We start from the raw sequence: 115,343 nt of genomic DNA on the forward strand, positions 1-115,343 counted from the left end.
GGGGCAAATGCTGCTCCAACTATCTGTTTTCTACCCAGATCGCATCGGTCAGCATCTGCGCTGAAAATTTTTCTCCCCTCGGGGAGAAGTCTTTTAAAAGAGTTTACACAAAAGATTTGACAGACCCCTGAAGATCTCAAGACTCTGCCAACACTAACTCATCCGCCTTCTCGCCATACCGGTACTTCCTGAGATCGGTATCATGCTTCAGCACTGTAAACATTCCCGATGCTTCTTCGTACGATACTTTATCTTGCTCACCTGCCCCCAGCGCCTCTCGTACGCTGATCCAATCTAACTGCTCCTCATGTTCCTTGAAGATATAAATCTGTCCGCCTGTGTTAGAAACAGCGATAACTTCTTCCAAGCCGTCACCGTTGAGATCACGTTCGTACATCGTTGCATTTTGGAACATCAGATAATTGGCCATTCCTCCGTTTTGCTCTCGATTATAATAGGTGCATATACCTACGCCATCGACTCCGCATACTTGGCATATTTTTAGAGCGGTATGACCGAAAACACGTGTTAAAGCAATCTGAGCATCATAGAGATGACTAAGTCCAAAGTCATAAATAACCTCAGGACCGGTTAAACGGTCAACGGTGTATCCGAAATGACATAAGGCAATTTGGGGTGATCTTGAAGTGACTTATACTTCAATAGAGTGCCAAAGCCGTCCATGCTTTTTTTGCTCAGCACTTCAATATCGGCATAAGAGATCTGCTCAATCATCCGATTGTCTGAAGTGAGCAGCGGATTCACCTTATTGCTCAATCCTGGCAGAATATCCGGGGCGTTCACGGAGATTGTGCTGCCGTTGCCAATCTGTTTGGCATCGAGCTGTTGAAACGTAAAAGGAAGCTACTTCGCTTCGGCACCGGAATCCGAATAAAACGAAGCACTAGTAGGAGGGGAGGCGGGCAGCTCGCTCTTATCGAATAAAAGATCTTCATTTGTTACAAACAGCAAGGATAATCCCATCGCCAAACAAGCCAAGGCAATGGCCAATACTTGTTTGGCCAATTGTATAGTTCGTGTTTCTTGCCGGTCAAGCTAGTTATTGATAATCCATCTGTTCACCCCCATCCTATTAGACAAGAGTGATCCGGATAAGTTCCCTTGTTGGAGCAAAAATCTACGATCCCCGCTAACCATTGATTCAATTCTTTAATAAATCTATTGAACTTTTCAATTATACATTCACGCCAGAGTATCCTATGATGGAATATATCCTACTTTATTCATGGGAATTATTGAATATAAGGAGCTCTGATGCTGCACTGGAAGCGAAATCTGTACATTCTATGGCTGGGACTATTTTTTAATCATTTGTCATACACCTTGTCTGTCCCGTTTTTTCCACTGTTTCTGCAGCAGGATCTGGGCATCAAGCATGGACTGGAGATCTGGTCTGGCGTTTCGATTTCGATCAGCTTTCTGATCAGCGGATTATGTGCTCCATTCTGGGGATCGCTGGCCGACCGATACGGCAGTAAGCTGATGCTAATCCGTTCAGGCGTTGGACTGGCCGTTGCCCATCTGGCGAATTATTTTGTCCATGATCCCTACATGTTTATTGCGGTGCGGGTTTTTCAGGGACTGATGGCCGGCTTCAGTCCTGCATCCGTCGCCTTGGTCGGGACGAACACGCCGGAGAAGCATGTCGGCTATGCACTAGGCGTCATCTCGACGGCTACGGCAGCCGGGAGCATTCTTGGACCTCTTGCGGGCGGCGTAGTGAGCCATTGGATCGGGCTGCGGGGATGCTTCCTTGTGTCCGGAGCGATTACGCTTGTATCGGCCCTGATGATTCTTGGGGTCAAAGAATCGCGCGAGGAACGCACTGTGGTTCGCTCCAGCATCCTGGAGGATCTGAAGATTGCGGGATCCACCCCCGGTTTAATGCGGATCTATGGTTTGGTTCTGCTTGTCTCGACTTCTGTGCTGATTATCGAGCCGGTGTTGACGCTATACGTCGTTCAGCTTGGAGGAGACATAAATCGTGCGACACTAAGTGCGGGGATCGTCTTCTCGGCGATCGGCGTCGCTACAGTCATTATGGGGCCCCGTTGGGGGAGGATCGGCGGCAGGATCGGATATGAGAAAACCTTGTTTATCGGTCTGCTGGGCGGAGGGATTGGCAGTCTCCTCCAGCTGACCGCGTATAACCTGATTTATTTTGGAAGCTTGCGATTTGTGTATGGGCTGTTCTTCGCCGCCGTGTACCCGGCCCTGAATGCGCTGATCATCCAACATGCCGACAAGCATTTTCGGGGCAGAGCTGTCAGTCTAAGCCAGACCGCGCATCAATTCGGAATCGTGCTTGGGCCGCTGCTTGGAGGTTTTCTGGGGGGATGGGCCGGGGTCCCCGTTATTTTCTCCCTTACAGGGGTTGCGCTGCTGGGAGCGGCGTGGGCCGTCAGGGTGAACGAATTTAAGCAGGCGGATAGAACGGAGATGGGGATCGAGGCAGATTCCGGCCGCAGCAGTCTGAATAAGTAAGCGCTGTTTAACCGTCCATAGCTATGAAGTAATGACAGGCACGATGATCAACACACATTACCATACGAGGAGGACTTGCACATGACGAAAAGACAATTGAAATTGGGAGCAAATTTGAACGGGGTGGGCAATAGCATCTCCTTCTGGCGCCACCCGGACATTCCGATCAATGCCAGTGTAAGCCTGGATTTTTACAAGAAGCAGGCGCTTAAGGCAGAAGAGGGAAAGTTCGACCTGCTTTTTATTGCAGATGGGCTGTTTATCAATGAGAAATCCAACCCTCACTTTCTGAATCGATTTGAGCCTTTGACCCTGCTTACTGCACTGTCGGGGGTAACTTCACATATCGGACTGGTTGCTACCTTGTCTACTTCATACAGTGAACCGTTCACGGTGGCAAGGCAATTCGCATCTCTGGACCAACTAAGCGGGGGAAGAGCCGGCTGGAATGTGGTGACTTCCCCGCTGGAAGGGTCGGCCCTGAATTTTGGCAAAGGCGAGCATCCGAACCATGCTCTGCGCTACGAGATTGCGGAAGAACATCTCGAGGTCGTCAAAGGACTGTGGGATTCCTGGGAGGACGATGCCTTTGTCGGAGATAAGGAGAACGGCGTATTCTTTGATCCCGCCAAGCTGCATACGCTGAATCACAAGGGAACTCACTTCTCTGTGCAGGGGCCGCTGAATGTGGCTCGCTCCCAGCAGGGCTATCCGGTCATCTTCCAAGCTGGCTCTTCCGAATCCGGTAAGGATTTGGCGGCCCGGTCGGCCGATGCCGTCTATACGGGGCATGAGACGCTGGAGGAAGCGCGGGAGTTTTATAGAGATGTGAAGGCAAGAGCGGTGTCGTATGGACGCAAGGCCGAGGATATCCTGATCTTCCCGGGGATTGGTCCGATCGTAGGCAGGACGGAAGAAGAAGCGGAGCGCAAGTATCAGGAGATTGCAGAGCTGGTCGATATCAATCAAGCCCTGAATTATTTGGGCCGTTATTTTGAACATTTCGACTTCTCTCAATTCCCGTTGGATGAGGCTTTCCCTGATATCGGCGAGCTCGGCAGCAATAGCTTCCGCAGTACAACGGACAGAATCAAGCGGCAGGCTCGAGAGGAAGGGTTAACTCTGCGACAAGTGGCTCTGCGAGCCTCTACGCCGAGGACATCGTTTATCGGCACGCCTGAACGCATAGCCGATCTGATCCAGGATTGGTTCGAAGGCGAAGCGGCGGACGGCTTCAATGTTCGCACTGTTGTACCGGGCGGGCTGGCGGACTTCGTGGATCTGGTCGTTCCGGTCCTGCAGCAGCGGGGTCTTTTCCGTACGGAGTACGAGCAGGATACGCTTCGGGGCAATCTGGGGTTGAAGATTCCGGCCAACCGCTACACGCTAGAGACGGTGAAATAAGTCCACCATTGATAGCGAAATCAACGTCTTCTTCCCACCTTCATCTCCATGGAAACATGCGAGATGAAGGTTGTTTTGTCTATACCCAAATAAAGGCATCAAATCAAAATGGAGAATTTTATTAGGTTGTCACTCGCAATAAAGTGTAGAGGAGATTAAGAGATGCGGCTGAATAAATCATGCTCCGCTCCTCCCCTAAGGCTAATTTATGAAAAGCGCCATTCATGGAAAGAGAGAAGAGCCGGTATGGGACAGAGATAGAGCCTGCAGGAAATCGATATCGGTCTTATTTGAAATTTACATATCCCAAGAAAGGAACAGATCTGAAGTAACCCCGCGTCCGTATAAACCGGTGACTCTGAACTTCCGTGAAAATGGGCGGGAGCTTTTTGTTATATTCGGAATATCCATTTTATGGTATGTTTTATGAATTAGGTTCTTTTCTGAAGGCTATGTTATCTCTTAATGTTGTTTTTCAGCAAAAAGAAAAACCGCCCGTTAAGGAGGTGCTAAAGTTCCCCGAGAGCTGAACAACTTATGGATTTAGGTAGTAATCAAGTAAAAACACTTGCCGCTCTGTATGCTTTGAAGTTGTCCTGCTATGGCTTCAATAACTTTTCTTGAAGGCAGGTTCGTTTCATCACATGTTAGAAGCACATCTTTAATATTCATTTGTTTTGCTTCCCTAATCAACTCACGCAAAATAATAGTGCCGTAACCCTTTCCACGCTCACTGGGTCTTATTGTGTAACCGACATGCCCACCTGATTTTTTTAAATTTTCATTTAAGTAATGACGTAGCTTACCTATTCCTACGGGCTTTGAATCAATAACTAACCAATACGTTGTTTGAGGAACATGACTGCTTGGGAGGTTTAATCCCGCTGCCATTTCAATTTTCTCCCTAAGAAATCTTGGAAATTCAGCATAATCAATATCGAATCCTGAGTTCACATAACCATTTTCGCCAGAACCAATCTCAACAATCATATTGTAAATATCCCTGCCATCAGTTAAATTTGCAGGACGTAGCTCAATCATCGTATTCACCTCACCCATAGGTAATTTTAACCTTAATATCGAACCTGCCAATAGCTCAACAGTAAGCCATCAGTCGAAGCCTGGCGTTCGTATCCTTCACAGAAAACAGACATGAGGACACCAACATGTATTTCTTATTCGCGGCGGTGTTCTCAAACTCCTTGCTATCGATAAAGCGGAACCACGCCAGGTAGTGCTCCAAATGTTTGGTTGCCACCCCGTTGAAGAGGGTCTATCCATCGTTTCAGGCGGCTGTAGTAGCTGTTGACGTTCTGTATATGGTAAACGCCTTTCACGCGCTGTTTCCCATCGAACTTGAAACGGTAATGTGCCAATACCTTTTGATTGGCATAGGTGCTAACGATGCATACATGCCAATTGGTGAAGGCTTAAATGGAGGTATGCAATATATTGCCTGGTGCTTCATGGCGTATTGTTCCGTGTCAAAAAGACTGAGATTTCAAAGAAAAAATGGTTACCGAAGGCTCTAAATATAGAGCTGGTGACGGAGCAGTCGGAACGAAAGTGATACTTGAATACAATAATGGAAAGTGGCAAGTTTCAAAAGCAAACGGCACTTGGAAAAGTTAATTTACAAAAAAAGCAATAAATTAAAACGGGGGTATGTATCGATGGATGTGCAACAGTTCAAATCCTATCTCCACGAGCTATTTGGCCCGCTGCTTACAGCATTTCAAGAAGATGAAGAGTATGGATTCTGTAATTTCACTTTAAATCATTATGAGAGAATCGCCTACGCTACGAATATTACACCGGAGCTCATCGCCCAGGCTGCTGAACACAATGTTCAGATGCTCATTACGCATCATGACGCATGGGACTTTGTCTATGGCATGAAGGAAAAGTGTGTAGAGTTACTCAATCAATATCAGATCGCACATTGTTATATTCATCTGCCCTTAGATTATGTGGAATTCGGTACGTGTACGTCATTGCTGAAACGACTCGGCGTCAGTAAGATGGTTCAATATTCCCGGAATATGGACGGGTATAGTGCCATTGGGATTGGAGAATTGGAGACCCCCGTGGCTCTTGAGAAGCTTGTTGGAACAATGACTGACGTACTGGGCGAAAAGGTCTTCTTCCAAAAGAATAGCAATCAGGAAATTAAAAGGATAGGTATGGTGACTGGGGCTGGAAATGGAACCGATCAGCTAAAAGAGGCACTGGATAGCGGCTGTGATGTGTACATAACCGGTGAAAAAACACTCTATACCGTTCAGTACGCCAAGTTCATCAACCTGAATATTATGGTTGGAAGTCATACCTTTACAGAGATCTTCGGGGTAGAGTCGCTGGCGCAAAAGCTGAAGGAAAGATTCGATGAGCTGGAAATTATCCAGCTGCAAGAGGAGCATAACGAAGTGATCCTGTAACCAGCTTATGGGACAAGATCAAGCGACCACTTCCCCAAAAAGCATGGCCATGCCCCGAAATCAGGGACGTTGCCATGCTTTTCTTTGGCTTCTGAGGAGTAGCCTGGTACAAGCAAAATGAATTCGACTAGCTGTGCTCCTGACTTACGCTATGATCATAGGCCGCTCTGGCTTGCTCGACAAGCGAATAATGAGTCTTCGCCCATTGCTTCAGCTCTAACATAAGGGGTATCAACGATTCACCAAGAGGAGATAGAGAATACGCCACGATTGGAGGGATGGACGGTGTGACATCGCGTCGGATCAATCCGTCCCGTTCCAGCTGTCTTAGGGTTTGAGTCAGCATTTTTTTGGAGATGCCTTCGATTCGTTTTCCTATTTCACCGTAACGGATACGACCGTCTTCCAACGCGTAAATGATTAGCGCGGTCCATTTGTTGGAGATTATTTCAAGCACTTTGCTGTATCCACAAACGGTTAACGATATATCGGGTTGTATGGATTTTTTCGAATGGGCTGACATTGTTTTAAGCCTCCTATGCACTTTTAAGTTCCCTGAACACTTCAAAGTGCCTACTTACTTTATTTTAGTTCATGCCGTATTGTATGTCTATAGACATACAAAAAGGAGAGATTTTCGATGAAGGTTTACGAAATTCATGATGGATTTGGACTGGACCACGTACAAGCAGCGGAGCGTTCGGTACCCGTCCCCGGTCCTCACGAAGTTCTGATCAAGATGCGGGCGGTCTCGCTTAACTCTAGAGACTTGGGTGTCATTGACGGGTTTTATAACCCGGACATGAGGCTGCCGTTCATCCCGGTATCTGATGGTGTTGGCGAGGTGGTAGCCAGCGGGGAGCAGGTAACCCGGTTTAAGACAGGAGAGCGGGTAAGTGCAATTTTTACCCAGAGCTGGATTTCAGGAGAGCCTACACAGGAAAATTGGGTGAGTACGCTGGGAAGTCCGCTTGAAGGCCTCCTCGCGGAATATGCCGTTCTTCCCGAAAGCGGATTAGTTCATGTCCCTGATCATTTGACGGATGAGGAAGCGGCTACACTCCCTTGCGCAGGTGTTACGGCCTGGCATGCTCTTGTGGAAGAAGGCAACATCAAGGCCGGAGAAACCGTTGTTGTGCAAGGGACCGGCGGCGTCTCTTTATTCGCTCTCCAATTTGCGAAGCTGTATGGAGCTAACGTGATTGTAACCTCAAGCAGCGACGAAAAATTGGACCGGGCAAAGGAATTCGGTGCGGATTACGGGATCAATTATCGACAAACCCCCGAATGGGATCAAGCCGTGCTCGAGCTAACGAATGGCCGGGGAGCGGATCATATAGTCGATCTGGGCGGCTCCGCCACTTTGAATCGGTCCATCTCAGCGCTGCGGGTCGGAGGACAAATCAGTATGGTTGGCGTACTTTCCGGGGTTCGTGTGGAAGGCTTTGATATTATTCCGGCCATTTTAAGAAAGGCACGACTTCAAGCGATCAACGTTGGCAGCCGCGAAATGTTTGAGACGATGAACCGATCCATCGAACAAAGTCGGCTTCGACCGATCATTGACACGGTTTTTCCGTTCGAGAAGGCTGTTGATGCTCTGCATTATTTAAATCATGGATCTTATTTCGGGAAAATATGTATTAAATTTTAAAAATGCTACGCAATAGAGAGATAAATCCATAGAATTTATTGACCGACATGCACCTGTCATCAATGAAATACCCGGAGACGAAAGCTGCAAAAAGCAGTGTATTCGTCTCCTTTTTTTCATCCACAATATAGCAACCATTTAACATAATTTTCTAGAAAATAAGTCCAATGTCTCAAGACAGAATTAGGACCTAAGCATTAATTTTGTATAAAACAAGAAAATAGTTCCACAAAAATGATTTTGAGTATAAAGATTTCTTCGTAACGGTCGATAGATGAATATGTAACATCTTCCAATTGATTTTTGGGAAAGGAGGCCATTGAGGAACAGAGCTATTTAGACACAGATCAGATTTCGGATGGAGAAGGAGGAGAGAGATTTATGTTTCGCATGAGTAACAAGGTTTTGAAAAAAGTTTTACTTGGCATGCTGGCATTGACGGTGCCGGCGAACTGCTTGCCGCTCATAACGCCAAGCTACGTACAGGCAGCAGCAGAGACAGGGGCGCAGCTCATCTCTCTGAACCGGCCGGTGTACGCTTCCTCGTCACTCGGAGGCAATACGCCGGATACGGTGGTGGACGGCAAGCCGAATACGCGCTGGGAGAGCGTATGGAAGAAGGATCCGCAATGGATCTATGTGGATCTGGGCGCCCGTGCCTCCGTCTCGAAGGTGGGCATTCGTTGGGAGAACGCCTACGCGAAGGCCTACAGCATTCAAATCTCCGATGACGAGCTTACGTGGAAGGATCTGTATGCCACCACGGAAGGCAAGGGCGGAACGGAAACGCTGGATGTGGCGGGCGAAGGACGCTATGTCCGCTTGCTGGTTACCAAGCGTGCTCAAGAAGCTTATGGCGTATCCGTATATGACTTCGAGGTGTACGGCACAGGAGGCGTCAGCCAGCCGCCAAAGAAGCCGATGCCGGACCTTGCCCTACATAAGCCGGTTCAGGTTTCCTCCACCCAGAAGGAAGAGCCGTGGTCGGAGAACCTAGAACCGAAAAATTACTTGCCTTCCAATGCGACGGACGGCAATTCCGATACCCGGTGGTCTTCGGCATTCCGGGACAATGAGTGGATCTACGTGGATCTGGGCGACGTTCGCGAGGTTGGCAGCGTCGTGCTGAACTGGGAGGCTGCAGCAGGACGAGCCTACGATATTCAGGTGTCCAACGACTCGGTCAATTGGACAACGGTGTACCGACAGCTCAAGGGCAATGGAGGCAAGGACGAAATCCCGCTCTATGCTTCCGCCCGGTATGTGAAGATGAGCGGGATCGCCCGCATATCCTCTAACGGGTACTCGCTCTTCGACTTCGAGGTACATGCTTATCGGGAAGGCGATCCGAAGCCGGTGCACAGCATCCCGGCTATTCCGACGGCCTCGTCCGTCCAGGTCGGGGCAGGCAGCTACGAGATCGGCGATATTACCCAGCTCGAGCCTATGACGCCCAAGTATCGGACGGACAACATCCAGTCTCCGATTCCATCCAACGATTGGTGGCAGTCGATCCTAATCGCGAACCTGGGAGACGGCAACAGCCTGATCACGCTTCCGTTCAAAAGTAAATATACGAAGCAGGGGCTGGCTCTGCTGAATCCGGGAGCGGGCTTTGCGGCGTCGGACGGTGGCTCGGTCAATGCCGACGGCGATCCCGACCTGTACATCTCGACCAATACGATCAACCCGGCTACCATGCAGACCAAGATTTCCGGCTACGGCGACTACTCCGCATCCGTCATTCTGAGCGACGATGAGACGGCCAAGATGGAGACGACGTTCGTCAAGGGCTCGCCGTATGTGTACCATACGTTCGCTAACCCGGATTCGGTGATCCTGCAATCACCGGTCATGACCCGTATCTTCGACGACAACAATGCTTCTCTGCTCGAAGAGGACGGAGCGGTCTGGACCGGTGACCATATCGGTATCGAGGTGGTCAGTACCGACAAGGCGCCTCAACCGCAAAGCTTCGTGCGGCAATACGGCATCTTCGCGCCTCCGGGTACGACTTTCATGAAGCTCGGCAATACGCTAAAGCTGAGGTTCCCGCAGGGCAGCAATTATCTATCGGTCGCTACGATGACATCCGCACAGGATCTTAGCTACTACTACCAGCATGCCTATGCTTTTATCCGCGATACGAAGGTAAGCTACAGCTTCGACCAGCAGACATCGATGGTGACCACGAGCTTCGAGTCGCAGACCGAGCTGAAGCGTCCGGGCTTCTCGTCCGACACCTTGATGGCGCTGCTGCCGCATCAGTGGAAGCTGACATCTACGCCGTTGACGAATCTGACATATCCATCCATCCGCGGGACGCTGAAGGTGCGGGAGGGGAACTCCTTTACGACGGCGGATCGGTTCAATGGCATCATTCCACAGTTCGTGGAGCCGAATGATCCGAGCTTCTCGCGGGCGAAGCTGGTCGCCTACCTGGACTCGCTCGATGCGGACCTGGCGAATGGGTTGATGATTAAGGACCCGTACTGGCAGGGGAAAAAGCTGCACCCGCTCGGACTGGCGGCGCTGATCAGCGACCAGATTCAGGATACGGAACGCCGAGACAAATATCTGCAGGCGCTGAGAACAATCCTGACCGACTGGTACACGTATTCGACGGACGAAGAGAAGCATTCGCATTATTTCCACTACTCGCCGGAATGGGGGTCCATCTTCCCTTACGCCAGCGGATTCGGCCTGAATACGGGCTTGACCGACCATCACTTTACGTATGGGTATTACGCATTCGCATCGGCGATCCTTGCTACCTATGACAAGCAATTCTTGCATGATTATGGGGATATGGTGGAGATGCTGATTCGTGATTATGCGAATCTATCGCGTACGGACAGCCAGTTCCCATGGTTCCGTAACTTTGACCCATATGAGGGCCACTCGTGGGCCGGAGGCTATGCAGACAACCACAGCGGCAACAACCAGGAAGCTGCTGGCGAAGCGCTGTTTGGCTGGGTCGGGCAGTATATGTGGGGCGAAGTCACTGGCAACCGCGAGTACCGCGATGCGGCAATCTGGGGCTTCAGCGTAGAAGAGAAAGCAGCTGAGCAGTACTGGTTCAACTATGACGGCGACAACTGGCTGCCAGGCTACAAGCATGCGACGGCCGGTCAAGTTTATGGCAGCGCCTATGCGTTCACTACATTTTTCTCCGGCGACCCGGAGATGGTGTACGGCATTCATTGGCTGCCGCCAGCGGAATGGATGACCTATTATGCCAGACAGCCTGAGAAAACGACGCAAGTGTTCAATGGGATGATGAAAGACTTGGGCGGTCGTCCTATCGCCAGCTGGGAGCATATTTTATGGCCTTACCAGTCCATGAGTCAGCCTCAACAGGTCATCCAGAATTGGAATACGAGCCGCATGCAGCAAAATGAAGTGTTCAATGCTTACTGGTTCATTCACAGCATGGCGTCGCTCGGCACCCGGACGACAGATATCTGGGCGAACGATCCTGCGGTAACGGTGTACAAGAAGGGCAATCAGTACACGGCTCAAATCTGGAACCCGGCGGATACGGCCAAGACGGTTCAATTCTACAACTCAAACGGAGCACTCGGTTCGGCGACGGTGTATCCACGTGCGACCGTAGCGGTCGATCCGCTGAAGGTAACGAAGGTCGAACCCAATGAAACGGGCTCCGGCATGAAATATTTGGACCGTGCAGGCTGGAAGATCAAGACCTCTTCCGTCGCAGGCGGAGAGCCGGCAGCCAACATGCTGGACGGCAATCTCGCGACTCGCTGGTCGTCCGGTGCTGCGCAGAACAGCTCCATGTGGATGGAGATCGATCTCGGCAAGCCGGAATCCTTTGATACGATTTTCATGAGTTCCGGCACTAGCTACGGAGATTACGCACGTGGCTACAGTATCTACGTCTCGCAGGATGGGGTGAATTGGGGCAGTGCGGTGGCCAGCGAGGTCGGAAGCTCGCCGAGTCTGGCCGTGATGCTGCCGGTGCAGCAGGCCCGCTACATTCGCATTGCGCTGAACACGGCTGCAGACAGCTGGTGGTCGATCGCCGAGCTGAAGGTCGCCAAGCTGGGCAAGGATGCCGTGAAGCCTGAAGAACCGCAGCAGCCAGGACAACCCGGACAACCTGGGCAGCCTGGCAATCCCGGAAATCCCGGAAATCCGACGAACCCTCTTCCTTCGGGAGAGCTGGACCGTTCGCACTGGGTCGTCACAGCCTCCTCGACGGGAGGAGCGGACATCGCCGCCAATATGGTAGATGGCAAACTGGGCAGCCGGTGGAACTCTGGTCAGGAGCAAACGAACGGCATGTGGGTGAAGGTGGATCTAGGAGCAGTTCAGAGCTTCGACACGTTATCGATCGACCCCGGTCACCATGGAAGCGACTATGGGCGCAGCTACAAGCTGTATGTGTCCCAGGACGGCCATACATGGGGACAGGCGGTGGCTAGCGGGGCAGGGAAGTCTAAAGACGTGACAACCTTAAGCTTTAACAGGCAGCAAGCCCGTTATCTGAAGATCGAGCAGACCGGATGGGCGACCAAGTGGTGGTCGATTGCCGAACTGAACATCTACGATCAAGGCCTCGGCAAGCAGAAGGAGCTGACGCGCTCCGGCTGGAACTTGACGGCTTCCTCGTCTGCTGGGGATGACCAGCCGAGCCGTATGCTGGATGGGGACAAGGGAACCCGATGGTCCACCGGCGAGCGGCAGAAAGCCGGACAATGGATTCAACTGGACCTGGGAGAGGCTCAGCAGTTCAATCAGATCGTGCTCGACAGCGGCAAGAGCAGCGCCGACGATTACATCCGCAAGTATGAGGTGCTGATCTCGAACGACGGGCAGAACTGGGGAACGCCGGTCGCTTCCGGCCAAGGGAAGTCCGCAGTCACCCGTATCGTATTCCCTGTGCAGACGGCGAGGTATATCCGGATCGCCGGGACAGGCGAGGCGGACAAGTGGTGGTCTGTGGCCGAGCTTCGGGTATTGGCACCTGATACTAACCCGGACGGTTCGATGCAGGAGCCATCCGCTCCTGAAGCGCTCAGCCGGGAAGGTTGGACCTTAACCGCCTCGTTGGCGAGCGCCGAGGATCTCGGCAGCATGCTGGACGGCAACAAGGGAACCCGCTGGTCCTCGGGAACTCCGCAGAAAAACGGTCAATGGGTGCAGCTTGATCTTGGCCGTGACATGCGGTTCAATGAGATCAGCCTCGATTCCGGCTATAGCCGGGATGATTACGCCAGAGGGTACCGGATTCTCGTATCCCATGATGCCTCGAGCTGGACACCCGTAGCGGAAGGGCAGGGCAGCACGGTAATGAACCGCTTGTCCTTCCCCGAGCAGAATGCCCGGTACATCCGGTTCGAGCTGACCGGAGAGGCATCCAACTGGTGGTCCATTGCCGAATTGAATGTTTATAACTAAATAAACGGCACGATGAGGTTGAAGAACCGTCAAGGGAGATGTTCCTTTGGCGGTTTTTTGATGCAGCACGAGGACATTGGTTTGAGAGGATATTGATTTCAATTGACTGTCTGAATAGCGAGTGTTACAATCTGATCCAATATACCCATTTGTTGATAAATATTAGGGGGAGTTACGATGTCTGAACAATCCGTATCCGACAGATTGGAAGCTCTGGGAATTGAATTACCTGAAGCGAGTGAGCCAGCAGCTAAATATGCTAACTTTGTTCAAGTTAACGGGTTGCTGTTTGTTTCAGGGAAAGGGCCTGCCGGAAATCCTAGGGGTAAGCTGGGCAAAGAATTTACAACCGAAGAAGGCTATCAATATGCCAGACAGACCGGCATTGAAATTCTGGCTGTATTAAAATCCGCGTTAGGTTCTCTTGATAAAGTCAAAAGGGTTGTTAAAATTCAAGGATTCGTGAATGCAGAACCTTCTTATGAAGAACATCACAAGGTGCTCAATGGTTGTTCGGATTTGATGCTTGAGGTTTTCGGTGAACAAGGGATTCATGCCCGCTCTGTTTTTGGAGCAGTCTCCGTAAGAGATCATTTGCCGATTATTATCGATTCCATTTTCCAGGTTGAGGAGTAGTCTATGACTTGACACTCTCCAGACATATTTGCTATATTGGTCCATGGAAAAATGATAATGATAATCGTTATCATATAAATTGTTCATGGTTTGGGGAGGCAAGTTATGCAAACAAGAAAATCTTGGTCCATTTTGTTATCGATACTGCTCATGATGTCGCTTATACTGGCGGCATGCGGCGGCGGCACCCGTCAAGGGAACGGTAATCCCGGCAACGGAACGGCTACAGGAGAGCAGCCGTCTACGAACGGCAGCCAGGGAGCCCCGGCAGCAGCCGGAGGCGATAAGGCTCAGACGCGCAGCTTCGAGACGAAGAAAGGGATGGTCACGATCCCGGCCAAGCCCAAGCGGATCGTCACGGACTTCTATGGAGGCGAGCTGCTGTCGGTTGGAGGCAACGTAATCGGCGTGGAGCCGACGACTTTCAAGAATCCATTCGTCAAGGATCTGCTGGCCAAGGCCAACACCAAGGATATCGGCGAGCCGCTGAATCAGGAGAAGGTGCTGGAGCTGGCGCCGGATCTGATCGTCGTGATGAAGGACCAGAATTATGATTCCCTGTCCAAGATCGCCCCGACCCTGTATCTGCCTTACGGTACGGCTACGAATATTTATGAGACGGTCAGGCTGTTCGGGGATATTGTCGGAGATAAGGACAGAGCCGAGGCCTTCCTCGCTGAGTTCGACAAAAAGGCGGCGGCCGGACGGGAGAAGCTCAAGGGCGTCGTCGATGAGAACGCGACCTTCGGTCTGTATGAGCTGACGGACAAGGGGGAGCTGTGGCTGTTCGGCGACAATGCCGGACGCGGGGGCCAAGCGATTTACAATGCGCTGAAGCTCAAGAAGCCGGACGCCAACAAATCCGATAACCAGACGATCCAGCTGTCCATGGAGCTCCTGCCCAAGCAGGCGGCTGACTATATGTTCCTGACGACCTACGACCCTGAGAACAAGGGCGAAGCGCTCAAAAATCTGAAGGAATCCGCCGTTTGGAAAAGCTTGAAGGCTGTGAAGGACAACACGGTATTTTTCAATGATTTCGATACGTATTACCGGTATGACCCGATCGCGATCACCGCTCAGATCGATCTATTCGTCGAGATGATCCTTTCGCGGAGCAAGGAAGCCAAGAAATAGCCATGCAAGTACGCATGCCTCATATCTGAAACAAAGCCGAGTCAGAGCTATTCAAGCATCTGAACTCGGCCTTTTTATTTTTCCCAGAAATAGATTGACACTGGAACTTATTGTATTGTATGATTCGCCATGAGTATTAATAGTAATAATTACAAACAAACGGAAAGGTGTGAACGACTTCAGGATGGAGTTGTTGGTAGGCAGACTTTATTCCGGCATGGATTGAGAATGAATATCATAATTAAGTATGGAGGTTCGCTATGGCACATCTGTTGATGATTGAAAGTTGGGTAGGGGCGAGCGGCAACCTGCTGCCGCCGCTGCTGAGGAAGCTGGGGCACACGTACACCTTCGTGACCCGCAAGCCGGAGCATTACCAAAGTGCGCTAAGCACGGAGAAGCATCCGGTCATGCGATATGCTGAATCCGTAATTATTACGGAGACGAATGACATTCCGGGCTTGATCGACTCCCTCAAGCCGTATCGCTTCGACGGTGTCATAACGGTGTGTGATTACTACATGGACACTGTCAGAGAGGTGGCCCAGGCGTTCAAGCTCCCGTGCCCTTTCCCGGATGAGGTGAGGACGGTACGCCAGAAGCATCGGATGCGCCAGGCGCTGGACCGGGCCGGACTAGCCAATCCTGACTATCGACTCGCGCATAGCTGGAGCGAAGTGGAGGAGTCGGCAGCCGAGATCGGCTATCCTCTGGTGCTGAAGCCGGTAGACCTGGCCTCCAGCGCCTTCGTCAGCCTGATCCGCGACCCCCAGGAGCTGCAGGCCGCTTATCTGGAGCTCAAAGCGTTCCCGCTTAATTTCCGCGATCAGCCGAGAGACTGCACGTATTTGCTGGAAGCGTATATGGAGGGCGAGGAGGTCAGCGTCGAGAGCATCTCCTATAACGGGGAAACGACCATCCTGGGCGTGACCGACAAATCCGTGACCGGAACGCCGTACTTCATCGAAAACGGCCACATGTTCCCGGCCAGATTGAGCGAGGAAGCTCACCGGGAAGTGACGCAATTCGTGCGCGATGCATTGCAGGCTACCGGCTTCAACCATGGAATCGCCCATACGGAAGTGAAGCTGACGGCAGAGGGACCGCGGATCGTTGAAATCAATCCGAGAACGGCTGGCAACTACATTGTTGAACTCATCGACCGTGTGACAGGCATTGACCTGCTGGAGGCCTTTGTGGATTTGTCGATCGGGAAGCAGCCAGCCGTAGCAGCACGAGATCTCGGGATTGCCAGTGCGGCCGTCATGTTTCTTGTCCCTCCTCAGGGCGGCACGGTGTCTGGTATTGAAGGGGTCGAAGCTCTCGGTACGCATGAGCATATCGTCCGTTATCACGTGGAGAACTGCGCAGGCAAGACGATTGCGGTTCCGATCGATAACGCCTGCTACCTCGGTCACGTGATCACAGAAGATAAGGAAGGACTCGATGCGAGAAGGTATGCGGAAGAAGCGCTGGAATGCATTGTCCTGACTTTTGAGCCAGCTGGGGAGAGGGTATGAGGCCCATGACTAGACATGCCCGGTACGCTGTGGCGGACTTGCGGGAAGACATCTTGGCCGGACGGCTCGGGCCCAAGCCCGATACCTTGCCGGTGACCGGAGCTTCGTATATTTATCAGACGACCCGGTTCCCGTCCTCGGTGACGAAATATCACAATTATTACTTGCTGCTAAGGGTAGAGTCGTACTTCGGGGCTTGCTCGCATACGGCCGATCAGTTGAATGGGGAGGATGCAGCGCAGTTCTCGGGACTTTCTCTCGATGCCGTCCTGCGGGACGAAAGACTTCCTGTACAGATTGCCGCCATGGATGCTTATCTCGGTGTTGTGTACCCGCACCTGGAGCTTTGCACCCGAGCCGTTGAAATTTCTGCGGGAACACCCATGTACAAAGCCCAGCAGCGCGATGCCCTGATTGCAGATACGGCTCATATTCAAGCCTCTGAGCAAGTGGCGCTGATCGGCGTGGTCAATCCTCTGGTCGAGGCGATCCGGCAGCGCGGGGGAATCTGCTTGCCTTGCGATCTGCAGCTGAAGGAAACGCAGTGGGGAGATCCGGTTGAACCCAATATGGAAAAGGTACTGGACCAGGCGGACCGTGTCATTTGCACGGCTATGACCTTAAGCAACGGCTCATTCGACCGTATTGTAGAGCGGGTCAGGGAGAGGCAGATTCCGCTGACGGTCTATGCGCAGAGCGGAAGCGCGGTTGTCGCTCAGTTTAAGAGTCGCGGGGTTACGGCGCTTATTGCTGAGCCTTATCCTTTCACACAATTCAGTGCTGCAGCGTCACAGCTCTATGTGTACACAAGCCGAGAGGAGAACGGAGATGTCCATGAAAGTTAAGCTCGATACGGATAACTTCCTGCATACGAACCCTTCGCTTTATCTGGCCTTTAATGGGGAGCATGACCAGAGCATGGCGCAGTTCATACATAGATTGTTAATTGATTATAAAGCTGGGAAGAAGGTACTGGATATCGGCTGCGGCCCCGGGCGTGAGGTGGCTTATCTGCATCAAGCCGGATACGAGGCTGTCGGTCTGGATAATTCGGAAGAGATGCTGTCGTGGGCCAGAGAACACTATCGGGGACTGCCGTTTGTCTACGGGAATCAATCCGACTTTGCCCTGGGGCAGCAGTTTGATGCGCTGTATTGTGTAGGCAGTACATTTCTGTACAATTTCACCAATGTTGAGGTGCTCGCCAGCCTGCAGCGCTTCCGTCAACACCTTCATCCCGGCGGGCTGCTTTATCTGGACATGCGCAATGCTGCGTTCTTCCTGACCAAGGAGGGGCAGCGCTGGCTCACGGAAGAGCTGGCCGAGCAACGCAAGGTGGCTGATACCGTCGTATCGCTGCAAACCCGGTTCAGCATCGATCTGGCCGCCCAACTGCTGGAGCGGGACTATTGCTGGACGGTGCCCGGGTACAAGCCCATCGTGGAGCATCTCAGACACCGGCTGCTATTCCCGCAGGAGCTGGCGTATTACCTCGCTTCGAGCGGCTTCCGTCTGCTGCGGATGTTTGACAAGCCGGCGCCACATGTGGACATCGTGGACCCGGATGAGCCTTTTACCTACAGTCAAGACATGGTGGGAACGCGGATGCAGATCATTGCTCAGGCGGTCTAAGAGGAGCGGGAACGTGAATTGGAATTATATGAGTTGGCTGCAGCATGCAGATGCAGAGCAATCGCAATTGGAGGCTATTTGATGAAGAAATTATTATCCACCCTTACCTTAGCAGCAATCCTAACCGTCACGGGGTGCAGCAGCCCTGCTCCAGCGAGCCAGAGTATAGATTCGGCAAGCCGCACAACAGAAGCGGCCAAAAACCAGGAGCTGATTGTCGCCGGTCAGGAGATCAACGCAAGCCTCGACCCGGTCAAGCCGCTGACCTCCAGCTATTTACGCAATATCGGGGCGGCCGAAGCTTTGTTTAAAGTGAGCGCCAAGGGGGACATCGAACCCTCTCTAGCCGAAAGCGCGACGGAGCTCGATTCCACGACGTGGGAAATCAAGCTCAGGCCGTCAGCCCGCTTCTGGAGCGGCAAAGCGATCGATGCCCAGGCCGTGATCGACTCGCTGGAGCGGTCCAGAGCCCAGGACCTGCAAGCGAAGCCGTTCCTGGATGAACTCACCTTCGCCAAGACAGGAGATTACACGATCCAGGTCAAGACCAAGCGCAGCCATCTGCAGGTGCCGATGAATCTGTCCTACTACCAGACCGTCATTCACAATGCGGAGGCCAAGTATGATGCAGTGAATACAGTGGATCTGTCCGGCATGTACAAGGTCGTCGAGTTTACCCCGAAGCAGAAGCTGGTGCTGGAGCGGAATGAGAGCTATTGGGGGACCAAGCCTGCCATCCCGAGGGTCGTCTATGAAGAAATCGGAGATGAACAGACTCGGGTACTATCTATATTAAGCGGACGCAGCCATGTGGCCCTGAATATCTCCGCGACGAGTCTGGGACAGTTCAAGGATAACAAGAAGGCACGGCTCTCGGCGACTCCGGCTGCGAACACGCAAACCATCTACCTCAACCTGAAGCAGTCGCAGCTCAGCGATGTCCGGGTCCGGCAGGCGTTGTCTTGGGCGCTGGACCGGCAGGAGCTGGTCACGCTGGCGGTGGAAGGGCAGAGCACGCCGGTCACGACTTGGCTAAGCTCCAATCCGGCCTACGCGGAAGCGCGGAATGCCGCTTATACGAAGCCTGATCCTGGGAAAGCAGCCGCCCTGCTGGACGAAGCGGGATGGGTGAAGGGTACGGACGGCATTAGATCCAAGGACGGTAAGCCCCTAACCGTACGCCTGATGACCTGGGGCGGCGATAAAGCGCTCGGCGAAGCGCTGCAAAATCAATGGACGCAGATCGGCGTCAAAGCTGACGTGCAGCACGGGGACTACAGCCTCGTCCAAAATGCCCGCAAATCCGGCGATTGGGACGCGGCCATCGAAGCCTGGAGCACGTTCGGGGATGAGCTGACCTTGCTAACCGGCCAATACGCTCCTGAGGGAAGTGCTAATTACGGAGGCTACCGCGATGATGAAACGAGTAAGCTGCTGGCCCAATTGGCGGAGGCGTCGGATGCTGCGGCCCGCCATAAGCTGGCGCTTCAGATTAATGACCGGGTTGCCCAGCAGGCGCCTGTCATCAGCTTATTCCCGCGTCCGCAGCTTACGGCGGTCAGCCCGTTGCTTCACGGCTTCGAGGATCACTTCAGACAATTCGAGAATGTCGTGAACGCCAGCCTGACCCTGGATTCCAAGTAAGCCGCTGTTATGTACAAGCGGGTACTGCGTAAGCTGCTGGAAGGTTTCTTGACATTATTGGCGGCGACGTTGATTTTATTTACCCTAATCCGGTTCGCTCCCGGAGATCCCGTTGATCTGCTGCTGGGCCAGCCGGGAGAGGTCGCCGCTAGCCATTCCCAGGCCTATGACGAGAGAGCGGCCGAGCTGCGTACCCGGTGGGGACTGGATCAAAGCATGCCCACCCAATATGCATCCTGGGCTTGGCGCCTGCTGCATCTGGACCTGGGCACCTCGATACATACAGGGAGAGCGGTCAGCTCGGAGCTGGCGGACAGAATCCCGGCCACGGCTATCCTAACAGCCGCAGCCCTGCTTCTTCAAACAGGGCTGGGCGTGCTGCTCGGGATAGGGTCTGCGCTCAAAGCTGGCAGGTCCTATGACCATGTCATTAGACTGCTCTGCATAATCATGGCCTCCGTCCCGGCGTTCGTGATCGGGCTACTCCTGCTATCCTTGTTCGCCGTCAAGGCGGGCGTTTATGAGATCAGCAGCGAAGCCAGCCTGTCCAGGCTGTGGCTTCCCGCACTTACGCTGGGGCTGATCGGCGCACCGCCGTTCATCCGGCTTGTGCGGGCGAACATGCTGGCTGAGCTCGGTCAGCTCTATGTGCTGTCGGCCCTCGCGAGAGGGCTAGACCGCAAGCGGGTCGTCCGGCATGCTTTACGGAACGCCCTGCTGCCGGCGGTTACGGTGATGGCGCTCTCGCTCACATCCCTGATCAGCGGAGCCGTCGTGATCGAAAGCATTTTTTCGTGGCCGGGACTGGGCAAGTATGCGCTCGATAGTCTGCTGCTCAAAGACTATCCGGTCATTCAAGGCTATGCTCTGGTTATGATTGCGCTTGTCATTATCATACATTTATTCGTGGATATCATGTATGCGCGGGTCGATCCCCGCGTCCGCCGTCCCGAAGAAGCAGGAGTTGAAGAATATGCTTAACGCCAAGCTCCCCGTCAGTCTGGTCGCGGGCGTCATCCTGCTCGGTCTATTGGTGGTTCTTATTGTGGGTGCATCATGGTTCACCCCTTATGACCCCGTGAAGCAGAACGCGTCGGACCGTCTGGAGAAGCCAAGCTTCCAGCATCCGCTGGGTACGGACCGCTTCGGCCGGGATGTGCTGGCCCGCACACTGTACGGGGGGAGGAGCACCCTGATCTCGTCCGTCACCGCACTGGGCGCTGCCTTGTCCATCGGGCTTCTGGCGGGACTTATCGCGGGTATGTTTCACGGTACGCTCCTGGATACCCTGCTGATGCGCCTAATCGATGTGCTGCTGGCCTTTCCCTTCATGGTGCTGGCTATGGTCATTGCGGCGTTATTCGGCACCAGCCTGATCCATCTGCTGGCTGCAGTCGTATCCGTATGGTGGGTATCCTTCGCCCGGCTGACCCGGAGCGTGGTGCTGCAGGCCAAGCAGGAAACTTCATTTGCTGCAGCCCGGGTGCTCGGAGCCTCCAACAGCTCCCTGATGCTCCGGGAATTGCTGCCCAAAGCGGCAGGGCCGGTGCTGGTTTTGGCGACGTTCGAGCTGGGCAGCCTGATTCTGTCCATCGCGGCCCTGTCCTTCCTCGGACTGGGCTCACAGCCTCCTGCTGCAGAATGGGGCAGCATGCTGGCTGACGGACGCGATCATTTCATGCAGGCCCCGCATATTCTCCTCGGACCGGCTCTATTTATCGTCATGACCGTGCTGGCCTTTAACTTTATCGGAGAAGGGCTGAGAGATCGGCTGGACCCTTATGAGCAAGTCAAGCTGTAGCTTTAGCTTAGAGGGAAAAGGCCCTTGGGCTTTGTTACCAAATCAGGGGAGGACCGGACATGTCCCATCAGGAAGACGAGACGGTCCTGCGGGTTCGCAGCCTGCAGGTAACCTATAAGCAGCAGCGGCAATCCGTTCCCGTCCTGCATAACCTTTCCTTCGACTTGAAGAAGGGCGAGATCTTGGCGCTGCTCGGAGAAAGCGGATCGGGGAAATCGACGCTAGCCAGGGCGATCACAGGGCTGCTTCCCCCCTCGGCTCAGATCGCAGGGGGAGCTTTACAGCTAGGGGCTGGCGCCCACATGGAGCTTACCGATAAGAACATGCCCTGGGAGCTCATCCGGGGAAGAAGGATCGGGCTGCTCTTCCAGGATGCCCAGCAGGCGCTGAACCCCGTGCTGCGGATTAGGGAGCATTTCCAAGAGAGCTTGCGTTTTCATCGCCTGGCCTCGGGTGAAGAAGCGGATGCCATCAGTATCCGCCTGCTGGGCATGCTCGGATTCCCGGACGCGCCGGGTATGATGGAGCGTTATCCGTTTCAGCTCAGCGGTGGCATGTGCCAGCGTGTATGCTTGGCTCTGGCGCTCTGCCTCAAGCCGCACGTACTGATCGCGGATGAGCCTACCTCTGCGCTGGATACGGTGAATCAGCAGGAGCTGCTTCACTTGCTGAAGAAGCTGCAGCAAGAGCTCGGTTTGACGGTGCTGCTGATCACCCATGATATCGCAGTGGCGCATGCGGTCAGCGACCGGGTGATGGTCCTCCATCAAGGGAATGTCGTAGAGATCGGAGGCACCCGAGCCGTATTGGCAAGGCCTCAGTCTGATTACACCCGCCGCTTACTGGCTTCCCGCTCCCAGATCGTGAGGCCGGTGCAGGACGGCAAGCTTACTTTGCAGGCTGGCGAGCCCTTGCTTGAGATCGTCGGACTGGAGAAAGCTTTCGGACGGAGGAAGGGTGTGCTGCGGGATGTTCACCTGGCGCTGGAGCCTAGGGAGGTCCTCGGCATTCTCGGGCAAAGCGGCTGCGGCAAGTCCACGCTGGCCCGTTGCATCGCCGGTCTTGAGCCGGTAACCGGGGGGCGGATGCTGTACCGCGGTGCCGATATGACCCGTCTGAGAGGCAAGGCCAGGCGCGAGATGTGCAAGAAGATCCAGCTTATCTTCCAGAACGCCAGAGCCAGCCTCAATCCGGGACGTACAGCGCTGGAATTGGTTCAGGAGCCGCTTCGTTATCTGAAGCTTGGCAGCAGGAAAGAGCGGGAAGCGGAGGCCAGGCATTATCTCCAGGAAGTGGGGATTACCGGCGATATGATGAACAGGAAGCCGCCGCAGCTCAGCTCCGGGCAATGCCAGCGGATCGCGATTGCCCGGGCTCTTGCCGTGAAGCCGGAGGTTCTGATCTGCGATGAGGTGGTGTCGGCGCTCGACATGGGGGTGCAGGCGCAAATTCTGGCCTTGCTGCAGCGTCTGCATAAGCAATTGGGCTTCTCCATCGTGATGATTTCCCATGACATCCGGGTGCTTCGTTCCTTCTGCCACCAGATTGCCGTGATGAACCAGGGAAGCTTTATTGAAGGCAAGCAGGCAGCCGCTCTGCTCCATGAGAGCCGGCACGCGTATACGCAACGGCTGCTCCAAGGTGCCGAAGCACTGGAAGCAGGACTTGATTCGGGTAGGAGGGATAACCATGATCGCGAGCATTTTGGAGACTATCGGACATACGCCGCTCATCACGCTCCCCAATATCAACAAGCCGAGTGAAGGGCAGGTACTGTTTAAGTACGAGCGCAATAATCCCGGCGGCAGCATCAAGGACCGCGCCGCTTACTATATCGTGACCGAGGCCGAGCGCAGGGGGCTGCTGAAGCCCGGGGGGACGATCATCGAGTCCTCCAGCGGCAACTTCGGGATCTCGCTCGCGATGATCGGCGCAGCCAAGGGGTATCGAGTCATCATCCTGGTCGATCCCAAAACGACAACCGCGAACCTCGCACTGCTGCGGGGCTTCGGAGCGGAGGTCATCGTGGTCACCGAGCAGGACGACAGCGGCAGCTATCACAAAACCAGAATTTCCCTGGCCAACAAGCTCGCCAGGGAAATCGAGCATTCCTTTCGCCCGGACCAGTGCTTCAGCCTGCTGAATAGTGAAGCCCATTATAAAAGCACGGCCCGCGAGATCACGGAGGCCTGCCCCGCGAGGCTGGCCGCCTTCGTCACGGCGGTAAGCACCGGCGGACAGCTCGGCGGAATCTCCCGATACCTCAAGACATTTGCACCCGAGGTGCAGATCGTGGGGGTGGATGCCGTCGGCTCCGCGATCTTCGGAGGGCATGCGGATGCTTACCGCATCCCCGGCATAGGCCTCGGCTGGACGCCGGTGAATCTGGATATGAATCATATCGACCAGGCCTATAAGGTCACCGATGAAGAAGCGTTCCTCACCGCCCGGGCGCTGGCCCGTCATGAGGGGATTCTTGTGGGACCCTCCAGCGGAGCCTGCGCGCTGGTCGCTCTCCGGCTGGCACAGGAGCTTGCACCCGGAGAGCGGATCATCTGCATGATTTCCGACGGAGGCGAGCGTTACATCCAGACCTTGTTTAACGATGAATGGATGGAGCAGCAAGGCTTTGCGACGTCCGTTGACATGGAGGGCCTGCGTACGATGGCTCAGCGCTTGCAGCCGTGGAGCCTGCACCCGGCTGGCAGCGCCAACTATCGCTCCGACCTGCTCCAGACGCTGGAGGTGCCGGAGTCGACGCTGCATATGAATGCAGAGCTGCTCAGCCGGGGCGTGGATAGCCAGGGAGGCTCTCTGTTTATCGATTGAACACATGCCCTTAGGAGGGTACAGGGAGCAAATTCATCGATAACAGGGGCCGGAGGTTTAGTCGGATGCTTGGAAGCAATGGAAGCAAAGAAAGTAAAGAAAGTAAAGAAAGTAAAGAAAGTAAAGCAAGCAAAGCCATTTCAAAACCCTTTCTGCGCCTGTATGCATTGGCGCTATTGTTCTTCAGTGCCAATTCGATCCTAAATGTCATCTTGCCCCTGCGCATCGAGGCGTTCGGCGGAAGCAATAGCCAGATCGGGTTCATCATGGGCGCTTATATGTTCACCTGCATGTTTTTCCGGCCGTGGGCCGGTCATCTGATTTACAAGCATGGGCCTGGCGCCGTGCTCCGCATTCTGCTGGTCGTGAACGGCTCGGCCCTTCTTCTGTATACCTTTACGGGATGGGAGGGCTACCTGACCGCGCGCGTGCTGCAGGGGGTATGCACAGCGTTTTTCTCCATGGCGCTGCAGATGGGGATCATCGACGAGCTGCCGGAGGAGGAGCGTTCGCAAGGGCTGTCTCTGTATTCGCTGTTCACTTATATGCCGACGATTCTCGGTCCGCTGCTAGCGGTCGGGATCTGGGATTGGGGAGGCATGGGCGGTTTTACGGTCGTCATGCTGGTCATTGCACTGGCGACAGCACTGTTCGGGTATCGTGTGCCCAGGCAAGACGTGAGCGAGCGTCGGGGAACCGCCGCTCCTGGCTACAGTGGGATGCGGGGTATGCTGGGGCAGTTGGTCCGCAACCGTCCGCTGCTCGTCTGCAGCGTGCTGATGCTGCTGGTATCGGTCGTCTTCGGAGCCGTCAGCTCGTTCATCCCGCTGTATGCCCGGCAGATCGTACACGGCCATGCGGGTGTGTATCTGATGCTCCAGGCCGCTGTCATCGTTACCGCCCGCTTTGCGCTTAGCAAACGCATCCCGTCGGACGGCAAGTGGCACGCGCGGTTTGTTGGAGCCGTCTGCCTGCTGGGAGGCGCGGGGGCGTGGTTGCTGTCGCTGTCCCAGGTGTGGGGACCGGTGTCTTTCTATAGTGCAGCAGTTCTGATCGGGCTGTCTCAGGCGCTGCTATATCCGACGCTGACCACGTATCTAACCTTTGTGATTCCGGGATCGTCCCGGAACGTAGCCATCGGACTTTTTGTTGCCACGGCGGATTTGGGAGTCTCTCTAGGGGGGATAACGATGGGGCCGATAGCCGACTGGTTCTCCTATAGCACGATGTATGCGGGGGGCGCGGTCATGGCAGCCGCAGCCGCAGCCCTGGCGTTGTTGAACCGCTCTATGCAGGCTCGGACGCCCCGGGCCGAGTCGGGATAAGTGGGAGGAGCACAGCTAATGGATAAGCAAGGCCAAGCGCGGATCAGTCTTGCCGCGAGCGGGAGGGCCGAGGAGATCAAAGAGTTCGTCCTAGAGATGATGCGGGACCTGTATCCGCCGGGCAGTTATTATGAAAATCCGCAGGATCTTGTGTTCTTCGACGACGTGTATGTCCGGCCGGCGAATGCGGAATTCTTCGTAGCTGAGAATGCAGCAGGCGAGATCGTCGGCACAGCTGCGTTCAAGCCGTATGACCGAAGGTTCCCGGAGATGGACCCTGCCTTCGGGAGTGAGCCTGTCTGTGAAATCGTCAAGTGCTATGTGCATCCGGATTACCGGAGGCAGGGAATAGGAAGCCATCTTTACACAGCGGTTGAACAGGGGGCCAGGGAGGCTGGCTACGCCCAAGGCTATCTGCATACATCCCTGTACTTGCCTGGAGGCTATTCGTTCTGGCAATCGAGGGGGTACCGCATCGGGTACTGGGAGTCTGACCAGATTGTGCATATGAGCAAGGACTGGAGAGAAGCTGATTATTCCCGGCAGGATGGAAGGCTGGCTGAAAGATAACATTCGCAATTAGGGAGAAATGACCGCCTTTCTTTTCACTCAGCATGTACGCTACAATGGACCCAGGTAACCTGCGGGGGCTCACCCATTATGCAGGCAATGAGGGAGTGACGTAGCAGATGACCCTGCAGCAGCTGAAATATGTAATTGAAGTGGCGGCCCGCGGTTCGATGAACGAGGCGGCCAAGCGGCTATTTATATCCCAGCCCAGCCTCTCCAACGCGATCAGGGAATTGGAGCAGGAAATTCAAGTGACGATATTCGAACGGACGAATAAAGGCATCTCTTTGTCCAAGGAAGGGGCCGAATTTCTAGGCTACGCCCGGCAGGTCATCGAGCAGGCGGAGCTGCTGGAGAGCCGTTACTTGAACGCCAAGCCGGCGCCGCAGCATTTCTCCGTGTCGACCCAGCACTACGCCTTTGCGGTGAATGCCTTCGTAGAACTGGTCCGGGAGCATGGGCAGGATGAGTATGAGCTCGCTCTGCGTGAGACCAAGACGCATGAAATCATCCAGGATGTGCAAAGCCAGCGCAGCGAGATCGGCATCCTGTACGTCAATGAATTCAATGCCAAGGTGATCAACCGGCTGTTGAACAACGCCAATCTGACGTTTACGAGCCTGTTTACGGCAAAGGCTCATATTTTTATTAGCGTGAATAACCCGCTGGCCCGTCATGCCGTGGTGACTCTGGATCAGCTGCAGGAGTATCCGTACTTGTATTTCGAGCAGGGCGAATATAATTCATTTCATTTCTCTGAAGAAATTCTAAGCACGTTGTCCCATCGGAAAAGCATACGCGTCAACGATCGGGCCACGCTCTTCAATCTGTTGATCGGCCTCAACGGGTACACGATTTCGACGGGCGTGCTGAGCGCCGATCTGAACGGCAATGAGATTATCCCGGTTCCGCTCGCCAGTGATGATACGATTCATGTCGGGTGGATCGGCCATAAGAATGCTGCGCTGTCCAAGCTGGCGGTCGCTTACATCGAAGCCTTGCATAAAAGTATTGACCGGTATACGTCTTGATATAGTTTTTGGTTATAGCCAGTAATAGGTAATGAGTGTTACTTAATAGCCAGATGAATATGGTATCTTCTTCTTACACAGTTCCTGAAGGGAATATAAGGAGAGATGGGCATATGAGAAGCGGCAATCTGGGGTATCCCCGTATCGGAAACAACAGGCAATGGAAGAAGGCTCTGGAAGCTTTCTGGGCGGGCAAGCTGGATGAGGAAACGTTCCATGCGGAGCTGAAGGCGATCCGCCTGGGCAATCTGAAGGCACAGCAAGAGCGGGGGATCGAGATCATCCCGGTCGGCGACTTTACCTATTATGATCATATCCTCGATACGGCCGCTATGTTCGGCATCATCCCGGAGCGGTTTTACTATGAGGGCGGCGAGCCGAGCCTGAGTGTATACTATGCGATAGCCCGCGGCAACCGGGAAGCGACAGCTAGTGAGATGACCAAGTGGTTCAACACCAACTACCACTACATCGTGCCTGAGCTGGGCCAATCCGAGCCGCAGCTGACCCGCAACCGTCTGCTCGATGCGTACCGCGAAGCGAAATCGGAGCTTGGTATCGAAGGACGGCCGGTGCTGGTCGGCTTGTACACGTTCCTGAAGCTGTCCAAGGGCTATTCGCCGGATCAACTGGATGCTTGGATCGACCGTCTACTGCCGCTGTATAGTCAAGTGCTGCGCGAGCTGGAAGCCGAGGGTGTGCAGTGGGTTCAGGTTGACGAGCCGATTCTGGCGACGACGCTTGGCGAAGAAGACTTGGCCCATGTAGCGCGGATCTACGATTACCTGGCCAGCGCTGCGCCTGGAATCAAGCTGCAGCTGCAGACGTATTTTGAAGCGGTAGACCATTATGAGGCTGTCGTTTCACTGCCTGTACACGGGATTGGACTCGACTTTGTCCATGACGGAGGACGGAATCTGCAGTCCCTTCACCAGCACGGATTCCCCGAGGATAAGGTGCTGGGCGCCGGGGTGATCGATGGCAGAGGCATCTGGAAGGCCGATCTTCAGAGCAAACTGGACGTATTGAAAACAATCGCCGAAGCTGTCCATCCGGACCGTATCGTCGTGCAGCCATCCAATAGCCTGTTGCATGTTCCTGTAAGTGCTGCGCAGGAAACGGCACTGGAGCCGGCGCTGCGCGGAGCGCTTGCCTTCGCCGATGAGAAGCTGGAAGAAATCGTGCTGCTGACTAAGGCCGCCCAAGGGGGCGCAGTAGCAGTAGCTGCCGAGCTGGCCGCGTCCAAGCTAAGCCGTGAAGCGCTGCAGCAGTCGGAGTCCCGCAACCGTACGCTGGTGCATCAGCGGATCGCCGGGCTGGCGTCTCAGCCATCGTCCCGCCCGAGTAATTCGAATGTTCGGCGCGATGTGCAGCAGAAGCGCTGGAACCTGCCTCTCCTGCCGACCACGACAATCGGCAGCTTCCCTCAGACCCCTGAGGTGCGGAGCGCTCGTCTGAAGTGGCGCAAAGGCGAGTGGAGCGAAGCTCAGTACGAGACCTTTATCAAGGAGCAAATTAAAATCTGGATCGATGTCCAGAGCGAGCTGGGACTGGATGTGTTTGTGCACGGCGAATTCGAACGTACCGATATGGTTGAGTTTTTCGGCGAGAAGCTGGATGGCTTCGCCTTTACAGCTAATGGCTGGGTACAATCCTACGGTTCGCGCTGCGTGAAGCCTCCGATTATCTATGGCGATGTGGAGTTCACGTCTCCGATGACGGTTGCGGAGACCGTCTACGCTCAATCGCTGACGCAAGCTCCGGTGAAAGGTATGCTCACCGGGCCGATCACCATCCTGAACTGGTCGTTCGTACGGGATGATAAATCGCGCGAGGAAGTCGCTTATCAGATCGCGCTGGCGCTTAGAGACGAGGTCGAGGCACTCGAAGCGGCGGGGATCGGCATGATTCAGGTCGATGAGCCGGCGATGCGCGAAGGTCTTCCGCTTAAGCGGGAGCAGTGGGCGGGGTATCTGGAATGGGCCGTCCGGGCATTCAAGCTGTCCACGTCCACGGTGAAGGACGAGACACAGATTCATACTCACATGTGCTATTGTGAATTCCACGATATGATCGACTCGATCCGGGCGTTGGACGCCGATGTCATCTCCATCGAAACGTCGCGGAGCCATGGAGAGCTGGTCGGCAGCTTCGAGGAGCATACGTATGACAAAGGAATCGGACTGGGCGTCTATGACATCCATAGCCCGCGACTCCCTTCGGTCGAGGAGATGGGTTCTATGATTGACAGAGCGCTTCGTGTACTGTCCCCTGAACAATTCTGGATCAATCCGGACTGCGGTCTGAAGACGCGCAAGTACGATGAGACGGTTGCCGCCTTGCGCAATATGGTGCAGGCTACCGAGCGGGCACGGAAGAAATATACCGCACAAGTCAACGGATAATCGGACTCTACGCGGTTCCATAAGAACACCCTGGCATCGAATATCAACCCGCCTTTCGCATCCGCGAAGGCGGGTTTTGTCATGTCTGGCTGCGGAGAGATCGCACGGAGGCTTAGTACATTCGTGACCTCGATCGGTAACCTGATGACCTTCTGGCGGGAATCGGGAGCTCTCGGGCCTCAAGACAACATGAAAGTACCGAAAAAGGTAATCGTCGTCTTCTACCCCTGAGAGGCCGCCCGGCTTACACTTATATCAAATCCGCGCCGCATCACTACAACGCACATAAGGAGGAAGCAGCATGAGTCTACAAACATCTCCCAGACCCGGCGCCGAACGAACCGGGGTCAGGCGGTTGGCCCTGGACATCCGCAAAGATTGGGATCTCTATCTCGCGCTGCTGCCAGGCATCGCATTTTTGCTGCTGTTCAAGTACACCCCGATGTACGGCATTATCATCGCCTTCAAGGACTTCAATATTTTCGAAGGGATGGCGGCCAGTCCGTGGGTCGGAATGAAAAATTTCGAGAAGCTGCTCACCTCAGAGAGCTTCCTGCAGGTGTTTCGCAACACGCTGGTTATTTCCGTTTACAAGATTGTATTCCTGTTTCCGCTGCCGATCGCCATTGCCATTCTGATGAATGAGCTGAAAAACATGGTGTTCAAGCGGACGGTGCAGACGATTGTCTACCTGCCGCATTTTCTATCCTGGGTTATCGTCAGCGGGCTGTTCATCGACCTGCTGTCGGTGAATGGCGGGATGATCAACAAGTGGATCGTGGCGCTTGGCGGAGAACCGGTGAAGTTTTTCCTGGATAGCGATGTATTCCGTTCCGTACTCGTCGCTTCAGCAGGCTGGAAGGAGGTCGGCTGGAGCACGATCGTATATCTCGCAGCACTGACCGGCATCGACCCGCAGCTCTATGAGGCGGCCAAGATGGACGGGGCAGGCAAGTGGAAGCAGACGCTTCACATCACACTGCCGGGCCTCGTGCCGATTATTCTGCTGATGTTCATCCTGCGGCTCGGCTCGGTGCTCGAAGCGGGCACGGAGCAGGTGCTCGTCATGTACAATCCGAGCGTATACAACGTCGCCGACATCATCGGCACCTACGTGTACCGGATCGGGCTGGGCGAGCAGGACTACAGCTTCTCCACGGCGGTCGGCCTATTCGAGTCCGTGATTGCCTTTATCCTGATTATCACGGGCAATGCGCTGAGCAGGAAATACTTGCGTCGCGGCATCTGGTAGGAAAGGAGCTGACAGAGCGTTATGAAAACGGCAAGATCTCAATCCCATAAGTCGCATGCGGCTCCTCGAAGACGCACAGGCATCCGAAGCTCAGCATCTGAGCAGGCATTCCAGGTTGCCAATATCATATTCTTCGTCTTGCTCGGACTGACAACCATCGTACCGTTCCTGAATCTAATCGCCAAGTCGCTCAGCAGCGAGGCCGCCGTCATCTCCGGCATGGTCAACCTGCTGCCGGTGGATGTTCAATTCGGCACCTATAAGTACGTGCTGACGCAGGGCACCTTCCTCGGTTCGTTGCGGGTGTCGCTGACAGTGACGGTGCTAGGTACGCTGCTAGCGCTGTCGATGACGACGCTGGCTGCCTATCCGCTGTCCAAGACGCGGCTGCGCGGCCGGAAGTTTTTCATCCTCATGTACATCTTCACGATGCTGTTCTCTGGCGGTCTGATCCCGACCTATCTGCTGATGCAGAGCTTGAGTCTGATCGACAAGCTGCCGGTATTGTTCCTGCCGGCGATGATCAGCGTCTATAACATGCTGATTATCAAGAGCTACTTTGAGAGTCTGCCGGACAGTCTAGAGGAGTCGGCCAAGCTGGACGGGGCGAGCAATCTGTCTATTTTGTGGCGGATCACGCTGCCTCTGTCGCTGCCGGTGCTGGCAACGATCGCGCTATTCTACGCTGTCGCGTTCTGGAACGATTATTTCGCCTCGCTGATCTACATCAATTCTCCCGAGCGCAAGCCGCTGCAGCTCTATCTGAAGGAGCTGTTCGTCTCCTCAAGCGACGCGTTCCTGCAGGCGGGCAATCACGCTGAAGCTGCGATGAACACGGCCCCGCAATCGATTCAGGCCGCATCGATTATCTTGGCTACCTTGCCGATTATCGTGATCTACCCGTATTTGCAGAAATATTTCGTCAAGGGCGTGCTGATCGGCTCCGTCAAGGAATAGAGAGAGAGACGAGCGGGCCGGTCAGGCTGCCGATGGAACCTACAGGGAGGTGATGCTCGGTACTCGGGCAGGGAAAGCTTGGTCCGATGTTCCAGCCCATAGGTAGAATTTCGCCTTATCCGACACAAATAGAAGGTATCTCAAGAGGGAGGTTCATCCATGAAACAGAAAAAGGTATGGACAGTTCTGACCACGGTCGCCATCGCGACCTCCGTAACGGCATGCAGTGGGGGTGCGCCAGCACCAGCACCTGCTGAAACCCCAGGGAAGGCGCCTGCGGCAGGAGAAGCAGCGGCTAATAAGCCCAAGCCGCAGCTCCGTCAACTGATGCAATACAATCGATTCGATCCGAATACCGATCTTGTCGGCAAGTATCTGAAGGAAAAAACCGGCTATGACGTCAAATATGATATGCTGCCCGTCGAGAATTTCGACGAGAAGCTCAATCTGCTGATGGCGAATAAAGAGCCCTATGATTTCATGAAGCTCAATGCCAATCAGTTCGCCAAGCTGTCCTCGGCAGGCGCGCTGGAGCCGCTGGACGAGCTGCTCGGCAAGTACGGGAAGAACCTGAAGGAGGTCATCTCCGAAGGTTCCTGGAATGGCGCCAAGCTGAACGGCAAGATCTATGCGATTCCGGAAGCGGGTTCAGGCGTTGCAACGGGCACTGCGTTGGTATACCGGCAGGACTGGATGGATGAGCTGGGGCTGAAGCCGCCTACGACGCGCGATGAGCTGTATGCCGTGCTGAAGACGGTCAAGGAGAAGAAAAACGTTACGCCAATCACTGGCGGCAAGGACCCGTTCCAATCGGAAATCGCCTCGACCTTCGGGTGGAAATACGGCCCGAATACGTATTGGAAGGAAGAGAATGGCAAGATCGTTCACTACGTCGACGACCCGACGACCAAGGAATATCTGGCCTATATGAAGAAGCTGTACACGGAAGGGCTGATCGATCCGGAATGGGCGATCAACCAGTCCAACAAGCTGATTGAGAAGTTCACGAGCGGCAAGGCCTTCATGTACCGGGCCGGATGGTTTGACGCTGCCAATATCAATTCGGCACTGACGAAAAACTTCCCGGATGGCAAGGTAGGTATTCTGCCTTATCTCAAGGGGAATGACGGCAAGCCTTCCCAGGTCGGCACCGGTGGTATTCCTTGGTTTATCGCGATTCCGAAGTGGGCGCCCAATAAAGAAGAAGCCTTGAAATATCTGGATCTGAAGCTGGAGAAAGATATCTTCAAGGGCAATGCGATCGGTACCGAAGGCGTCCATCATGAAGTGAAGGACGGCAAGTATTACCCGATCCTGCCTAAATTCAATGACGAGTGGAACTTCGGCAGCGACTACCTGACCGGTACGGACGAGAAAAACTACCCGATCTACTGGCAGGCCCGCGTGCGGAAGAATGAGTTTGTTCAGAAATATTACGAGACGTATCAGGAGAATGCGAAGGGAATTATGTACTCTGATGCGCTGATGCTGGCGCCGCCACTGCCGGATATTTCCAAGAATCTGCAAAAGCTGCAGAAGCTCGCCGAGGATACGTTTATCAAATACATCACCGGCGCTGAGCCGCTTGAGAACTACGATAAGTTCCTGGCGCAGTGGAAGTCGGAAGGCGGCAGCGATATGATTAAAGCCGCGAACGACTGGTATGCCTCCAGCAAAAAATAATGCATGTCCAAGAGGGTGTTGTGCAGCTATGAAGCTGCGCAGCACCTTCGCTTTCATTTTATGGAAGTGCGACTATCCTTGGAAAAGAAGACTGAATTCTGTCCAGTACTATTAAAAATATGGAAAAATATTTCGATATATGGATATAAGAGGGGAATCAGAACAAAAGAGATAAGGGTGGATGAAGGATGAAGCTGCACAGTACGACCCAGTATGACTTCAATGTATACCTAAATTCGAAACCGAATGCCGATAAACCGTCCTTGGTTACAGGCACGATACCCGAGCTATCGCATGATACGGACACCGTGGAAATCAGTCCTGCTGCCAGACAGTTAGCGGCATCCGATATTGTGAACCATTCCGCCGTATATTTCGGAACCGTTCAAATTAACGATTCGCTGAATCGTCTTCTGCTGGATCAACCTTCAGAGGTGAAGGAAGCTGTTTACGGCATCATTCAATCCAATTTCATTACGAACGTAGCGGGAGACGAGGAAAGAGCGGCATTATTGGAATTGGGAATGTCTCAAGCTAAGTATATCGCCGGTACTTACATGAAAGGTGACGCAGCGGCAGAATTTATGAATACGATCCGTCAAATCGCAGCCATCTCCAAAACGAGAACTGTAGACCCTGAAACGAAACAATTCCATTACGAAACACCCCCGCAAAGGCCTATCGGGGCTCCGGATGATTATATAGATTTAACCTATATGATGCGGAAGTTCGAGCCGAAAACGCTGCACAAGCTGCAAGAAGCAATTGTGAGCGGAAAGGACTGGAACAGCATTTTGCAAACCTTCGCTAAAAACGTAGCGACTCGTAAGGACTGGGTGCAGGCATACAGAGAGGAAACAGCCAAACCGATCGGGGACATCAGCGGTGAGAACAGATTCGAGAAGGCCTCTACGGCCAGCTTGACTGAGTTTGTCAGAGATATCAACAAATTTATTGTCAATGCCGGATTAGGAAATTCACGGTACCTAACAGACAATATAGAGGCTTTTATGCGAACGTTGCGAAGTCTGAATACGCTGAAATAACTCCAAAAAATAAGGAAACCGTTCAGCTCTTTGCCGAAGGGTTTCCTTATTTTTGTTCATCGGGTTGTTTGTCGACTGAGAGGCAACCTGCTTCTTGTCATCAGGGCATAGCTCAAATATGCAATTCCATCCACTCGTCCGTTTCTTGAAAACCGAACTTTTTATACACGGGTCGGCCTAGCTTGGATGCTCCGAGCCACAGTTTCGCAATCCCCGCGTGCTTCGCCTCATCGACCAGTTTAGTCAGCAAATGCGTGGCAATGCCTTGTCCGCGATAGCTTTCCTTCGTGTACATATTTGTGATATACCCTTTTTTCCCGCTCTTGTTGGTATAGGTGGGCGGAAATTCATAACAAACCATAGCTCCACAAGCAATAAATTCATCATGATCCTCAACCAGCCATTGAACCAAGGAACCATCGCTGAGTTTATTTCTAAAGAAATGCTCAAGCTCTATGCCGATGTCTAAGGAAGGTTCGATCCCCTCGTCAACGAGCTGCTTTTTCCTCAAATCCATTAATAAAGGAATATCGTTCAAACTTGCCTGACGGTAATTCAATCTGAAGTCCTCCTTGCCTCTATTAAACGCTGACCCCTACTTCACGCTTTAAATACGACTCACATTTTATCACAGATCTCGTTGCGGGATTTAATTGTTAGCCCATGCTCTATATCCTGATTTTCTACGGATACAAGCGTGTTTAGGCCGGGTGCTGACAAGGAATTTTAGCAGGTTCCCCCTCAAAACCGACCCTTCCTCAGAATAGTATAGAGACCGGCTCTGTCATCTCCGCCTCCAATCCAGCCATGACTAGACCTAATGAACAGGAGGAGAGAACTTATGCTTAAGAGATTCGAAACCGTATACGGGATTGACCTGGGAACATCCAATACGGTTATTTACCAACGGGGGAAAGGCATTGTCCTGAATGAACCTTCTGTCGTCGCTATGCATCAGGGCTCCGGCCAACTGCTCGCTGTCGGTGCCGAAGCGCAGGCGATGATCGGACGGGCCCCGGCGCATGTCGAGATTACATATCCGCTCCGCAACGGAGTGATTGCCAACTTCGAGATGACTAGCACGATGCTGCAGCAGTTTATCCGTAAGGTGCAGGGGCGCAAGTCGCTGCTGCGAGGCTCGCAGGTCTACATATCCGTTCCATGTGGCATTACCAATGTGCAGAAGCGTGCCGTCGAAGAGACTGTCGTCCATAAGGGTGCGAGGAAGGCCGTAGCCGTGGAGGAGCCGCTGGCGGCCGCTCTGGGCGCCGGGCTCCCGATCGAGGAACCAGCGGGTTATCTGGTACTGGATATCGGCGGCGGGACTTGCCAGGTGGCGGTCCTGTCGCTGGGCGGCATCGTGGCCAGCCACACGGTTCCCCGGGCAGGCATGTCGATCGACCGTGACATTATGGATTATGTGAAGCGTCAATATAACCTGGAGATTGGAGAACGCACCGCCGAGCATGTGAAGATGACGATCGGAACGGCGAGTGCTACGGCCGCCGCCAAAACGCTGGACATCCGGGGCAGGGATGTCGTCGAGGGGCTGCCGCGCTCCATACGGCTGACTTCGGGCGAGATTTATACGGTGGTCGAGGATTTTCTGAGCACGGTGGTGGATGCGATCCGTGCGACTCTGGAGCGCTGCCCGCCTGAGCTGGCAGGGGATGTCGTGGAGAACGGCATTATGCTTTGCGGCGGAGGCGCGCTGCTAGAGGGTCTGGATGAACGAATACGCGCGGAGACGGGCGTACCGGTCCATACGGCCGAACAGCCGCTGGCATGCACAGCGCTGGGCACCGGCATGATGATGACCGGTAAGGAGAGCCGCCGCTCCGACATCTGGTCGGCTGCGCCGAACAATCTGGAGAAGCCGGATGACGAAGAGGCTGTCGGCTCCCATAAGTAACACGGGCAAAGACCCGGTCTGCGTCCCTCAGGGGAGGCAAACCGGGTCTTTGGTGTATGACGCTAGCTTGAAAGATAACCGTCTAACATGCAGCTCCCGGCATGGCTGGGGACATAGGGTGGCCCTGAGCTCGACGGAAGTCAGGATCTAGAAGCCGGATTAGACGGGCCGGGTCACCGGCCAGGCCAGCTCGACGCCCTGCTGCTTCAGCAGCGTCTGGAACGCAGCCAGCTCTTGTTCGCGATTGCGTACCGCCCGTGGAGATACGCCTTGGTCCAGGCAATAGGAGACCAGAGAACCGGCGGCTTCGCCGATGTTCCACTCGACGGGATGGAGACGGTAACAGCCGTTGGTAATATGGGTAACGCCTAGATTTTTACACGCTGGCAGCAGATTTTCCATGCGTTCGGGAATCAGGCTGCCGAGCGGGATCTGGAACGGAAGCGACGACACATCGATATAGTTGCGGCCGCTTGTGCTCGGGTGCAGGTCGATGCGGTAGCAGCCGACGCCGACCGAATCCGCATAGGCTTCCGCGGTGCCCCCGGGGCGGGTAGCAGCCAGATGCTGCTCCAGCACGGTGAATTCGGCCCGAATCCGCCTAGACTCGCGAATATACGGATACATCGCGAGCCCGTCCTCCGTGCCGACGACATCGGGCCGGAGGCGAAGTCCCGGGTACCCTTGGCCGCCGTCAGGCCGGGGCGCCTCCTTCTGCAGCCAGTACAGCAGCGATAGGCTGAGCTGCTTGGCCCCTTCCAGATGGCGGTCGCGTTCCGCATCGTCCACCTCGAAGACTGGACCGAGCCAGTAATCGTTCTGTGGCCAGTTGACGAGTGTGATCGAGCTGTCATAGGTGCCAGGGACGAAGTACGCCTGCTCGGCGATCTGGCGGTAATGGAAGAGCGAATACCGGTCCGTTCCGGGGAATAGCTCGTATTGGACGGGCTCTAGCGTATGCGGCCTCACGCCGGACCAGCTGAGCAGCCTATCCGGCCAGAAGTCCGGCTTGTAATCGCGCCAAAATGCATATTGTGCCGGCTTGTCAATCGTATGGTCCTCACCGGGTCTATAGTCCATGGCGAAGCAGTGGGTGAAGCCTTGCATATCCAGCGGATCGGCATCGCCTTCGAGCGCATGCGGCTCACCTGTCTGCGCCTGGGATTCGGCGCCAGTCACATACTCCGTGCCTGTCAGCGGCAGGACGTCGCCGCATTCGGTGGCATCGACGAAGTACGGTGCCGTCAGCACGGTACGGAGCCCGCTCTGCAGGCTGACTACCGTCACAGACCGGACGAAGTCGCCGTCTGTTTCGGCCGACTCGATGCGGTGGCGCGTCAGGATCTTCACGCGTCCGCTGTGGACGAACGGGGCCAGCATCTCCTGCAGCACGGCCAGTGCCGCACGCGGTTCATGGCATAAGCGGCTGACGCCGCCGTTGCCCGGATTCAGCAGCGGATTCGTATAAGCAGCCGCCGTCAGCGGAAAGTGACGGCGGTAATAGGCGCGGATGCCGTCACGGAACTGTCTGTAGCTGCGCGTGCAGCCGAAGGACTCGATCCATGGGTGCTCGTCGGGGGGGACGGCCTGACTGGTCAATTGGCCTCCGATCCAGTCGGTTTCCTCGGTCAGGATGACCTGTTTGCCCAGCCGGGCAGCGGCAAGCGCAGCGGCAAAGCCTCCGGTTCCGCCGCCGATGATGATGCAGTCGGCTTTCATTTCTTGATGCATGGAGCGGATTCCTCCTTGTCTGAACATCGGTTTATGGAAGGGATTACCTGGATTATTGTACAGGAAGGGGTTCCGGATTCATAGGAACAACGATGACTGAAAATGGTAGATCCATGAGATGTTCGCAAAAAAGGTAGGAGTCCACCGGGGTTTTGCCTTATAATAGAAACCGAAACCCAACAAGCGAGAGAAGTCGGAGGAATGATGACATGTCGGATATGCTGGTGAAGCTGTATGAACTTCCTGAGTTGGAGCCTGTGCTGAAGCAGGTGTCGGAAGCCGGAATCGAGATTCGCCGCGCGCTGGCGCCCGAGAAGCATGTAGTTATCGATTGGGTGCGCGAGCAATTTGGCCCGGGATGGGCGAGCGAGTGTGAGGTGGCTTTCGCCAATCAGCCGGTATCCTGCTACTTGGCGATCAAGGACGGCCGTCTAGCCGGATTTGCCTGCTATGAGGCGACCTGCCGCAATTTCTTCGGTCCTACAGGCGTGGATGCTTCACTGAGAGGTCTCGGCGCAGGGAAGGCGCTGCTGCTCGCGTCGCTCCATGCGATGAGAGGGCTGGGATACGGCTATGCCGTAATCGGAAGCGCCGGGCCTAAGGAGTTCTACAGCAAGCATGTAGGCGCTGCGGTTATTCCGGATTCAAGTCCGGGTGTATACCGTGGCCTGCTTAAGCAATAGGGCCGACATGTGATATAATCGGACTGGTTACGTTTGACAGGAAATTGAGGTGAAGGACGAATGGCGAAGAAAAAAGGAAGGCATACCCCTGCCGCACCTGCAGCAGCAGACAAACCTGCAACACTCAAGGACCTTCTGAATCCGGCTATCGTGGACAAGCTGAAGGCACAGGCTGATTCGATGAAAGCCGACGAGCAGCAGCGCCGCGAGGCACAGCGCAAGCAGGAAGAGGAAGCCCGTAAGGCGGAGAAGAAACGTCTCGAGAATGACTTCGAGTATCTGCTGAACAACAGCAGCCCGGATTGGAAAAATCATAAAAAATCTTGATCTTGTCAGCAAAGCTAACACCGGCTGATGCGATACCCATACCCATAGACCTGATGGAGGGCAGGCTGTCCGTCAGGTCTATTTGGTCCGGGATTCAGATGTAGTTGAAGAGAGAGCACCGGTTATGGCTGGGGACGCGGCCGCCGTGCGATCTCCTCGGTTACTACGAAGGCCAGATCATCGTTGCCGAACAGGGACAATACGCCCAGCAGCGTTTCATCCGCGATCTCGGACGACTCCTCCTTCGGTACGGTCAGCTCGAGGGCCTGCTGCAGCAGCGGGTTCGCGTCCTGTCCAGGATAAGCGCGTGCATACAGCTCTACCGGATCATGTCCATAGTTGATGCACCACTGGGCGAAGACGAGGATCATAACCTGCTCGTCGCGCTGATAATTACGGATGATTTCTTCTTCCAATTCTTTTCGGCTCATTGCGAATAACTCCTCGAATTATAATTTCCTCATTGGGCAAACAGCACGTATCATTATAACGAAAAAGTAGGAGTGTTCACAATGATCAAGAATGAAAAAATCAAAGCCTCCGAGGTTTTGCTTACCGGGCTGGACGGGGAAGAGCTGGGCATCGTGCCGACGGTCGAAGCGCTGGCGATGGCCCGTAAGCTCAAGGTTGATCTCGTCTGTACTTCCCTGCTGAGCAGCCCGCCGCCATGCCAGTTGATCGGGGCCGCAGCTGTCCGTGAGAGCATGCAGCAGGCGCGCAAGCAGGAGCGTCCCGCCAAGGTGAAGGAAATCCGGCTGACGCCTAACATCGAGGACCATGACCTCGATACCAAGCGCCAGCAGGCGGAGAGGGTGCTGAAGGGCGGGGATTCCGTCCAGTTCGTGATCCGGCTTCAGGGGAAATCGGACGGCGAGCGGGCCAAGAAGCTGCTGGAGGAGCTGCTGACCGGCCTCAAGCCGGTGGGCCGGAAGCAAACCGGCATTCAGCTAAGCGGCAAGCAAGCGGCCGTCCAGGTCGATCCGCTTTAAAGGCGGGATTCCTTGGCAGGCCGATCGGCTATGTCAGCAAATGCCCGCCTTCCACATGAAGCACCGTGCCGGTCACAAAGCTGTTCTGGATCAGATACAGGACACTCCGTGCCACATCCCCGGCTAGGCCGACCCGCTTCACAGGCAGCTTGCCGCCTACTGCAGCGTATAAGTCCCGGCGGGCTTCCTCGGGCATCTTGCTGCGAGAAGGAGTGTCGATAATGCCGGGTGACACGATGTTGACACGTATCGGAGCGAGCTCCAGCGCGAGAGTTTGGCCCAAGCTCGAAACGGCTGCATTGACGGCACCCAGGACGGATGAGCCGACCATCGACTTATACGCTACAACCCCGGAGAATAGCGTGATAGAGCCTTCGGGGGAGAGATAGGGAGCCCCGTATTTGGCTGCATAATATTGCCCCCAGAATTTGTTATCGAACAGCAGCCGGGCCTGATCGGTGGCAGTGTGGAGGAAGGGTCCGCCCGAGGTTTCGGCCGCGCTCACGACCAGATGATCGAACCGGCCGACCCGTTCGAAGAAGGCCTTGACCTGGTCTTCAACCGTCGTATCCAGCGTCAAGGACGAGGCCTGCGGTCCTAGCAAAGCGGCCGCCTGCTGTACTTTATGAGCGGAGCGGCTGGCGATGATCACTTCAGCCCCTTCGCCGATCAATTGTTTGGCCGTTTCCAGGCCGATCCCGGAGCTCCCGCCGATGATGACGATTTTTTGATTCTTCAGCATAGTTTATCCTCCTCGCTTCTTCATTCCTATTTTTATACGTTCAGCGTGCTCCGCAAATGGTGCTCGAGCCGTTCCACAGTTTCATTCATCTTCGGCTCTTTGAGCACATTCAGGCAAGTGAAACTAGGCAAAGACTGCATAGCGATATATCGATGCGTGCGGTGCAGATGTGCTAGCACCTCGTCCACGCTGCGTCCTTCGAAGAAGCCGTCCGGGTCGCTGAAGGCCTCCTCCGAAGCGTTCCAGGTCGTGGAAAGCATGTACGACTTGCCGGTCATCAGTCCGCCTTGACCATACGTATTAGAACCTTCAAAGAACACTCCGTAAGCAAATACCTGATCCATGTAAGTCTTTAATAGCCCCGGAACGCTGAACCAATAGACAGGCGTCTGATAGATCACGAGATCGGCCCAGACGTATTTGTGTTGTTCCTCCCGAACGTCGTACCCGTTCTGCAGAACGCTTATCCGGACCTCATGCTTCTCGCTCAATATGCCGGTCATCTTGTCCATCAAGGTTCGGTTGAATTGACCGTCCCCGTCACGGTAGGATTCATGCCCATTCAAAATCAGGATATTCATGGTATTCAGACTCCTTAGTTCGTTGGATTTAGCCTTGCTTCGGCCTAATAATATTATAAATACACTAACTTTATTTATGGAAGTAGTGATATTTATTTCATATAGTTTCCTAAGGGATAGTTTTGTGCTAGGATAAAGGAAAATCCTTAAAAAAAGGAGACTGTGCTCATGAATTCGGCTGAGGAAGTTGTATTGAACAAAGGAACACCGGGTACGCCTTGTCCCATCGCCAAGACGCTGGATGTGATCGGAACCAAATGGACCTTCCTGATCGTGCGGGATTTGCTTCTCGACGGCACGCTGCGCTTCAGTGATCTGCTGAGATCGATGGACGGCATCAGTCCCAAGACGCTATCACTCCGGCTGAAGGAGCTAGAGGAGCATGGCATTGTGACAAGAACGGTATATCCCGAGGTTCCGCCCCGCGTGGAATATACATTGACAGATAAAGGCAGAAATCTGGAAGGTATTTTCATCGAATTAAAGAGATTTGGATTGCAGCTGTAACATTAAAATGACCGGAAAGCAGGCTGCTTATCCGGTCATGGTTAGGTGAAAGGTCTAGCAAGCCGTGCTCGTTATAGGCTTCGGGCGCGGCCGTCACAGAGTCTTGGAGAAAATGATTTACATTTTCTGAAAGCTGTGTTACTTTAAATTTCGACGAATATCGAAATAAAGGATTAAGCTTGGAAAGGATGAAGAGGGTGGAACAAAACGCTGAGATGCAGCAAGCTGTCAAAGTGTATAAAGCGCTGGGAGAGCCATCGCGTTTGAAAATTGCATTCGTCCTGCGAGCGGAAGGCGAGCAGTGCTGCTCCGAATTGGGCGACAAGCTGAACATGCTCGCCACCTCCACGCTGTCCCATCATCTCAAGCAGATGGCGGAATCGGGTCTATTGAAGTCCCGCAAGGAAGGAACGTTTATTTACTACAGCCTGGACGTGGGTACGGCCCAGAAGTATGCCCCTTACTTACTGAACTGATTTGCGGTTTGAATTTCAATATTTCTAGAAATATAGAGATAAGAGGAGTGGAAAATCTGTGGGAACGAAGACGTCCGTCTGGCAGGTATATGTGCTGGCACTCATTAGTTTTTTAGTAGGAACATCTGAGTATATCGTATCGGGCATTCTGGATCAGATCGCAGAGAGCCTGGGCGTAACGGTGGTCGTCGCCGGGCAGCTTATTACCGTATTCTCGCTATCCTTCGCCGTCGGGACGCCGATCCTGATGGCGGCCACCGTACGTTTGGATCGGCGCAAGCTGATGTTGTATGCACTGGGGCTGTTTGTCTTGGCTAATCTGCTGAGCTTCGTCCTGCCGGGCTTTCCATTGTTTGTCATCGCACGGGTTCTGATGGCGCTGGGAGCCGGCGTAGTTGTCGTCGTCTCGCTCAGCATCGCGTCCAAGATCGCTCCGCCCGGCAAGGAGGCGAGCTCAATCGCTACCGTCATTATGGGCTTCACTGCCGCGCTGATAGTCGGCGTGCCGCTCGGAAGGATGGTTGCATCCGCCTTCGACTGGAAGGCAGTATTCCTCGGGATCGCGCTAGCCGGCCTGCTGGGCCTGCTCATTATCGCACTCACGGTTCCTAAGGTCGAGGGGGATGAGCCGGTGCCCATCCTGCAGCAATTCGCACTGCTGAAGCAGCCGAAGATTGCGATAGGGCTTGGTATTACGTTCTTCTGGATATGCGGCTATTCCATCGTGTATTCATACATTACCCCGTACCTCATCGAGGTGTCCGGCTTTCATCCCAGCATGGTCAGCAGCGCTTTACTGGCCTTCGGCCTGGCCAGTCTGGTCGGGTCTCAGCTCGGCGGATATACGACCGACCGCTGGGGCGCGTATGCGACGCTGTCCCGGAGCATAGGGCTGCACATGGTCTTTTTGCTGCTGCTGTATTTCACAGCGGGCTCGGTGGTTGCCGTCTTCGTCTGCCTGATTCTCTGGTCCTTCGCCGCTTGGACGACGGGTCCCGCTCAGCAGGTTAACCTGGTGAAGCTGGCGCCTGAATCGTCCGGCGTCATGCTAAGTTTGAATCAGTCAGCCGTTCATCTCGCGATCGCAGCCGGGGCGGGGTTGGGCGGTCTGGTCGTCGCGAATGTGTCGCTTGCAGCCATCACATGGTTCGGAGCGGCCGGTCTCGGCTTATCTCTGCTGGGCGTGCTGTTGTTGTCACGGATGGTTTCTTCGGCCTCGCCGGCTCCTCGGGCCGGGCAAGGACAGCGGGTTTAAGAAGGTACCGCTGCGTACAGCCTGGCTAGCGGGATTTCTCTGAACGCCAGAGCAGTCATGCGAATATACGCGTGTCCTGACCATGTTGCTGCAGGCTGCCTGGTTGCTTCCTGAGTTCCTTCGGTATAAGATAGGGAGGACGTGCAGAGAGGATGATTGAATGTTTACCGTAGCCGATTACAGTGTGGAGTTTGTGAAGGACCCCTTTGGGATTTTGGAGGGGAAACGATATGAATTTATCATTGATATCGAGGTTCCTGAGGATGACGAGATTTATTCCGAGAACGGCCTGTATATCAGGGTCGTCTACCGGGTTGTAGAGGGTCAGGGGACTATCGTGAAATACGATATACATGAACGGACGACCGAGCAGGTGCTGGATTTCGATCTGGAGGATGACGAGCTTGCCGTCCTGCAAGCCTTTTGCAGCGAGCACTGGGCCCAAGGGGACGAATAAGTCCTTACAGGCAAGTTCCGCCTATGACAGCAAAGAGTCTTTTCCCGCATGGGGGAAGGCTCTTTGCCGTTATGCCCTTGACAATTTCAATTCGCGTGCTTATGATGATAACCAATATAGCAAGCAGGCGATGACCAAAGACATGATCCCCGCGGCAGACTGCCCAGAGAGAGAAGCGATTGCTGAGAGCTTCTTCAGGACCAAGCGCGGATTACCCCTTTGCAGCCGTGGCGTTGAACCCGCGTCCCCGATCAGTCTGAGGCTGATCGATGCGGCAGTAAGCGGCACCGACTTATCCCCGATACCGGATACCGAATAAGGACTTGCACCTGAAGGGGACTCCGGCGATCGCCGGGAACCGGAAGCGGCAGGTCGAATGAGGGTGGAACCACGAGCTGAACGCACTCGTCCCTTGGTTGGGACAGAGGCGTTTTTTTGCGTTCAATTTTACTCACATCATTCGGAAATGGAGGCTGTACACACATGAACATTCAAGTAAAGCTGGCAAACGGAGCAATCAAGGAGGTTGCTGCAGGTACCACAGTGCGGCAGGTGGCTGGTTCGCTAAGCACAAGCCTTGGCAAGCAGGCGGTGGCTGGACTCGTCGATGGCCTTCCCGTCGATCTCGACTATTCGCTGCAGCAGGATGCCTCGCTGCAGGTCGTAACGCTGGACAGCCGCGAAGGACTGGATATTTACCGACACAGCACGGCTCATCTGATGGCTCAGGCGATCCGCCGTATTTACGGCGTTCAAGCGGTGAAGCTGGGCATCGGCCCGGTGATCGAGAGTGGCTTTTACTACGACCTGGACATGGAGGGGACGCTGTCGACGGAGGATCTGGAAGCCATCGAGCGGGAGATGGGGAGGATCGTGCAGGAGAATCTGCCGATCGTCCGCCGCGTGGTGAGCCGGGAGGAAGCTGTGGCGCTGTTCGGCCGGCTCGAGGACCCGCTCAAGCTGGAGCTGATCCGGGACTTGCCGGAGGAGGCCGTACTCACGGTCTATGAGCAGGGCGAGTTTACGGATCTGTGCCGCGGTCCGCATCTCCCGTCTACAGGCTGGATCAAGGCGTTCAAGCTGACGGGCGTAGCCGGCGCATACTGGCGAGGCGATTCTCGCAACAAGATGCTGCAGCGCATCTACGGCACCGCCTTTCCGAAGCAGGCGCAGCTGGATGAGCATCTGCAGCGGCTGGAGGAAGCGCGGCAGCGGGATCACCGCAAGCTGGGCAAGGAGCTTGGGCTGTTCATGTTCTCGGAGGAAGCGCCGGGTATGCCGTTTTATTTGCCTAAGGGGATGGCCATCCGCAATGAGCTGGAAGGCTTCGAGCGTGAGGAGCATCGCCTGAGCGGCTACGACGAGGTTCGCACGCCGCTGATGATGAACAACCGGATGTGGGAGCAATCCGGCCACTGGGACCATTACAAGGACAATATGTATTTCACAGATGTGGACGATACGAAGTTTGCGCTCAAGCCGATGAATTGCCCGGGCCATATGCTGATGTTCAAGAATAGTCTCCGCTCATACCGGGAGCTGCCGATCCGGATGGCCGAATACGGTCAGGTTCATCGTCACGAGCTGTCCGGAGCGCTGAACGGCATGATGCGGGTCCGCACATTCTGCCAGGACGACGCCCATCTGTTCGTCCGGCCCGATCAGATCGAGGAGGAGATCGGGAAGGTCATGGAGCTGATCGACCGCATCTACCAGGTGTTCGGCTTCGAATACCGGATCGAGCTGTCGACGCGCCCTGAGGACTCGATGGGCTCGGAGGAGCTGTGGGAGCGAGCGGAATCGTCGCTGCGAAGCGTGCTGGACCACCGCGGCGTCGCTTACCGGATCAATGAAGGGGATGGAGCGTTCTACGGGCCGAAGATTGATTTTCACATTCTCGACGCGCTGAAGAGAAGCTGGCAGTGCGGAACGATCCAGCTCGACTTCCAGATGCCGGAGAAGTTCGAGCTGACCTACATCGGAGAGGATAACCAGAAGCACAGGCCAGTGGTCATCCACCGCGCCGTATATGGCTCGATCGATCGGTTCATCGGTATCCTGACGGAGCATTATGCCGGAGCATTCCCGGTATGGCTCTCCCCGGTCCAGGCCAAGGTGCTGCCGGTATCTGAGAAATATCTGGATCATGCGCTTACGGTCAAGCGGCAGCTGGAGCTAGTGGGAATCCGCGTCGATGTGGACGGGCGCAATGAGAAGCTCGGCTACAAAATTCGCGAGGCCCAGCTGGAGAAGCCTCCTTACGTGCTTGTCATCGGTGAGAAGGAGAAGGAATCCGGTACAGCAGCCGTCCGCAAGCGGGGAGAGGGCGACATTGGCACTATGGCTGTGGAAGAGCTGGCCGCCCGTATTCGGGAAGACATCCGGGAGAAGCGCTGATGCGCACGATCCTGATCGTGGAGGATGAGCCGAAGATCCGTGAGGTCGTCGTCTCGTACATGCAGCATGCGGGCTACCGTACGCTAGAGGCGGAGACGGGAGGCGAGGCACTGGCGCTTCTGAAGGAAGCTGCGGTCGACTTCGTAATCCTCGATCTGATGCTGCCGGATGTACCCGGCGAGGAGGTCTGCCGTCAGATTCGTCAGATCAGCCCGGTGCCTGTCCTGATGCTGACAGCCAAGTCCTCTGCGCAAGCGAAGGTTCAGGGTCTGACCCTTGGAGCGGATGACTATGTCGTGAAGCCGTTCGAACCGGCGGAGCTTGTAGCCCGAGTCCGGGCGATCTGGAGACGCTCGGGGCCGGAGGCTCAACTGCTGTCGGAGAAAGTATCGTTCCGTGAGGGAGAGCTGGTCATCGACGCGGCTGCCGGGAAGGTGGTTGTCCGGGGGACGGAAGCTTCGCTGACGACGAGTGAATACAAGCTGCTGCTGGCGCTGGCCCGTCATCCTGGACGGACATGGAGCCGGGACGACCTGATCGTCAAGGCGTTCGGCTACGACTATGACGGCGATGCCAGAACGATTGACCAGCATATCAAAAATATGCGGCATAAACTGGAGCCGGACCCGAAGCGTCCGGTATGGATCGAGACGGTATTCGGCTCCGGCTACCGCTTCAACGGAGGCTAGAATCCGGATGATGCGCAAGCTTTCCGTCAAAGTCTCACTGCTGCTGCTGGCCTTCACGGCAGTTATTCTGATCATGGCAACCGCCGTATGGGTTGCCAATGTGCATTACCACTTTGCCATGTTCCAGCAGGAACAGCCGGTGCATGATAGTGCGGCGATGACGGACTGGGGCGGTCATCTGGAGCTGGCGATCCTGCAGTCTGTGCTATGGACGCTGGCCGGGGCGCTGGCGGTGACGCTAATTCTCAGTATTCTCGCTGCCCGCCGGATCACGGCTCCACTGATCGAGATGAAGTCGGCCGCTGCGACGATGGCCCATGGCAAATTTACCGCGCGCACGGTGGTCCGCAGCGGGGATGAGCTGGGCCAGCTCGGCCAGGCGATCAACGACCTTGCTGGTCGGCTGCAGCATCAGGAGGAGCTGCGCAACGCGATGACCGACAATGTTGCGCATGAGCTGCGCACGCCGCTGGCTGCGCTCAAGAGTCAGCTGGCCGCGCTGCGGGACGGCATCTGGCAGCCGACGCCGGAGCGGCTGCAAGCCTGCTGCGAGGAGATCGACCGGCTGACCCTGCTGGTTCAGGACCTGCAGGAGTTGAACGAGCTGGAAGGCTCAGGCTTCTCGCTGCGCAGCCAGCACGTCGATCTGGGCGTAGTCATGACGGAGTCGGTAGCCGCCGTTCAAGCCGCCTTTCTGGAGAAGGAACTGCAGCTGCAGCTCAGGCAGGCCCAGGTTCCTCTGATTCAAGGAGATCCGAACCGGCTTAAGCAGGTGGTGCTGAACTTGCTGTCCAATGCGGCTAAGTATACACCGACCGGCGCCCGTGTGACCGTGAGCCTAGAGCATGACCGGCAGCATATCCGGGTGGCGGTCAGCAATTCAGGTACGCACATCGAGCCCTCCGACCTGCCGTATCTGTTCGAGCGGCTGTACCGGGGGGAGAAGTCTCGCAGCCGGGCGAGCGGAGGCAGTGGAATCGGTCTGGCTCTGGCCAAGGCGATTGTGGAGGCGCATGGCGGGGAAATCTGGGCGGAGAATCAGCCGGGCGGGGTCAGCTTCATCTTTCACTTGCCCATTCCGGCCGTTTCACTCTAACCGTTGCCTAACCGGACTTCACTCTTCACAACTTCTTCATAAGTCGGAGCTATGCTGGTAGCAGGACGAACTCGTCCGACGAAGGAGAAGGAAGGGTGGATGATGATGAAGACGTCGAAATGGCTGCGCACGGCGGCCCTGCTGGCCGCGGGGACCGTACTGCTGACAGGCTGCCTGCAGAAGCAGGAATCGGCCGCTAGTCTTACCGGTTCCGGGTTGAAAGAGACAGGCAGTACCCAAGTGCAAGTTCCCTGGATCGCTACGAAAAATACGACGAGGATCAATACCTCCGATCCGTACGAGGCGGCTGTGCTCGTCTCGCATACGCTGTGGCCTGCGGCCAGTGATGGCAGCCGTCCGGGAGGCGTCGTACTGGTCGACCCCGATGACTGGAGGAACGCGCTCGTGAGTGCAGACCTGATCCATCATCCGAACAACGGGCCGGTGCTGTATGCGAAGAAGGACCAGGTGCCGGAGACGACGCTGAGGGAGCTGAAGCGGCTCCAGCCGAAGGGCGTGCCGGAGAATAACGGCGTGCAGGTGATTCTGGTAGGCGAATTTACGGAAGCCGTGCAGGCTCAACTGAAAGGATATAAGCTGGACCGGGTTACCGGCAGCAATCCGGCAGCGCTCGCACGCAATATCGATGCGTACTATGCGAAGACGGCAGGAGGACTGCCCGATGCGGTACTCGTCGGCAGCTCCGACCGTCCTGAATTTACTTTACCTGCGGTGAACTGGATCGCCCATATGCCGGAGCCGCTGCTGTATACGGGCAAGGACGAGCTGCCTCCCGAGACGGCAGAGGCGCTGCAGGCGAGGGGCGGCAAGGCGACGATCTATCTCCTCGGTCCAGAAAGCGTGATCTCAGCCTCCGTCGCTAGCAAGCTGACCGCCTACGGGAAGGTCAAACGGATCGCAGGCAAGGACGCTTACGAGCAATCTATCGCTTTCGCCAAATACAAGGATACGGAGACCGGCTTCGGATGGGGCATTACCGCGCCCGGTCACAATCTCAGCCTGGTAGCCAAGGATAGTCCGCCTGCACTGGCCATCGCGGCTGCGCCGTTCTCCCATCTGGGCAAGCATGCCCCGTTGATCTGGACGGACAAGACCAGGCTGCCGGATGCAGTGATGAGCTATGTGATGTCGATCCAGCCGAAGTTTACGTCCACGCCGTCCGACGGCCCATTCAATCACGCTTGGCTGACCGGGGCGGAGGGCGAGATCACGTATGCGGCCCAAGCCGAGCTGGACGAGATGCTGGAGATTGCCTCCGCCAGCGGCGCCGGCCACGGAGCCTCGCACGGAGCACCGGCCAAGGAACAGCCGGCAACCGGGTCTGGAGGCGGCAGCCATAGCGGCCATTGACGGGCTGTGCCCTGTACTAGTCTGATCAATTCCGTTCCGCCTTTACTTATACAGCTCAGCCCTTGCCTTCCGCGGCTTCTTAACATGCGGATAGCAAGGGCTGTTTGACTTCACCAGATTTGTGCAGATCAATCTGAAAGCCTGTCATTGATTTGCTTCTTTATTTTTCTCTAACTCAGCACGTAATTTTGCATTTTCCCTCAACAAATGAGCATTTTCCTCCAACACCTTTTGTATGTCTGGGAGATTCTTGCCGGAAAACCAGCCATGCAGATCTTCTTTTCCTTCATACTCTCGCATTTTTTCATGGATAACCAGCTTAATGTCCCGTTCACTTTGAACATAATAGGCAGGGATCTGTTCTAAAACGGATTGCTTAAATTCTAGGAATCTCGGATAGCCTTCCATTTCTTCAAAATCCATAGGGCTGTTGCATGAGTGCTTCATCGGAGAGAACCATAGCAAATCTAGGCTTACCCAATTCTCCGGCATATTCATATTCCCAATGGGTGTAGCTCTTGGATTCATCCGGAAGCAGAAGCCCATAGATTCCTCCGAGAATGAGGACATACACATCGGATTCCTGGATCCATCGCTTAATCATTTCCATCTGATGATCTTTGAAGATGAGCTCCACGCCGGCAGGAATGTGACCGGTTCTAAGAACAGCGTGTACAGCGGTTTGTCTTTCCTCGATCAAATCGTTAAAAGTAGACGATATGAAGACTTGTAATTTTTTTCGCATAGGCCACCTATAGTCAATGAAATGAAAATAAATCGTACCATTGGATGACTTTACCGTCAAAGGACTTCATATTTTGAATTATAAGTTAAGAGCATAAAATTCATTTATATTTAAATGAAATTAGCTAATATACAAATGATCATATATGTAAAATATCGTATTTATTCGGTAAACTATAGATCACTAAGCGAGCAGGCGCTTGGCATAGATCAACCGTTCTAGAAACTATAGAGTAGAGGTGCTGAAAGTATGAATGGAAACACAGCTTCACCTACACAGCGTGCCGTGAGTCAAGCGTCCACGGACCGTCTTCCGTGGGGGAGATTACTCGCACTCGCGATGGCGGGGTTTATTTGTATCCTAACCGAAACGCTGCCGGCAGGTTTGCTGCCTCAAATTAGCGCTGAGCTTGGAGTTTCGGAAGCTCTGGCGGGGCAGCTTATCACCTTATATGCCCTTGGTTCGACTTTAGCTGCAATCCCGTTAATCACAGCTACACGCGGCTGGCGAAGACGGCCATTGTTACTGATGTGCCTGATTGTTTTTCTTGTATTCAACACGATCACAGGTATATCCTCCAACTATATCCTGACTTTGGCCGCCCGTTTCTTTGCAGGCGTATCCGGAGGTGTCGTATGGGGCATAACGGCAGGGTATGCACGCCGCATGGTGCCTGAATCCTTGAGAGGGCGGGCGCTGGCAGTCGCGATGATCGGTTCCCCGCTCGGGCTTGTGCTGGGTGTCCCCGTCGGAACCTTTGTCGGCGGGTTCATAGGCTGGCGGCTTGTTTTTGGAATTTTATCTCTGTTCACGCTGCTGCTTATCTTTTGGGTGCTAAGAGGAGTCCCTGATTTTCCAGGACAAGGTGCCGAACGGCGGCTTTCCCTTGGCAAAGTATTCGTCATACCTGGGGTACGATCAGTTCTCTTGGTCGTGTTGTTCTGGATACTTGCGCATAATGTCCTGTACACCTATATCGCACCGTTCCTTGCGGAGGCAGGGCTTTCTGAGCGAGTTGACTTGATCCTGCTTCTATTTGGCATTGCTTCGGTTGTTGGTATTTGGGTGATTGGCATGCTGATCGACCGATGGTTGCGGCTGCTCACCCTATTAAGCTTAACTGGTTTCGCTGCGGCATCTTTACTGCTGGGTATCGGTAGCGGTCAACCCGTGATCATTTATTTCAGTATTGCGTTGTGGGGGCTGACGTTTGGAGGAGCCGGAACACTACTTCAAACCGCAGTTGCTGAAGCGGCTGGCGAACATGCAGATGTAGCCCAGTCGATGCTGGTAACAGGGTGGAACATGGCTATTGGCGGTGGCGGTATAATCGGTGGCATCCTTCTCGAAACACTGGGTGTCAGCAACTTCCCATGGCTATTGCTGTTGGTGCTGCTGCTTGCTTTGCTCATCACATGGCGTGCCAGAGAACACGGATTTCGTAAGGCGGAACGCTGAAGCTGGACATATTAATCGGCAAGCTTGCTTGCATCTTCAGAGATGAAGAATTTATGATCGATAGGGGAGGACATTACAATTAGAATAGTATAAGTCCCATACTTATTGCATGTATTCCCGAATTTCTCCAGAGACTGTATGGAATCCGTAACGACTTTCAACATATAATTGTATTCTCCGCTTATACGATGACATTCGATTACTTCAGGTGAGGTGCTGCAAAAATCAATGAACCCGTCGCAGTCTCTGGTCTGGAACAGCATATAGGCCGCCGTATGTTTTCCGATTTTTTCGGGAGAAACAACCGTACGATACTGTTCGATGACACCCTTTTCCTCCATCCGCTTTACTCTTTCCGTTACAGCCGGTTGTGAAAGGCCGACGTTCTTGCCAAGCTCGGTCATGGAAATTCGCGCTTGATCCTGAAGGTGATAGAGGATATTTAGATCAACATGATCCATGGATAACAGCTCCCTTTAAAATTAAGGTATTATGAATCAATGAATTACTTTTCATTTGTTCATAAGTCTTTTCTTGAGAATAATTCGTGTTATTTGGCGAGTACTCCTTATGATTATAAACGGTCTTAATAAAATAAATCAATACGGTGAGCGCACGAAAGCCATTACTCTTTATGCCATAGCCATTGCGCAGTGACCTGTAATCGGATACATCTCAACTGAAAATAGCACAACGCTTAAGGAAACATTTGTAAATCAAATATCCATGTGCTAGATTGATAGGTAGAAAAATTAAATAATCAACACTCTTATCCAGAGTTCGGTGGAGGGACTGAGCCCGATGAAACCGCGGCAACCGACTTTTTCAAGCACGGTGCAAATTCCTGCAAGGTGACTATCCTTGAGAGATGAGAGGGAACCGTTAGCTTATCGATTTCTCTATCTTTGTAAACGAAAACGGATACTCCCTTTCAATTAGGGAGTATTTTTTATTTCTTTGATAGGAGTGATTTCTATGTCCATAAGAACAAGAGTTGCATGCATAGCTATTAGGTATGGACGATTGGTACTGATGGAAAAGCTGATCCCTAGTTACTTTAATTACAAACAATTAACACCACCTGGAGGCGGGCTGGAGCTGCACGAAACGCTGGAGGAAGCATGCATTCGGGAAATGAACGAGGAGACAGGATTGACCATTCATAGTCCTGTTCTGAAAGGTGTCGTTTCCTATCTTAATTATGGGAATAGTGATCATGCTGTCACCTTTTTCTTTGTTACCCATGAGATACAGGGTGATCTAATCGCGAAAGAGCCCAATAAGCATATTCCTCGTTGGGTTGACATTGAAACGATAGCAGACAATGAACTAGTACCCCATTATTATAAAGAATTCATTAGAATCATGTTGGAGGGAAAGGACTTTCTCAACGCACGATTAGAGTGGAATAAGAAGGAGTCAGATGTAAATTTTATTTGGAGCATCATGTAATGTGGAGCGATAGATGAAGGTTAACTATTATTTACATGTCAATAATTTCGTCAGACTGTCAGTGCGTCATATTGATACGGTTGACGGTAGTGACACTTTTTAGTTGTTTTAGGTCTGAAATGCTCTTCAGTCATTCCAAATTGGTGATTAAACTTACGGGCAGCCAAGTTCCAAAATGTGGTATAATTGACTTGATGACATTTTCTAAGCGGAGGTGATTATGAATTCTGCGTTTGACACCTATATCCAATCGCTCCTGCGAAGGCCTGGCTGAAGCCGTGTCGCAGGCGCACAAGCTGGCTGCACCGGGCGACACAGTGCTGCTGAGTCCTGCATGCACTGCGGTTGACCAATACCGTAACTTTGAGGAGCGCGGGCGTCACTTTGTAGAGCTGGTTGGGGCGCTGTATCGGTCTGAGGGGAAGGATTGAAAAGTGGTCTTTGCCGGGAAAGCCGATTGAATGGATTCATTACGAAAGACAGATTAACTCAAGCAAATGTTGAGTTCTATAGTAAATATAATCGAGGAGATTGCCATGGAAGATTAGATAAGTTGTACAATTTAAGTTATTCCATCTTTCATTGTAAATCCAACTGGAATACCGAAAGCATCAGTACTTTTATACCGTTGGGCTTCAAAAAATGAGAACTATTTGTTCTTTGCATCGCTACTATCCAGCTGGGGATTTAAGGTTATCGTACCCGAATTGCCTTATCATGGAGTACGTGGAAGTCTGAATTATTTCGATACAAAAGTATTACAAAACTTTTGGAATGTTGTCCTTCAGGGTGTAAAGGAAGTGGGGAAAATAGTGTCAGCATTGACTGATCAAATGAGCAAGCCGAGAAAATCGTTAGTTGTTGTACTCATATTTCTAATAACAGCCGGTTACTGCAATCACACTCAAATCTTATCGTTATCTATGGTCCTCAAGGATAGCAGTTTACCATTATCGCCACGATGATCGGATTATCACAATCGGTGGCGGAACCTTAAATAATCCAAAGGAGAAAGCCACAGTGATAAGCATTATAGTCGATGATCCAGATGTTTCTTACCTGGAGGTAGGACCCGAAAATAACCGAGTGAAGAGAAGAGTCACTATAAGGGAGCCTATGACATTCGCATGGGATGTTGCAGTCCAATTGAATTTCCTTTATCCAAAGGCATTCAATAATAATGGAGAACTACTTTACGAATACCGCTACCCAAAAACAAATTATATACGGCAAGAGGATCTGAGGTGGTATTCAGTTAAAGAGTCTTCATCATAAGTGATATCATACTCATCGTTAGGCAAAGACATTTGAAGGCATCCGTTTTTAATCGGCTGCCTTTTTAGCTGTGGCAGATTACGTTAACAAAAAAAACCGCCACATCATTGTGCCGATTGACCAATTGCCAATATGCCTAAAAAGTTACTCCTAAAAAAATCATGGATACATGATAGTATATAAAAAAAATTAACATAAGTCTATTCATTTTTTGGCAAACACTGTAATGTTATTTATGCGACCGCGGCGTAAACGATCAGGGATGAAGGGAGAAGACCCACATGATTACGCTCAGAAAAATAACGCTGGAAAACCGACGCGCCATATTTAACTTGGAAGTATCAGAAGAACAACGGCGCTTCGTTGCGTCCAATCTGTCAAGCGTGGCTTCGTGCTATGTCCTTGATACCAATGGGGGACATCCATTCCCGTTTGCCATTTATTCGGATGGGCAGCCGGTCGGTTTTGTTATGATGACTTATGGAATTACCGGATACGACCTCCCGTCAATTGCACACGATAGCTATTGCATCTTGCGACTGATGATTGACAAGCATCACCAGAACCGGGGCTACGGTCGGGAAGCTATGAAAAAAATCTTGGAATTTATCCGCACCTTTCCCGCAGGGCCTGCACATTACTGCTGGATTTCTTATAAGGCAGATAACTTGCCCGCCAAAAAGCTTTATGAAAGCTTCTTATTCCGTGACAACGGCGAAATCATAGGAGACGAGCTAATCACCGTATTGCCACTCTGAATTGAACTAGGACTCACCTATCGGAAGACGTTAGAGCAGCGATGGAACCGATCCATCGCTGACTTTTATTGTTACGGACATCGTTCAGCGAATTAGCAGTATAGTAAAATGGAAAATAAAGGATAAATTGTGTTCAAGTGATATCATGTAAAATCGATAGGCTACAGGAGCCGTTACTATGGTTCCGAATGGTTTGAGATTACTGTTATGGGCTGGAGCATCATCATATTTACGGCACAGATAGATATTCCCATGGGGGAGATCATCTTGATAAGCACCTACATGCAGAATTATTTCGATGAAGATATTTGTGTAATCATCCTTTCAAATAACGAATCTATCAATCAGTACAGACTGGGCCATGCCATTTCAGATATTTTGCATCAAGTAGATGTGGATTTTTCGATAAAACATGAAGAGCTTCCAATCAACGAAAAAGAGCTTAAAAAGTACTGCGGAACCTATTTGAAGGACAAGATCCAAGTAGAACTAATTAATGGAAAATTATACTTTACGAGATTTTCAGGAAACCTTCATGTTGAGGTCTACCCTGTAGGCGAAGGGAGATTCGCTCGGAGATATTTTGACCAGACTCATCCATACAGTTTTACTCAAAAAAATGGAAAAATGACGTTTTTCGGTTATGACAAGGATGACTCAGCAATCTAGTAGTTTGGGTAACTGATCCATACATCATGAGGCTATTGTTGAATCTGTTAAGACGGTTTTATTGAAGTAAAGAGGAACACGAGAATAACTCAGATTAAAACCGGGTTTTATTTATGATTTTAAGTGAGTTATGGCGACTGTATGAAGCTGATAGACGTATCCAAGGGTTTAGTCCGAGTACATTGAAAGCCTGCGCCCTGCAGCTCAGGATGCTGGATAAAAAGAGCAAAAACGAAGTAGGCCACATGAAACTTACCGGTGTTCTTGGTGTGAGGATACGGAAACAAGATGAAGAGGTGAAATATGATTCGAGGAGTAATTATTGAAGGGTTGTCTACCGCAGGAAAAACGTCAGTATTTTCTGCAATAAAGAGATTACATTGCCAAACACATAATGGTGAAAAGACGATAATTGCAATAAGTGAACACTACTCGCAAGTATTGCATTCATACCAGGGTGTCTTAAGATCCATGGGCAAGGATGAACATATTCAGCTTTTAAATCGTCATGTTGATTATCTTGAGCAACAATTCGAGTGGATTCATTTACTTGGTCATACGAAACCATCGAACGGTGTATTTTATCTTTTGGAGAGGTTCAATGTAAATCATAGAGCGGCTTTTATTGATTCTACAGAAATAGAAATGCTGGAAAAACGTCTATCTAGGCTGAATGCACATTGTGTACTCTTAACCTTATCCCAAGATGCTGTAGAGCCTAGATATATTGAAAGTCGAAGCGAAGCTTGGAAATCGTATGTGATGGAAAACCATCCCACGGTAACAGAGGCATGTCAGAAGTTTTTAGAGGATCAGGAAAAGCTTCGTATGTGTGCTAAACAATCGCTAATTCCCACTTTAGAGATAAATACAGATGAAGCAGACTGGGATTCTTATGCAAAACAAATACTCGTGGAATTAAACTAAAAGAGAACGATACTTGAACGGCTGCTGCGGAGCAGCCGTTATTACGTTAGTGGGCAGCATTGCTTAACCTATGAATCTATTCAGACTGTTTATTTCCTTCGAAGAGGTCTGTAGAATGCACGAATGTCATCGGCCAACAGCTCCGGTTCTTCCATAGCCGTAAAGTGCCCGCCGGAAGGCATAGTGGTCCAACGCGTTACATTCAGATTGCGCTCAGCCCAGGATTTGGGAGGCAGCACGATATCTGCGGGGAATATGGCCATTCCTGTCGGAACTTCGATGCGACCCAGTGGTGGCAAGGAATGTGAGTTTTCGTAATACATACGTGTAGATGATCCTATGGTGTTAGTCACCCAATAGATCATAATATGAGTCAACAACTCATCCTTGCTGTATGTCTGGTTGAGGTCGCCCTTACAATCGCTCCATGCGCGAAGCTTCTCGAGGATCCAGGCAGCCAAGCCTACCGGCGAATCGGAAAGTCCGTAAGCAAGAGTCTGAGGCTTTGTCGATTGAATGGACATATAGCCCCCCTCCTGGGAGATCCATTCGGAAGCGTTTTTCTTATATTGCCGTTCTTCTTCAGAAAGCTCCGCTTCATTCTGTGCAGTCAAGAGACTTCTTATAATGCCAACATCAGTTAGATGAATGCCCAGTAGAAGTTCAGGATTATTTGCTGCCAGATACCTCGTAACACCAGAGCCAATATCTCCGCCTGCAGCGGCGAATGCGGTGTAGCCTAATTCTTGCGTCATAAGCTTAGCCCACATCTGGGAGACACGAGAATTGTTAAAGCCAGGGTGATTAGGGCGGCCAGAAAATCCGAATCCAGGCAATGAAGGGACAATGACATCAAAAGAGTCATCAGGATGACCTCCGTGACTAGCCGGATCGGTAAGGAGAGGAATTATTTTTTCATAACGAAGGTAACTGTCGGGCCATCCATGGGTAAGAATAAGGGGCATAGGGTTGGATCCTTTACCGCGCTCGTGTACGAAGTGGACATCTATCCCATCGATCTTGCTGCGAAACTGGGAAAAGCGATTCAATCGGGATTCTTGTGCACGCCAGTAGTAATGATCCCGCCAATAGGAAACGAGCGATTTTAGATCACTTAAATCTGTTCCTCTCTCCCAGCCGGAGTCTTCTACTTGATCGGGCCAACGGATGTGATGAAGCCTGTCTTGCAGATCGTTAAGAATGTCATCGGAGACATGAATATGAAACCGTTCAACAGCCATCATGATTTCCTCCCTTTTTGTTAATCATAGGGTTATTATATCCCTTGAACTTGTATGTTACACTGGCATAAGTGAAGCAACCAACTATACAATTTGATAGGTGATCAGAATGCCACAAATAGACCGACACAAAGAACGTACCGTGAATATAGAGTTTGTAGCAGTAGAGGACTTTCGTATTCTTCCCTATCCAGAACGGTTTACATTGATCTTTATTACGTCTGGAAGTATAAAGGGGATATTAAACGAGCGTCCTATTTCTATTAGTGCGCCTGGTATCCTTTGCTTGGCTGAAGACGATCATCTGCATAGGCTTGAAAAGAGTAACGTCTCCTCACAATCCTTTAGCTTTCATCCCGAATTTCTTAACACCATGACGCTTTCCGAAACGAAGGATTACTTTCCTTCAGCAGGACCTCGCATTCAAACAGGACTTTCCCTGTTTCAAAGGAATCCTTTGTATTCGGGTGTACCTCGTGTAACCGAGAAAGCGTACCCTCTATTATTTGAATGGTTTTTCGTACTTGGCACAGAAGTGCAAGCGCAAAGCGATGCACTCTGGGTATGCCGAATAAAAAAATACCTCATTCAAATTTTAGGTTTGTTGGAGGAATTAAATCGAACAAGCGAACACTCGCCTGTCGATGTCGTATTAGACTATATTCACACCCATTATTGGAGAAAGATTTCATTGGAGGAATTGACGAATTGTGTTCATTTGAACCGTGTGACTCTAAATAGGATGTTTCAGGAAAGATGCGGGCATACAGCGATTGGTTACTTGCTGGCACATCGCTTAAAGGTTGCAAGTGAGCTTTTGACACATACAGATATGAGTCTCAATGACATTGCGAGCGCTACTGGATTTGAGTATGATACCTATTTGATCAAACAGTTTACAGCTAAAAAAGGGATGTCGCCGACGAAGTATCGGCACACCTCTCGTAAGTTCGCCACTGCTCAATAACCAAATCCTACAAAGTTATGGTCATTAGCTGGGGAATCCGGAAACGTATGGCTTCGGCACAGCAGCTTCTTTTTTCAGTATGGCAGCGGCCTCCAAACTCCAATAAGGATTTCTCAACATGCCTCTTCCAACCGCCACTAGATCTGCGTCTTCATTGCAGATGACAGCGTTTGCCAATTCTTCATGATCCAGTTTCCCGACTGCAGCAACCGGAGTATTCAGGGCTTGCTTGATTTCTCTTGCTAAAGTCACTTGATAAGCAACATGCGTACCCGGTCTACCGAAAGCAACGATGGGGCCTTCACCTCCGGTACTGATGTGAAACATATCGACGCCAGCAAGCTGATACCGTTTGGAGAAGGCCACACATTCTTTTATTCCATATCCGCCTTCCACGTATTCAATTGCGGATATTCGCATCATTAATGGCATATCCTCCGGCATCTCTTGCTTGGCTGCTTGAATCACTTCTATACCAAACTTGGTCGTGTCTTTGCCGTATTCGTCCGTTCTTTGATTCGTAAGCGGCTAGTGGAACTGATGGATCAAATAGCCATGAGCGCGGTGAAGCTCAATCGTGTCGAATCCGGCCTTGATAGCACGCCTTACGGCCATTGAGCGACGCATAGGAGATCAGTTGTAACTCCAGGCCTCGAGTCATTGAGAAATAAAATAAAACCAGATTTGAACAAGGCTAGATTTTGGATGGGATCTGTCAAATACCTTGAAATGGTAGTAGAGGGTAGTGTTTACCAATTTTTTTTAGGCGGGGCCAAGGAGCTACGAGGAATCGGCGTAATCAAAGGCTAGCCATTAAGTTGGCTTTCAGGGTTCGGCTGTTCCGCAACGCTATTCTTATGATCCTCTCCCCACTGTGCCAGGAGCTGTAGTAACGGAGCCAGACGCTCTCCTGAATCTGATAGGGAGTATTCCACTCATGGAGGCATTTGATTATAGGTTGTGCGGACAATGATCTTATCTTCTTCTAATGTTTTCAGCTGTTGTGTCAGCATTTTTTGTGTAATTTGGGGCAATAGCCGACGGAACTCATTGAATCGAAGTGTCTTTGTGGATGAGCGGCATAAATGCCATAAAATCAACGGCTTCCATTTTCCGCTGATAAGTGCGAGCGTTATCTCGGTGTTGACATTCATATGGAACATTCCGATAGTTAATCATATTCGGATCTCCTTTGAGGGACGCAATGTTAGTAGATGGGGATATTGGGATACATTATAACACATCAAATAGTGAAACAGTGATCGAATGCTAAACTATTCCAATCTGAATATAACGGTTTTTTTGGAAAATGGAGGTACCACTTAACCATTTACGAAAGGGACGGTTTTTTTGTGCATTCAATATGTTATGGTCAGGCGCAAGCCCCACATATCTTGCTATATACTACCTGAGCATCCGTACGGCTATAAAATCTCTTAGCCAAATAAAGAACAGGGCCAACCTAACGGTTAGCCCTGTCGTGTCATGAACAATGAGTATATAAATGCTACTGTCTTTCCAGCTTAAAGCCTTCCTTCTCCAGTAATGGAACTATACCCATGTCACCCAGCATATGCAGCGATCCAACCCCAATAAAATATGTTTCTTTTTTATCACTGTTCAAATAACCTTTAATCTTCTCGACCATAGCTGCATTGCGGTCATCAATCGAGGATTTGAGTAATTCAGTATCCCAGCCAATAAATTTGGATGCTTCAGTCAAGGCGTTATAATCGCCTTCGCTCCACATTTTAGCCAGAACATCTACCGAGACATCAGGAGTAGGCGGGTTCGGAGAACCTGGCTCTAGATTTTGAAGCAGTAACCTTTCATTCAGCGAGTCAGAGTAGTTGTTCATCGCCTGGAACTGGAGTTCCATATTTTCTAGGGAAATGACCGGCTTTTTAGCTTTATAGGCTTTTTCCATCAGGTACCTGTCTATACCCATATCCGGTTTATGCTCGCCTTGTGAACTTTTAATATATAGTATTTGTTTCTCGACGAACCATGTCTTAAAGTTATCAAAGCTATTTTCCGGAAGTCCCTGTGCTTTCAAGAATGCTGTAACTTTTTTATAGGTTTCTGCGGAGATATGATCCTGCAGTTTTGTTCCGTCTTTATAAACACTCAGATCCGCTATCAGTTTCTGTGATTCCTCAGAAGCGCCCTTCATAAGGTCGACCTCTACGCCCAAGTAATCAGCAGTGTTGAACGCATTCTCAATTTCTGGACGCAGCGGATACATGCTATCGTCGGCTAAGTGCATTGTACCCAGCAGATACACCGTGTTGCCCATATTTTCTATTTTCCATAGAAAACCGCGGCCTCCTTCGGATTGCTGCTTGGAGGTAAGAGTGACCCTATGCAGTGACGGGCTCCAGGCAACCTGATAGCCTGTAGTTTCAGCGACAAAGCGGAGCGGTACATACGTGACATTCCGGATTAGCTTTGGCGCTACTTCCAGTGTGACTGCTGTGCCGTTTGCCATGGCATTCGTGCTGCCAACTTGAAGGGACAAGGAGGAGCTTCCTTTGGTGCCGGTGACGGTTTGGGTCGCTTCATCCCAAATCACTTTGACATCCAACTTCTCCATGACCGGATGTATCGGAACGAGTGTCACTCCATTTTCCAAGATCGGTTCGGACTCGCTGAACTGGATTTGCTCTCCATTTAGCTGTACGGACAAGGAGTTATCTGCTGCTTGAACGGCAGAGAATAGCGACGTAAGCAGGGCTAGGGAGACAATTGAAGCGCTAAGTTTTTTCATCTGTATATACAACTCCTTCTAGTGGGTGTACACATTAATTCTGATCATTCGCCTTTTCCTTCCTTTGAATGAAGGATCAGATGACCAAACATGTCAAGCAAGTAGTTTTTAAAGTCCGGCGGAAAGTTAGTTGGAAACTCCATTTCCATCAGAACCTTTCCCGTTTCGCTCATCCCAAGCTCCTCTAGCGGTTGTGCCAGCAACCGGTCGAGTATCAGCTTCAGACTAAGTCCACGCTCCTGTACAAGCGGATGTTCCGGCTGCAGCCCTTGCTTGGACATGACGAGCAGATCATTAAACACAATCATGATTTCATGTTCCAAACTTGCTCCACTGACAAATATAGATTCTACGAATTCATCCGGCAGCCGATCGAAGAGCCGCTGCTTCAACTCTCCTTCCTGCTGAATGGCATGAATCATCAGAATAATGAGCTGGGGATCAATCATATCGTTATCCTTAACAATCGCTCTTACCCGTTCAATTGTAGCCATAACGCGCTGGATATGCTGCTGCTTCTGCAGCAGCAGCTCGTATTGCATGTCCAGTGAGGCTTTATAATCCTTGCCGCCCTGCTCCAAATATTTGCTGATTTCATCCAAGGAGAGGTCTAAATATTTCAAGGCCAATATTTGTTGGAGACGGAACAAATCCTCGTCCGTATAAGTCCGGTGACCCTGTTCATTGTAGCCGCTCGGCTTGAGTAGTCCCTTGTGATCATAAAAGTCAAGAGTACGTACCGTCGTTGAGGTCAGTTTAGCGAGTGAACCAATGGTATAATACGTCTTACTTATCCTTCTCAGCTCCTTTTCTAGCACCAGTATAGCGCAGCACGTTACGTTATGCGCAAGCATTTTTTGATTGAACAAAAGAGAGCCATAGCCAAAATTCTCATATCGAATGGAACTGTCTGGACAATTCAATGGAGGAATTAGGTATGATTCGTTATTAAACGATAGCAGCAGTCAAACCAGGACGCTTCATTGGCGTAAGCTCGGCCATTCTACTGCAAGGCTTTCGAAACATAATGACAGCGCCTATTGAACGTCATCAAAAAACCAACATTCATCCAAGGGCGTGGGGCTTAAACTTTCGGACAATGGAGTTATATCGATAAAGCGTTGTTCTCGTTCGCCCAGACGGTTTTGTGTGTTGGCATTGCGATGATCAAATCGAGCAACCAACCCTGATATTGGAAGAGGTTTTGCCCAACTTCTCGGCAAAGAAAAGAGCCTATCCTAATTAACAATAAATTGCTTGATTCTGTATATGGATACTAACGAGAAGCACTCGTATGTTGCGGATAATCCGCTTCGTACGAGTGCTTTTATTTTATATAGAGGGGAAGTCAGTGATTGATCCTAATGGATAAATCCCGAGCTTTTTTCATGTATCCAAATTATTAAAGATTGTTCAAATTCTTCATTATCAAAGAGCCTTATATGCTTATGTTTGAGAGAAGAAAGTATCTCTTCTCCTCGACTAAAACAATGAACTCTTAATTTTACCAAATTAATCAAATAATTAACATATATATAGTGAGGTAAACTGATGAATTTAGCGATATAAATAAATTTTAACCGGGTATTTTCCTTTAGAATCGTATAGATCGCTGCGAAGAGTCAGTGATAAGATAAGCAAAGTAATTTCCTATTAATTCAATGGGGTAAGTAAAAAATGAAATATGATGATGGTGAGAAGGGGAGAAGAACTTTGAACAAATTAATCATTTCGCCCTTGGGGCGATGCATGCTCCTGTCTGTTGCTCTGACAACGATGCTGGCCGGGTGCTCGTCTGACAAGGGAAATACCTCAACAAACGACACAAAGTCGGGCGTCGTGAATGCAATCGATGCTCAGCGCGCTCAAGGTGGAAATTTGACTTATGCGCTCGCGAGCTCGCCGGATACGTTGGATCCGGTTGCCAGCGGGTATGCCGTTTCGCACCGCGTACTTCGCAACATCTTTGATTCTTTGGTGTTCCAGAAGGAAGATGGCACTTTCCAACCATGGCTGGCAACGAGTTGGACTGTATCCCATGATGGCAAATCCTATACGTTCAAGCTTCGTCAGGATGTCAAGTTCCATGACGGTACGCCGTTCAATGCGGAAGCAGTTAAGGCGAACTTCGATCATCTCGGAAAAACGTCCGGACTCGGACAAGCCCGTCCACTTCTCGGACCCTTGGAGTCCGCCGAAGTCGTAGATGAGTTCACCATCAAAGTGAATCTTTCAAAAAAATTCGAACCGTTCCTGAGCGGTCTTAGCTCCGCATTTTTTGGCATTTCGTCACCCAAAGCGCTCGGGCAGCCCGGAGAGCAATTGGGTAAGAATCCGGTAGGCAGCGGGCCATTCAAGTTCGTGAAGTGGGAGGAGAACAGCGAAATCGTGTTGGAGAGATCCCCCTCTTACAACTCCGCGCCTCCGATAGCTGAGAACCAGGGTGCATCCTATCTGGATAAATTGACATTCAAGATTGTTCCGGAAGAGGCAACCCGAATCGGCAGCGTACAGAGCGGGCAAATCCTGGCTGCAGAAACGGTTCCCCCGCAAAACATCGCCGCGTTCAAGAGTCAGGCGAAGTTCAAGATCCAACAGGCCATCACGAACGGAACGCCTTTCTCCTTGTACCTCAATACGCATAATGAACCGTGGAATGACCGGAGAGCACGGCAGGCCATCCAACTGACCATCGATCCGGAGATCATAGTCAATACGCTGTATCTAGGTACATATTCGCGAGCTTGGAGTGCACTAACGCCGGGGTTACTCGGATATAACGAGTCATTGGAAAACAAAATAAAACCAGATTTGATCAAGGCTAACAGCCTGTTGGATGAGCTGGGTTGGAAGAAGAATTCGAATGGAATACGTGAAAAAGACGGTAAAAAGCTGACATTGAACTATCTTGAGCCATCGGCGAGCCGGGAAAAACGTAAGGACATTGCCGTTATTGTACAACAGCAGCTTAAGGAGATTGGTGTAGCAGTCGAACTCAATATGACCACGAATGCAAGCGAATTGTTAAAAAAGCGGGAATTTGATATCGCTGGCATTTCACAGGTGAAGGCGGATCCAGACATTCTGGCCAATCTGTTTCGTTCCGATCGTCTGCACGCTCAGGGCGGCAACAATTACTCAGGGCTTAACGATCCGAACATAGATAAGCTGCTGGATGAAGGAGCGGTCGAATCCGATCCGAAGAGACGGAAGGATATCTATCGCCAGATCCAGCAATACTTAAGCGATCAAGCCATTATGTTCCCAATTTATGTGTACCCGTACACCGTAGTGCAATCAAGCAGTGTTCAGGGTTTGAAGTTTGATCTTCTTGGCTATCCGTTGTTCTATGACGTTAGCATCAGCCCATAACGGAAGGAAAGATGTTGTGACAGGAAATATTGCAACCCGCCTTCTGACCTCCTTATTTGTGGTGACCGGCTCGTCGGTGCTCGTTTTTATCATCATGTACATTCTCCCCGGAGACCCCGTATTGCAAATGCTGAACGGGAACGCGACGACACCGGAGGCTATTGCTGCGCTTAGGCATGAGCTTGGATTGGACCGGTCATTCTACCAGCAATTTTTTGATTATTTTTCCCGCTTGCTTCAAGGGGATTTCGGACAGTCGAGAGTGAATAGGGACCCCGTACTTCCCAAAATCCTGAAGCATGCACCTGCGACGTTGATGTTGACGCTGGTCAGTACGTTATTCTCCGTCGTCATTGGTATTCTGCTTGGAGTGCTGTCGGCCGTTTACCGCAACGGCATCATCGACTTTATGGCCAGGTTGGTCGGACTATTTGGCATTTCCATGCCAGCGTTCTGGACTGGTATTTTACTATTGCTAGTCTTCTCCATTCAGTTAGGCTGGTTTCCTTCAATGGGATCTGACGGGTGGAAGACACTCGTCCTTCCCGGTCTTGCACTCGGACTGATCGGAGCCGGCTTTATCGTCCGGCTGGTCCGCAACACGATGCTGGAGGTACTCGGCGAGCCCTTCATCCTTACCCTGCGCGCCAAGGGGATCAGGGAACGCTCGGTGATGTACCGTCATGCGCTGCGCAATTCACTGATCCCCGCGCTTACGCTGGTAGGCGTCACGATCGGAGAATTGCTGAGTGGCACTGTGGTGATCGAGACGGTATTTTCCAGGCAGGGTATCGGCCGGATACTGGCAGAAGCGATTCTGTCCAAGGATATACCTGTCGTGCAGGGAGTTGTGTTCTTCACTGCAATCATTTATGTCGGTGTGAATCTGTTGGTTGACCTTTCGTATCTTTTCGTAGATCCTCGCCTGAGACGGCTGCAATAAAGGAAGGGGGAATACAAAAATGAAAGCTGGAATTGAAGTCAAGCCGCTGTTCCAAGCTGAACGCAGACGACTGGAGCGAAAATGGCGTCTCAGAAGTATTCATCTATTCCTGTACGCAGCAGGTCTGATCATTGCGTTTATGGTGTTGTGCGCGATTGCACCCCAATGGGTAACCTCCCATTCACCGACCCAAATGGATCCGTCTAATTTGATGCGGCCGCCTGGAGGCTCCCATTGGCTTGGGACCGACTACTTTGGACGCGATATGTTCAGTCTGATTGTATATGGAAGCCGTGATTCGCTGCTGATCGGGCTTGCCTCCGTCGTGGTCGGCGGCGCAGCCGGGGCAACGCTGGGCACCTTATCCGGTTATTTGGGAGGCTGGGTGGATCTGGTTGTGATGCGGTTCATCGAGATTCTGATGACGATTCCCGGTATTCTGCTTGCACTGGCAATTGCGGCGGCAACTGGGCCGAGTCTGACCAACGTGGTGCTGGCGATTGCGGCTTCATCGATTCCACGCTATGCGAGGGTCATGCGCAGCCAAGTACTAAGTGTCAAGAACCGGCCCTTTGTGCTCGCTTCACGCTCAATCGGAAGCTCAGGCATCCGAACTTTCTTTAAGCATGTGATGCCGGGTTCACTGGCTCCCTTTCTGGTGATGTCTGCCATAGGGATCGGAACTTCGATTCTCGCAGGCTCGGCCCTTAGCTTTCTTGGACTGGGCGTTGTCAAGGAGATTCCAGACTGGGGAGCCTTGCTAGCGCAGGGGCGGGGTTACTTGATGGTAGCATGGTGGATTTGTACATTCCCGGGACTGGCCATCGCATTATTTGTACTGGCGGTCAACATCATTGGAGATTACATTCGAGACGTTCTGGATCCCAGAAGTCGCAGTGGATAAGAGCAAGGAGGAATCATATGCACAACCCTTTACTAACGGTTGAGGGGATGACGATGGAATTCGAAGCTTCGGGCCGCATCCTCACACCGGTGTCCGATATATCTTTTCATATGGAACGAGGCGAGACGGTCTGTCTTGTCGGGGAATCCGGCAGCGGCAAAACCATGACCTGCAAAGCTCTTATGCGCCTGACGGATTTTGACCAAGGGTGCATGCTCTCAGGAAGTGTAAAGCTTAATGGCCAAGAGCTGACAACGCTCCCCCATAGCGTGCTTAGAGCAATTCGTGGTAAAAAAATTTCGATGATCTTTCAGGAGCCGATGGCCGCGTTCGATCCGATCTTTACCATCGGGAGTCAATTGGTTGAGACCATACGCCGGCATGACGAGCGGACCCCAAAAGAAGCGCGTGCTCATGCAGCCGAGCTGCTGCGCCGTGTCGGGTTTCCCGAGCCGGAGCTTCGAATGACCCAGTATCCAGGCGAACTGTCGGGAGGCATGCTGCAGCGGGCGATGATCGCGATGGCACTGGCCTGCGGGCCTGAGCTGCTCATTGCCGATGAACCGACAACTGCGCTTGATGTGACGATTCAGGCGCAGATTCTAAGGCTGCTCAACGATTTGAAGGCTGAATTCGGCATGTCTATTCTGCTCATCACACATGATATGGGTATCGCCGCCGAAATGGCCGATCGCATGATCGTGATGTATGCCGGACGGATCGTGGAGCAGGCGACGGTAGAGGGCTTGTTCACCCAACCCAGACATCCGTATACCGCAGGTCTGCTGCGCTCTATCACCACGATGGGTAGCGCCCGCGGGGCTCCGCTTTACACGATCACTGGCGCCCCGCCAAGCGTCAATGAGTTTCCTTCCGGCTGCCGCTTCCATCCCCGCTGTCCTTTGGCGACAGATCAATGCCGCACCCAGACTCCGCCACTGATGGGAGAAATCGATCATAAGGCTGCTTGCTGGCATACCGATATGATGCTGCAGGAAGCCACTCTGACAGCACTGCAAGCGGGTCCGAAATATGAGCGTTTGCCGGCCTCCAGCTCATCGGAGCCGCCTGTCGACCTAGCAGCCAACGAACCGGCAGGTGGGGAAGAGGCCGAGATTCTCTTTGAAATCAGAGGACTTACCAAGCATTACCCAGTCAAAGGTCCATTTGGGCAGACGAAGGCGCGGATTCATGCCGTGGACGATGTGTCCTTCTCCATTCATCCGGGAGAAACGTTCGGATTGGTCGGGGAATCCGGCAGCGGCAAATCGACGTTGGGCCGCATTCTAATCCAGTTGGAGAAAGCGACGGCTGGGCAGGTATTTTTCCGGGGCAAGGATCTGACGGCGTTGGACAGCAAAAGCCGCCGGTCGGCTCGGCGCGACATGCAAATGATCTTCCAGGACCCTTACGGATCTGTCAATCCGAAGTGGACGATCGGACAAACCATAGCCGAACCATTCGACGTTCATGAGCGTCTCAACTCGGAGGAGTGCAGAAGCAGGGTGGAAGTGCTGCTGCAGTGGGTCGGATTGAATCCGAAATGGTTCGACCGTTATCCACATGAATTTTCTGGCGGGCAGCGTCAGCGAATCGGGATAGCCCGGGCGATTGCATTGAATCCCCGCTTCGTGCTTGCGGACGAGGCCGTATCCGCGCTGGACGTGTCGGTGCAGGCCCAAATTGTGAATCTAATGCAGGAGCTACAGCAGAAGCTTGGTTTAACCTATATGTTTATCGCCCACGGCCTTCATATTGTCCGTCATGTATCCTCGCGGATTGGTGTTATGTATTTGGGACAATTGGTGGAGGTCGCGCCTGCCGAGGAGCTGTTCCGGCATCCTGCGCACCCCTACACGGCCGGGCTACTGAGCTCAATCCTGGTGCCCGTTCCGTCCCAAAGGCGGTCCTTCAGCACCATTCAGGGAGAAATTCCTTCGCCAGCATCTCCTCCGTCCGGGTGCCGCTTTCACACGCGCTGTCCTGCCGCAGTAGCCCGCTGCCGTGAGGAGGCACCAAAGCTGAAGGAGGTAGGAACCCATCATAGGGTGGCTTGTCATTATCCGCTTTGAAAATTCATCATACTGGAATATCCACTAGGAGCGTGATGACCCAATGTCCAAGAAAAAAGAAATCAAATTCGGTGCGATTATACAAGGTGTGGGTGCCCATACCGGTTTATGGAGACATCCAGACCTGCCCGTTGACGCCAGCGTCAGCCTGGATTTCTACAAGCGTCAGGCTCAAGTTGCCGAAGCGGGGAAATTTGATCTTGTCTTTATCGCTGACGGATTATATATTACCGAGCAGTCGCTTCCTCATTTTCTGAATCGGTTCGAGCCGATCACCATTCTCTCAGCCTTAGCCGCTGTGACCCGTCATATCGGATTGGTCGGCACACTGTCTACCTCTTACAGTGAGCCCTTCAACGCAGCCAGGCAGTTCGCCTCGTTGGATCATATCAGCGCCGGGAGAGCCGGTTGGAATGTGGTTACTTCTCCACTTGAAGGTTCGGCCCGAAACTTCGGAAAGGAAGCCCATCCTTCCCATTCCGAGCGCTACCGCATGGCGGAGGAGTACATTGAAGTTGTAAAAGGATTATGGGATTCATGGGAAGACGATGCATTTATCCGTAACAAGAAAACCGGTCTGTTCTTTGACAAGTCGAAGCTGCATACCCTCCATCACAAAGGAGAGTTTTTCAACGTCCAAGGGCCGCTTAATATCGCACGCTCGAAGCAAGGCCAACCCGTCATCTTCCAGGCAGGCTCGTCAGAAGCGGGCAGGGACCTGGCTGCCAAATCGGCAGATGCCGTCTTAACGGAGCATGAGAATATTGAGCAAGCGAAAGCTTTCTATCGAGATGTAAAAAAACGTGTCAGAGCCTATGGACGCTCGGAGGATGACCTGGTGATTATGCATGGCATCGGGGTGATTATAGGCCGGACCGAGGAGGAGGCCAAGGCTAAGTATGACGAGATTGCCAGTCTGGTGACCATTGAAAGCGCGATTGCCCATCTTGGAAGATTTTATGAACACCATGACTTTTCTCAATATCCGCTGGATGAGCAGTTTCCCGATCTGGGTGATCTGGGCAGCAACAGCTTCAAAAGCAGTACGGATAGAATCAAACGTATCGCGTTGAAGGAAAATTTGACCCTTCGTCAGGTCGCCCTTCGTACCGTCATGCCGCCTGGTGAGTTCGTTGGGACACCGGAGCATATTGCGGATCTGATTCAGCTTTGGAAGGAGGAAGGGGCAGCGGACGGTTTCTTTATTCAATCGGTTACGCCGAGGGCGTTGGAGGAATTCGTCGAACTCGTCATTCCCATTTTGCAGGAGAGGGGGCTTTACCGGACCGAGTACGAGGAGGACACGCTGCGAGGTAACCTGAGGCTCCCGATACCAGCCAACCGCTTTGCTGCCACGGCAGCGGAAACCCGCCCATGAGTCTCTCGACGAGACTGAAGGCGCATCTGGATGAGTATGAGAACGAGATGATTTCGGTGCGCCGTCAGCTGCATGGCTATCCGGAGACCCTGTTCGAGGTGGAGCGAACCGCAGCTATAGTTGCCCGGCATTTGGAAGCCTGGGGAATTGTGGTTAGACGAGGCGTGGGTAAACGCTTCAAGGCAGGTGTTATCGGCAGCCTTCACGGCAGTCAGCCCGGCCGCACGATTATGCTGCGTGCGGATATGGATGCTTTGCCCATACGGGAACTATCGGATAAGCCATACCGCTCGCAGAGGGAAGGCTTCATGCATGCCTGCGGGCATGATGCCCATACAGCTATGCTGCTTGGGGCTGCCTATGCGCTTAGCAAGGAGAGACTCTGTTTGAGAGGCACGGTGCTTTTCGTGTTTCAACCTGCCGAAGAAGGAGCATTACCCTGTCCTGAAGATGGCAGTCTTGTCAGCGGAAGCAGAGATCTCATCGACGATGGGGCATTGGGGGATGCAGAGCTTGGTTTCGCGTTGCATGTGTGGCCGGATCTGCCCACTGGGAAGATCGGATTGCGTGAAGGTTATATGATGGCTGCCTCCTCGCATTTTACTTACAAGTTCAGAGGGCTGACGGGACATCATGCCGCTCCCCATCTAGCAGCCGATGCCTTGATGATGACGGCTCAATTCGCAATTGAAGCCAAGACGGCGGTAGCCACACAGTGGAATCCGTTAGTTCCAGTGGTGCTCTCTTTCGGCATGATGCATGCGGGAGAAGTGCAGAATGCAATCGCGGATGAAGGCGTAGTGAAAGGCACCTTCCGTACGTTTGGCCAAGATGCCATATTAGGATTGAAAAGCATGCTTGAGCAGCGGGCCGAATCCGTCACCCAATCGTTCGGCGGAACTTATGCCTCCCGCTACCGGCTAGGGACGGCGCTGCTGAACGATGCGGGAGCTGTGCGAATAGCGGCCAAAGCAGTCACAGAAAGCGGGGCGGAAGTTCAATGGCTGGAGACACCGAGTCTTGCGGGAGAGGATTTTGCCCTCTACGCGGAACAGATCCCATGCGTTTTCGCCTTCCTCGGCATACGCAATGAAACGCTGGGAATCGTGCATCCGCTCCATCATCCGTGCTTTGATGTTGACGAACATGCGCTCAAGATTGGCGCCGCCTTGCATCTATCTTTTGTGCTGGAGGCGCTCAGCCAGGCGGACGAAGCTTAGCTGGACAATCCAGCTCCTCAGAGCCTGCGCCGGTCCCCAATCATACCTTGCTTGTTATAAGACTTTTGTCTTCAAATGCCGTCGAGAGAACAATGATAGTCGTTGAAAATCCATACGGGTTGCAAGTGTCAAGAAATTGTGTCAGTGATTCTGATGTTTCGGTTAAAACTTTCATTAGAAAGTTATATTCTCCACTGATTCTGTAAAGATCGACAATCTCAGGGGATGCTTCGCAGAATTTGATGAAGTCGGGGCAGCAATTGGTTTTGAACATGACGAAAGCAGATGTATGCTTGCCAAGCTTCTGTGGGGACAATTGCGCACGATAAGCCGTTACGACTCCCTGCTCCTCCAGCTTCCGGAGTCTTTCAGATACAGCGGGCTGCGACATGGCAATCATTTTGCTCATCTCAGAAATAGATATTCTGGCATTTTCATGCATCAACGATAAGATTTTCGAATCGACTTGGTCCACTGTACAATCACCTCGATATATAAGGTTATAACGCATAAACAACTTAATATCTTAGTTATTAATCGCTATTTAATTAAATATTACTATGTATTTCACTTGTTATCAACACTAAAATGAAGGAATGACGTGTTAAGGAGATGAATGAATATGACTTGGACCTTGGATGACCCTATTAACCTGGGCAGCTTACGCCTGAAGAACCGATTAATCATGGCGCCTTTGCAGCAATATAAAGGCACGCTGGAGGCGTTTCCCATTGACCACCACATTGAACATTATGGCCGAAGGGCGAAGCATGTGGGGCTTGTTATCCTGGAATCTACCGCGATTTCTCCCAATGGAAGACTGTGGAAAAATGATATTGGGATTTTTACAGATCAGCATGCGGAGTCACTAAGAAAAGTTGCCGATGCCATCCATGCCCATCAAACCCCTGCATTTATTCAATTATCACATGGCGGAAGGAAATCTTCGCCCGAAGTTACGCATTCCTTAGTTGCGCCGAGCGCAATTGCTTTCGACGAGCATTACGGCCAGCCCGAGTCGCTGTCTGCGGCGGGTATTCAAAGCATCATAGAGGAATACCGTCTTGCAGCAAAAAGAACTGTCCAAGCGGAGTTCGATGGCATTGAAATTCATGCGGCCCATGGTTTTTTAATTCATCAATTCCTATCTCCTCTATCGAATGTGAGGTCGGATGAATATGGCGGCAATTCGGAGAATAGGGCAAGATTTTTGAAAGAGGTTCTTCTGGCCATCCGGGGAGAAGTCGGTCGACAATATCCGGTTACCATACGGGTTTCTGCCACTGACTATTGCGCAGGGGGGTTAAACCCTGAGGAGTGGGTGCGGATGCTAAAGCCCCTTGAGACTGAATTGGATGCGATTCATGTCTCAACAGGCGGGCTTCTCCCTATACAACCCAGTGACGTGCACTCCGGTTATCAGTTGCCGCATGCTGCTGCGATCAAGCAACATGTCAATATCCCGGTTATTGCAGTCGGAAAGATCTATACCCGCAGTCTCGCCAACCGTATACTTGAGGATCAATTAGCCGATTGTATTGCCATCGGGAGCCCGCTCCTGGAGGACCCGGATTATGCAGAACGTTTATTGAATCAAGAGCATGCTAGTAACCGTGGATGAATGATCAAGACTGAGGTTATGGACTATGTTCCACGTATTCGACAAGGGTTCCAGCTGGATGTCTAACACGTATGTTAGAGCCAGTTGGAACCTTAGTCACATCTATCAAATTGATTTTTCATGATCGGGCTCCGCAAAACTATTCTTATGATCCTCTCCCCACTGAGCCAGAAGCTGCAGTAACGGAGCCAGACGCTCTCCTGAATCTGAAAGGGAGTATTTCACCCGAGGAGGCATTTGATTATAGGTTTTGCGGACAAGGATCTTATCTTCTTCTAATGTTTTCAGCTGTTGTGTCAGCATTTTTTGTGTAATTTGGGGCAACAGCCGACGAAACTCATTGAATCGAAGGGTCTTGGTGGATGAGCGGCATAAATGCCATAAAATCAACGGCTTCCATTTTCCGCTGATAAGTGCGAGCGTTATCTCGGTGTGACATTCATATGGAACATTCGGATAGTTAATCATATTCGGATCTCTTTAGTTGGACGCTAATGTTAGTCGATGGAGTATTGGAATACATTATCATCAAATAGTGAAACAGGGACTGAATATCACACTATTCAAATCTGAATATAAGTGTAAGTGACAAATGCTGAGTTGCCATGGTCTAGGTGGGAGTCCCATGCGATTTACGGCATTCAGACCTTCAAGAAACACCATCCAGCTTTATTTGTAGACTCTAAGTATGAGTGGTTTCATGTCATGATGGAGAAGTATGTGGATATTCGGAAGTTTTGGAATAGAACAGCATTGACTGCAGAGCATAATTTGGAGGCAGCTAAATATTTTCTTGCACGACATCCTTCTTCAACGGAATTGAGGCCAATACGCTACAACCAACTACACCTCGCGGTGACCGAAGAAGCTTATCCACGAATTGAATTCTTTATGCCTGCTGATGAATCTGCACGATGCGTGTTTGCCGCATGGGGTTGTGCTTTTGATGGTTCATTCAAGAAGCTCACAATAAAGCCCTCATCAGGATTTTTTTCTTTTATTGTTGATTTATGACAAAATAAAACCGCCCACTCAGAGGAGGCGGTAAACGATTGTTTTTGTTAGCTTAGTTTCTTAATCAGACTTATTCGAATAACATCGTCCCAAATTGGACCCTGCCGAACTACTTGATACCCAATTTTTTTATTGAGTTCGATGACATGGCTATTCGCTTCTTCTGTATGTGTATAAATTAAATCAACTTTATGATACAGAGCATCTTCTTCCAACTTGAGTTTTAACTTAGTCGCTAAACCTAATCTGCGATAGTTTGGATGAACCCATAATTGAAATATTTCAATAAATCGACCATCACTTTGAAATAGATTGGGGTCTAATTCGGTAAAAACTGTTTTCCAGGGATACACGGAACCCCTATTTGCTATGGAGTACATTATCATTGCAATCGGTTTGCTAGAAACGGAATCTTCAATAATAAATGCACCTTTTTCGGGGTCAATGAGATACCGTTCTATTTTTTTACTATGTTCCTCTTTTTCTTGTTCTGTCATTTCAACTTTATCTGAAACCGTGTACCCATCGTTTTTCAAGTCAATTCGAACCAAAAATTCGTGGTCAGTTATAATAGCTTTTCGCATGTTAAGCATTCCATCACCTCAATAATCCATACTATGATATCATTATTTTTAATTCCTTCATATTCATTATGCTATGGGTCATTTAATCATAAGTTACTGTTGTCAGTTATAGAGCTTATCTACCCATCCGCCAATGCTTGGATCCATAGAAGATCATAACTGGCAGCAACACCTCCCGGTAGGCTGAACTTCTCCTCGTATTCCTTATACATGCTGGCGAACAGCCGTCGCGAACTGAGACCACGCATAGTAACAGCCTCGGAAGTGCTGGCTCCCATCGCTTTTACCGAGTGAAGAAAATCTCTTGCTGAGGCATACTTTTCCTTCTGAATCGAGCGGTCAAATTGGATACTTGAAAAGCCTGATTCCTTGAGCATGCTGTTCCATTCATCGATCGATAGAAACCACAGTCCGTGCCGCTGCGGCTCCATGCCATGGGCTCGATAAACGGCATGAAAAGCCTCATGCAGCTCGCAGAATGTGTCAGGCCCGAATGTCGTGAATATCAGCGAGCCCCCAGGACGAAGCATCCGCCGAAGGTGACCCAATGTTTGCCTAGGATGGCTCAGCCATTGAAAGCAGGCGTTGGAGACGATGAGATCGAACAAAGAGGCTGGAGCATTTTTCGCCCACACTTCAACATCAGCATGAAGAAAGCGTACACGATCCGCAGTCATTGTTCGGATGCCATTAAAGCTCGCATCATCTGATAGGACACGTTGTTCAGCCAATCGGATCATCTCGGGCGCAATATCAAGTGCAGTCATACTCGCACTGGGCCATTCCGTTACTAGAATCTCGGTCAGCGTCCCCGTGCCGCAACCGATCTCAAGCATACTGAGCCTATCTATGTCGCTTTTGTTCTTCCACCCTAAGAGAGATTGTGCAAGCCGATCCGACATCAAACGCTGAACATGAGCGTGAGCGTCGTACGAATTTGCACTTCGATTAAATTGACGCCGGATATTACTAATCCTACTGCTCATGCCACCATCTCCTCAGTTCATTAGCTATTTGCTCTTCCCTTCCCAAGAACGGGGCATGCCCGCAGGCAGGTATCGTGAATAACTTTGCATTTGGCAACTGGGCCATAAGCTCCGATGCAGCGCCGTAAGGACAAATCCGATCCTCAGTCCCGTGCACAAGAAATACCGGACAAGTGATGCTCTTCAGCTGAGACAAGCATTCCTCGCTTCGCAAGATTTGAAGACCTGCGATTAGCGCTGGGGTTGTCCAGCTACCGACTGGGGGAAGGGTTTCGTCTAGATCGGCCTCCCGTTCCGCCTCCGTAAATAGGAGCTGTCGGAACTTTGTTTCAACGCCTTGTCGGTCCTGTACGAGCCCTGTCATCATTTTCCTAACGTATAGATCTGCCCAACCTAGATCAAGCTCCTCTTTTGACCTCGTAAATTGGGCAGTGGCCCCGAACAACACCAGGCCATCAGCGACCCCTTGGATCGCTAGCCGCATTGCCAGTAAACCGCCGAGAGACCATCCTCCGATTAACAGCGGACCGTGGAAAGCCCTTGTCTTACAAGCCTCTCCATCCGAATACAGAAGATTTTTCACTGCGATTTCAGTCAGGAGCAGCATGTTCTCTGGAGAATCGGCCTCCCTGTAATCTACAGAAACATGATGATAATCTGGAAGTAACTCACGAGTCCGATCGAAAACCGCATCCGGCATACTCCAGCCGCACAACCATACAATAGTGCCGCTTGTCTGTAGCTGACTTCTCATAGAATCCGAATTCAATGAAATCATGGACTCAACACCCCTAGCCGAAGTCCGATGTTGCGGATGCGTACGGCTGCATCGGTCAACTCCTTATCCGTGTGAGCGGCTGACAAGGAAAAGCGAATGCGCGCTGTGCCATCAGGCACCGTAGGCGGACGGATGGCAACCGCTAGGATTCCTTCTTCTTCTAAAGCTCCGCTGAAGCGCAAGGCCGTATCGTTATCGCCCACGATTAAAGGTACAATAGGAGAGTCGCCGGCACCAATGTTAAACCCGGCGTCACAAAGCGAGGACCGAAATAACCGGGTTGCCGCATAAAGCCTTTCTCGACGCCAGTGTTCCTTTTGTACCAAAACTAACGACTTGGAAATGCCAGCTACGATAGAAGGGGGCAGGGCAGTTGAATAGATGAGTGGCCTAGCCTTGTTCACCAGCCATCGAATCAGCGTACGGCTACCGCCAATATAAGCGCCGTAGACACCGAAGGATTTGCTGAATGTTCCCATATGAATATCCACATCACCCTGCAGCCCGAGTTCATGACACAATCCCTCGCCTCGTCCGCCGTAGATCCCACCACTATGTGCCTCATCCACCATGAGCATCGCTCCGTACTCGCGTTTGAGCGCAGCAAGTTCACGCAACGGAGCTTGATCGCCATCCATGGAGAAAACAGCGTCCGTGACGATCAGCTTACGCCGTTTATCCCGATACTTATTCAATAGCGTACGCAAATGTTCCATATCGTTATGACGGTACCGGGCATGCTCCGCACGGCTCAATACAATGCCATCCGCAATACTCGCATGGTTCAACTGATCGCTGAAAACAACATCTCCTCGGCCGACTAGTGCACCAATAACACCTGAATTAGCCATATATCCATTAGCAAGAACTAGCGCAGCTTCGCAGTTTTGCCAATCGGCCAGGGCTTCTTCTAGACGACTATAAGACATCCGGTTACCTGTCACATGGCGTGAAGCGCCTGAGCCAGCCCCTTCTGCGAGCAGAGCCTCGCGCATCACTTCAAGAATCGCAGGATGCTGGGAGAGTCCAAGGTAGTCATTGGAGGAGATATTGAGTAACACTTGTTCCCCGCGCAGCGTATAGCCAGGAGATCCGGATACCGAGTTACTTGTACGCAAGGAACGCTCCAACGAGGCTTCAGCCATGAATTCCAGCTCTTTTTCCATCCAGTCCATGGTGGGCACCGCCTTAAAGGGCATTAATTTCAATCTCAAAGCCCAAATCCTCAATCATTTGATGATCAGCCGTAACGTCTTGGCCTGCCGTCGTTAAATAATCACCTACAAAGAGTGAATTTGCGGCGAACAGAGATAAAGGCTGCAGCGTACGGAGGTTGACCTCTCGACCGCCTGCCACGCGGATTTCTTTGGAAGGACAAATGAAACGAAATAGAGCTAATACCTTCAACGCTTTCATTGCCGGCGTGCGGCCTGCATGCTCCAGAGGTGTTCCAGGTATCGCGTTCAGGAAATTGATCGGAATCGAATCCGCGTCTAGTTCGCGGAGCGCATAGGCCATTTCCACAATTTCTTGATGGGTCTCACCCATGCCGATAATGACACCCGAGCAAGGGGACATGCCGTGTAGCTTGACCTTCTCCACGGTTTCAACACGTTGATCATAGGTATGGGTCGTCGTGATGGAGGGGTAGTTGGCCTTACTAGTGTTTAAATTATGGTTGTATCGATGTACGCCGGCTTCAGCAAGACGTTCGGCTTGATCGTCCTTGAGAATACCCAAACATGCGCAAATTTTCAGTGGCATGGTTTGACGGATTTCTCTAACCGCGTCCACCACTTGATCCAGCTCCTTGTCTGTCGGGCCTTTCCCGGCCGCTACAATGCAATAGGTTCCAGCTTGGCGTGCCATCGCTTCACGTGCTCCTGAAAGCAACGTGTCTTTATCAAGCAGGGTGTATTTTTTTACAGGGGCCGTCGAAACAATCGATTGCGAGCAGTAGCCGCAGTCCTCGGGGCAAAGGCCGCTTTTGGCGTTGATGATCATGTTCAGCTTCACTTTTTTACCGTAAAAATGTTTTCTCACCGTAAACGCAGCTTGCATGAGCGGTAGTACTTCATCATTGTCGGCGTCGAGCACAGCCAGCCCTTCCGCGAGCGTTAAACATTGTCCATTCAATGCTTTTTGGGCAAGCGATAGCCAATCCATCTCCGCTGCAATTGGATTCATCTCCATCATCCTCCTATAGTTTGAACTGCAAATGCCTCTCTGATAGGCGCGAATTGTATGGTTTTTCGTACGGTATGTATCAGCGTCTCTGAAGTTGCTTCGGCGTGTAACCGGGGAAACCGACCGAGCACCTTAAGGCCGCTGTATTGTTCAATGAGTTGTGCATTCGTAGCAACGCTGGGATCATCATGGGATTCCATGGACTCACCATCATTCAAGATGGCGCCCACAATGGGGACTTCACGATCCCGAAGGAATGAAGCCGTCAGAAGTGTGTGATTAATGGTTCCTAGGCTAGAACGGGCTACAATTAATGCAGGTAACCGAAGCTCTGAGATGAAGTCCACCATGAGGGTGTCATCAGTCAGCGGGACAGCGACGCCGCCAACGCCTTCGATGAGTAGCGCCTCGTAACGTTTAGTGAGCGGTACACCTGCGGCTATAATCTTCTTTAGCGTAAGAGTTACCCCAGCTTGCTTGGCGGCGAGCATGGGCGTAAGTGGAGCTTCAAATGTAAAGGGTGCGACTGCCTCGGGCCGTTCATGGATTCCCGTGCTTTTCAGCAGCCGTTCAGCATCGGTAAGTCCACTTCCAAGAGGTGCACCGGACTGAACCGGCTTCCAAACACCGGCATTCAACCCTTCAGCTCGGAGCATAGCGGTAATGGCTGCCGTGACAATAGTCTTCCCGACGCCGGTGTCCGTACCTGTCACGAATAATCCGCGTATCGTTTCCATGTTCACTTTGTTCATGCAACCGGGCCGCCTTCCGTGACGTGAAGGATGGATTGCTCCAAAATATCGGTCATGGCATCAAGTTCCGCTTCAGTACTAACAAGCGGAGGGATGAAGACGATCACATTGCCGAGCGGTCTCGTTAGCATGCCGAGTTCTCTGGCCCGCAAGCTCGTGCGAACGCCAATTCGTTCTGCCCAATCGTACGTCTCACGTGATGTCTTATCGCGTACGAGCTCGATTCCGATCATCAATCCTTTTTGCCTGATTTCACCCACATGCGGGCGATCTTTAAGCGCTGCGAGCTTCTGCTCAACAAATGATGCCTTTGCTCTTACTCCGTGGGCCAGGTTGCGCTCTTCAAACAGTTTCAAGCTAGCCAAAGCAACGGCACAGCCGAGTGGGTTCCCTGTGTAGGAATGACCATGGAAAAATGTTTTCTGCTCTTGGTAATCGGCATAAAACGCATCGTACACCTCGTCCGTCGCAAGCGTCGCTGCCACCGGCAAATAGCCGCCGGTCAACCCTTTCCCGATCACCATCAAATCAGGTGAAACGTCTTCGAGATCACAAGCGAACATAGCCCCCGTTCGACCGAAACCGGTCGCGACCTCGTCAGCGATGAGCAGGACGCCATACTGGCGGCACAGCTTAGCCATCTGGCTTAAACAGCCTGGCGGCATGACGATGATGCCGCTAGCCCCTTGCACGATCGGCTCTACGATGAGAGCCGCAATTTCATCCGCCCGAGTTTCGAGCAAATGGCGTAATGCGGTTAGTGTATCTTCCATTGCCTTCGTCTCACCGCCTTCATGACGATAAGAGTAGGGATATGGAATGACGTGCGAAGGAAATAGCATGGGGCGAAACACGTCATGGTACAGAGGTATCGCACCAACACTCACCGCTCCAACTGTATCTCCATGGTACGCTTGATTCATCGTGATAAACTTCGTTTTACCCCGTATTCCCTTGTTATGCCAGTATTGAAACGCCATTTTGATCGCGATCTCGACACCAGTGGCTCCTGAATCGGAGTAAAACACTTTGTTTAGTCCTGCCGGAGTGATCCCCACCAGCTTTTCTGCAAGCTCGATGGCGGGTACATTGGCCATTCCGAGAAGGGTGGAATGGGCGACTCGCCCTAATTGCTCCGTGATGGCCTGATTTAGCTCCGGCACGTTGTGTCCATGTACGTTGAGCCAAACGGATGAGAAACCATCATAATAAGCGCGTCCTTGGACGTCATACAGCATGATGCCTTCGCCGCGTTCAATAATAAGTGGACCCGAGTTATTGTAATCTTTCATTTGAGTAAAAGGATGCCATAAGTGATCCTTATTCATGGCAGCAAGCCGTTCGTAATCCGTTATCATAAATGATCACCATCCGTTAATTATTTTATTGTTAACCAAATACTAATATTTTAGGTTAACAATCGGATTTGGTCATTCTAGCAGACTTGGACGTCTCTGTAAAGAGAATTCAAAGTGTAAGATTGAAGATTGACATCAAAAACCCTTCTGCATGGATCGCAGAAGGGCACATCAGATAAAATATTTTTCAGTCTAATACTGGAGTTATATCGAGATTGGCGGGCCCTGAGCTGTTGACAACGTATGAGGCTGAAAATCTTCCCGTCGCTCAAATGACGGTTTCAGAGGCCGGGTGAGCCACCGACACGGGTGTGTTTTCGGCCATGAAAAAAACAGACGGAGACTTCTCGGCAAAGAAAAGGCTCTATAATTAACAATAAATTTCTTTAATGTGTAAATTTATCTGAATAGTCATAAAAGCTCTGCGATCGTCTTAACTCCTTCCGCAATTTGCGCTTCCGTTACATTGCCGAACCCCATAATAAGACTCTCCTCATACTTTCCTTTAGCAATGGTATACCTCTCGGCGGGATAAATTATAATATTTCGTTCTTCAAGCTGCGCGGCTGTGAAGGCATCGAACTTGCGTCCGGACAATTTGGCAATCAGATGCAAGCCTGCGGCGTCACCCGAAATACTCACTCTGCTGCCGAACGATTCCGTTAAAGCGGCGATGAGCCGAGTTCGTCTTTTCCCATAAATGCGCTTCATACGAGCGATGTGACGTTCCAGATGTCCGTCGGCTATAAATCGCGCCAAAGTGATTTGGGACAAGGTCGGGCACTGCATATCCGTCAATCGCTTTAAGTGTAGCAGAGATTCCAGTATTTCCTGCGGAACGACCATATAACCGAGTCGTAGGGAGGGATACAAATTTTTGCTGAAGGTCCCGACATAGACCACTCGCTCGGAGTCGAGCTCTCTTAGTGCACGCACCGGCATTCCGGCATAACGGAATTCACTGTCGTAATCGTCTTCGATGATAAAGCATCCGGTTTGCCGGGCATAGTCCAGGAGTTGAATGCGCCTGCCGATGGACAGGATGCTACCTAATGGGAATTGATGCGAAGGAGTAACAAAAACGCACTTAGGCTGTACATGAGTTGGCAAGTTGTTGACGCATAAGCCGTGACCATCGACGGAAACCGGGACAATGTCGGCAGTTGTCGATGCAAAAATGGCATGGATGAAGGTAGCGGTAGGATCCTCAATCGCTACGGTGTCCCCAGGCTTCAATAAAAGCTTGCATAATAAAGTGATGGCTTGGGTAGCTCCGGCTGTCACGATAACCTGCGCAGGTGAACATTGTATGCCTTTGACGTGCAGCAGATATCGGCAAATGTTGGCGCGAAGCAGCCAATTGCCTGCGGGATCTTCATCATAGCCGAACGCCGACGTGTGGGTACTATCGTATACGTTCAGCATCATTTCTTTCCACTTTTTGTGCGGAATATGCTCGAGTGCGGGAAAGCTCGGACGAAAATCAATGCCGCTGAAACGAGCAGCAAATTCCGGAGAAGTCTTTCCAACTGAAGCGTCTGAATCCATGAACCCCGCTTGAACTGGCTTGCTTCCTCCTAAATCCAACACATAGGTACCGGATCCTTGACGGCCTTCCAAATAACCCTCAGCTATTAGCTGTTCATACACTTCGACGATAAGGGCTCGCGACACCCCTAATTCGCTAGCAAGATCCCTCGTTGACGGGAGACTTCTTCCCGCTTCATACCTGCCTTGAAAAATACGTTCCCGGAGCAGCGCATAGATTTGTTTGGTTTTCGTATCGGCTGTAAAAGGCTCGAACGAATTCGTCATACATGTTGCTCCTTTCCTATGCTCGAATTGGTATAGCATTTTTGGTAGTCAAGTGGTACTTATTCATACCAATTTAACATGCTAATATGAAGCTTGCCAACATGACAGCACAACAGAAAGAAGATGAAAGCGGATGAGTGAACTAGAATATATTCCCCGGGTAGCTTCGAGGCCAGATCAAGCCGACGCAGCAAACGAACGGGCCCTAAGCACAGATAATAAGGCAGAGAGCTGGCTGGCCATCGTAGCCCTCTTTATGGTTTCGCTTAATTTGCGTCCGGCGGTTACATCGATCGCTCCCGTACTGGAAAGCATTCGACGCGATCTCGGCATGAACGGTGTTGCTGCCAGTTTACTGGTCTCGATACCCGTCCTCTGCATGGGGCTTCTCTCACCACTGTCCGTTCGATTCGGTAATCGTCTGGGAAATGAAAAGGTTATTGTCTGGTCGCTAGTTCTGCTCGGTGGAAGCACCCTATTGCGTATCCTCGTTCATACCGAAGTGCTGTTGTTTTTAAGCACTTTATTAGCAGGTATTGGAATCGCAATAATGGGACCTTTGCTGTCAGGCTTTATTAAAAAGCATTTGTCCCGTAGCATACAGGCGATGATCGCCTTGTATTCCATGGCTTTATCGCTCGGTGCCGCTCTGGGTTCCAGCTTGTCGGCTCCCTTTCAAATGCAGCTGCATTCGTGGCAAACGGCACTTTCGCTTTGGGCCATACTTGCCATAGCGGCCGTACCGTTTTGGTTAGGAGTATTACGGCGTCAGACCTACGCCCCGACTGCAGCAGCGGCCCTGTCCAGAACGTCGAAATTGCCTTGGAAAAATAAGAAGGCGTGGTTGCTGGCTGTCCATTTTGGGCTCCTGGCTATGGTTATTTATTGCCTGATTGGCTGGCTGCCGCTTATGCTGATCAATGCAGGGGATTCGGCCCTGCATGCAGGGTTGATGCTGACGGTGTTTGCCGTGATTCAAATTCCAAGCGGGCTCATGCTGCAAATGCTGCTGAGACGGTTTCCTTCGAGACTGACATGGTTAATTGCTGCGTCATCTATGCAGGCAATCGGGCTTATCTTTCTTTTCTCTTCCATGCTTTCTTGGCTCGCGGTTCTTCTGTGCGGATTCGGTTCAGGGGTACTATTTGCTCTCAGCAGCTTGCTTCCTATCGAAGCCGCGTCAAGTCCTGAGGAAGCGGCCTCTTGGGCAGCGATGATGCAATCTGTAGGATATTTGATGGGCGCGGCGGGACCGATCCTGATGGGTTGGGTTTACGACGGAATGGGGCAATTCAGGCTGGGGATACTAGGCATGATCTTGGTTTCCTTGATGCTGGTCGTGATACAATTATTCATAGTTCCGCGAAGAGAAGAATCGGCTTCGTAAGATGGTGAAAATCGCAATTAGATCAGAACAAATTCGGAGGTATCGATATGAAAATATTCGTAGCCGGTTCAACCGGGGTGATTGGCCGTTCTCTGCTTCCAAAGCTAGTGAGGGAAGGTCACGAAGTCATAGGAATGACTCATAGCCCTGAGCAGAAGCAGGTTATTCAAGCATTAGGAGCAAAGGCTATCGTTGCAGATGCATTTGATCGAGAGGGGATACTAGCGGCAGTTGGGGAGGTAAGGCCGGATGTAGTCATTCATCAGCTTACCTCGCTCAGCAATTGGAGTTCGGCTGATAATGCTAGGATCAGGATGGAGGGGACCCGGAATTTGGTGGATGCCGCTCAGAAGGCAGGCGTTCATAAAATGATCGCTCAGAGTATCGCCTGGGCTTACGAACCGGGCGATCACCCCGCTACGGAAGAGGTTCCCTTGGATATCCAATCTTCCTCGCCACGCAAAACAACAATTGATGGCATCGTCGCATTGGAAGGGGCGGTTGCAGAGATTCCGAATCACGTCATTCTCCGGTACGGCACGCTGTACGGACCAGATACCTGGTATGACCGTAAGGGAGCTATGGCGGACAAGATACGGAAACGCGAGCTCCCGGCAACGGATGGGATCACTTCTTTCTTACATGTTGAGGATGCGGCGAATGCAGCCTTACTCGCATTAAATTGGCCGACCGGTACGCTGAACATCGTAGACGATGAGCCTGCCCCGGGTACGGAATGGGTGCCCGTCTATGCCGATGCGTTGCAAGCTCCTGTGCCCGAAATTCAACTGGGAAGTAGTGGCTGGGAACGTGGTGCATCGAATGCTAAGGCAAGGAAGGAGTACGGCTGGGAGCCGGTATTCCCGACTTGGAGATTGGGGTTTGCGCAAGCTTTAAGCTAAATCTTTACGGTAAACAGTGAGGTAGCCCTGGAGCGAAGCATGTTGCAGGGAACGCTTTATACTATGGAATGGCGGGAGGACAACAGAGGCAGGTTTGAAATTAATTAAATCGAGCAGGCCGGGTTCAATCTGCGTAATCAGGGCTGTAATTAACAGGCTCCTGCCAGGAATTCGTTTCCTGTCAGGAGCCTGTTTTTAATGTGCGCCCGGCATGGGCGATAACTAGGTTGTGAAAAGTCTAGCTAATGGCTAACGGACAGGGCCCCCGGTTGATCGGTCGCATGGCAGCTGAGAGGAGAACGGAGATGGAAAGAGGTTACGACGGAGCAGTTTGTAAAGGGTCCCTGCATGATCAAGCGCAGTGGCCCGGATTATTCTGTGGCTTACGCGATCGCTGGCTAGCACTCGTTGAAGCCTTGTTTCTTGGCTCGTTTTTCAAACTTGTTTCTTCCTTGATTATTAGCTCTTGCCTACATATTAAACAGTTCTTAGCTTCTAAGCATTTTCTCATAAAAAATAAGTTCCAAACCTTTGATTGTTTTTCTATAAACTTCCTTAAAACCGAATTTCTCGTAAAGTTTTTGGGCAGGCAGTTGTTTGGCTGTCGTGTCCAAATGGAGTTTTTTATATCCTAACTCATTTGCTTTGGTTTCAAGACTTTCATAAATTTTTTGCCCGTAGCCCTTTCCTTGATAATCTGGATGTACCCTCATTCGTTTTACCTCTGCGGATATATCAGATGTTTTCCTAAACGCTCCCATTGCAATTAATTTGTCATCAACAAGTCCTACCAAAAATTCTCCAGCGTTATGCAAGTAAGCATGTTCTATATTGTGTAAATCATCATCCCAATTTCCATTGCCTAAATTAGTCCCTGTCTGATTTAATCCGATATTATGGAGTTCCCATACAGAGTCATGATCAGGTGTTTTGTATCTTCTAATAATCATATAAATCCTCCGCAAAATATATTGCTATTTATTTCCATTCTTCCTTTATGCCAAATGCCAGCCCAGTATCCATTATTTTCAGATAATCTCCTCAAAGATTTTTCTATAAACATTAGGGAATTCTCAACTTGATTAGTTTTCTCCGGAAAAGTAAGCCATTTGCTTATATTTTCACGACTAATAATTGCATTTGGTAAATTTTGATAATCTAAATGTATCATACGTTACTGCCGCTGAACATAAACAACTTATAACAATCATTGTTCTGTTATGAACTCGAATGAAACAGAGACGAAAGGAATTTCATAGCCCCAAATAGCTATTTTAAAAAATGAAGAACTAAGTGAAAATAGGAAGAATGACAGTGGGAAAGGGCGTACAAACATGTATGTTTCTATTAGGGGTATGGCTGTAGCTATGCTCTTAGCAGCCTGCCTGTATGTCTTGTCTGCTCCGGGATGGGAGGTGCTGGCCTCCGGACATGAGCATATAAACGCGGGAGCAAGTGGAGAATGGGAGGATCTGCTCGGCAAATGGAAGAGCTTAGCGGAAACAAGCGCGGTCATGTTGCTTATAGGCGTTTACATGTTCCGTACCGCACTTTTGCCCACCGCTGGCGGGTGGGGGGTATGGCCTGCAATAGAACGGATGGAGCGGATTACGGCCGTCGTGATGCTGTATGTCATCATATTGGCAGGCTCCAACAATTCCCTTACCGTTGTGAAAGCGGTAATCGCTATCATGTGGCTGCTTGCAGCTTGGGGGGCGATTCCCTATGCCAAAAGTTCAACGATCGTTAAAGGGCTGTGCGCGTTAGTCATGGTTCCACTCTTACATATAGAGGATGTCGGATCTATCCTATCGATCCCAGGCATGATTGCCGTATTAGCCGCCAGTATCCATACAGTGTCGGGCGCAATCTGGGCTGGCGGAGGGATTTCGATCTATACGGCTTTGGCATTGAAGCCTGAGCTGCCAGCATCGCAATTCAAATTGCTGCTTGAGCGATTTCGAATAGGGGCTGCTACCGCTTGTTGCGGTATTTTGCTTTCAAGTCTGCTGATTTTGTTGCTAGGCTCAAGCACTGGGGAGGAATGGAAGAGCGGGTCGGAAAGTATTTGGCTTATGTGCAAGCTGCTGCTAATTCTTGTTATTGTGTGGATTGCCAAAGGTGGTTATGGGCGTTGGAGGCAAGCGGGGGATGACGAGCTGCGCTTGCGCTATCGTTACAAACAAAGGCTTCGTGTTTCATTAGGTTTGACTGTACCTGTGCTGCTGATCTCTGCCTTGACTTCACCGCCGATTCCTGGTGGAGCTACGCTAAAGGAGACCATTTATTGGCATGTGATGGGGGAAGAAGCACATATGTCGCTACGGATTCGGGAGCAGAATGCTGGAAGACAGCAGGTCCGTTTGGACATTTGGCTGCCAGCCGGCATGGGCAAACCCATTGCGGCTGAGGTCACCCTTCATCATGGGGAAGAAGCGGCGGAAGTGCCTTTGATTTACAAGGAGGGCGGTCCAGATCCTTATGGTTACGAAGGGTTTGACAAGTATACGTACGAGGCCAATGGAAGATATATGACCAAAAGCGGTTCGTGGACCATGCAGGTGATCGCCATCGATAGGGGGCAGAAGAAGCATACCTATGAGAAGGTGGAGGATATCCCAACGGAAAACGTTCATCAGTCTAATGAACTTAATTAAGTAGAGGAGAGAGGATATGCAAATTTGGAAAGTAGGAATCCTTTTATTCGACGGGGTGGAGGTGCTTGACTTTGCTGGACCGTTTGAAGTATTTGCAGTGACAACGATCAATCGTGGAAAAGCAGAGGCATATAAGCCTTTTGAGGTGTCGACGATTTCAGAAACTGGAAAGCTGATTACGGCAACCAATGGCTTGAAGATTACACCCGATTATAGTCTGGATAATGCCCCGTACTTTGATCTGCTAGTTGTACCTGGCGGTATGGGGACGAGACGCGAGATTAACAATCCAATCTTGCTGGATTGGATTAGCAAGCGCAATCAAGAGGTGAAGTGGATGACTTCTGTGTGTACGGGAGCGTTTCTGCTTGCTAAGAACGGCCTATTGAACGATAAACGCGCGACTACACATTGGGCGAGTATAGAGAGATTGAGGAATGAGTATCCCTCAATAACGGTTGTCGAACATGTGAAATTTATGGATGAGGGTCGGATTGTCACCTCTGCCGGTATATCCGCAGGCATACATATGGCCTTTCATATGGTTCGCCGACTATTGGGGACAAAGGCAGCGGAGGAAACCGCACGCTTTATGGAATTTGATATTGACTTTCAAGAGTCTCTCTAACTCATAGTCAGATTCGGAAAACCAAGGAGCTAAGCTGCCGTCTTGCTTAGCTTCTTGGCGTTTGAGTAAGCCTCTAGGAGTCTAACATAAGCAGATTTTTAAATCGGTTTCTGCTTTCTTCCATAACATCGAAATCTCCGTTAGACATGGACCAAAAAAGACTTACACCATTAGAGATATAACAAAGTGTACGGTGTATATCTTTTGCTGGAGCCATATTTTTAATTTGTCCTGCTTCTTGAGCACGTTGAATGAGCGTGATAATGATATTTCCTACCACCGATTGCTCAGGAGCCGGCGCCAACATCTCATTTCGGAGCGTGACCCTATAAAATTCCTTCGTCAATTGGTACCCGGCACGAACAATATGCTTGATATGAATTTCCATCAGCTTCAAGACCTGATTGGCGTAATCCTGGGCTGAGAAAATGGACATAAGATCTTCATTGGAAATCGGATTGTCCGATAAAAAGAAATCAATGATCAGTTCATCTTTGGACTTGTAATAATAATAAAACGCTGTTTTTGTCACATCCACTTCTTTACAGATCTGATTGATCGTGACCTGATCGAATCCATGCTTAATAAATAGGTCGATTGCAGCCGTTAGAAGCGCTTCTTTGATCGAAGGTTTATTGCCCATTGATAGTACACTCCTTTCCAGTCATTATAGTTCACCTGATAGTCAAAAACAACTTTACCTTGGTAATGAAAAATAAAACTTAAATATTGACAATATATAACTTGGGTTATATCATCGGAAGTATGATTCGACGAATCAATAATTGAATGATCATTAAATCTTTGGAGGGAATTGACGATGAGAATAGATGTTTGGTCGGATTTTGGATGTCCCTTTTGTGTGATAGGGAAAAGAAGGCTTGAGCATGCACTTGGTAAGTTTGCGATGGGGAATCAAGTAGAAGTTGTATATCGCAGTTTCCAGCTGGATCCTCATGCAGAAAACAGAACGGTGAGCACCCAGCAGCTGGCCCGGGAAAAGGGAATGACTGTCGAGCAATTGAAAGCCAAGCAAGCACAAGTAGCAGCAATGATTAAAAAAGAAGCAGGACTTGATGTCAGTTATGATCAAGTTACTATTGCGAATACGTTTGATGGTCATCGTTTGGTTCATTTTGCAGCCAAAGCGGGCAAGGGAGCTGAACTAACAGAACGCCTTATTCGCGCTTGCCTTTCGCAATCTATGAATATCGCCGATCACAACGTGCTTGTTTCCTTGGGCGGCGAGGCAGGGCTTAATGAACGGGACGTAGCGGAAATGCTTGAATCCGATGCTTATAAGGATTCGGTCAAAGCAGACATCGCCGAGGCTAAAAAGTTGAATATTACAGGAGTACCATTCTTCATGTTTAATAACAAATACGCCATTTCAGGCGCTCAGTCTGAGGAAGTTTTTTTGAATGCTCTGAACTCGATCTGGGATGAAGAAAAGGAATGGCAGAAAATGGAAGAGGAAGGCAAAGCAAAAGGTGAGGATAACTGCGCGGACGGGGTATGTAAGGTGTAGAGGGGAATAGTAAAATCTGCACCTGTTGAGGAGTTCGTCAGGAAATAAAAGCGGGTGCTGTCCTCAATGGAGGATAACACCCGCTTTTGAGTACAAGAGCATCGAATTACTTGGCGATTTTTGCGAAGTATTCCAATGTTCTAACCAATTGAGCCGTGTAAGACATTTCATTATCGTACCAGGCTACGGCTTTCACCAGTTGCTGGTCCCCAACCGTCAGAACTTTGGTTTGAGTGGCATCAAAAAGTGACCCGAATGTCATACCCTTAATATCGGAGGATACAATCTCGTCTTCCGTGTATCCATAAGTTTCTGGATCGGACGCTTCTTTCATAGCGGCGTTAACTTCCTCAATTGTTACTTTGGTGTTCAATACAGCTACGAGCTCCGTTATGGAGCCTGTTGCTACAGGTACACGTTGAGAGGCACCATCAAGCTTGCCCTTCAATTCGGGAAGAACGAGGCCAATGGCTTTTGCAGCACCTGTGGAATAGGGAACAATATTCTCTGAAGCAGCGCGTGCTGCTCGGAAGTCTCCATTTGGAGACGGAGCGTCAAGTGTGTTCTGGTTGCCAGTAAAGGCGTGAATAGTCGTCATCAAGCCGGATTGAATACCAAACTTGTCATGCAGAGCTTTAGCCATGGGAGCCAGACAGTTCGTTGTGCAGGAAGCGCCTGAAATGACAGTTTCCGTTCCATCCAGCGTTTCATGATTTACGTTGTATACGATTGTTTTCATGTCGGCTGTTGCCGGGGCGGAAATAACGACTTTCTTGGCTCCGCCCTTGAGGTGAAGCTCGGCCTTTTCTTTGGTGGTGAAGAAGCCTGTACATTCGAGCACAATGTCTACGCCAAGCTCGCCCCACGGGATTTCATCAGGGTTACGGGTAGCGAGCACCTTAACTTCTTTACCGTTAACTGTGAAGGCTCCGTCATGAACTTCGATGTTGGCCTGAAAAGTGCCTTGGGTAGTATCATACTTGAGCAGATGAGCCAACATTTTCGCTTGAGTAAGGTCGTTAATTGCCACAACCTCGACGCCTGTGATCTCTTGAATTCGACGAAAAGCAAGTCTTCCAATCCGTCCAAAGCCGTTAATGCCTACTTTTACACTCATGGAGTAGTCCTCCTGCAATCTTATTTATTCCAAGCAGACGAATGCCTGGCATGAAATCTAAGGAATGGGATCGCGCATTTATTCTTTCATCATTAGTATGTCCAACCAAATTAAAGGTAAGTACTGGGCGGTTACGGGAAAAAAGCTCTCTTAGAAAGGGTTTAATGGATTACATAAAGATACCGATCGGTATCTTTATTATATCATGATTTAATTGATTGACAAGACTTCCGTCGTAAAATTTGATATACGATTAGATTAGATCCATCATTTATTGGCGGAGGTTTAAGATGTAAGGCAGCAGCATGATCATGGATTATCATCGTTCATAATAATACAGGGCTAACCATAAGGTTAGCCCTGTTCTTTACGTTGTTACCTATACTGGTTTTTACAAGATAGAGTGTATGCCCACTGTCGGTCAGTAGTCATGGCGAAATATCCATATCAAAGTGAAACTTAACCCGGCCGCCTACCCATGACGTTATGGAATACTCCAGAGGCTGGCTCTCGGATAAGTAAGAGATGCTCGACACGCCTATAATCGGAGTGTCATAAATGACGCCCAGCAATTGTACGTCGTGAACTGTAGGACGTGAGGCCTCCAGGATGTTCTCAATGCGTACAGGCCGTAAGTTATAACGCGAAGACAGTGTGGTGCTAAGATGATTGTTAATAAGTCCTTGCGATATGATGTCCGGCACCAGATCATTAGCCATCCAAGAGCGGTTAATGGCGATCGGGCGGCCATTCTGCAAAAATAACCGCTTGTAGTAGGCAAGCTCTTGCTCAGGCTGCAGCCCTAGCGCCACATTAATATGCGGGATCGGCTTGCTAATGAAGCTTTCGATGACTTCTGCATCGAAGTTTACGCCTTTGCGCTCAGCCCCGCGCCATAGTGCAGAGGGGAGTTAAAGTCGTGGATCACCGGCTGAGGAATAGATATAATGAAATTCCCTTTCCCTCGTATTTTATTCAGAATACCATCCTGCTCGAGCTTAGCCAGCGCTTGACGAGCCAAAGTCGTAGACGAGTTCACCATCAAAATGGATCTTTCAAAAAAATGTGAATCTTTTAAAAAATAGAATCGTTCCCGAGTGGTCTTAGCTCAGGAATTTTCCTGCAGGAGATGGTCGTGTTATGATGCTTGTATCCATACATCTTTGAGGGAGGCTCGGAGCATGGCCAGAAAAAGATATGCCAATATGAATGCCGCGGCGAAGGTTAATTCTTGGCAGGATGTGCGAAAGTGGCAAAAGGAGCGAAGGACAAAGGTAAAGGATCTCAGCTTTACTGTGTCGCAAAGCCCGGACAAGAAGCTTGAATGGTTACGAACGAACCGTGAACAAACGACGATTACCTGGATTGGGCATTCGACCCTCCTGCTGCAAACAGCAGGTCTCAATATCGTGACCGATCCCGTCTGGGCTTCGCGTATGGGCTTTGCCAAGCGGCTAACGGAGCCGGGCATCGCGATCAGCGAGCTGCCGGAGATCGACGTGATCCTGTTGTCGCACGGCCATTACGATCACCTGCATATCAGCTCCTTGCGAGCCATGCCGGGTCGTCCGCAGCTGCTCGTCCCTGAGGGACTTGGCGGCATGATGAGTCGCAAGGGCTTCATGTCCGTAACAGAGCTTGCCTGGTGGGGAAGCTTTGCAGTCGGTGGAGCAGTCTTTCATTTTGTGCCCGCGCAGCACTGGACACGCCGTACACTATGGGACACGAACACCTCTCACTGGGGAGGGTGGATCATTGAAGGCAGGGGAGATGAGGGAAGCTCCGCTCAGGGCAACGGCGGCAGCATTTATTTTGCCGGTGACAGCGGCTATTTTGACGGCTTCAAGCAGATTGGCGAGCGTTTTGGAAGGCTGCAGGTTGTGCTGATGCCGATTGGAGCTTACGAGCCGGAGTGGTTCATGTCTATGCAGCATGTAACACCTGAGGAGGCCATACAAGCATTTTTGGATGTTAAGGGGGAAGTCTTCATCCCCATGCACTATGGCGCCTTCAGGCTAGCTGACGATACTGCAGATGAGGCACTTTCGCGCCTAAATCAGGAGTGGGAGAGGCTCGATCTTGAAGCTCACAGACTACAGACATTGCTTCTTGGCGAGACTTTAATCATATAGCGACAGGCAATGTAGCGGCTTGTTCTTTCCGCCTAATTCTTCAGGCAAACCAGGACGCTTCATTGGTGTAAGCTCGGTGACCCTGTAACCAGGGGCAATTGTTCAATGCAAATAAAGTATTTTCTTAGTGCTTAGATTAAGATTGGACTCCTTTTAATGCAACCAATTTCATTTAATAATCGTTAATAAAAGATAATAAGTTCATTTGAAATGGAGAGGAGAGTTCAATTCATGAAAATAATTAAAACATGGGGAATAAGCTTTCTAATTGCGATCGTTGCTTCATTTACTATTAAAACATTTGTCGCAGAAGCTATGGTTGTTCCGACTGGTTCGATGCTTCCAACCATTCAAATTAATGACCGATTAATTGTTGAGAAAATAATATGGATGGATGATTATCAGTTTGGTGATATTGTTGTATTCTATCCACCTATACCCGAGAAAGTTAATGAAAAGTATGTAAAAAGACTCATAGGAATTCCTGGTGATGTGATTGAAATTAAGAACGGGGTACTGAATCGTAACGGTGTGAAAGTGTCAGAAACTTACTTAAACGAGCCAATTCGGTATGAATTTGGTCCGATTACAGTCCCCGAAAACAAATACTTTTTTTTAGGCGACAACCGTAATGAAAGTTTCGACTCTCATTCGTGGACTACCCCTTTCGTGGATAAAGAAAGGTTGATAGGGAAGGTAGTTTTAAAAATTCCAACGCATTTAATTGATAAGAGGGATTTAAGGTAAGCTTTTTACTATCTTAGCTTCGCTAAGCAAACGGGAAACGTTAGCTCAGAGCTTTTTATCCCTTCTATGTTGGAATAGATATCGGTTCGGATTTCCATGTTGCTGCTTGCATTCCAGATGATGATGTTTTATGAACAACAGTTTCTTACACTGGCTTTAAATAGAGCATAAATAGCCCATTGCACTGTAAATTGGAAATGAAGAAGCTTCCAAATAACGGTGATGGGCTCATTAAAATTTTCTAAGCACTACACTACATTAGACTGGATGTTGCTGATCCAGCGCTAACGCAATTACTTATGATATTACTGCTTCATTCTGCAATCTTGCCATAATTTCATTAACGGTTTCTTCAGGGGACATTTCAGATGAATCTAACCACAATCCGATTCGAGGCGTTTCATTTCGTAGTACACGATCTAATGCTTCAACGCTCCAAACACCATAACCTTTCTTTGAACGAGCAGCCTCCCTGAATGTGACAACCGTCGAGTTTGGACAAAGCACCACTACATAAAATGGGCGGTTTCTGATATAAGAGATAAAATCATGTAGCATTGGTCCAACGACGACATCTTGAACAACAACTGTAAATCCCGCTTGATGATACGCCTCCGCAGAATGCGCGGCCAGACGGTATCGTAGCCGTAGCTGATCCAATTCCTCGCTTCTCGCGTCTGGATGAACCTCTTTGCGGTTATTAACAATCATTCTTCGGAAAATGTCTCCACGTACATGCACCGATTTCTCGAATCGTTCGGCGAGCAGCTGCGCCACTGTCGATTTTCCGCTTGCCATTATCCCGGTAATTAAAATAATGCGGGGACCTTCTACCAACATATGAGCATCATCCTTTTACTTAATACCTGTATGGTAAACGGAATTGATTACAGATTTAAGGGCGAATTTAGCTAATAATCATTTATTCCGTTCTTCTGCCTGTTAGCTTAACGCCAGCAGCTAGTTTACAGCTTTATTTTCCGAGTTTATCCTTTCCCTCCGACCGACGTAGCGTCTCGACCAGCTCTACAAAGTGGCGACCGCGCTCTTCAAAGTTGCGGTATTGGTCAAACGCAGTGCAGGCAGGGCTCAGCAGCACCGTGTCGCCCGGTGTGGCGAGCTTGTGCGCCAGCGCTACGGCCTCGGCCAGGCCTTCGCAATGGATAATAGGCGGGCAACTCGGCACTCTGCGCGCTGCAGCCTCGATTTGACTGGCCGCTTCGCCGATCAACAGTAGCACCTTGACATGATCAGGCAGCAGCCTAGCCATCTCGTCAAACGGTACCTTCTTATCTCTCCCGCCAGCGATCAGCAATACTCGGCCCGCGTGTGCGTGCAGCGTGGCGACGGTACGGGCGGGGCTAGAGCCGATTGAGTTGTTGTAGTACTGCACATCTCTCACAGTTGCCACCCACTGGTTTCGGTGCTCCACACCGACAAAGCTGCTTACCGTCTCCAGGATTGCCTCATCCGGCACGGACCCCCTCACGGCGGTCATGGCAGCCATAACGTTTTCCACGTTATACCACCCCGGCAAACGAATGTCACTGACAGGTACCAGATCGTCGATCACTCCATCACGGACGGTGTGCACGCCGAAATACTTGGTCTGCCCCTGCCCGCGTAGCGTGGCGGTCGCCGGATTATCTCCGTTAAGGACAGCAAGGTTGTCAGCACGCTGAAAATCCAGCAGGCGGCGTTTGGCGGCGGTATATTCATCCATATCGCGGTGCCAGTCGAGGTGATTAGGAGAGAGGTTGGTAATCACCGCCACATGTGGAGAGTGCGTCATGTCCATTAACTGGAAACTGGATAGCTCGACCGCGCACGCATCCAACGGCGACATCTCGCCCGCGCGCGTCAGCAGTGGCGTACCAATGTTACCTCCCAGATGCACCGTACGCCCCCCGTTTGCCAGCATGTCCGCAATTAATGACGTGGTGGTGGTCTTACCGTCCGAACCGGTCACACCGAAAATGGGGCAAGGACACAACTCAAAGAACTCCTCCATCTCACTGGTCACACGGCTGCCGGCAGCGCGGGCCGAGTCCGGCGCCGGATGGTCTGGGCGCATGCCCGGAGTACGGAAAACAATATCGCCCCCAACGCGATTCAGGTAATTCTCCCCTAGGCGCAACTCGACGCCTAGATCGTCCCACTCCTCCCGGGGCAAGGCCGGATTGCGGTCGCGAACGGTGACCCGCGCCCCTGCAGAGCAAAGCATGCGGATCAACGGTGAGTTGCTGACGCCGGCGCCGATGATGGTCACGTCCCGACCGGTCAGCGATTGAATATACGTGTCAAAAGCAGGATTCATAAGCACCTCCGCCAAAGAATGTCATTAAATCCAATATACCACATCATGGAACTTTCCTGCCTGCCAGTCAGCCATTCATGCGACGCAATATGTAGCGCTGCAGGTGAGTGCTGGAAATGGCTAATTACGACCGTAAAACCCATCTGAAGAGCATGCCGAATGGAAGGCAAGCACCTTAGAGAAGGTAGATTAGGCGATTAAACGCTCCTTCGAGTCAATAACAGCATCAATTTCAATAGCGTATCAGAAGAATCAGGTGTCTCGAAAGCGAGAGAACGGGCAGTTTCATACAAGGGTTTCTCATACAAGCGAAACATGCTAATATTAGAGTGTTTAAGGTTTTGCTATGAGGGAGAGTTAAACATGATCATCCAATTCATTCGTTTAAGGTAATGTAAGGTACAGCTCACATAACCCAGCTTTTTTAAACAAAGTTGCTTGGGTTTATTTGACTGTGCCTTTTTTCATTCACCTAATACGAATGAAAGGGTGCTCTTTGTGTTCGAAAAAAGTAAAAAGTGGATGAGCGCTGGCAAAATTAAGAGCTTTCAGGAGATATTTATATGCCCATTATGTAAAAAACAGATGCAAATGATCCACTTACAAAGTTTAGTTTGTAGCAATAAGCACTGTTTTGATATAGCAAAGCAAGGATATATAAACCTATTGTCTCGAGCCAGTAGTACTAAGTATGATAAAAAAGTCTTCGAATATAGAAGGGTAATTAGCAAAAGCGGTTTATTTAATCCCTTACATGCTGCGGTAAGTGAAATTATAATGAGTCAACTCCGGAGCCATGAACCTATAAGCATACTGGATGCAGGTTGTGGAGAAGGGACTCACTTAAATAACATACAAATGGAAATAAATCAGAAAAAGCTCAACCCACTCTTGGCTGTAGGAATCGATATTTCAAAAGAGGGAATTAGTTTTTCTGCAGCTGAATATTCAGATGGGATTTGGTGTGTCGCGGACCTGGCAAACTGTCCATTCGCAAATCAGCAATTCAAATTCATTTTAAACATTCTTTCACCGGCAAATTATTCAGAATTCCAGAGATTGATTACTGATGATGGTCTGGTGATTAAAATCGTCCCTGAACAGGATTATCTAAAAGAGCTAAGAGAAGTCTTTTACAAGGGATCAGATAAGCAGGTTTATTCAAATTCACTTACAAGTAGTCATTTCAACGAACAGTTCAAATTATTAGATGTTGAAAGCATTCGATATCAAGGAAATCTGAGTGAACCCTTAATCGAACCTTTGCTCGGTATGACGCCATTATCCTGGGGGACTTCCAAGGATCGCATAGAAAAAATTCTACAGATGAATCTGAAACAAGTCACTATGGACTTTAAAATCTTGATTGGTAAGAAATAAACCCCATGATTAAACCTTTAATGGGGGACGATAGTTAGACATAAAGGGTTCCACATAGTAGTCATGCATAATATGTAGAACCCTTTATGTCCTGCAATGTATAACCGAAGAACTGCGGCTTGTTAGTTGGATCAAATGTTATCCGGTAAGGCTTATTCTGGTCGTAATATCTTATTGGAAAGAATGATGATGCAAAGATCCTCATCGAAGAAGCTCTGCATGTAAGTTGTAATCCCCATATTATCCCCACCATGCGAAAACTTGTCTGTACCATATATATATGAATGTTCTAGGCCGTAACAGTAATGATTGAGATTTTCCCTGAAAAATCGGTTGTGAGCTTCTCGCGATAACATTTTTCGGTCCCTCAAACATTGATACCACTTATATAAGTCTTCGCAGTTTGACACTATTGCGCCTGCACCAATACTGAATTTTTCGTTGCTATATGGTGCTTTGATATAATGATCATAATCTATGACATAGTTAAATGATCTACCGTCGACAATTTTATCTCCATCATCAACAGTTGTATGGGCCATATGTAATGGCTCAAAAATGTTCCTGCTCAGAAATTCGTCATAACTCATACCGGACACATGCTCAATAATCCAAGCAAGTAAATGATAGTTGGAATTATTGTAGTCATATTGCTCGTTCGGATTGTGTGTTGGTCGCGTATTGATATACTTTGCAAAAAACTCATCCTTCGAGTAACTCAACCGATTCTCTTCACCAAAAAAATCATTTTCAAAATTATAAAAATTATAAAGGCCGGAGGTATGCGAGAGAAGATGATGGACGGTAATTTGGTCTGAAATCTTCATGTTCGATGTAAGGTACCGATTGGCGGGCTGATCAATGTCCAGTTGTTTCCTGTCATGTAAGAGCATTATGGCAAAAGCGGTAAATTGCTTGGACACAGAAGCTAGGGAGAACCGCGACTGCACATGATTGGGGATACCAAACTCGAGGCAGGCATAACCGCCGCTTCTTTCGAACACTACTTCCCCTTTCTGAATCACCTGGATGACTCCAAAAAAGTCCCACAAATCCAAGTATTGATGAACATACTTCTGGAGTTTATCCATGTATGACTTGTTCATTGCATTCACCTCATCACATTTGGTGTTGATTGTTGCCCCAACCCAATGTAAGGATACAGGTTTTCTGTCGTTTATACTATTATTGTAAGGAGCTGGAATAGCCTCCGTACTTAAATTATTTTTCTCGGCAAAATTCTGTATATGAGTCATAACGAAAAGCACTCGTATGTTGCGGATACTTCGCTTCGTACGAGTGCTTTATTTTTTTATATAGAGGAGAAGTTAATGATTGATCCTATTGGATAGAACCCAAGCTTTTACTTAGGGAACAGCCTCTTGATGGAAGCCATCGGCTAAGTCGGTGGTTATGACTGCGGTCTTCGAATGCCTGACCTGTTGATAACAATCTCATGTACGATCTGGAAGAAACAATGCCTCAAACTTCGCTTTTCCTTGCTTTTCCACCCAGGTATTGAAATCCGTAAGTTCCGGGAATGCTCTGCGCACATCGGAAATATCGACCTCGTGGCCTTCTTCGTTTAACCATTGAAACACGCCGGCCAAGATTTCATTATGTTCGCGCAACGTTTCCAGCGGAATTTGAACGTAAGGAATGGCACGGTTGGTTATACGGCCAATAGCATCGGCAATCTGCAAGGGTGTTAACTTGTCGCCGGCAATTTCGATCGTTCTGCCCAAATAGTCGTCTGGGTATCGAAATGCTAACGCGACGAAAGCGCCGATGTCGTCCACAGCTACGAGTGGGATCACTCCATCTGGCTTGAAGGCTTGAGCGATCGTTCCGTTCTGCACGCCGGCTGTCATCGGGTCTACGAAGTTTTCCATGAAGGTGGCGGGGCGCAATAGGGTAGCCGGCAAATCGAGTGAATGAATGTACTGCTCAATATCCCATTTCTGCATGTCGCGATATCGGGATTGCACATCTGCACCGCCAACAGATGTATAAACGAAGTGCTGGATGTTCGCCTTTTGGGCAGCGTCCGCTACAGCCTTCCCAATACGTCTTTCATCGGCGTTAGATTCGAGAGTAGGGTTCCAGCTCGACGCCTGAACACTGAATACGCCATAAACCCCCTGCATAGAGGCATCGAGCGAGGCAAGATCGTTCATGTCACCTAAAAAAAGCTCGGCTCCCAATTGGGACAGTTTCAGAGCTTTATCGCTTGATAAATCGCGAACAAATGCACGAACCTTCCAGCCATCTTCGATTAAATGCCTAACGGCCGCACCTCCTTGTTGTCCGGTTGCTCCCAAAACCAATATCTTTTTATCACTCATATCCCGATGCTCCTATCTAAGCTTTATTAGACTATCTCTGCTTCAGCTAAGCCATAGCAGCTAAATAAGTCCTGTTGTTATTTTAAGACACTAACTATATAATTTAAAGTAGACACATTATTTTTATATAGCTTCATAAAGTAGTCTACCTATATTTTAGTTAGGAGTGATTTCTGTGGATGTACGCAAAGGGGACGAACTATGTCTCATTTCTATTCGTGAAGCTTTGGAGGTTGTTCGCGGAAAATGGTCTTTCTTAGTGCTTTCCTTACTTAGTCTGGGTCCGCAACGATTTAATCAAATGCGAAGAAATTTAGACAACATCAGCATCAAGTCTTTAACGGATGTCCTGCGTCATTTGGAGCATTATAATGTCATCAATCGCGAGGTGTTTCCTACCGTGCCTGTAACTGTTGAGTACTCGCTAACCGATAAAGGACGGGAGTACATACCCGTGCTTGCGCAAATGCGTAAATGGGGTGAAAATTGGGGGGAACATCCGGAGCTCGTCGATGGCCGCGAATATCGTTGCAGCATAAACTGAAGGATGATGGAGAATTCTTCTAATGACAACTTTCTTGACGTCAAAGAAAGTTGTCATTTTTTTTCGTGCGAGTAATTTGATGAATCAACTTAACAATGAAGGGGATTTTGTCGATAAATAACAGGTAAAGATCGGGATTGACTGGGTAATCAAGAAAATTTCCGTATTAAGGGCTGGGAGATAAAGGATGAATAACATGAATGAAGAGCAAAAACAGCATGAATTGATCGAAGCCTTCTTAAGAGTAGCGCCATTGCTGAGAAATCTCACTAATGATGATATTACCATTGGCATTTATGATACGGAGAAGCTGATTACCAATATTCCAGGCAAGACCTTCTCTCTGAATGTCAGCCCTGGAGACCCGCTAAGAGAAGGGGATATTGTGAATGATGCGATTAGGAATAATACTGCTCTATCGGCTATTGTTCCGAAAGAATTGTTTGGGTTTCCGCTTGCTGCACGTGCCATCCCGCTGCATGATGAGCAGGGGAGAGTGATCGGTGGCGTAGGTATGGGGACAAGTCTCGAGAGAGCGAATAAATTATTTGAGATGGCCGAGAGCTTTTCCGCTATTGTCGAGCAGACAACGGCGTCCATTGAAGAGATCAGACAGTCCGTGATACATCTTACTAACAGTGTGGCGGACGTAACCCATCAAATGAAGGACGTTAGCTCCAGTGCACAAGAGATTGACAATATCTCCACGGTTGTCAAGCAAATTTCGGACCAGAGTAACTTGCTGGGGCTCAATGCTGCCATCGAAGCGGCAAGAGCAGGCGAAGTGGGGAAAGGCTTCTCCGTGGTTGCTAATGAGATCCGGAAGCTGGCCACGAACTCCAAAGAAAATGTGAACCAGATTAACAATATCACTGACAATATTCAGGACCTCTTACTGCGGTTAAATCATGCTTTTTCTGACATTAACAAGTTAACCGACAGCCAGTCAAGAGCAATTAATGAGTTTGCCGCTACGATCCAAGAGATCAGTGCTAAGTCAGAGGAATTAGCACAGGTTGCAGAAGAATCACTCTTTGCAAAATAAAACAGTGAACCGAGTACATAATATTTGAATCGCAATCGTATGCAGCGACTTATGAGCAGTCTGCCTCCTCATGAATATAGGGGTCAGGCTGCTTTAATTTTGCTTTTTTTGATCACCATAAGCTATCCGCAACCGAACGCTTGTTTTGCCAATTTGTAAAAAAATCAATAAATGAATAAAATAATCCAATACATACTTTACAGATTGGATTTCTTTGTTTAATGTAAAGGAAACATGTTTATTTCGCTCATATTGGCGCATCCAGACCTGCTAGGCATGTTCCATCCTCACCATTTGGCCATCATCCAAGAATTGAACCAGGCGGCAATAGGCCATCAAGACCCTATGGAAGTTTGAGAAGCCACACCCAACCGGAAAGGAAGGAAGCCAAGTGGGAAATTGGAACGAATTAAATGAAAGCTTAATAGATTTGATAGGCAAGACACCGGTCGTACGCATCCGCCATCTGACAGGTGAAGACGATGCCGCGCTCTATGTTAAGCTGGAATCCTTCAACCCGAACAGCAATAGCAAGGATCGGACAGCGTACGGTATCATTCGTGAGGCGGAGAGGTGCGGGCAATTGAAACCCGGCGGCACGATCTTCGAAATAACCAGCGGCAATACGGGAATCGGACTTGCTGCCATCGGCGCAGCCTTGGGATATAAGGTCGTCATTTATATGGGCAGTCATTATAACAAGGAGCGCTTTGACCTCTTGAGGGCCTTCGGCGCTAAAGTTGTTCCTTTCGACAAAGATGAAGTCGATGTGGATCAGCTCAAGGAGAAGCTGATCAAGCTGCAGCAGATCACTCCGAACAGCCTCTTCTCCAACCAAGCGGCCAATCCGGCCAACCCGAGTATTCACCGCGAGACAACGGCCAAAGAAATATTGGAGCAAACCGGAGGGAAACTGGATGCCTTCGTCGCCACTTCAGGTACGGGCGGAACCATTACAGGCGTTGGAGAGCGTCTGAAGGAAGCCATCCCGGGCGTAACCATCCACTTGGTAGAGCCGGAAAACTCCAGGGTCGTCGAAGGCGGAGAGCATGGAGATCATCGAATCTACGGGATCAGTCCGCCCAAACGCCCGGAGGTACTGAACACGGAAATCTTAGACGGCATTATTCATATCTCGGACGAGGATGCCTGGCAAACCGCGAGGGATATGGCCCAGAAGGAGGGGCTTCTCGTCGGACCTTCCTCGGGGGCAGCTGTCTGGGGGGCGATCAAGGTCGCCAGGGAGCTAGGCAAAGGGAAAACAGTGCTCGCTCTGGCGCCGGATACGGGCGAACGGTATCTCAGCATCGGGCTTTACGATGAAGCTCATTATCAAGACGATGAGAGCTTGGCTGCTGCCGAGCTGAGTAACTTATTGCTCTTGTAAGGATGGAGTGCGGCTCAAGGCAAATTCAATTTCGTATTCATCGCGTTGAACCGGAACAGGGACACCACTTCATTTTTCAAGCAGGTTCCACGGAGGGCGGGAGCAACTTCGCCGATCGACATACCGATACGATGTTTAGGAATAAACCTACACGGACCCCAATCTGAACGCTAGATGGGGTCTATTTGATGTTTACGCATAGTGGATCGGATGCGGGTCATGGTCAGCTTTTAAGTCAGAAGCTTTGCCATTTTGGTGGCGGCCATGTCGTTGCAAATGGGAGCGGAATCGTTTATTATGGATACCACAGGTCCGTATTGATGGTGATTTTGAGGAGGGAGGAGGGCACATGCAGTTCTCTAAAAGTACAGATTACGCCTTGCACGCTTTACTTCATCTGGGTCACTCGGAGCGTCGCCATAACATCGGAATCAAGGAATTATCTGCGGCACTTGGCGTTTCAGAAAGCTATTTGTCTAAAATCATGTCCAAATTGAGACAGGATGGAATTGTACGCGCGGTGCCAGGGGTAAACGGCGGCTACGAGCTTGCAAAGCCGGCGGAACAGATTACTTTTCTTGATGTGATTCAAGTGATTGAAGGAAGGCAGCAGATGTTCGAATGCTCGAATTCAAATTCGCGGCAGCATCAGCAATTAGCTGAAGAGGGTGCTGCACCACAGGATCAGGAATGTCATGGCAAGAGAGAATGCCTGGTTGAGAAGGTCATGGGCGGCGCGGAACAGCATCTGCACCAATACTTACGGGAACACACGATCCAGTCGGTAATGGATGAGGCTTCCAAGCGTTGCTCTCAGAATAGGGACAAAAAGGAATAGGCTGCTAGTACGCTATCTTCCGGAGCAATTTTGGTATCGTTTTGACCCCAACGAACACGGTTGGTTGGGCGAAATAGCCGCGTTCGAAGCCTTCAGCACGCCCCAGACCACCGACAATAAGTTCTGCACCCTCATCAATGCCAGATTAAATATACCGTTGAAGATTGACGCCGTAAATCAAAAGCTGCTGTAGTACAACGAAATGGATAAGGGGAGGTCGATAATGTGGCTCCAAAACATATAGTTTCTGCGGCAACCATTGTAGTTAATGAGCGTAACGAAATATTATTGATTAAAGGACCTAAACGAGGATGGGAAATGCCAGGAGGGCAGGTTGAAGAAGGCGAATCCTTGAAAGATGCAGCGATCAGAGAAACAAAGGAAGAGAGCGGTATAGATATAGAAGTGACAAAATTTTGTGGTATTTTTCAAAATGTAAATAGTAGTATTTGCAACACGTTATTTTTAGGAAGACCAGTCGGAGGAGAATTAACAACGACCCCGGAGTCTTTAGAAGTAGGATTTTTTCCAATCGAGACAGCATTAGAGATGGTAAAATGGGGAAATTTTAAGCAAAGAATTGAGTTTTGCTTGAATGAAGAGCTTCATCCTTTTTATGTTGAATTTTCCATTCCGTTAAAGGAATGCTAGCGCTCCATTACCGGAAATGGAGTTCAATATTGACAGGGATTATTTGGTGATTGTATACCCCAACTCATCCAAGAGTGGTAAGATCGAAGATGAGTAGATCTTAACGGCTAACCCTCCGTAATCGGGTTCTAAGATTCATTGTCTTGTTATTCAAACAATGATCAAGAAGAGTGGTACCGCGAAGGTTAAACCTGTCGCCTCTTTGTAGGCGATAGGTTTTTTTTCTTCTCTACCATAAAAAAACAACGATATGAAGGTAGGTGTTGGTTGATGGAAAACGTTATTGAGTATTACTCCCAATTTGACGAGTGGGGAAGGCTGGATAGGGAACCACTTGAGTTTATTATTAATATGCATTATATCAAACATTATTTAGCTGCATCTCGATGGGTGCTAGATAATGGCGCAGGACCAGGTAAATACGCGATGGAGCTGGCTAAACTCGGATATAACGTAACCCTATCTGACCTAACACCTAAGCTAGTTGAAATGGCTCAACAAAAGGCATCTGAGTTAGGATTAACTGAACAATTTAGTGGTTTTCATGTGTTGAATGCAACACATCTAGACGGAATACCAGACGAGAAGTTTGATGCCTCTCTTATGTTAGGCCCTCTATATCATTTACAAACAGAAGAGGAACGAGTTTCAGCCGTTCGGGAATTGTTTCGTGTGACCAAGAGGAACGGTATCGTTTTTGTAGCCTTCCAAAGTCGAATGAGAATGGCCATTACATCCTTACAGGCCCCTCAATACTGGAAACCAAATGACAACCTAGATGCCATACATGAGTTTTATGAAAATGGGATTTTCAATCATCATGATGCAGGTCGATTTACAGGGGCCTATTATTTCAACATAGATGAAATAAAACCTTTCATGGAGAAGAGCGGATTTCAAACCATGGATGTGATTGGTTCCTCTAGCATCGCAGCTATGCTGAACAACGAGCAAAAACAGTATTGGACAGACCAAGATGAATACGATAAACTGATTAACTTTCTGATTGCCTCGGCTAATGATCCTTCCGTTTTGGGAATTTCCTCTCATCTGCTGTATATTGGGAGAAGGAAGTAAATAAAGTCCGAAATGGACATAATGACCGTACCCCAGCATCGCTTGAGGGAGCTGTTGGAATCACCGAAATACTCGATAAGAGGAGTGTTTACATGATGATTAATAAAATTGGCCAAGTTATGTTGTATGTGAATAATCAGGACGAATCCAGAGATTTTTGGACCGAAAAGCTAGGATTCGAGGTCATTGCGGAAGAAACCAATGGTCCGATGAGATGGATCGAAATCGCTCCTAAGGGCGCTGCAACTAGCATCGTTCTTCATAATAAAGAGTTCGTTGCCAGTATGAATCCTGATATGAATCTCGGAACACCATCTATTATGTATCATACGGAGAATTTCGATGAGCTGTATAGCGATTTGAAGAACAAAAATATCAAAGTTGGAGATATTATGGAGCTTCCCTCCGGCAGAGTCTTTAACTTCGCGGATAATGAAGACAATTACTTTGCTGTATCGGAAAAGAAGTACAAATAAAATAATTGAATAAGCTAAGAGAGCAGCTAATCAAAAGGATCAGCTGCTTTTTTAATTCGTTATACATTCACACGAATTAGACGACGGGAGGCTCATTCTTGAAGAAATCGATCGTTTGACGAATGAAGGCTTGGGCCGGAGAACCGAGAAAACGGTCGGCTCGGTACACGATTTCAAAGCTTCGGCTAGGGGGGTCATTCTCGATAGGGATACAGCGCATCTCTTGGTCGCCCATGGCTTGGATGAGCGGGTAAGGGATCAGCGTTCCCCCGATGTTTGCTCGGACCAGCCTAATAATGGAGGTAACAGACGCCGTTTCCATCATTGTTTCTACGGTAAAGCCATGCTTGCGGGACCAATTGTCGATCAAGTCTCTTCCGGTGAAGCCTTCGGGGAACATGACTGTTTGGACTCGGCGCAGATCTTGGATCGGGATCGATTCTCGGTCAGCCCATTCATGCTTACTGGAGACGACGAGAACGTATTCCTCCCTGGACAGGGGGAGTTGAACCAGCCGCTCGTCAGGAGCCGAGGTCAGGGCTATTCCGATATCGACCTCGTTGTCCAATACCTGACTCAATACGTCGGTGGAGGAAACCACTTTCAGCTTTACCTTTGGAAATTCGGCGTGAAACTGGACAAGCAGACTTGTGATCCGGTAATCCATATCCGATGGCAGGGCACCAATACTCAGCGTTCCCCGTTGGCCGCTGCGGAATTCGGCAATGGAATCCTGGGCATTCTGTAACTGGCGGAGCATCTGGATGCTGTGCTCCAGGAGAAGTGCTCCCGCCTGCGTCATTCTGATTTTCTTGCCAACCCGATCGAAGAGCGGCACATCGAGTTCATCCTCCAAGGCGCGGATTTGCTGGCTTAAGGTAGGCTGCGAGATGCCAAGCTTCTCAGCAGCTCTCGTGAAATGCAGTTCCTTGCAGACAACAATGAAGTTTTCCAGTTGGCGGATTTCCATGCGATCACTTCCATATCATTGGTTTTTCTAATGATTATAATAGAAATGATTATATTGTTCAATTATATCTATGCTTATATAATAGCTCATGTGAGGTTCAGCCAAATTTAACAACTTTAGAGGTGATCGACAGTGAGATCTATTTATTTAGTAGTGGCACTTTTACTCGCAGCATTGAATTTACGTCCTTCGATTGCCTCCGTTCCACCCTTGCTAGGAACGATACAGGAGCAATTGGGCATCAGTGGTGCCGTTGTTAGTCTGTTAACTTCTCTGCCTGTGCTATGCATGGGAATTTTCGCTCCGCTGGCCGTCAAGCTGAATCGGCGCTGGGGCACCGAAGGCACGATAATGGTAGCTCTGATATTGATCGGAGCAGCGACAGCGCTCCGTTTCTTAGCGGTAACGACGAGCGTTCTGCTGATGACTTCTCTGCTGGCTGGCATAGGGATTGCGATCGCAGGACCGTTACTCTCCGGATATATTAAGCGCCATTTCCCCAACCGCGCTTCGACGATGGTCGGTTTGTACTCGACTGCGATGGTGCTTGGAGCCGTCTTGAGCATCTGGCTGTCCGTTCCTCTGCAAACTTTGTTCCATGGCTCATGGAATGCTTCGCTCGGTATCTGGGCCTTGGTTGCGGTAATAGCCCTCCCTATCTGGGTCAAGCTGGCCGCAGCGACGAAGAGGGAAGCTCCATTACAGGCCGGCCCTGCCGTGGCCGAACGTCTCCCCCTGACGACATACAGAGCCTGGGTACTGATGTTATTCTTCGGATTTATGGCGGCGGTCTTTTATTCGGTGACTACCTGGTTCGCACCGGTTGTCCAGAGTATGGGCTATTCGAAGTCCACGGCAGCGAACATCCAAAGCGTGCTAACCCTAATTTCTTTGCCGGCTACGCTGCTTATTCCGATGGGCATGCAGCGTTTCCATGGACGGCTATGGTGGCTGCTCGGCTGCTCAGTCTTGGAGCTGGTAGGGGTCCTCATGCTGATCTTCCATGTGAATCCCTGGCTGGCGGCCATCCCGCTAGGCATCGGAACGGGGGGCTTGTTCCCGATCGCGCTGATCCTGCCCATTCAGGAAACTGGAAGTCCCAGGGAGGCGAATGCCTGGTCCGCCATGGCCCAATCCGGAGGATACATTCTGGGAGCGGCTGGCCCCTTTGTTATGGGTAGAATCCACGATGTCTCGGATCACTTCGCCCCGGCGCTGTACGTGCTTGCCGGCATTGTGGTTCTGCAAATTGCCGTACAGCTGATCATAGGGAATAAGGCGCCCGTAGGGCAGAAGGCAGTATCAGGCTCCTAACAGAGCGACGTATGGCTCCAGATGGATCTGTCTTCAGAAATCCTTCAGAATTTCCTTGGCTTAATCCCAAGATTTTTAATTTAGGATAAGCGTATGGAAGCTTAAGAAGGGTGGATAACAAGATGATGAGAACCATTCAGGAGAAATTGGTCTTTTTTCGGCAGTTTATCAGACAGCCGCGGCAAACCGGCAGTGTGACGCCGAGCTCGCCTTTTCTGGCACAGTGCATGCTGGATGCTGTCCCTTGGGAACGAACCCGAAGTCTGGTTGAGCTCGGGGCCGGCACGGGGGCGATCACCCGGCATATCGGCAGAATGAATAACAACAACACCCGAGTGATCCTATTCGAGAAAGAAGCGGATCTTAGACACCAATTAATCGATCAATTTCCGCTGTACACGTGTTATGACGATGCGGGCAAGCTGCAGGATGCGCTGCGGATCGAGGGGATCGGACAAGTAGATTGTATGCTGAGCGGGCTGCCGTTCTTTAACTTTACCCCGCAGGTCCGCGAGCAGCTGATGCAGCAAATTTATACTTCATTGAATCCAGGAGGGCTGTTCATTGCCTTCCAGTATTCCCAGCAGATGCGCAAGACGTTAAGCCGTATGTTCACGGTGGAGCATGTGCATTTCGTTCCTCTCAATATTCCTCCTGCCTTTGTCTATGTATGCCGCAAATCCGATGAGGAGAGCATCCCGCATGAGAGCTGATCGGCGCTTGCAGGTTCGAAGCCGCTTATGAGAAAATATGGGTGTGTATGGCTGCTGCTATTTCTCACGATCGGCGGCATCTCCTTCGGTCTCCTCCAGGATCATGAAAAGCTCCTCCAGGCGTTGGGAGTACGGCTGGCTTGGCTTTTGGCTGAGGAGGCCTTGATATATCTCAGCTAGCGGGGAGGAAGATGGAATTGAGTAAAACGGTGCTGGTGACCGACGATGACTCCGAGATTAGGGACGTCATATGTATCTATTTGCGCAACGAGGGTTATCGGGTATGCGAAGCCTCGGATGGCGCGGAGGCGCTCGCGGTAATCGGCCGGCAGGCCGTGGATCTTATTATTCTCGATGTGATGATGCCGAATATGGACGGTATCCGCGCTTGCCTCAAGATGAGGGAGGTGACGGGTGTTCCTATTATTATGCTCTCCGCCAAAGGGGAGGATATCGATAAAATATCTGGCTTGACGACTGGTGCGGATGATTATGTCGTCAAGCCGTTTAATCCGCTGGAACTGATGGCAAGGGTGAAGGCACAGCTGCGCAGGCAGTCGCTCCAAGGATCAAGCCCCACCAAGCCGGCTGATACCGGCGTGATCGAAATCGACGATCTGATCATCGACAAGAAACGCCATCTGGTTACGGTGCGTGACAGAGCCGCGGCGCTCACGCCGCTGGAATTTGCCATCCTGGAGCTGCTTGCCGGTCATAGGGGACAGGTATTCGATGTAGACCGGATTTACCGGAGCGTGTGGAAGGAGGACAAGTTTCTCTCGGACAATACGGTGATGGTTCATATCCGCAACATACGGGAGAAAATCGAAGACAATCCGCGCGAGCCCAGGTATGTGAAGACGGTATGGGGAGTGGGGTACAAAGTTGATTAAGCGCATCAAGCCTATGCTGAACTGGAGAAGAAGCATTCGTTTCCGGTTATTTGTCATGATCATTGCTAGCTTAGTATCCGCTTTGCTCTTGTCTTCGCTGACCGATACACTGTTGAAGCTCGTAATGGTGCCTTCCCCTGATAATTCGATTTCTTTTACCGTTTTTATAGGTTCGTTCGTGTTTTTTGTCTTTTTCTTTCTTCGCCCCATTGTCCGTCAGCTTCGCTTGCTCTCCGAGGGCTTAATGACGATTGCCGGTGGTGACCTTAACTACCGGCTCGCGCTATCCAGCGAGGATGAGCTTGGGGGCGTGGCCCATCACATTAATTACATGGCGGAGCAGCTTCAGCAGCTGATGGAACGGGAACGCCGGATCGAAATGTCGAAGATGGAGCTGATCACGAGCGTATCCCATGACTTGCGTACGCCTCTTACCAGTATTATCGGTTACTTGAATTTGCTTAGAAGCGATGATTATCGTGACTTGACCGAGCATAAGCGCTATATCGACAATACGTGGAACAAGACTCAGCAGTTGAAGCGGCTGATCGACGATCTCTTCGAATATACACGCCTGACGAGCGGGGACGCCACCTTTGTCCTGACGAAGGTGGATCTCAGCGGCTTGCTGGAGCAATTGATCCATGAGTTCGAACCGATCGCGCACGATGCTTCGCTGAAAATCCGGTATGTCCGGGAGCCTGATGCGGTCTTCGCGCATATCGAGGCGGAGAAACTGGTCCGTGCGATCGATAATCTGCTGGTCAATGCGCTCAAATTCTCCAACAAGCCGGGGGAAATTGTCGTGACGCTTGCAGCCAGCGGAACACATCTCCAACTAGTGGTTGAGAATGATGGCAAGCCGATCACGAGGGAGCAGGAGCTGCTGCTGTTCGAGCGCTTCTATAAGGGCGAAGCTTCCCGAAGCGAGCCGGGCTCGTTGCCTGGAGCGGGACTCGGGTTAGCGATCGCGAGAAATATTGTGGAGCGTCATGGTGGAAGCCTTACACTCTTGCAGGCTGAAGGGCATTACACCTTCACGATTGAGCTGCCTAAACCTAACAGACAGCTTGATTTGTAACGGTTCGTATGGATTTGTTCCAATGTTCTCACATATCCTCAATTCCCCTGATCATATACTGGTCATAGATCCGGTTGTCCGCTAGGATGCGAAGGGGGAGACGGCAATGGGGACAGAGAAGGAGAACAGGTTGGGCGACGTGCTCAAGGCACTATTGAAGGAACGATCCTTATCCATGCGCAAGCTGGCTGCTATCACCGGTATCGATACGGCCACCATCTCTCGCATCGCCAACGGGAAGCAGCCGGCGAGCACGGAGTATTTGCAGATGTTTGCAGTTGCGCTGGATGTACCGGTTAAGCGGCTGCTGGAGGCGACGGGACTGGAGCTGAGTCTGGGGGAAAGCCGCTCGGACATTCATTTGTCTGTGGAATCGATCCAGGAGATATTGGCTGCCTCTAATTTATTCGACCAGCACAATACACTGCAGCGGATCGAACAGGAGCTGGAGAAGTACGAGCGTTATGCGCAGACGGAAGAAGGACAGCGCCTGATTCTAGAAGGGTTCGAAACGAAAATCCAGCAGGTGGACGGCATGGGACCCTTCATCACGCATCTGAAAGAAATGTATGAGCGTTTTTCGGCAGAACCGATTCAGCTCCGTGAGCGTGCGATCTTGGGAAGCGCTTTGCTATACTTTATTCTCTCTGCGGACATTATACCGGATTATGTGTTTCCGATCGGCTATCTGGATGATGCGCTGGCTGTGAAGCTGGCTCTGCAGAGGCTATCCCTGCTGCAGGTTGAGCAGCATCCAGAGATGGAGTGAGGTTCGCAGCCTCAAGCTACAGCAAGGTATTGACGGCGATCAGCACGAGCAACACCCCGCTGATCAGTGTTCCGAATTGTCCGACCGTGAACGATGCGATCCGGATATGTGCAACCCTGCTGCCTAGCGCAACGCCTAGCCAGACGCTCACAAAGCTCGCAATGGCTGTGACCAGTGAGATGGCCAGCGGCGGAAATCCCATCAAGCCTGCGCCTAGCCCCCCGGTGAGTGCATTCGCAGAGAGAGCTACGCCCAGTACCATGGCTTCCCCCCAGCCGATATGCCCGGAACCGTCGAAGTCGACCTTCTCCGGATTCTTGAGAATCCCGCGCCAGCCCTTAGCCGGTGCGGGGTTTTCTTTATTTTCACTGGATTCCCGGGGTTTTCTCGGCATAGCAAGCAGAATAATCCGGATGCCGATGATGGAGAGCAGGAAAGCTCCGAGCAGTACCGGCAGAATGCCCGGCATGACCTCCGATGCCCATTGCCCCATGTAAATCCCCGACGCACTGAATAGGAAGCAGATGACGGCAATCAGCAGATTGGACATGACCCCGATCCGAATCTTCCGAATCCCGTAAGTGATGCCTACCCCCAGATTGTCGATGCTCGCGGATAAGGCCAAACCTAGAATAATAAGCCAATTCATTGCCAAAACTCCTCTCGCTGTCTTAATGACTTCAACACAGTATATATGGCTGTTGAGAAAATTGTGCTTATCCGCCAAATAAATATTGAGGAAAATGAAACAGTCAGCTTGCCAATAGCAAGAATTGTTCATCATTTTTCATGCATTATTAGTACAATAAATATGATGCTGTAATCTACATGCATCCTAGAACAGAGGAGTCTGAGCACCCATGAACTTTGTATTCGATCTCGACGGCACGATCTGCTTCAAGGGAGAACCCGTGTCCGAAATCATACTGGACGCGCTGGAGGAAATCCGCGACAGAGGGCATCAGGTAGTATTCGCTTCAGCCCGCCCGATCCGCGACATGCTTCCGGTGCTGGCACCACGGGTGCAGGGATATCCGCTGATCGGCGGCAATGGTTCACTGATCCGCCTGGATTACGACATCAAGGATTCCTTGCCGTTTACCGATGAGCAGATAGGCAGGATCAAAGAACTGATTGTTGAATATGAAGCCGGTTATTTAATCGACGGTGAATGGAACTATTCCTATACGGGACCTGCGGATCACCCGATCGTCAGTCGCGTAGATCCTGCGAAGCTGGCGGAGCAAGTGGATCTTAGCGATCACCGGACCATCGTCAAAGCCTTGATAGTGTCGGCGACGAACATGGACGAGCTGGCGGACAAGCTGTCTGAGCTGGACGTTGTCATTCATAGGCATCATAGCGAGAATATCATTGACATCAGCCCTAACGGTGTAGACAAATGGAGCGCGCTCAGCAGAGCCGGTCTTGGGGAACAGCCGTATGTCGCGTTCGGCAATGACGCCAATGATATTTCCTTATTTCAGCATGCCTGTCATTCGGTCATGATCGGTCATCATGAGGAGCTGGTTCAGTATGCCACCGAGTCGATCTCGCTCGGAGCCGATACGGAGAAGCGGATCATGGAGCGTCTGAGAGAGCTTGCTGATAGCTATGAGACTGCTGCTATGCGTTCCTAGATCTTATCGAGGGCTACGGTCCGGAGTGCACTTCGAATACATAGAGAGGATGAGGAATATGACGGAACAAGTGAAGCTGCTGCAAGTGAAGGTCATGGACCCTGAGCTGGTTGGGAAGTTATCTGAATTGTTGGTTGACGTCGTGCAGGACGGGGCATCGGTCGGTTTTTTGCCGCCGTTGTCTATGGAGGCAGCGGCGGCCTATTGGCTGGACGCCCTGAATCCCGGTGTGCTGCTGTGGGTAGCGGTCCGGGAAGAGCGTGTGGTCGGAACTGTACAATTGCAGCTGGCGATGAAAGCAAACGGTTCTCACCGGGCCGAGATCGCGAAGCTGATGGTTGATCCGAAGGCCCGCAGAGGAGGAATTGCCCGCCTGCTGATGCAGACGGCAGAGAAGGCCGCCAAGGAAGAGGCCCGTACGCTTTTGCTGCTGGATACAAGGGACGGAGACCCGTCCAATCATTTGTACCGTTCCTTGGGCTATATCGAAGCCGGCCGAATTCCGCAATTTGCCCGTTCGTCGAGCGGCGAACTGCATACTACGGTGTTGTACTACAAGCTCTGTCAAATTGAATAGAAAAAATTAACTTAAAATGAACATAAATCCATAATTCGTACGATCCTAAACATTTGTAATTAACTTGTTGTATGTATCTTACTTTAGATTGATTTTCCCCTTTAGAAAAGCAGGTGGGCCATGAACAAACTCGAACAACTCCGACTATACGAACCTTACTGCTATCAGGTCGCTTATAGCCTGGAGCCCCGTGAATCGGTAGCCGTGCGGATCGCATGCGCTGCCTTGCTGTCACTTTACCGCAACGACCGTTTTTTTGACTTGCCGGATGCGTCCAAGCGAATGGAAATCAAGAGGGCGGTATGCAGGCAAATGCTCCAAGACAGATCCCGTCTGCTCGGAGAACTGGAAATCGAAAAAAATCAATTGGCTTGAGCTAACGAGCCAGGGAACCCTCCTGATTGCTGCAAATCGGGAGATACAGATCGACCTCGCAGTACTGCTCAGTGGCCAGTCTGGTATCGATATATTCGAAGAAGTACGGGGCACAGCGCATATACAAGGATTGAGGCAGCCAATGATCCATGTAACTCCAGATTTCCCGAAGCTGAACAGCTGTTAAATACCTCGGATGAAAATCACCTATGAAGGTGAATACGATATATTTCTGTGCAGGGAGAACCGTTATATCCCAAGATGCATCCAGCCCTTCGGGGTCATAGACCTCGGTGGAAGGAATATAGTGCGCGATCGGGGAGTTGCCATTGAGAACGGTCAGGCCAATGTACAGATGCGGATTCACTTTATTCGGAATAAACGGGTGCTCCTTGTAGAAGAAAGCATTGCCGGCCGCATTGGCGCAGTGTGTCAAGTAGTTGGTCTCGAGATTGACATCACCCTTTCTTCCCGCAAGATAGGTGATGGGCTTCACGACGAACT

At 50.7% G+C, this 115,343-nt stretch carries 110 protein-coding genes, 6 pseudogenes and 1 riboswitch (1 of these 117 running past the window's edge); of the genes and pseudogenes, 75 read left to right on the forward strand and 41 right to left on the reverse strand.

The features are described from left to right. Positions 1-136: 136 nt before the first annotated feature. From WMW72_RS26835 to WMW72_RS26845, 3 genes are all read right to left on the reverse strand, one after another. Positions 137-430: a hypothetical protein gene (locus tag WMW72_RS26835; RefSeq protein WP_341418665.1), complete on the reverse strand. Its 294-nt coding sequence runs from the start codon at positions 428-430 to the stop codon at positions 137-139. 161 nt (positions 431-591) lie between these two features. Continuing rightward, positions 592-804: a hypothetical protein gene (locus WMW72_RS26840; protein ID WP_341418666.1), complete on the reverse strand. Its 213-nt coding sequence runs from the start codon at positions 802-804 to the stop codon at positions 592-594. Between the two features lie 60 nt (positions 805-864). Further along, positions 865-1,026, reverse strand: coding sequence for a hypothetical protein (locus WMW72_RS26845; RefSeq protein ID WP_341418667.1), 162 nt, complete (start codon positions 1,024-1,026; stop codon positions 865-867). Positions 1,027-1,275: 249 nt separating this feature from the next. Between WMW72_RS26845 and WMW72_RS26850 the strand changes: the two genes are divergently transcribed. Both WMW72_RS26850 and WMW72_RS26855 read left to right on the forward strand, forming a co-directional pair. Continuing rightward, positions 1,276-2,505, forward strand: coding sequence for an MFS transporter (locus WMW72_RS26850; protein ID WP_341418668.1), 1,230 nt, complete (start codon positions 1,276-1,278; stop codon positions 2,503-2,505). 81 nt (positions 2,506-2,586) lie between these two features. Next, entirely contained in the window at positions 2,587-3,909 is a 1,323-nt protein-coding gene (locus WMW72_RS26855; protein WP_341418669.1) for an LLM class flavin-dependent oxidoreductase, read from the forward strand. A gap of 543 nt (positions 3,910-4,452) precedes the next feature. On the opposite strand, the gene WMW72_RS26860 is transcribed toward WMW72_RS26855, so the two are convergent. Next, the gene (locus WMW72_RS26860) at positions 4,453-4,950 is read right to left on the reverse strand and encodes a GNAT family N-acetyltransferase (protein ID WP_341418670.1); all 498 of its coding nucleotides are present in this window, start codon (positions 4,948-4,950) and stop codon (positions 4,453-4,455) included. 96 nt (positions 4,951-5,046) lie between these two features. After that, positions 5,047-5,309, reverse strand: a pseudogene (locus WMW72_RS26865) (IS1595 family transposase); the annotation flags it as partial. A gap of 192 nt (positions 5,310-5,501) precedes the next feature. Here WMW72_RS26865 and WMW72_RS26870 point away from each other — a divergent pair. Beyond that, the gene (locus WMW72_RS26870) at positions 5,502-6,347 is read left to right on the forward strand and encodes a Nif3-like dinuclear metal center hexameric protein (RefSeq protein ID WP_341418671.1); all 846 of its coding nucleotides are present in this window, start codon (positions 5,502-5,504) and stop codon (positions 6,345-6,347) included. A gap of 127 nt (positions 6,348-6,474) precedes the next feature. On the opposite strand, the gene WMW72_RS26875 is transcribed toward WMW72_RS26870, so the two are convergent. Continuing rightward, on the reverse strand, positions 6,475-6,870 hold the full coding sequence (locus WMW72_RS26875) for a winged helix-turn-helix transcriptional regulator (protein ID WP_341418672.1): 396 nt from the start codon (positions 6,868-6,870) through the stop codon (positions 6,475-6,477). 117 nt (positions 6,871-6,987) lie between these two features. Between WMW72_RS26875 and WMW72_RS26880 the strand changes: the two genes are divergently transcribed. The 21 genes from WMW72_RS26880 to WMW72_RS26980 all read left to right on the forward strand — a co-directional run bounded on the left by WMW72_RS26880 (position 6,988) and on the right by WMW72_RS26980 (position 34,893). Then, entirely contained in the window at positions 6,988-8,001 is a 1,014-nt protein-coding gene (locus WMW72_RS26880; RefSeq protein WP_341418673.1) for a zinc-dependent alcohol dehydrogenase family protein, read from the forward strand. Positions 8,002-8,391: 390 nt separating this feature from the next. After that, positions 8,392-13,425, forward strand: a complete 5,034-nt coding sequence (locus WMW72_RS26885) for a discoidin domain-containing protein (RefSeq protein WP_341418674.1) — start codon at positions 8,392-8,394, stop codon at positions 13,423-13,425. Between the two features lie 177 nt (positions 13,426-13,602). Further along, positions 13,603-14,061 carry a RidA family protein gene (locus WMW72_RS26890; protein WP_341418675.1) on the forward strand — a complete coding sequence of 153 codons (459 nt, stop codon included), beginning with the start codon at positions 13,603-13,605 and terminating at the stop codon, positions 14,059-14,061. 105 nt (positions 14,062-14,166) lie between these two features. Continuing rightward, entirely contained in the window at positions 14,167-15,198 is a 1,032-nt protein-coding gene (locus WMW72_RS26895) for an ABC transporter substrate-binding protein (protein ID WP_341418676.1), read from the forward strand. Positions 15,199-15,458: 260 nt separating this feature from the next. Next, positions 15,459-16,718 carry an ATP-grasp domain-containing protein gene (locus WMW72_RS26900; protein WP_341418677.1) on the forward strand — a complete coding sequence of 420 codons (1,260 nt, stop codon included), beginning with the start codon at positions 15,459-15,461 and terminating at the stop codon, positions 16,716-16,718. A gap of 5 nt (positions 16,719-16,723) precedes the next feature. Further along, a complete protein-coding gene (locus WMW72_RS26905) occupies positions 16,724-17,563 on the forward strand; it encodes a Rossmann-like domain-containing protein (protein ID WP_341418678.1) in 840 nt (279 codons plus the stop codon). Beyond that, the gene (locus tag WMW72_RS26910; RefSeq protein WP_341418679.1) at positions 17,547-18,350 is read left to right on the forward strand and encodes a class I SAM-dependent methyltransferase; all 804 of its coding nucleotides are present in this window, start codon (positions 17,547-17,549) and stop codon (positions 18,348-18,350) included. Before WMW72_RS26905 ends, WMW72_RS26910 begins: the two co-directional genes overlap by 17 nt. Before the next feature lie 81 nt (positions 18,351-18,431). Then, complete coding sequence (locus WMW72_RS26915; protein WP_341418680.1) at positions 18,432-19,994, forward strand: ABC transporter substrate-binding protein; 1,563 nt, start codon at positions 18,432-18,434, stop codon at positions 19,992-19,994. Between the two features lie 9 nt (positions 19,995-20,003). Continuing rightward, positions 20,004-20,975: an ABC transporter permease gene (locus tag WMW72_RS26920; protein ID WP_341418681.1), complete on the forward strand. Its 972-nt coding sequence runs from the start codon at positions 20,004-20,006 to the stop codon at positions 20,973-20,975. Then, positions 20,968-21,795: an ABC transporter permease gene (locus WMW72_RS26925; protein ID WP_341418682.1), complete on the forward strand. Its 828-nt coding sequence runs from the start codon at positions 20,968-20,970 to the stop codon at positions 21,793-21,795. Before WMW72_RS26920 ends, WMW72_RS26925 begins: the two co-directional genes overlap by 8 nt. A gap of 59 nt (positions 21,796-21,854) precedes the next feature. Next, the gene (locus tag WMW72_RS26930; RefSeq protein WP_341418683.1) at positions 21,855-23,558 is read left to right on the forward strand and encodes an ABC transporter ATP-binding protein; all 1,704 of its coding nucleotides are present in this window, start codon (positions 21,855-21,857) and stop codon (positions 23,556-23,558) included. Further along, on the forward strand, positions 23,485-24,624 hold the full coding sequence (locus WMW72_RS26935) for a PLP-dependent cysteine synthase family protein (RefSeq protein ID WP_341418684.1): 1,140 nt from the start codon (positions 23,485-23,487) through the stop codon (positions 24,622-24,624). The genes WMW72_RS26930 and WMW72_RS26935 overlap by 74 nt, the downstream gene beginning before the upstream one ends. Before the next feature lie 65 nt (positions 24,625-24,689). Further along, positions 24,690-25,949 carry a staphylopine family metallophore export MFS transporter CntE gene (gene cntE / locus WMW72_RS26940; protein ID WP_341418685.1) on the forward strand — a complete coding sequence of 420 codons (1,260 nt, stop codon included), beginning with the start codon at positions 24,690-24,692 and terminating at the stop codon, positions 25,947-25,949. Between the two features lie 18 nt (positions 25,950-25,967). Then, positions 25,968-26,519 (forward strand): GNAT family N-acetyltransferase, encoded by a 552-nt coding sequence (locus WMW72_RS26945; RefSeq protein ID WP_341418686.1) that lies wholly within the window; start codon positions 25,968-25,970, stop codon positions 26,517-26,519. A gap of 119 nt (positions 26,520-26,638) precedes the next feature. Beyond that, a complete protein-coding gene (locus WMW72_RS26950; protein WP_341418687.1) occupies positions 26,639-27,550 on the forward strand; it encodes a LysR family transcriptional regulator in 912 nt (303 codons plus the stop codon). 113 nt (positions 27,551-27,663) lie between these two features. Next, on the forward strand, positions 27,664-29,955 hold the full coding sequence (gene metE / locus WMW72_RS26955) for a 5-methyltetrahydropteroyltriglutamate--homocysteine S-methyltransferase (protein ID WP_341418688.1): 2,292 nt from the start codon (positions 27,664-27,666) through the stop codon (positions 29,953-29,955). A gap of 81 nt (positions 29,956-30,036) precedes the next feature. After that, a complete protein-coding gene (locus WMW72_RS26960) occupies positions 30,037-30,186 on the forward strand; it encodes a hypothetical protein (RefSeq protein WP_341418689.1) in 150 nt (49 codons plus the stop codon). Between the two features lie 70 nt (positions 30,187-30,256). Continuing rightward, entirely contained in the window at positions 30,257-31,207 is a 951-nt protein-coding gene (locus WMW72_RS26965; protein WP_341418690.1) for an ABC transporter permease, read from the forward strand. A gap of 21 nt (positions 31,208-31,228) precedes the next feature. Beyond that, the gene (locus WMW72_RS26970) at positions 31,229-32,164 is read left to right on the forward strand and encodes a carbohydrate ABC transporter permease (protein ID WP_341418691.1); all 936 of its coding nucleotides are present in this window, start codon (positions 31,229-31,231) and stop codon (positions 32,162-32,164) included. A 159-nt stretch (positions 32,165-32,323) separates the two neighbouring features. Continuing rightward, the gene (locus WMW72_RS26975) at positions 32,324-33,847 is read left to right on the forward strand and encodes an extracellular solute-binding protein (protein WP_341418692.1); all 1,524 of its coding nucleotides are present in this window, start codon (positions 32,324-32,326) and stop codon (positions 33,845-33,847) included. Between the two features lie 188 nt (positions 33,848-34,035). Continuing rightward, positions 34,036-34,893, forward strand: a complete 858-nt coding sequence (locus tag WMW72_RS26980; protein ID WP_341418693.1) for a hypothetical protein — start codon at positions 34,036-34,038, stop codon at positions 34,891-34,893. A gap of 112 nt (positions 34,894-35,005) precedes the next feature. Here WMW72_RS26980 and WMW72_RS26985 read toward each other — a convergent pair whose 3' ends face one another. Beyond that, positions 35,006-35,452, reverse strand: coding sequence for a GNAT family N-acetyltransferase (locus WMW72_RS26985; RefSeq protein ID WP_341418694.1), 447 nt, complete (start codon positions 35,450-35,452; stop codon positions 35,006-35,008). Between the two features lie 282 nt (positions 35,453-35,734). Here WMW72_RS26985 and mreB point away from each other — a divergent pair, with 282 nt between their 5' ends. Continuing rightward, positions 35,735-36,805, forward strand: coding sequence for a rod shape-determining protein (gene mreB / locus WMW72_RS26990; protein ID WP_341418695.1), 1,071 nt, complete (start codon positions 35,735-35,737; stop codon positions 36,803-36,805). 159 nt (positions 36,806-36,964) lie between these two features. On the opposite strand, the gene WMW72_RS26995 is transcribed toward mreB, so the two are convergent. Beyond that, complete coding sequence (locus WMW72_RS26995; RefSeq protein WP_341418696.1) at positions 36,965-38,536, reverse strand: FAD-dependent oxidoreductase; 1,572 nt, start codon at positions 38,534-38,536, stop codon at positions 36,965-36,967. 209 nt (positions 38,537-38,745) lie between these two features. On the opposite strand from WMW72_RS26995, the gene WMW72_RS27000 reads away from it, so the two are divergent. Both WMW72_RS27000 and WMW72_RS27005 read left to right on the forward strand, forming a co-directional pair. Then, complete coding sequence (locus WMW72_RS27000) at positions 38,746-39,219, forward strand: GNAT family N-acetyltransferase (protein WP_341418697.1); 474 nt, start codon at positions 38,746-38,748, stop codon at positions 39,217-39,219. Between the two features lie 60 nt (positions 39,220-39,279). Beyond that, positions 39,280-39,546, forward strand: a complete 267-nt coding sequence (locus tag WMW72_RS27005; RefSeq protein WP_341418698.1) for a YqkE family protein — start codon at positions 39,280-39,282, stop codon at positions 39,544-39,546. A gap of 122 nt (positions 39,547-39,668) precedes the next feature. Here the strand turns inward: WMW72_RS27005 and WMW72_RS27010 are convergent, their stop codons facing one another. Next, positions 39,669-39,977, reverse strand: a complete 309-nt coding sequence (locus WMW72_RS27010; protein ID WP_341418699.1) for a hypothetical protein — start codon at positions 39,975-39,977, stop codon at positions 39,669-39,671. An 81-nt stretch (positions 39,978-40,058) separates the two neighbouring features. On the opposite strand from WMW72_RS27010, the gene infC reads away from it, so the two are divergent. Next, positions 40,059-40,535, forward strand: coding sequence for a translation initiation factor IF-3 (gene infC, locus WMW72_RS27015; protein WP_341418700.1), 477 nt, complete (start codon positions 40,059-40,061; stop codon positions 40,533-40,535). Between the two features lie 28 nt (positions 40,536-40,563). On the opposite strand, the gene WMW72_RS27020 is transcribed toward infC, so the two are convergent. Then, entirely contained in the window at positions 40,564-41,277 is a 714-nt protein-coding gene (locus WMW72_RS27020) for an SDR family oxidoreductase (RefSeq protein ID WP_341418701.1), read from the reverse strand. A 32-nt stretch (positions 41,278-41,309) separates the two neighbouring features. Further along, entirely contained in the window at positions 41,310-41,858 is a 549-nt protein-coding gene (locus WMW72_RS27025) for an NAD(P)H-dependent oxidoreductase (protein ID WP_341418702.1), read from the reverse strand. A gap of 168 nt (positions 41,859-42,026) precedes the next feature. On the opposite strand from WMW72_RS27025, the gene WMW72_RS27030 reads away from it, so the two are divergent. The 9 genes from WMW72_RS27030 to WMW72_RS27070 all read left to right on the forward strand — a co-directional run bounded on the left by WMW72_RS27030 (position 42,027) and on the right by WMW72_RS27070 (position 50,106). Beyond that, positions 42,027-42,365, forward strand: a complete 339-nt coding sequence (locus tag WMW72_RS27030) for a winged helix-turn-helix transcriptional regulator (RefSeq protein WP_341418703.1) — start codon at positions 42,027-42,029, stop codon at positions 42,363-42,365. Between the two features lie 188 nt (positions 42,366-42,553). Continuing rightward, the gene (locus WMW72_RS27035; RefSeq protein ID WP_423227607.1) at positions 42,554-42,841 is read left to right on the forward strand and encodes an ArsR/SmtB family transcription factor; all 288 of its coding nucleotides are present in this window, start codon (positions 42,554-42,556) and stop codon (positions 42,839-42,841) included. 58 nt (positions 42,842-42,899) lie between these two features. Further along, positions 42,900-44,096, forward strand: coding sequence for an MFS transporter (locus tag WMW72_RS27040; protein ID WP_341418705.1), 1,197 nt, complete (start codon positions 42,900-42,902; stop codon positions 44,094-44,096). A 160-nt stretch (positions 44,097-44,256) separates the two neighbouring features. Continuing rightward, positions 44,257-44,553, forward strand: a complete 297-nt coding sequence (locus tag WMW72_RS27045) for a DUF6509 family protein (RefSeq protein ID WP_341418706.1) — start codon at positions 44,257-44,259, stop codon at positions 44,551-44,553. A 130-nt stretch (positions 44,554-44,683) separates the two neighbouring features. Beyond that, positions 44,684-44,872, forward strand: a complete 189-nt coding sequence (locus WMW72_RS27050) for a hypothetical protein (RefSeq protein ID WP_341418707.1) — start codon at positions 44,684-44,686, stop codon at positions 44,870-44,872. A 164-nt stretch (positions 44,873-45,036) separates the two neighbouring features. Beyond that, on the forward strand, positions 45,037-46,950 hold the full coding sequence (gene thrS, locus WMW72_RS27055) for a threonine--tRNA ligase (protein ID WP_341418708.1): 1,914 nt from the start codon (positions 45,037-45,039) through the stop codon (positions 46,948-46,950). Beyond that, positions 46,950-47,639: a response regulator transcription factor gene (locus WMW72_RS27060; protein WP_341418709.1), complete on the forward strand. Its 690-nt coding sequence runs from the start codon at positions 46,950-46,952 to the stop codon at positions 47,637-47,639. The genes thrS and WMW72_RS27060 overlap by 1 nt, the downstream gene beginning before the upstream one ends. A gap of 7 nt (positions 47,640-47,646) precedes the next feature. Beyond that, positions 47,647-48,735, forward strand: coding sequence for a sensor histidine kinase (locus WMW72_RS27065; RefSeq protein ID WP_341418710.1), 1,089 nt, complete (start codon positions 47,647-47,649; stop codon positions 48,733-48,735). Positions 48,736-48,834: 99 nt separating this feature from the next. Further along, complete coding sequence (locus WMW72_RS27070) at positions 48,835-50,106, forward strand: cell wall-binding repeat-containing protein (RefSeq protein ID WP_341418711.1); 1,272 nt, start codon at positions 48,835-48,837, stop codon at positions 50,104-50,106. 144 nt (positions 50,107-50,250) lie between these two features. On the opposite strand, the pseudogene WMW72_RS27075 reads toward WMW72_RS27070, so the two are convergent. Continuing rightward, positions 50,251-50,851 (reverse strand): annotated as a pseudogene (locus tag WMW72_RS27075) (DUF4062 domain-containing protein). Positions 50,852-51,100: 249 nt separating this feature from the next. On the opposite strand from WMW72_RS27075, the gene WMW72_RS27080 reads away from it, so the two are divergent. Beyond that, positions 51,101-52,309, forward strand: coding sequence for an MFS transporter (locus tag WMW72_RS27080; protein WP_341418712.1), 1,209 nt, complete (start codon positions 51,101-51,103; stop codon positions 52,307-52,309). Positions 52,310-52,320: 11 nt separating this feature from the next. On the opposite strand, the gene WMW72_RS27085 is transcribed toward WMW72_RS27080, so the two are convergent. After that, a complete protein-coding gene (locus WMW72_RS27085) occupies positions 52,321-52,770 on the reverse strand; it encodes an Lrp/AsnC family transcriptional regulator (protein WP_341418713.1) in 450 nt (149 codons plus the stop codon). A 305-nt stretch (positions 52,771-53,075) separates the two neighbouring features. Next, positions 53,076-53,184, forward strand: a riboswitch (SAM riboswitch). Between the two features lie 100 nt (positions 53,185-53,284). Here WMW72_RS27085 and WMW72_RS27090 point away from each other — a divergent pair. The 5 genes from WMW72_RS27090 (at position 53,285) to WMW72_RS27110 (ending at position 57,390) form a co-directional block, all read left to right on the forward strand. Next, the gene (locus WMW72_RS27090) at positions 53,285-53,761 is read left to right on the forward strand and encodes an NUDIX hydrolase (RefSeq protein WP_341418714.1); all 477 of its coding nucleotides are present in this window, start codon (positions 53,285-53,287) and stop codon (positions 53,759-53,761) included. Positions 53,762-53,994: 233 nt separating this feature from the next. Then, on the forward strand, positions 53,995-54,192 hold the full coding sequence (locus WMW72_RS27095) for a hypothetical protein (RefSeq protein WP_341418715.1): 198 nt from the start codon (positions 53,995-53,997) through the stop codon (positions 54,190-54,192). Positions 54,193-55,317: 1,125 nt separating this feature from the next. After that, complete coding sequence (locus WMW72_RS27100; protein ID WP_341418716.1) at positions 55,318-55,794, forward strand: GNAT family N-acetyltransferase; 477 nt, start codon at positions 55,318-55,320, stop codon at positions 55,792-55,794. 207 nt (positions 55,795-56,001) lie between these two features. Further along, a complete protein-coding gene (locus WMW72_RS27105; RefSeq protein WP_341418717.1) occupies positions 56,002-56,463 on the forward strand; it encodes a hypothetical protein in 462 nt (153 codons plus the stop codon). A gap of 303 nt (positions 56,464-56,766) precedes the next feature. Next, entirely contained in the window at positions 56,767-57,390 is a 624-nt protein-coding gene (locus WMW72_RS27110) for a hypothetical protein (RefSeq protein WP_341418718.1), read from the forward strand. Positions 57,391-57,479: 89 nt separating this feature from the next. Here the strand turns inward: WMW72_RS27110 and WMW72_RS27115 are convergent, their stop codons facing one another. Beyond that, entirely contained in the window at positions 57,480-58,631 is a 1,152-nt protein-coding gene (locus WMW72_RS27115) for an epoxide hydrolase family protein (protein WP_341418802.1), read from the reverse strand. Positions 58,632-58,773: 142 nt separating this feature from the next. Here WMW72_RS27115 and WMW72_RS27120 point away from each other — a divergent pair, with 142 nt between their 5' ends. Continuing rightward, complete coding sequence (locus WMW72_RS27120) at positions 58,774-59,598, forward strand: helix-turn-helix domain-containing protein (protein ID WP_341418719.1); 825 nt, start codon at positions 58,774-58,776, stop codon at positions 59,596-59,598. 24 nt (positions 59,599-59,622) lie between these two features. On the opposite strand, the pseudogene WMW72_RS27125 reads toward WMW72_RS27120, so the two are convergent. The 4 genes and pseudogenes from WMW72_RS27125 to WMW72_RS27140 all read right to left on the reverse strand — a co-directional run. Then, a pseudogene (locus WMW72_RS27125) lies at positions 59,623-60,210 on the reverse strand (oxidoreductase); the annotation flags it as partial. 194 nt (positions 60,211-60,404) lie between these two features. Next, a pseudogene (locus WMW72_RS27130) lies at positions 60,405-60,761 on the reverse strand (winged helix-turn-helix transcriptional regulator). Positions 60,762-61,105: 344 nt separating this feature from the next. Beyond that, complete coding sequence (locus tag WMW72_RS27135; RefSeq protein ID WP_341418720.1) at positions 61,106-62,365, reverse strand: TraB/GumN family protein; 1,260 nt, start codon at positions 62,363-62,365, stop codon at positions 61,106-61,108. A gap of 44 nt (positions 62,366-62,409) precedes the next feature. Next, a complete protein-coding gene (locus WMW72_RS27140) occupies positions 62,410-63,183 on the reverse strand; it encodes a MerR family transcriptional regulator (RefSeq protein WP_341418721.1) in 774 nt (257 codons plus the stop codon). Between the two features lie 895 nt (positions 63,184-64,078). On the opposite strand from WMW72_RS27140, the gene WMW72_RS27145 reads away from it, so the two are divergent. From WMW72_RS27145 to WMW72_RS27170, 6 genes are read left to right on the forward strand one after another with little or no spacing between them, the layout of a single operon-like run. Continuing rightward, positions 64,079-65,737 carry an ABC transporter substrate-binding protein gene (locus WMW72_RS27145; protein ID WP_341418722.1) on the forward strand — a complete coding sequence of 553 codons (1,659 nt, stop codon included), beginning with the start codon at positions 64,079-64,081 and terminating at the stop codon, positions 65,735-65,737. A gap of 16 nt (positions 65,738-65,753) precedes the next feature. Beyond that, positions 65,754-66,680: an ABC transporter permease gene (locus WMW72_RS27150; protein WP_341418723.1), complete on the forward strand. Its 927-nt coding sequence runs from the start codon at positions 65,754-65,756 to the stop codon at positions 66,678-66,680. Positions 66,681-66,699: 19 nt separating this feature from the next. Beyond that, entirely contained in the window at positions 66,700-67,584 is an 885-nt protein-coding gene (locus WMW72_RS27155; RefSeq protein ID WP_341418724.1) for an ABC transporter permease, read from the forward strand. A 17-nt stretch (positions 67,585-67,601) separates the two neighbouring features. After that, on the forward strand, positions 67,602-69,656 hold the full coding sequence (locus tag WMW72_RS27160) for an ABC transporter ATP-binding protein (protein ID WP_341418725.1): 2,055 nt from the start codon (positions 67,602-67,604) through the stop codon (positions 69,654-69,656). 43 nt (positions 69,657-69,699) lie between these two features. After that, entirely contained in the window at positions 69,700-71,034 is a 1,335-nt protein-coding gene (locus WMW72_RS27165) for an LLM class flavin-dependent oxidoreductase (protein WP_341418726.1), read from the forward strand. Continuing rightward, the gene (locus WMW72_RS27170) at positions 71,031-72,254 is read left to right on the forward strand and encodes a M20 metallopeptidase family protein (protein ID WP_341418727.1); all 1,224 of its coding nucleotides are present in this window, start codon (positions 71,031-71,033) and stop codon (positions 72,252-72,254) included. Before WMW72_RS27165 ends, WMW72_RS27170 begins: the two co-directional genes overlap by 4 nt. Positions 72,255-72,294: 40 nt before the next feature. On the opposite strand, the gene WMW72_RS27175 is transcribed toward WMW72_RS27170, so the two are convergent. Next, entirely contained in the window at positions 72,295-72,729 is a 435-nt protein-coding gene (locus WMW72_RS27175) for an Lrp/AsnC family transcriptional regulator (RefSeq protein ID WP_341418728.1), read from the reverse strand. A 147-nt stretch (positions 72,730-72,876) separates the two neighbouring features. Here WMW72_RS27175 and WMW72_RS27180 point away from each other — a divergent pair, with 147 nt between their 5' ends. After that, complete coding sequence (locus tag WMW72_RS27180) at positions 72,877-73,875, forward strand: oxidoreductase (RefSeq protein ID WP_341418729.1); 999 nt, start codon at positions 72,877-72,879, stop codon at positions 73,873-73,875. Positions 73,876-73,980: 105 nt separating this feature from the next. Here WMW72_RS27180 and WMW72_RS27185 read toward each other — a convergent pair whose 3' ends face one another. After that, complete coding sequence (locus WMW72_RS27185; RefSeq protein ID WP_341418730.1) at positions 73,981-74,343, reverse strand: winged helix-turn-helix transcriptional regulator; 363 nt, start codon at positions 74,341-74,343, stop codon at positions 73,981-73,983. 237 nt (positions 74,344-74,580) lie between these two features. Between WMW72_RS27185 and WMW72_RS27190 the strand changes: the two genes are divergently transcribed. Then, entirely contained in the window at positions 74,581-74,889 is a 309-nt protein-coding gene (locus tag WMW72_RS27190) for a hypothetical protein (RefSeq protein WP_341418731.1), read from the forward strand. Between the two features lie 47 nt (positions 74,890-74,936). Here the strand turns inward: WMW72_RS27190 and WMW72_RS27195 are convergent, their stop codons facing one another. From WMW72_RS27195 to pdxR, 8 genes are all read right to left on the reverse strand, one after another. Beyond that, complete coding sequence (locus tag WMW72_RS27195; RefSeq protein ID WP_341418732.1) at positions 74,937-75,473, reverse strand: GNAT family N-acetyltransferase; 537 nt, start codon at positions 75,471-75,473, stop codon at positions 74,937-74,939. Between the two features lie 119 nt (positions 75,474-75,592). After that, positions 75,593-76,459 carry a malonyl-ACP O-methyltransferase BioC gene (bioC, locus tag WMW72_RS27200; protein ID WP_341418733.1) on the reverse strand — a complete coding sequence of 289 codons (867 nt, stop codon included), beginning with the start codon at positions 76,457-76,459 and terminating at the stop codon, positions 75,593-75,595. After that, positions 76,449-77,237 carry an alpha/beta fold hydrolase gene (locus WMW72_RS27205; protein WP_341418734.1) on the reverse strand — a complete coding sequence of 263 codons (789 nt, stop codon included), beginning with the start codon at positions 77,235-77,237 and terminating at the stop codon, positions 76,449-76,451. Before WMW72_RS27205 ends, bioC begins: the two co-directional genes overlap by 11 nt. Further along, the gene (bioF, locus tag WMW72_RS27210) at positions 77,234-78,412 is read right to left on the reverse strand and encodes an 8-amino-7-oxononanoate synthase (RefSeq protein WP_341418735.1); all 1,179 of its coding nucleotides are present in this window, start codon (positions 78,410-78,412) and stop codon (positions 77,234-77,236) included. Before bioF ends, WMW72_RS27205 begins: the two co-directional genes overlap by 4 nt. 13 nt (positions 78,413-78,425) lie before the next feature. Beyond that, positions 78,426-79,424, reverse strand: coding sequence for a biotin synthase BioB (gene bioB, locus WMW72_RS27215; protein ID WP_341418736.1), 999 nt, complete (start codon positions 79,422-79,424; stop codon positions 78,426-78,428). 5 nt (positions 79,425-79,429) lie between these two features. Further along, positions 79,430-80,176, reverse strand: a complete 747-nt coding sequence (gene bioD / locus WMW72_RS27220) for a dethiobiotin synthase (protein WP_341418737.1) — start codon at positions 80,174-80,176, stop codon at positions 79,430-79,432. Beyond that, positions 80,173-81,534: an adenosylmethionine--8-amino-7-oxononanoate transaminase gene (bioA, locus tag WMW72_RS27225; protein ID WP_341418738.1), complete on the reverse strand. Its 1,362-nt coding sequence runs from the start codon at positions 81,532-81,534 to the stop codon at positions 80,173-80,175. The genes bioD and bioA overlap by 4 nt, the downstream gene beginning before the upstream one ends. 411 nt (positions 81,535-81,945) lie before the next feature. Beyond that, a complete protein-coding gene (gene pdxR, locus WMW72_RS27230) occupies positions 81,946-83,349 on the reverse strand; it encodes a MocR-like pyridoxine biosynthesis transcription factor PdxR (RefSeq protein ID WP_341418739.1) in 1,404 nt (467 codons plus the stop codon). Positions 83,350-83,482: 133 nt separating this feature from the next. Here pdxR and WMW72_RS27235 point away from each other — a divergent pair, with 133 nt between their 5' ends. Both WMW72_RS27235 and WMW72_RS27240 read left to right on the forward strand, forming a co-directional pair. Then, entirely contained in the window at positions 83,483-84,736 is a 1,254-nt protein-coding gene (locus WMW72_RS27235) for an MFS transporter (protein ID WP_341418740.1), read from the forward strand. Between the two features lie 47 nt (positions 84,737-84,783). Continuing rightward, positions 84,784-85,638, forward strand: coding sequence for an NAD-dependent epimerase/dehydratase family protein (locus WMW72_RS27240; protein WP_341418741.1), 855 nt, complete (start codon positions 84,784-84,786; stop codon positions 85,636-85,638). Between the two features lie 488 nt (positions 85,639-86,126). Here WMW72_RS27240 and WMW72_RS27245 read toward each other — a convergent pair whose 3' ends face one another. Further along, entirely contained in the window at positions 86,127-86,588 is a 462-nt protein-coding gene (locus tag WMW72_RS27245) for a GNAT family N-acetyltransferase (RefSeq protein ID WP_341418742.1), read from the reverse strand. Beyond that, positions 86,585-86,809, reverse strand: a complete 225-nt coding sequence (locus WMW72_RS27250; RefSeq protein WP_341418743.1) for a hypothetical protein — start codon at positions 86,807-86,809, stop codon at positions 86,585-86,587. The genes WMW72_RS27245 and WMW72_RS27250 overlap by 4 nt, the downstream gene beginning before the upstream one ends. A gap of 184 nt (positions 86,810-86,993) precedes the next feature. On the opposite strand from WMW72_RS27250, the gene WMW72_RS27255 reads away from it, so the two are divergent. Together WMW72_RS27255 and WMW72_RS27260 are read left to right on the forward strand one after the other, a co-directional pair. Next, positions 86,994-88,295 carry a hypothetical protein gene (locus WMW72_RS27255; RefSeq protein WP_341418744.1) on the forward strand — a complete coding sequence of 434 codons (1,302 nt, stop codon included), beginning with the start codon at positions 86,994-86,996 and terminating at the stop codon, positions 88,293-88,295. A gap of 16 nt (positions 88,296-88,311) precedes the next feature. Continuing rightward, positions 88,312-88,923, forward strand: a complete 612-nt coding sequence (locus WMW72_RS27260) for a DJ-1/PfpI family protein (RefSeq protein ID WP_341418745.1) — start codon at positions 88,312-88,314, stop codon at positions 88,921-88,923. 73 nt (positions 88,924-88,996) lie between these two features. Here WMW72_RS27260 and WMW72_RS27265 read toward each other — a convergent pair whose 3' ends face one another. Beyond that, entirely contained in the window at positions 88,997-89,566 is a 570-nt protein-coding gene (locus tag WMW72_RS27265; protein WP_341418746.1) for a TetR/AcrR family transcriptional regulator, read from the reverse strand. A 177-nt stretch (positions 89,567-89,743) separates the two neighbouring features. Here WMW72_RS27265 and WMW72_RS27270 point away from each other — a divergent pair, with 177 nt between their 5' ends. Continuing rightward, positions 89,744-90,451, forward strand: a complete 708-nt coding sequence (locus tag WMW72_RS27270) for a DsbA family oxidoreductase (protein WP_341418747.1) — start codon at positions 89,744-89,746, stop codon at positions 90,449-90,451. A 106-nt stretch (positions 90,452-90,557) separates the two neighbouring features. Here the strand turns inward: WMW72_RS27270 and gap are convergent, their stop codons facing one another. Together gap and WMW72_RS27280 are read right to left on the reverse strand one after the other, a co-directional pair. Further along, positions 90,558-91,568, reverse strand: coding sequence for a type I glyceraldehyde-3-phosphate dehydrogenase (gene gap, locus WMW72_RS27275; RefSeq protein ID WP_341418748.1), 1,011 nt, complete (start codon positions 91,566-91,568; stop codon positions 90,558-90,560). Positions 91,569-91,996: 428 nt separating this feature from the next. Then, positions 91,997-92,431: pseudogene (locus WMW72_RS27280) on the reverse strand (GntR family transcriptional regulator); the annotation flags it as partial. A 318-nt stretch (positions 92,432-92,749) separates the two neighbouring features. Here WMW72_RS27280 and WMW72_RS27285 point away from each other — a divergent pair. Both WMW72_RS27285 and lepB read left to right on the forward strand, forming a co-directional pair. Beyond that, entirely contained in the window at positions 92,750-93,700 is a 951-nt protein-coding gene (locus tag WMW72_RS27285; RefSeq protein WP_341418749.1) for an MBL fold metallo-hydrolase, read from the forward strand. Positions 93,701-93,931: 231 nt separating this feature from the next. Further along, a complete protein-coding gene (lepB, locus tag WMW72_RS27290; RefSeq protein WP_341418750.1) occupies positions 93,932-94,447 on the forward strand; it encodes a signal peptidase I in 516 nt (171 codons plus the stop codon). Between the two features lie 297 nt (positions 94,448-94,744). Here lepB and WMW72_RS27295 read toward each other — a convergent pair whose 3' ends face one another. Together WMW72_RS27295 and murD are read right to left on the reverse strand one after the other, a co-directional pair. Then, on the reverse strand, positions 94,745-95,287 hold the full coding sequence (locus tag WMW72_RS27295) for an AAA family ATPase (protein ID WP_341418751.1): 543 nt from the start codon (positions 95,285-95,287) through the stop codon (positions 94,745-94,747). Between the two features lie 133 nt (positions 95,288-95,420). Further along, positions 95,421-96,764 carry a UDP-N-acetylmuramoyl-L-alanine--D-glutamate ligase gene (gene murD / locus WMW72_RS27300; RefSeq protein ID WP_341418752.1) on the reverse strand — a complete coding sequence of 448 codons (1,344 nt, stop codon included), beginning with the start codon at positions 96,762-96,764 and terminating at the stop codon, positions 95,421-95,423. A gap of 522 nt (positions 96,765-97,286) precedes the next feature. On the opposite strand from murD, the gene WMW72_RS27305 reads away from it, so the two are divergent. After that, a complete protein-coding gene (locus WMW72_RS27305) occupies positions 97,287-98,144 on the forward strand; it encodes a putative RNA methyltransferase (RefSeq protein ID WP_341418753.1) in 858 nt (285 codons plus the stop codon). A 152-nt stretch (positions 98,145-98,296) separates the two neighbouring features. On the opposite strand, the gene WMW72_RS27310 is transcribed toward WMW72_RS27305, so the two are convergent. Next, on the reverse strand, positions 98,297-99,400 hold the full coding sequence (locus WMW72_RS27310; RefSeq protein ID WP_341418754.1) for a serine hydrolase domain-containing protein: 1,104 nt from the start codon (positions 99,398-99,400) through the stop codon (positions 98,297-98,299). 198 nt (positions 99,401-99,598) lie between these two features. Further along, positions 99,599-100,489, reverse strand: coding sequence for an NmrA/HSCARG family protein (locus tag WMW72_RS27315; RefSeq protein WP_341418755.1), 891 nt, complete (start codon positions 100,487-100,489; stop codon positions 99,599-99,601). Positions 100,490-100,664: 175 nt separating this feature from the next. On the opposite strand from WMW72_RS27315, the gene WMW72_RS27320 reads away from it, so the two are divergent. From WMW72_RS27320 to WMW72_RS27335, 4 genes are all read left to right on the forward strand, one after another. Continuing rightward, on the forward strand, positions 100,665-101,033 hold the full coding sequence (locus WMW72_RS27320; RefSeq protein ID WP_341418756.1) for a winged helix-turn-helix transcriptional regulator: 369 nt from the start codon (positions 100,665-100,667) through the stop codon (positions 101,031-101,033). A 187-nt stretch (positions 101,034-101,220) separates the two neighbouring features. Beyond that, the gene (locus WMW72_RS27325) at positions 101,221-102,078 is read left to right on the forward strand and encodes a methyl-accepting chemotaxis protein (RefSeq protein WP_341418757.1); all 858 of its coding nucleotides are present in this window, start codon (positions 101,221-101,223) and stop codon (positions 102,076-102,078) included. A 391-nt stretch (positions 102,079-102,469) separates the two neighbouring features. Further along, complete coding sequence (locus WMW72_RS27330) at positions 102,470-103,465, forward strand: PLP-dependent cysteine synthase family protein (protein WP_341418758.1); 996 nt, start codon at positions 102,470-102,472, stop codon at positions 103,463-103,465. A 349-nt stretch (positions 103,466-103,814) separates the two neighbouring features. After that, positions 103,815-104,303, forward strand: a complete 489-nt coding sequence (locus tag WMW72_RS27335) for an RrF2 family transcriptional regulator (protein WP_341418759.1) — start codon at positions 103,815-103,817, stop codon at positions 104,301-104,303. Between the two features lie 43 nt (positions 104,304-104,346). Here WMW72_RS27335 and WMW72_RS27340 read toward each other — a convergent pair. Further along, positions 104,347-104,445, reverse strand: a pseudogene (locus WMW72_RS27340) (hypothetical protein); the annotation flags it as partial. A gap of 83 nt (positions 104,446-104,528) precedes the next feature. Here WMW72_RS27340 and WMW72_RS27345 point away from each other — a divergent pair. From WMW72_RS27345 to WMW72_RS27355, 3 genes are all read left to right on the forward strand, one after another. Then, positions 104,529-104,954, forward strand: coding sequence for an NUDIX hydrolase (locus WMW72_RS27345; RefSeq protein ID WP_341418760.1), 426 nt, complete (start codon positions 104,529-104,531; stop codon positions 104,952-104,954). Between the two features lie 270 nt (positions 104,955-105,224). Next, entirely contained in the window at positions 105,225-106,031 is an 807-nt protein-coding gene (locus WMW72_RS27350; RefSeq protein WP_341418761.1) for a class I SAM-dependent methyltransferase, read from the forward strand. 95 nt (positions 106,032-106,126) lie between these two features. Next, a complete protein-coding gene (locus tag WMW72_RS27355; protein WP_341418803.1) occupies positions 106,127-106,507 on the forward strand; it encodes a VOC family protein in 381 nt (126 codons plus the stop codon). Between the two features lie 76 nt (positions 106,508-106,583). Here WMW72_RS27355 and WMW72_RS27360 read toward each other — a convergent pair whose 3' ends face one another. Beyond that, positions 106,584-107,477, reverse strand: coding sequence for a LysR family transcriptional regulator (locus tag WMW72_RS27360; protein ID WP_341418762.1), 894 nt, complete (start codon positions 107,475-107,477; stop codon positions 106,584-106,586). A 153-nt stretch (positions 107,478-107,630) separates the two neighbouring features. On the opposite strand from WMW72_RS27360, the gene WMW72_RS27365 reads away from it, so the two are divergent. From WMW72_RS27365 to WMW72_RS27385, 5 genes are all read left to right on the forward strand, one after another. Continuing rightward, entirely contained in the window at positions 107,631-108,791 is a 1,161-nt protein-coding gene (locus WMW72_RS27365; protein WP_341418763.1) for an MFS transporter, read from the forward strand. 122 nt (positions 108,792-108,913) lie between these two features. Continuing rightward, the gene (locus WMW72_RS27370) at positions 108,914-109,504 is read left to right on the forward strand and encodes a class I SAM-dependent methyltransferase (RefSeq protein ID WP_341418764.1); all 591 of its coding nucleotides are present in this window, start codon (positions 108,914-108,916) and stop codon (positions 109,502-109,504) included. Between the two features lie 197 nt (positions 109,505-109,701). Then, complete coding sequence (locus WMW72_RS27375; RefSeq protein ID WP_341418765.1) at positions 109,702-110,397, forward strand: response regulator; 696 nt, start codon at positions 109,702-109,704, stop codon at positions 110,395-110,397. Then, positions 110,390-111,478 (forward strand): HAMP domain-containing sensor histidine kinase, encoded by a 1,089-nt coding sequence (locus WMW72_RS27380; RefSeq protein ID WP_341418766.1) that lies wholly within the window; start codon positions 110,390-110,392, stop codon positions 111,476-111,478. Before WMW72_RS27375 ends, WMW72_RS27380 begins: the two co-directional genes overlap by 8 nt. A gap of 106 nt (positions 111,479-111,584) precedes the next feature. Beyond that, complete coding sequence (locus WMW72_RS27385) at positions 111,585-112,247, forward strand: helix-turn-helix domain-containing protein (RefSeq protein WP_341418767.1); 663 nt, start codon at positions 111,585-111,587, stop codon at positions 112,245-112,247. Between the two features lie 16 nt (positions 112,248-112,263). On the opposite strand, the gene ytaF is transcribed toward WMW72_RS27385, so the two are convergent. Further along, positions 112,264-112,896 (reverse strand): sporulation membrane protein YtaF, encoded by a 633-nt coding sequence (ytaF, locus tag WMW72_RS27390; RefSeq protein ID WP_341418768.1) that lies wholly within the window; start codon positions 112,894-112,896, stop codon positions 112,264-112,266. A gap of 211 nt (positions 112,897-113,107) precedes the next feature. Between ytaF and WMW72_RS27395 the strand changes: the two genes are divergently transcribed. From WMW72_RS27395 to WMW72_RS27405, 3 genes are all read left to right on the forward strand, one after another. Further along, on the forward strand, positions 113,108-113,887 hold the full coding sequence (locus tag WMW72_RS27395) for an HAD-IIB family hydrolase (RefSeq protein ID WP_341418769.1): 780 nt from the start codon (positions 113,108-113,110) through the stop codon (positions 113,885-113,887). Positions 113,888-113,945: 58 nt separating this feature from the next. After that, complete coding sequence (locus WMW72_RS27400) at positions 113,946-114,464, forward strand: GNAT family N-acetyltransferase (RefSeq protein ID WP_341418770.1); 519 nt, start codon at positions 113,946-113,948, stop codon at positions 114,462-114,464. A gap of 120 nt (positions 114,465-114,584) precedes the next feature. Continuing rightward, complete coding sequence (locus tag WMW72_RS27405; protein WP_341418771.1) at positions 114,585-114,839, forward strand: hypothetical protein; 255 nt, start codon at positions 114,585-114,587, stop codon at positions 114,837-114,839. A 1-nt stretch (position 114,840) separates the two neighbouring features. Here the strand turns inward: WMW72_RS27405 and WMW72_RS27410 are convergent, their stop codons facing one another. After that, positions 114,841-115,343 carry the 3' portion of an AraC family transcriptional regulator gene (locus WMW72_RS27410; RefSeq protein ID WP_341418772.1) on the reverse strand. It continues 415 nt past the right edge of the window, so the window shows 503 of its 918 coding nt (coding positions 416-918); its start codon lies beyond the right edge, outside the window; its stop codon occupies positions 114,841-114,843.

This window comes from Paenibacillus filicis, assembly GCF_038070315.1.
Lineage (GTDB): Bacteria > Bacillota > Bacilli > Paenibacillales > NBRC-103111 > Paenibacillus_G > Paenibacillus_G filicis.

What these genes read in the sequence shown, in the direction of transcription:
- WMW72_RS26835 (WP_341418665.1), bottom strand. Translation starts at nt 430, where the DNA reads ATGGCCAATTATCTGATGTTCCAAAATGCAACGATGTACGAACGTGAT.
- WMW72_RS26850 (WP_341418668.1), top strand. Translation starts at nt 1,276, where the DNA reads ATGCTGCACTGGAAGCGAAATCTGTACATTCTATGGCTGGGACTATTT.
- WMW72_RS26855 (WP_341418669.1), top strand. Translation starts at nt 2,587, where the DNA reads ATGACGAAAAGACAATTGAAATTGGGAGCAAATTTGAACGGGGTGGGC.
- WMW72_RS26860 (WP_341418670.1), bottom strand. Translation starts at nt 4,950, where the DNA reads ATGATTGAGCTACGTCCTGCAAATTTAACTGATGGCAGGGATATTTAC.
- WMW72_RS26875 (WP_341418672.1), bottom strand. Translation starts at nt 6,870, where the DNA reads ATGTCAGCCCATTCGAAAAAATCCATACAACCCGATATATCGTTAACC.
- WMW72_RS26880 (WP_341418673.1), top strand. Translation starts at nt 6,988, where the DNA reads ATGAAGGTTTACGAAATTCATGATGGATTTGGACTGGACCACGTACAA.
- WMW72_RS26885 (WP_341418674.1), top strand. Translation starts at nt 8,392, where the DNA reads ATGAGTAACAAGGTTTTGAAAAAAGTTTTACTTGGCATGCTGGCATTG.
- WMW72_RS26890 (WP_341418675.1), top strand. Translation starts at nt 13,603, where the DNA reads ATGTCTGAACAATCCGTATCCGACAGATTGGAAGCTCTGGGAATTGAA.
- WMW72_RS26895 (WP_341418676.1), top strand. Translation starts at nt 14,167, where the DNA reads ATGCAAACAAGAAAATCTTGGTCCATTTTGTTATCGATACTGCTCATG.
- WMW72_RS26900 (WP_341418677.1), top strand. Translation starts at nt 15,459, where the DNA reads ATGGCACATCTGTTGATGATTGAAAGTTGGGTAGGGGCGAGCGGCAAC.
- WMW72_RS26905 (WP_341418678.1), top strand. Translation starts at nt 16,724, where the DNA reads ATGACTAGACATGCCCGGTACGCTGTGGCGGACTTGCGGGAAGACATC.
- WMW72_RS26910 (WP_341418679.1), top strand. Translation starts at nt 17,547, where the DNA reads ATGTCCATGAAAGTTAAGCTCGATACGGATAACTTCCTGCATACGAAC.
- WMW72_RS26915 (WP_341418680.1), top strand. Translation starts at nt 18,432, where the DNA reads ATGAAGAAATTATTATCCACCCTTACCTTAGCAGCAATCCTAACCGTC.
- WMW72_RS26920 (WP_341418681.1), top strand. Translation starts at nt 20,004, where the DNA reads ATGTACAAGCGGGTACTGCGTAAGCTGCTGGAAGGTTTCTTGACATTA.
- WMW72_RS26925 (WP_341418682.1), top strand. Translation starts at nt 20,968, where the DNA reads ATGCTTAACGCCAAGCTCCCCGTCAGTCTGGTCGCGGGCGTCATCCTG.
- WMW72_RS26930 (WP_341418683.1), top strand. Translation starts at nt 21,855, where the DNA reads ATGTCCCATCAGGAAGACGAGACGGTCCTGCGGGTTCGCAGCCTGCAG.
- WMW72_RS26935 (WP_341418684.1), top strand. Translation starts at nt 23,485, where the DNA reads ATGATCGCGAGCATTTTGGAGACTATCGGACATACGCCGCTCATCACG.
- cntE (WP_341418685.1), top strand. Translation starts at nt 24,690, where the DNA reads ATGCTTGGAAGCAATGGAAGCAAAGAAAGTAAAGAAAGTAAAGAAAGT.
- WMW72_RS26945 (WP_341418686.1), top strand. Translation starts at nt 25,968, where the DNA reads ATGGATAAGCAAGGCCAAGCGCGGATCAGTCTTGCCGCGAGCGGGAGG.
- WMW72_RS26950 (WP_341418687.1), top strand. Translation starts at nt 26,639, where the DNA reads ATGACCCTGCAGCAGCTGAAATATGTAATTGAAGTGGCGGCCCGCGGT.
- metE (WP_341418688.1), top strand. Translation starts at nt 27,664, where the DNA reads ATGAGAAGCGGCAATCTGGGGTATCCCCGTATCGGAAACAACAGGCAA.
- WMW72_RS26960 (WP_341418689.1), top strand. Translation starts at nt 30,037, where the DNA reads ATGTCTGGCTGCGGAGAGATCGCACGGAGGCTTAGTACATTCGTGACC.
- WMW72_RS26965 (WP_341418690.1), top strand. Translation starts at nt 30,257, where the DNA reads ATGAGTCTACAAACATCTCCCAGACCCGGCGCCGAACGAACCGGGGTC.
- WMW72_RS26970 (WP_341418691.1), top strand. Translation starts at nt 31,229, where the DNA reads ATGAAAACGGCAAGATCTCAATCCCATAAGTCGCATGCGGCTCCTCGA.
- WMW72_RS26975 (WP_341418692.1), top strand. Translation starts at nt 32,324, where the DNA reads ATGAAACAGAAAAAGGTATGGACAGTTCTGACCACGGTCGCCATCGCG.
- WMW72_RS26980 (WP_341418693.1), top strand. Translation starts at nt 34,036, where the DNA reads ATGAAGCTGCACAGTACGACCCAGTATGACTTCAATGTATACCTAAAT.
- mreB (WP_341418695.1), top strand. Translation starts at nt 35,735, where the DNA reads ATGCTTAAGAGATTCGAAACCGTATACGGGATTGACCTGGGAACATCC.
- WMW72_RS26995 (WP_341418696.1), bottom strand. Translation starts at nt 38,536, where the DNA reads ATGCATCAAGAAATGAAAGCCGACTGCATCATCATCGGCGGCGGAACC.
- WMW72_RS27000 (WP_341418697.1), top strand. Translation starts at nt 38,746, where the DNA reads ATGTCGGATATGCTGGTGAAGCTGTATGAACTTCCTGAGTTGGAGCCT.
- WMW72_RS27005 (WP_341418698.1), top strand. Translation starts at nt 39,280, where the DNA reads ATGGCGAAGAAAAAAGGAAGGCATACCCCTGCCGCACCTGCAGCAGCA.
- WMW72_RS27010 (WP_341418699.1), bottom strand. Translation starts at nt 39,977, where the DNA reads ATGAGCCGAAAAGAATTGGAAGAAGAAATCATCCGTAATTATCAGCGC.
- infC (WP_341418700.1), top strand. Translation starts at nt 40,059, where the DNA reads ATGATCAAGAATGAAAAAATCAAAGCCTCCGAGGTTTTGCTTACCGGG.
- WMW72_RS27020 (WP_341418701.1), bottom strand. Translation starts at nt 41,277, where the DNA reads ATGCTGAAGAATCAAAAAATCGTCATCATCGGCGGGAGCTCCGGGATC.
- WMW72_RS27025 (WP_341418702.1), bottom strand. Translation starts at nt 41,858, where the DNA reads ATGAATATCCTGATTTTGAATGGGCATGAATCCTACCGTGACGGGGAC.
- WMW72_RS27030 (WP_341418703.1), top strand. Translation starts at nt 42,027, where the DNA reads ATGAATTCGGCTGAGGAAGTTGTATTGAACAAAGGAACACCGGGTACG.
- WMW72_RS27035 (WP_423227607.1), top strand. Translation starts at nt 42,554, where the DNA reads ATGAAGAGGGTGGAACAAAACGCTGAGATGCAGCAAGCTGTCAAAGTG.
- WMW72_RS27045 (WP_341418706.1), top strand. Translation starts at nt 44,257, where the DNA reads ATGTTTACCGTAGCCGATTACAGTGTGGAGTTTGTGAAGGACCCCTTT.
- WMW72_RS27050 (WP_341418707.1), top strand. Translation starts at nt 44,684, where the DNA reads ATGACCAAAGACATGATCCCCGCGGCAGACTGCCCAGAGAGAGAAGCG.
- thrS (WP_341418708.1), top strand. Translation starts at nt 45,037, where the DNA reads ATGAACATTCAAGTAAAGCTGGCAAACGGAGCAATCAAGGAGGTTGCT.
- WMW72_RS27060 (WP_341418709.1), top strand. Translation starts at nt 46,950, where the DNA reads ATGCGCACGATCCTGATCGTGGAGGATGAGCCGAAGATCCGTGAGGTC.
- WMW72_RS27065 (WP_341418710.1), top strand. Translation starts at nt 47,647, where the DNA reads ATGATGCGCAAGCTTTCCGTCAAAGTCTCACTGCTGCTGCTGGCCTTC.
- WMW72_RS27070 (WP_341418711.1), top strand. Translation starts at nt 48,835, where the DNA reads ATGATGATGAAGACGTCGAAATGGCTGCGCACGGCGGCCCTGCTGGCC.
- WMW72_RS27080 (WP_341418712.1), top strand. Translation starts at nt 51,101, where the DNA reads ATGAATGGAAACACAGCTTCACCTACACAGCGTGCCGTGAGTCAAGCG.
- WMW72_RS27085 (WP_341418713.1), bottom strand. Translation starts at nt 52,770, where the DNA reads ATGGATCATGTTGATCTAAATATCCTCTATCACCTTCAGGATCAAGCG.
- WMW72_RS27090 (WP_341418714.1), top strand. Translation starts at nt 53,285, where the DNA reads ATGTCCATAAGAACAAGAGTTGCATGCATAGCTATTAGGTATGGACGA.
- WMW72_RS27100 (WP_341418716.1), top strand. Translation starts at nt 55,318, where the DNA reads ATGATTACGCTCAGAAAAATAACGCTGGAAAACCGACGCGCCATATTT.
- WMW72_RS27105 (WP_341418717.1), top strand. Translation starts at nt 56,002, where the DNA reads ATGGGCTGGAGCATCATCATATTTACGGCACAGATAGATATTCCCATG.
- WMW72_RS27110 (WP_341418718.1), top strand. Translation starts at nt 56,767, where the DNA reads ATGATTCGAGGAGTAATTATTGAAGGGTTGTCTACCGCAGGAAAAACG.
- WMW72_RS27115 (WP_341418802.1), bottom strand. Translation starts at nt 58,631, where the DNA reads ATGGCTGTTGAACGGTTTCATATTCATGTCTCCGATGACATTCTTAAC.
- WMW72_RS27135 (WP_341418720.1), bottom strand. Translation starts at nt 62,365, where the DNA reads ATGAAAAAACTTAGCGCTTCAATTGTCTCCCTAGCCCTGCTTACGTCG.
- WMW72_RS27155 (WP_341418724.1), top strand. Translation starts at nt 66,700, where the DNA reads ATGAAAGCTGGAATTGAAGTCAAGCCGCTGTTCCAAGCTGAACGCAGA.
- WMW72_RS27160 (WP_341418725.1), top strand. Translation starts at nt 67,602, where the DNA reads ATGCACAACCCTTTACTAACGGTTGAGGGGATGACGATGGAATTCGAA.
- WMW72_RS27165 (WP_341418726.1), top strand. Translation starts at nt 69,700, where the DNA reads ATGTCCAAGAAAAAAGAAATCAAATTCGGTGCGATTATACAAGGTGTG.
- WMW72_RS27170 (WP_341418727.1), top strand. Translation starts at nt 71,031, where the DNA reads ATGAGTCTCTCGACGAGACTGAAGGCGCATCTGGATGAGTATGAGAAC.
- WMW72_RS27180 (WP_341418729.1), top strand. Translation starts at nt 72,877, where the DNA reads ATGACTTGGACCTTGGATGACCCTATTAACCTGGGCAGCTTACGCCTG.
- WMW72_RS27185 (WP_341418730.1), bottom strand. Translation starts at nt 74,343, where the DNA reads ATGATTAACTATCCGAATGTTCCATATGAATGTCACACCGAGATAACG.
- WMW72_RS27190 (WP_341418731.1), top strand. Translation starts at nt 74,581, where the DNA reads ATGATGGAGAAGTATGTGGATATTCGGAAGTTTTGGAATAGAACAGCA.
- WMW72_RS27195 (WP_341418732.1), bottom strand. Translation starts at nt 75,473, where the DNA reads ATGCGAAAAGCTATTATAACTGACCACGAATTTTTGGTTCGAATTGAC.
- bioC (WP_341418733.1), bottom strand. Translation starts at nt 76,459, where the DNA reads ATGAGCAGTAGGATTAGTAATATCCGGCGTCAATTTAATCGAAGTGCA.
- WMW72_RS27205 (WP_341418734.1), bottom strand. Translation starts at nt 77,237, where the DNA reads ATGATTTCATTGAATTCGGATTCTATGAGAAGTCAGCTACAGACAAGC.
- bioF (WP_341418735.1), bottom strand. Translation starts at nt 78,412, where the DNA reads ATGGACTGGATGGAAAAAGAGCTGGAATTCATGGCTGAAGCCTCGTTG.
- bioB (WP_341418736.1), bottom strand. Translation starts at nt 79,424, where the DNA reads ATGAATCCAATTGCAGCGGAGATGGATTGGCTATCGCTTGCCCAAAAA.
- bioD (WP_341418737.1), bottom strand. Translation starts at nt 80,176, where the DNA reads ATGAACAAAGTGAACATGGAAACGATACGCGGATTATTCGTGACAGGT.
- bioA (WP_341418738.1), bottom strand. Translation starts at nt 81,534, where the DNA reads ATGATAACGGATTACGAACGGCTTGCTGCCATGAATAAGGATCACTTA.
- pdxR (WP_341418739.1), bottom strand. Translation starts at nt 83,349, where the DNA reads ATGACGAATTCGTTCGAGCCTTTTACAGCCGATACGAAAACCAAACAA.
- WMW72_RS27235 (WP_341418740.1), top strand. Translation starts at nt 83,483, where the DNA reads ATGAGTGAACTAGAATATATTCCCCGGGTAGCTTCGAGGCCAGATCAA.
- WMW72_RS27240 (WP_341418741.1), top strand. Translation starts at nt 84,784, where the DNA reads ATGAAAATATTCGTAGCCGGTTCAACCGGGGTGATTGGCCGTTCTCTG.
- WMW72_RS27245 (WP_341418742.1), bottom strand. Translation starts at nt 86,588, where the DNA reads ATGATTATTAGAAGATACAAAACACCTGATCATGACTCTGTATGGGAA.
- WMW72_RS27250 (WP_341418743.1), bottom strand. Translation starts at nt 86,809, where the DNA reads ATGATACATTTAGATTATCAAAATTTACCAAATGCAATTATTAGTCGT.
- WMW72_RS27255 (WP_341418744.1), top strand. Translation starts at nt 86,994, where the DNA reads ATGGCTGTAGCTATGCTCTTAGCAGCCTGCCTGTATGTCTTGTCTGCT.
- WMW72_RS27260 (WP_341418745.1), top strand. Translation starts at nt 88,312, where the DNA reads ATGCAAATTTGGAAAGTAGGAATCCTTTTATTCGACGGGGTGGAGGTG.
- WMW72_RS27265 (WP_341418746.1), bottom strand. Translation starts at nt 89,566, where the DNA reads ATGGGCAATAAACCTTCGATCAAAGAAGCGCTTCTAACGGCTGCAATC.
- WMW72_RS27270 (WP_341418747.1), top strand. Translation starts at nt 89,744, where the DNA reads ATGAGAATAGATGTTTGGTCGGATTTTGGATGTCCCTTTTGTGTGATA.
- gap (WP_341418748.1), bottom strand. Translation starts at nt 91,568, where the DNA reads ATGAGTGTAAAAGTAGGCATTAACGGCTTTGGACGGATTGGAAGACTT.
- WMW72_RS27285 (WP_341418749.1), top strand. Translation starts at nt 92,750, where the DNA reads ATGGCCAGAAAAAGATATGCCAATATGAATGCCGCGGCGAAGGTTAAT.
- lepB (WP_341418750.1), top strand. Translation starts at nt 93,932, where the DNA reads ATGAAAATAATTAAAACATGGGGAATAAGCTTTCTAATTGCGATCGTT.
- WMW72_RS27295 (WP_341418751.1), bottom strand. Translation starts at nt 95,287, where the DNA reads ATGTTGGTAGAAGGTCCCCGCATTATTTTAATTACCGGGATAATGGCA.
- murD (WP_341418752.1), bottom strand. Translation starts at nt 96,764, where the DNA reads ATGAATCCTGCTTTTGACACGTATATTCAATCGCTGACCGGTCGGGAC.
- WMW72_RS27305 (WP_341418753.1), top strand. Translation starts at nt 97,287, where the DNA reads ATGAGCGCTGGCAAAATTAAGAGCTTTCAGGAGATATTTATATGCCCA.
- WMW72_RS27310 (WP_341418754.1), bottom strand. Translation starts at nt 99,400, where the DNA reads ATGACTCATATACAGAATTTTGCCGAGAAAAATAATTTAAGTACGGAG.
- WMW72_RS27315 (WP_341418755.1), bottom strand. Translation starts at nt 100,489, where the DNA reads ATGAGTGATAAAAAGATATTGGTTTTGGGAGCAACCGGACAACAAGGA.
- WMW72_RS27325 (WP_341418757.1), top strand. Translation starts at nt 101,221, where the DNA reads ATGAATAACATGAATGAAGAGCAAAAACAGCATGAATTGATCGAAGCC.
- WMW72_RS27335 (WP_341418759.1), top strand. Translation starts at nt 103,815, where the DNA reads ATGCAGTTCTCTAAAAGTACAGATTACGCCTTGCACGCTTTACTTCAT.
- WMW72_RS27350 (WP_341418761.1), top strand. Translation starts at nt 105,225, where the DNA reads ATGGAAAACGTTATTGAGTATTACTCCCAATTTGACGAGTGGGGAAGG.
- WMW72_RS27355 (WP_341418803.1), top strand. Translation starts at nt 106,127, where the DNA reads ATGATTAATAAAATTGGCCAAGTTATGTTGTATGTGAATAATCAGGAC.
- WMW72_RS27360 (WP_341418762.1), bottom strand. Translation starts at nt 107,477, where the DNA reads ATGGAAATCCGCCAACTGGAAAACTTCATTGTTGTCTGCAAGGAACTG.
- WMW72_RS27370 (WP_341418764.1), top strand. Translation starts at nt 108,914, where the DNA reads ATGATGAGAACCATTCAGGAGAAATTGGTCTTTTTTCGGCAGTTTATC.
- WMW72_RS27385 (WP_341418767.1), top strand. Translation starts at nt 111,585, where the DNA reads ATGGGGACAGAGAAGGAGAACAGGTTGGGCGACGTGCTCAAGGCACTA.
- ytaF (WP_341418768.1), bottom strand. Translation starts at nt 112,896, where the DNA reads ATGAATTGGCTTATTATTCTAGGTTTGGCCTTATCCGCGAGCATCGAC.
- WMW72_RS27395 (WP_341418769.1), top strand. Translation starts at nt 113,108, where the DNA reads ATGAACTTTGTATTCGATCTCGACGGCACGATCTGCTTCAAGGGAGAA.
- WMW72_RS27400 (WP_341418770.1), top strand. Translation starts at nt 113,946, where the DNA reads ATGACGGAACAAGTGAAGCTGCTGCAAGTGAAGGTCATGGACCCTGAG.
- WMW72_RS27405 (WP_341418771.1), top strand. Translation starts at nt 114,585, where the DNA reads ATGAACAAACTCGAACAACTCCGACTATACGAACCTTACTGCTATCAG.